An 87073-nucleotide genomic window follows, 5' to 3' on the forward strand; every position below is an offset into this window, starting at 1 on the left:
CGCTGGTCCGCATCGACTTCCACGGGCCGGACGGGCTCCTCCGCGACCGGCTCTCGGGGACCGACGGGGACCTCTTCGACGCCGACGACATCGACGTGGCGTTCCGGCTCCGCGAGCCCCTCTCGGCCGCGGATGACCCGGAGGGCGTCGTGGGCGTGACGAACCGCTACACCGGGGACTTCGTCCTCGAACTCAACGAGACGGCTACGGACGTACTCCCCTTCATCCACGCCGCGCGCGACTCGGCGGGCGACGAGGACGCCCACTACCGGGTCGAGATCGACGTCGACGGCGAGCGGCTCGTCAGCTACGACAAGGATACCTTCCTCGTGTACGACCACGAGGGGAACCTCCTGCGCAACGAGAGCCTGATCCCGTCCGGCGTCGAGCTGTGACTGCCGGGCGGCCGTCGGTCCCGTTTTCCGCGCACACCAGTCACCCCAGCTCGATCGTTTCGACGTAGCGGAGAAAGGACTCCAGCCCCTCGTTCGGCGTGTAGCGGACCGTTTCGGAGCCTTCGTCGAACTGGATGACACCGGCCTCGTGGAGCTTCGGGAGGTGCTGACGGACGAGTTCGGTCCGGACTTCCTCTCGCGGCGACGCCTCTCGGACCGGCAGGGATCGTTCGATGTCGCAGACGTCTTCCACCAGTCGATCGAGCGGGATCTCCCCTGCCGGACGACTCTTCAAGTAGTACAGCAGCGTGCGCCGGTTCGGGCACGACAACAGGTCCAGTACCGTCTCGAAGGAGTACCGCATCGGGACCGTTTCGGGACGGTCCGACCCCGTCTTCGCCGTTCCGCCGGGCGGCGACACCGTCGAGCGGAACGACGGTCTCGTCGCCGTCTTCTCGCGTTCCGTCGGGATCCAGCCGTCGTCCGGAGTGTGCTCCACCACTGCGTCGTACAGCGGCCGAAGCGTCGCCACCGTCTCCTCGTCGTGCGCATCCGGATCGAGGTGGTGGTGAGCGGTCACGCCGAGCCGCTCGCAGAGGTCGTTGAGGGCGGTGATCAGGCCGATCACCTGCTCGGGCTCGTAGGCGGCGAGCAGCGCCGTCAGCGAGTGGAGACACATGACCGTCGGTTCGGGGGTGTCCTTCCACGCACCGAGCTGGCCGGCGATCACGAGCCCGATATCGTAGAGATTCGCGTTCTCGGGAACCCCGCGCACCGAGATCGGACCCGATTCGGAAGTCGGGAGCTCCCGGTTCGTCATGTTCCGCCGCGCGTCGACGATCGTCGCCCGCGTCGGGAGCTCGCTGCCGGCCTCGCGCTGCCAGAGGGACAGCCGCTCCGCGGGCGACGCCGAGAGGGTAACGCTCACGACGTTGGCCTCGCCGGGCGGCTCGGGAGTCAACAGATCGATACAGGCGCCGTCGTCGGGAGACTCGTGTAACGGAGCGAGAAGCAGTATCGACGACGACCTGCCGATCTGATCACTGAGCGCGCGAGACGGGTGGGTCACGACCGCTTAGTAGAGATTTGCTGACATAACGTTGTTGGTTATATTATATGTTGGTAACACTAATCACCCATGTGAGAGACTGTATCGGCCGATCCGCGTCACGCGTCCCAATCTCGAACGGGAGACGGCCGGCACGACAGAGCGCTGCGCTACAGGCTCACGTTGTCGGCGACGATCCGCACCGAGTCCCCGGGCCGGAGGTCGAACGCGCCGTCGCCGCGCCCGTCGTTCACGTCGCACTCGACGTAGCCGTGACTGCCGACCGTGACGAGCCGGTCGCCCGGATCGACCGCGCCGAACGTCTCGGCGACCGGGGTGAGTTCCCCGTTGATCCGGACCCAGTCGCGGCCGCGGATCAGCTCGCCGGGGACGTTGGTGACGACGTTGCCGAACCGGTCGATCGCGAGCACCTCGCCCTCGACGGCGACCGGGTCGCCCGCGTCGTCGCGCTCGACGCTCGGCTCCGGGAGGACGAGGTCGACCGGATCGGTCGCCGGCGAGAGGTCGTCCATCGCGGAGAGCGCGTCGGAGACCGCCTCGGGGGTCGCCGCTGCCGGGCCGCCGTCGAGGGCCGCCCGGATCCGAGCCGCGGTCGGCGCGAACACGTCGCGGCCGTGGAACGTCTCGCTCGCGGGCTCGTCGACGTCGACGACGAACGCCTCGATCGCCTCGTCGCCGTCATCGTTCCCCTTTCCGCTCTCTCCCCCACTCTCGCCCGCGAGCGCCCGCGCCGGCGGCATCGCGAGCCCGTTGTCCGGGGCGACGAGCACGTGCGAGCCGGCGCGGACGACCAGGGCGTCGCGGTCGGTGCCGACGCCCGGGTCGATCACCGCGCAGTGGACGGCCGGCGGGAACTCCGGGAGCACGAACCGGAGCCAGAAGGCGGCGGCGCGGGGGTCCCCGCGCGGCAGGTCGTGGGCGACGTCGATCAGTTCGGCGTCGGTGTGGCGTCGAATCACTCCCTTCATCGCGGCGGGGTACGGCGAACCGAAGTCTGAGGCGAGCGTGATCATAGGCGATCGGCGGTGCGGCTGGCTCTTAAAAGGCCGGTGGAGCGGGCGGAAGCCGGTCGGTAGTCGTCACGCGTCGGAGGGCGCCTCGGCGTTCGCGTCGGTCTCCGCGATCCGTCGGATGCGCTCGGCGCCGTCGATCTCCTCGATCACGTCGACGACGGCCTCGGGGACCAGCGTTTCCCAGTCGCGGCCGTGGATCATGCGCTCGCGGAGCTCCGTCCCCTCCAGCACGTCGCGGCGGAACATCGGGGAGCCGCGGACCTCGACGCCGGCCTCCTCGAACAGCCGGACGACGAGCGGGTTGTTCGAGTACGCCACGTCGAACCGCGGCGTCATGCTCTGGACGTGGCTCACCCACACGGAGTTGCGGTCCAGGTCCTCGATGGGGACGACGTAGGTGGTGACGTCGAGGTGTTCGACGGCCTTCGTCACCATCATCACGCGTTCGCCCGCCGTGAACGGGTTCCGGGTGGTGTGGGAGTCGCCGGCCGAGCCGATCCCGAGGACGAGCTCGTCGACCTCCCCCGCGATCTCCTCGACCATGTGTCGGTGGCCGTCGTGGAACGGCTGATACCGCCCGATGTAGAACCCGCGCATGAATACACGTAGCGTGAGCCTCGTTTATAAACCTCGTGGGAGGCGTTGGCGGCAGATATCGAGGGATACGGACCGTATCGTGGCCGTTTTCGGAATACTACGCTGGGCGTCTGCGGGGAGAAAGTATATCAGTAGCCGACCCTTCGTTTTCCGTAGCGAAACCCGATTCTATGAGCAACGAAAAGGACGCGAACGACCCGCCGACCGAGGACCCCGAAGAGCCGGAGGAATCCGGCGTCGAGGGCTCGGACCCGACGGGGAACGGCGAGGACGCCCGCGACGACGGCGCCCGCGCGCCGGCGGACGACGGCGTCGACGAGCCCGACCGCGCCGGCGACCCGGCCTCCGAGGAGGAGTCGGTCGCCGACGACCCGGCCGATCCAGACGCGGTCTGGGACGACGGAGTCGTCGTCGACGGACCCGGGCCGGAGGGCGCCGAGACGGGCCCCGAGGAAGCGAACGGCGCCACCCCCGAGGGTGTCACCGAACCGAACGAGGGCGGCGGCATCGACGAGCTGGGTAGCACCGTCGAGGTCGAGGGCGCCGAGATCGAGGAGGACCCCGACGAGGACGACCTGCTGGGCGGCCTCAAGATCGACACCACCGCCGAGCTCGAGATCCCCGACCGGCTCGTCGACCAGGTCATCGGGCAGGAGCACGCCCGCGACGTGATCATCAAGGCGGCCAAGCAGCGCCGCCACGTGATGATGATCGGCTCGCCCGGGACCGGGAAGTCGATGCTGGCGAAGGCGATGTCCGAACTCCTCCCGAAAGAGGAGCTCCAGGACGTGCTCGTCTACCACAACCCCGAGGACGGGAACAAGCCGAAGGTCCGGACCGTCCCCGCGGGGAAGGGGGACCAGATCGTCGAGGCGCACCGCGAGGAGGCGCGCAAGCGCAACCAGATGCGGTCGCTCCTCATGTGGATCATCATCGCCGTCGTGCTGGGCTACGCGCTCATCATCGTCGGCCAGATCCTCGTCGGCATCATCGCGGCGGGGGTCGTCTACCTCGTCTTCCGCTACCTCAACCGCGGCTCCGACGCGATGATCCCGAACCTGCTGGTGAACAACGGCGACACGAAGACGGCGCCGTTCCGCGACGCGACCGGCGCGCACGCCGGCGCGCTGCTCGGCGACGTGCGGCACGACCCGTTCCAGTCCGGCGGGATGGAGACGCCCAGCCACGACCGCGTCGAGGCCGGGGCCATCCACAAGGCGAACAAGGGCGTGCTGTTCATCGACGAGATTAACACGCTCGACATCCGCAGTCAGCAGCACCTCATGACGGCGATCCAGGAGGGCGAGTTCTCGATCACGGGCCAGTCCGAGCGCTCCTCGGGCGCGATGGTCCAGACCGAGCCCGTCCCGACGGATTTCGTCATGATCGCGGCCGGGAACCTCGACGCGATGGAGAACATGCACCCGGCGCTCCGGAGCCGTATCAAGGGGTACGGCTACGAGGTGTACATGGAGGACACCATCGAGGACACCCCGGAGATGCGCCGGAAGTACGTCCGGTTCATCGCCCAGGAGGTCGCGAAGGACGGCCGCCTGCCGGAGTTCACGGCCGAGGCCGTCGAGGAGGTCATCCTCGAGGCCAAGCGCCGCTCCGGCCGGAAGGGCCACCTCACCCTCCTGTTCCGGAACCTCGGCGGGCTCGTCCGCGTCGCCGGCGACATCGCCCGCGGCGAGGACGCCGACCTGACCACCCGCGACCACGTGCTGCAGGCGAAGGGGCGCTCACGCTCCATCGAACAGCAGCTCGCGGACGACTTCATCGAGCGCCGGAAGGACTACGAGCTGCAGGTCTCCGAGGGGTACGTCGTCGGCCGCGTCAACGGGCTCGCCGTGATGGGCGAGGACTCCGGGATCATGCTCCCGGTGATGGCCGAGGTCGCGCCCTCGCAGGGGCCCGGCGAAGTGATCGCCACGGGCCAGCTGAAGGAGATGGCCCAGGAGTCGGTGTCGAACGTCTCCGCGATCATCAAGAAGTTCTCCGACGAGAACATCTCGGAGATGGACATCCACATCCAGTTCGTGCAGGCGGGCCAGCAGGGCGTCGACGGCGACTCGGCGTCCATCACGGTTGCGACCGCGGTCATCTCCGCGTTGGAGGACGTGGGCGTCGACCAGAGCCTCGCGATGACGGGCTCGCTGTCGGTGCGGGGTGACGTGCTCCCCGTCGGCGGCGTCACCCACAAGATCGAGGCGGCCGCGAAGGCCGGCTGCACCCGGGTCATCATCCCGCAGGCGAACGAGCAGGACGTGATGATCGAAGACGAGTACGAGGACATGATCGAGGTCATCCCGGTCTCGCACATCAGCGAGGTCCTCGACATCGCCCTGGAGGGCGAAGCCGAGAAGGACTCGCTCGTCTCCCGGCTCAAGTCGATCACCGGCTCGGCGCTGAAGGAGGGGAGCGTCTCCGGCCCCTCCAGCCCGAGCCCGCAGTAGGGGAGCGGCCCACCCGTTCCGATGCCCGACTGGGCGACCTTCGCGGTCGCGACCGTCGCCCTGACGCTGCTGCTTCTGTTCTTCACCCGTCGCTCTCGACGCACTCTCGAGAGCGCGCGGCTCGTCGATTCGCGGGACGACCTCGCCGACGGCGCGGCCGGTTCGGCGGATACCGGCCGCGACGGTGACGGTAGCGAAGACGCCGACAACGACGGTGACGGCGACCGCGATAGGGACACCGACCGCGACAGCGCCTCTGATCCCCTCCAAGACGACGGCCGACGGGACCGGCCGGTCCTCACGACGCGACTCCTCCTCGCCAACGCGGCGGTCTCGCAGGCGCTCGCGCTGGCGGTCCTCGCCGTGATCGCGTGGCGGACCGCGGTCACGGCGTCGGCGTTCGGGATCGGCAGGACGCACCCGACGCTCGGCGCGGGAGCGTTCGCGTCCCTCGGAAATCTCGGGTTCGTCGCCGTCGGCGTCGGCGCGGGGCTGGCTCTCGCCGCCGGCAGCCTCCTCGCGGTCGCCGTCGCGCACTACGTCGTCAACGCCGCGGAGTTCGTCGTCCACGAGGGACCGGACGCCGCTCGGGCGTGATCGAAGCGAGTGAAGAGCGGCGCCTCCCGCCCCTTTTTATTACGGGAACGCCAACACGCATCGATGATGAGCGGGAAACCGACCGTCGGCGAGTACATGACCCGCGACGTCGAGACCGTGAATCCCGACGAGACCGTGGAGGCGGTCGCGCGGCGGATGGCCGAAAGCGACGGCCACAACGGGTTCCCCGTCACGCAGGGCCGGAGGGTCGAGGGGTTCGTCTCGGCCGCCGACCTCCTGCTCGCCGACCCGGAGGCCCCCGTGTTCACCGTGATGTCCGACGACCTCATCGTGGCGCACCCGGACATGAAGGTGACCGACGCCGCGCGCGTCATCCTCCGCTCCGGGATCCAGCGGCTCCCGGTGGTCGACGACGCCGACAACCTCGTGGGGATCATCTCGAACACGGACGTGGTCCGGTCGCAGATCGAGCGCGCCACCCCGAGCAAGGTGGGGAAGCTGATGCGCACGCTCGAACAGATCCACGGCGTCGGGCTCACCGAGGAGCGCCGCGAGGTGCGGCTCACGGAACTCACGCCCACGCAGGCCCGCGTGTACGCCGACGAGCTGGAGGGCCGCAAGTACGAGTTAGAGCGCGGGCTGGCGGAGCCGCTCGTCGTCATCGACAACGGCGGGACGCTCCACCTCGCCGACGGTCACCACCGCGTGATGGCGGCCCACGAGGCCGGGATCGAGGAGATGGACGCCTACGTGATCGTCCCCGACCGGCCGATCGAGCTCGGCATGGCCAAGACCGCCGAGAAGGAGGGGCTCGACGACATCACCGACATCGAGATCGTCGACTACGCCCGTCACCCCCTCGTCGAGACCACGAAGCGGCTGCAGTAGGGCGGACAACGGTGCGGCCTCGCGGACGCGAAGACGCCGATCGCTCGATCCGATTGACCGGACGCGATCGCGGCGGCAGACTTTTGTCGCCTCGAAAAGAACTAGTAAGCATGAAATCACGAATCAAGGGCGCGCTGTCCCGAGCGAAGTACGCGGCGGTCGGCGCCGCCCTCGGCGCCGCCGTCGGCGGACTGATCAACCGAAACGCGGCGAGCACCGGCGGCGCCCTCGGCGGGCTCGCGGGCGCGACGATCGCGGACCTGCGAAGCGACCCCGACGGCGTCTTCGCGGAGTTCCGGTCCGGGAGCGACGACGAAGGGGACGAGGCCGACGACGCCGGCGCGACGATCGAACTGGCCGACGAGTAGCCCCGCCGGCTCCGCTTTTCACGTCGGCTGCTCCCGTGATCGTTTCGGGAACGCCTATACGACCGGACGGAGTAGCCACGGGTAATGACCGACACCGAAGACGACGCCGAGGCCGGTCCCGGCGCGGGCTGGTTCGCCGGCGGTTCGTCGGACGACCAAGGGGCGCTCCGCGCCCGGATCGCCGACGGCGAGGCCGACGAGCCGCGCGACTGGCCGGGGCTCGCGGTCGACGCCGGCTTCGCCGACTCGCGAGACGACTACTACGACCGCCTGCACGAGGCGTCCGTGGCGGCGACCCGCGAGACGGTCCGCGAGCGCGAGCGCGCCGACGACCAACAGCTCGTCCACGCCGTACGGGCCTTCGACGACTGCGAGCGTACCGCCAACGAGCTCGCCGAACGCGCCGCCGAGTGGGCGGGGAGCCTCTTCGACGACGCCGAGCCGGGGATCGAGGGCGCCCGTGCCGTGGCCGAGCGCGAGCCGGACGGCGAGCTGGAGCGCCGCGCCGTCTCGCTCGCGTCGCGCGTCGCCGATCTCGCCGACGAGCGCGACGCGCTCGCCGAGACAATCGAGCGGACCGCGCCGGCGGTGGCGCCGAACCTCGCCGAGATGGCGGGTCCGGAGCTGGCGGCGCGGCTGATCGCCTTGGCGGGCGGGCTGGAGCCGCTCGCGAAGAAGCCCTCGGGGACCGTGCAGGTGCTCGGCGCGGAGGACGCCCTGTTCGCGCACCTCTCCGGGCGCGCGCCCTCGCCGAAACACGGGATCATCTACACCCACGAGTACGTGCGGAACACGCGTCCCGAGGACCGCGGGTCGGCCGCGCGGGCGCTCGCGGGCAAGCTGACGCTTGCGGCCCGGGTGGACCACTACTCGGGCGAGCGCCGCGAGACGCTCCACGAGGAGCTTCGCGAGCGGATGGCGACGATCCGGGCGCGCGCTGAGGAAGGAAAGGACGACGACGGGAGCGGTGGCGACACCACTGCCGACGCGGAGGGCGACGCATGAGCGACTCAGGGCTACCGGCGGGCGTCGAGCGCCGCGAGATCGACGGGGAGACCCGGCTGGCGACGCGCGGGCCGCCGGTGTACGGCGAGCCGACCGCGGACGGGTGGCGCGCGTGGGACCCCGAGCGGTCGAAGCTCGGCGGGATGTTCGAGCTCGGGTTCGAGACGGGACTGTCCGGCGGCGAGACGGTGTTGTACCTCGGCGCGGCCAGCGGGACGACCGTCAGCCACGTCGCGGACTTCGCGGGGCCGACGTACGCGGTGGAGTTCGCGCCGCGGCCGGCGCGGGACCTCGTCGAGGCGGCCGAGCCCCGCGAGCGGCTGTTCCCGCTTCTGAAGGACGCGCGGACCCCGCGACGCTACGCCCACGTCGTCGAGCGCGACGTGGACGCGATCGTTCAGGACGTGGCGACGCGCGGGCAGGCCGAAGTCGCCGTGCGCAACGCGCGGTTCCTCGCGGACGACGGCCAGCTCCTGCTCGCGATCAAGGCGCGCAGCGAGGACGTGACCGAGGATCCGGAGACGGTGTTCGAGGGCGCGCTCGACCGGCTTCGGGAGGCCTACGAGATTTTGGAGACGCAACGACTCGACCGGTTCCACGAGGACCACCTCGGCGTCGTGGCGACGCCGCGGTAGGGGCAGCGCACGTGGTGGGACTCCTGACGCGTCTCGGCCTTACACCGCCTCGGCTCGATCGTTAATTGCCTCGAATAGCTGGGGTACGAACGCCTCTGCGAGCGGCGACAGCTCGTAGACTCGTGTCTGTCCGTCTCGAAACTTCCCGACGAGACCCGCATCCTCCAGCGTGTTGAGATGGTGGTACAGATCATTTTGACGGCGATCGAGCACGTCCGCGAGCTCGCCGCTCCCGATCTGCCCCTCCTGAGACAGTAAATACAGGAGCGTGAATCTGGTCGGCTCGCCCATCGCTTTGAGTCGCTCCGCCTCACGATCGAGGTCGAGCGCATTGTTGAGTAGCTCTGATTCGACTCGCTCGTACCCCTCTGGACGGGGTTTCGCTACGTCGCTCCGTTCTTCAGCTTCGCCTTCTCGTTCTCTCATACGCTTACGTTGGACGGCATGACGGATATACTTAATCACTGTTAAGAAATTGCTGGACAGTATTGATATACGAAGCGGCGACGACACCCGATACGATGGCAGGTCTCGAGACCTACGGGGGAACGTCGATCCGGGACATCATTGTCGAGTCCGTTCCGTGGGCGGATACCTCCGATGTACTTGTCTTTCTGATGGGGCCGTATCGACTGCTGGACCCGTCGTATCTCTATCCGGACGACGAGTATCCGCTTCCACCGGATCCACTCGCCCCCGAGGGTGACGATACTGCTCCCGATGAGATCCAGGCCACGCTTAGATCGATCTGTCGAGCGGTCTCGGAGGAGACCCAAGCCGCGGTCTTCATCGCCAGCGGAGTCGATATTCCGACGAAACGAGAAGTCACGACCGAAGGGCTCACAGAACCCGGAATGGCGGTGATCGATCAATCGGTCGCGTTTGCGAAGGCAAGCGACGGGAACGCGTTCGTCTTCACAAAATCGGGCCTCACGACTGGGACGGGCGCCGAAGCTGGAGCGGTTCCGGAGTACTTTCGGCTTCGAGAACCCGGCGCACGGCGACGCGATCCGCGGACATTCTGTATCTTTTCTGAAGCGGAACGAGGCAGTGGAAAACGGAAGCCGTACGAACCGAAGTTCAGCAGCGCGTCGATCGATGAGATGGACGACGCCTACAGCTTGCGTTTCCGATATTTCGCAGACCGAAAAGAGCTGGAAGACAAGCTCACTGATTTTATTGAGTCGTACGTAATCCCGACAGTGTAACGAGGCTCGGAGACGGCACTACAGTGTACCGCCCGAGACCCCTCAGGGACCTTCTTCTGCCGGATCGAACAGGTCCTCGATCCGGCAGTCGAAGTGAGCGGCCAGCTCGAAGGCGAGCTCCAGCGAGGGGTCGTAGCGCTCGCGTTCGATCGCGTTGATCGTCTGCCGCGTGACGCCGACGGCGGCGGCGAGGTCGGCCTGGCTCTCGCCGGTCTCGGCGCGCCGCTCGCTGATGTCGTTTCTCATGTCCGGTACTTGTGGTAGAGTATGGACGCGCCGAACACGACGTAGACTGCGAACAGCGTCCACATCGCGCCGTAGAATTCGCCCGGAAGCGCCATGACCCCGGCGTCTTCCAACACAAGGCCACCTGGAGCCCCGAGGATGAAGACGTACGCGAAGACGTTCATCGTGTTCTGGCTGGCCTTGCGCTCGATCGTGTTGTCTCGCTCGTCGTAGAGGGTGACGGGACTGAACCGCTGGACCAGTCCCATGCCGAGGCCGCCGGCCCAGTAGAGGGCGACGCCGATCACGAACCGATCGAGGGCGATGGCGATCCACAGCGCGAGGATGCCGGCGCCGAGCAGTCCGTAGGCGATGCGTTTGTACCGTTTCCGCGTGGAGGGCCGCGTCGTCGCGGGGGTGGTGTGTTCGCTCATGGATGCGCGTAAAGCGAGCGGAGCCGATCCGGAACCGAGTGTAAAGCTCGCTTTACAGTAAAGGAGACTTTACGTTAGCCAATAAATCTATCGCTGAAGATGGTTCTAGGCAGAATTGATGTGAGAACGATTCTATCGCCCGATTCTTCCGGTCTCACCACGTCGGCGGCGAGAAGCCGGCGTCCTCTAAGATCGGTTTCCAGCGCTTCTGGACGGAGAGCCTGGAGACGTCCATCGCGTCGGCGACGGCGGACTGCGAGCGCTCCTGACCGCGGATCAGCGCGGCGGCGTAGAGGCTGGCGGCGGCGGCGACGCGCTTCCCGCGCTCGTCGTCGGGGGCGCGCGATAAGAAGAGGTCCGTCGCCGTCGACAGCGTCTCCTCGTCGAGATCGAGCGTCGCGCACGCGTCGTCGAGCCGATCGATCCACGCCGCGTTATCGACGCGATCGCTCGCGCGGTACATGTCCCCGCGTTAGGCGCACCGGTTTAAAAAGGTCGCGCGGGAGATCGGGCGAGGGCCACTGGCGTGTCGCCCCGGTCGTCGCTCTCAAGTCCGCGCCGCCCGTAGGGCGGGTATGTCGACGCACGCGTGGACCGAATCGGAGGTTCGCGAGCTTCACGACGAGCTGGTGTCGCTGTACGAGCCGGTCGATCGGGTGGCCGAGCACGGCGCCGACCCGACCGCCGAGCCCGGCGAGGGGGTCCGCCAGCTGGTGACGACGATCCTCTCGCAGAACGTCGCCGACGAGAACACGAGCCGCGCCACGGAGGCGCTGTTCGACCGGTACGACGACTTCGCGGCGATCGAGGCGGCCGACCACGACGAGCTGAAAGAGACGATTCGCGTGGCGGGGCTCGCCGACCAGAAGGCCGCCCGGATCCAGCGTGCGCTGGCCGCGATCCGCGAGGAGACCGGCGGCGCATACTCGCTGGCGTTCCTCGACGCGATGGCGACCGACGACGCGAAGGCCTGGCTCACCGAGATCAAGGGCGTGGGGCCGAAGACCGCCAGCGTCGTGTTGAACTTCCACTTCGGGAAGCCGACGATGGCGGTCGACACCCACGTCGAGCGCGTCTCCAAGCGGTTCGGACTGGTGCCGGAGTCGGCGTCGAACCAGGCGGCGCACGACCTGTTGGACGAACAGGTGCCCGACGAGCTGACCTACCCGCTCCACGTGCTGTTGATCCGGCACGGCCGCGAGCACTGTTCGGCCCGCGGCGCCGACTGCGACAACCCCGTGTGTGAAGCGTACTGCGACTGCGAGTTCTGTTCGTAAGCGGGATCGGTGAGGTACATCTTCAACGCCCCAGCTGCTGACTTATAAGCGGTTGACTGCAGATCGACGGTGACGGCCTGCAAAGCCCCAGCCGCTCGGTGGTACGTGATCGACGACGCTGGGGTGAAGACCTCCAAAGCCCCAGCCGCGAGGACTCGCGCGGCTTGCTGTCGTTCGAAAGGCGCGAAGCGCCTTTCGTGATGTCGTCAGAACGCTTTGCGTTCTGACTGCTAGCCAGAAATCGGTGATTTCTGGCGATGACGAGAGAGCAAAGCTCTCTCGAACCACGCGCTTCAGTCGCTCGCTTCGCTCGCTCCTTACAGTGCTTCCGTCGCCGTGCTTCGTCCTCGCGACTGCCCCTTTGAGTCCCGCCCCGCACAGCACCGCACCTCACACCTCCCCAGCCTCGTCGGTGGTCCTCCGCGTTGCTCCGGACCACCGACTCCCTCGCGCGTGCTGTCTCGCGGTCGCCACGGGCGACCGCTCGCAGGCACGCGCCACCGCACTTATACAGATGCGTCGCCGTCGGCGGTTCGTCAGGTTCTTGAGTCGGTTTCGCCTACGCTGGGTCGCGCGCGGGTTGCCGAGCCAGGCCAAAGGCGTAGCGCTTAGGACGCTATCCCGTAGGGGTCCGCCGGTTCGAATCCGGTCCCGCGCATGAGCGACCGAAGTGAGCGAAGAGCAGGAGCGGATTTGCAGCCCAGAGGACGAGCGAAGCGAGTCCTCGTGGTTCGAATCCGGTCCCGCGCATACTGCCTCGATCACACCTGAGAGGCACGTATACGTGCAGAATTCGAATCCGATCCCGCACATTCAGATGAGTGACAAGAACATAGTGAGACCTTTTGCCGGGTATATCGACGCCTGATTTGTAGCATGGGTAACGATTCGTCTCTCGAAGATACCGTAGCCAGACGGAGCGACGTTCTGACGGCCATTGAGGGGGGTCAGCGAACGAAGCGAGACATCGTCGAGTCGATCGACCGATCGCGGTCCACCGTCGACCGCGCAGTGAGGGAGCTCCTGAACGCCGAATGCATCACTCCGCTTCGCCCCGGTACCTCTCGATATCAACTCACGACCGCGGGGCGACTCGCGCTGGAGATGTACCGTAACTATCGGCGCGGGTCGGACACGGTCGAGTCGAACGCGGCACTGCTGAACGCGCTCTCGGCAGACGTCGATATCTCTGAGGACTTCATCACGGACGCCGACGTGTATTCCTTCTCGAAGACGCCAGATCTCGCTCACAACCCGTCGACGGAGCTCGTGGCGGACGCGACGCGGTTCTACGGGACCGCGCCGGTTGCGTTCGACTCCTACTTCGAGTTCCTGAACGGCTGGACGGACCGCGACGGAACCGAACTGGAACTCGTTTTTGACCGCGACCTTCTCGATTCGGTCCTCGAACACTACGACGCCGAGTTCACGGAGCTCAGATCACATTCGGGAGTCGATCTGCTCGTCACGGACGAGTCGTTCTCGCATGCGGTGTGGGTCGTCGAGAACGCTCAGGAAACCCATGCTGGACTCACGATATACGAAGACGGGGCGATGCGCGCGAACCTCCTGGCGTCCTCCGACCGGGCAGTCCTCTGGGCGGAACAGGAGTACCAGCGGTACAGAGACGCCGCGACCCCGATCGGGACAGGCGACTGAGGTTCGCGTCCGAGCCTGCGCAGACGGCTTCTTCGAGCGGGTTCGCGATCTCGCAGACCGATCACGGCGAACTGCTGTCAATCCTTGCCGGTGACGGAGTTCCCGCACAAACGCGGCCGCTATCGGGGAACCCCGACAGGGTTGGCCGTGGCGGACCGGATTAAGGCCGTACGGGGAGACGAGCGCGTATGGACACGGAATTCGCCTATTGGGTGCCGAACGTCAGCGGCGGGCTGGTCGTCTCGGACTGGGACACGGAGACGGACTGGACGTACGACTACAACCTCGACCTCGCTCGGCTCGCCGAGTCGGTCGGGTTCGACTACGCGCTCGCACAGGCGCGCTTCTTCGGCAGCTACGGGGCGGACAAACAGCTGGAGGCGCTGTCGATCGCCAACGCGCTCGCGGCACAGACGGACGAGCTCCACGTGATCGGCGCGGTCCACCCCGGGCTGTGGGAGCCCGGTCCGCTGGCGAACTTCATCTCGACCGCCGACCGCATCAGCAACGGGCGATTTTCGATCAACGTCGTCTCCGGCTGGTTCAAAGGCGAGTTCACCGGCTTCGGCCAGCCGTGGCTCGAACACGACGAGCGGTACGCCCGCTCGTCGGAGTTCATCGAGGTGCTGAAAGCGCTGTGGACCGAGGACCGCGCGACCTACGACGGTCGCTTTTACACCATCGGCAAGGACATCGACGGCTTCGAGGGCGCGCCCTTAGAGCCCAAGCCGGTCCAGGATCCGTACCCGAAGGTGTTCCAGGGCGGGAACTCGCAGGCGGCCCGGGAGATGGCCGCGAAACACTCCGACGTGCTCTTCATCAACGGCGGGAGCCTCCAGGAGATCCGCGCCGTCATCGACGACGTCGAGGCGTACGCCGAGGAGTTCGGCACGGAGCCGCCGCGGTTCGCCGCGAACGCGTTCGTCATCCAGCGCGACACCGAAGAAGAGTCCAAGGAGGTGCTCGAGGGGATCATCGAAAACGCCACCGACGAGGCGGTCGACGCGTTCAAAGAGCAGGTGAAACAGGCCGGCCAGTCGTCGGACGAGGGCGAGGGGATGTGGGCCGACTCCGACTTCGAGGACCTGGTCCAGTACAACGACGGCTTCAAGACCGGACTCATCGGGACCGACGAGCAGATCGTCGAGCGGATCCGGAAGCTGGACGCGATCGGGATCGACATCGTCCTCGCGGGCTTCCTCGACTTCGAAGAAGAGCTCGAACGGTTCGGCGAGACGATCATCCCCGCGATCGACGAGGCCGACCCCCTCGACCCGGACGAGGTCGACGCAGTCGACGAGATCGAGGAAGTCGGCGGCGCGAAGGTGGCCCGATAGATGTCCGACCAGACGCTCCTCGGGATCGTCGGCAGCGTCTCCGCCGACTCCCGGACGCGGACCGCGGTCGAAGTCGCGCTAGACGCGGCGGCCGCCGAGCACGGCGTCGACACCGAAATCCTCCACCTCGCAGAGTACGACCTCGACACCGCTGACGGCCGCGGCATCGACAACTACGAGGTCGACACCGCCGAGGCGCTCGAGTTGATCGTCGAGGCCGACGCCTACGTCGTCGGCACGCCCGTCTACCGCGGCTCGTACTCGGGCGCGCTCAAGAACCTCCTCGACATGGTGCCGCGGGGCCAGTGGCAGGGCGACGTGGCCCCCTTCGAGAACGCGGCGGTCGGGCTCGTCGCGACCGGCGCGACCGACCACCACTTCCTCGCGGTCGACCAGGAGCTTCGTCCCGTCTTCGCGTTCTTCGGCGCGCACACGGTCGGCGGCGCGACGTACGCGAACGGCGACCAGTTCGACGACGGAGAGATAACTGACACGGACCTCCACGACCGCCTCGAACTGCTCGGCGAGGCCACGATCGAGCTGTCGGCAGCGATCGACGACGCCGACGCGCTCGGCGAGATCGGGCCGGCGATTTAGCTCGCGCGTCCTGAGGAATCTGTTCGGCGGAAAAACGGTTGGGCTTCAGGAAATCACGGAGAAAGCCAACGGCTCCAGCCGTGAGGGATGTCAAATGAGGCGGAATCCCCAGGGTCACTCAGAGGACGAATCTGACCAGAGTGTTTCGATGCGCTGATCGATCGCTTCGAACACAGTCGAGTAAACGTCCAGTGGATGCAGGGAAGAAAGTTCGAGGTTCGAGACTTCCACGCCCGTCGGCGGTTCGTGGAAGTGTACCCGAGCGTTGTGCGTGTTCGGGTGTCGGTCCCAGCGACACTCCCACTGATCTGTACCGCGCACTTCGCGGTAGTGTATCGAGAAATCGCCCGTCGTGAACCACCGGATATCGATCTGCGCCGCGGTCTCCGAACCGGGGTATCGTTCGGTATCAAGCGTCCCGCGAAGGAGCTGCGGTTCATGCGAGTCCGGTTCGAACTCCGCCACAGCGACCAGCGGATCTGACGCCAGCTGTCGCTCGAGCAAGCGCAACGTCTGGCGATCGGGCGGGCCAGTCGATCCGGACGCCGGATCCCCCGAAGAAGGGTCCATCGCTAGGCGGGAATCAGGTGGCCGTCGTTTTCCGAGAGCTGACGGGCGAGTTCGTAGAGTCGGATGTCTCGAATCACGCCCTTCCACTCGCTTACCGCCCGCATTCGGTCGTGGATCGTCTCGTGGTCAGCCGCCTCGAAGACGGTGACGGTGTTCGGATCGGTGGCCCCGAATCGGTCCTCGTATTCCGATCGTCGTTCTTCGAGCGTTGCGACCCGGGAGAGGATCTCGTCGACGGAGAGATCGGCGGCGATCCGGCTCGCGTCCTGCCATTCGAGATATCCGTCGTCTCGTTCGTACGTCGCGGGGCGATTCTCCCGATTCGCGCGAGCGATACCCATCTCTGCCAGTCGGTCGAGGTGCTTTTTCGCGGCGTTCGGAGAGCAGTCCGCGAGCTCTGCGATCTCAGTGTACGCCGTCGCCGACGTGATCCCGAGCACCACGTCGTAGACGCGCCCGAACGTGTCTGATCCCGCCTGCCACCGAGGCCGTTCGGTCCCGGATTCCGGCGTCGGATCGAACTCGGTCATACCGTCGGATACGCATCGACTATCAATATACCTTTGCGTTACTCATATATTTGAGTCTCGCGAGCCGAGACGGCCAGTCAGCGCCCCCGAGCCCGTCTCGTTACTCCTCGTCCTCGGCCGACACCCGCACCACCTGCTTGCCGATGTTGTCGCCGGCGAAGAGCCCGAGGAAGGCGTCGGGGGCGTTCTCTAACCCCTCCACGACCGTCTCGCGGTGTTTCAGCTCGCCGCTCGCGACCCACCGCCCCAGTCGCTCGCTCGCCTCACCGAACCGGGTCGCGAAGTCGGCGATGAGCAGCCCCTGGATCCGCGCTCGCACGGGGATGATCTGCGGGAGCTTCCGCGGTCCGGTCGGGACTCCCTCGTCGTTGTAGTGGGCGATCTGTCCGCAGACCGCGACCCGCGCGTCGAGGTTTAGCTTCGTGAACACGGCGTCCGTGATGGGGCCGCCGACGTTGTCGAAGTACACGTCCACGCCGTCGGGCGCGGCCTCGTCGAGCGCGGCGCGGTAGTCGTCGGTCGTCTTGTAGTTGATCGCGGCGTCGAAGCCGAGGTCGTCGGTGAGCCAGTCGGTCTTCTCGTCGGAGCCGGCGAACCCGACCACGCGACAGCCGTTGCGCTTCGCGATCTGGCCGACGACCGAGCCGACCGCGCCCGCGGCCCCGGAGACGACGACGGTGTCGCCGGGCTTGGGCTCGCCGACCTCTAACAGTCCGAAGTAGGCGGTCCGGCCGGGCATCCCGAGCACGCCGAGGTACGCCGCCGGATCGGCGACCGTCGGGTCGACCGGCGCGACGTCGTCGGCGTCGAGGGTCGCGTAGTCGGCCCACCGGCCCTCGCCCGTCACGAGGTCGCCGGCGCCGTACGCGTCGCTCTCGCTTTCGACCACTTCGCCGACGATCCCACCCTTGAGCGCGTCGCCCACGTCCCACGGCTCCGCGTAGGACTCGGCGTCGCGCATCCGGCCGCGCATGTACGGGTCGACCGAGAGGAACCGGGTGCGAACGAGGAGTTCGCCGGGCGCGGGGGAGGGAACGTCCGTCTCGTGCAGTTCGAAACAGTCCTGATCGGGCTCGCCGTCGGGTCGCTCGGCGAGCAGCCACTCGCGGTTGGTGTTCGTCACGGTCGCCGTAGGCGAAGGCGACCCAAGTGGGTTTGGACGCCAGCAGCGAACGGGGTCGACATAGACGATATCCGGGCAAGAAGTTCCGAGACGGGGAATCGGAGCGAGCCGCTCCGGAAGTCGGCTCCACGAAGGACTAGGACGAGGTCGGAATGCGCCTCTAAGAACGGTCCTATCGAACCGGACTCACTTCACCGGTCTCGGAACTCCACGGTGTAGCCGTTGTCGCGAAGCGCTTCGACGAGGTCGTCATCGGGCTCGATCTTGAACTCGTGGAACGAGTTGGAGGGTCTGTCCGTCGAGTACAGCTCCGAGTCGATGTTGTCGGGGATCTCGTTTTGATGAGTGTTCTCTTGTACAACGACCGGTTGGCTGGGAACGCGTTTGGAACCGTCGTCTGCTGTCATTAGAGCTATCGTCTCTTAGGGGGATTCAAGGAAAAGCTTCGCGCTTCAGCGCAAGCGGCGACACTGATCGAACTGCGGAACCCTATCGAGACCCCGTCGGTGGCGCTGTGCGCTCTCGCCGGCGTGATCCCAAGGCTATTCACTGCGTTCCCCGTGGTCACACACGTGGATCACAATTCCGTCCGAGAGACGTGGGAAAACCGGGCGGGAGAGTACTCGCCCGCGTACTACGCGCATCACGGCCCCAACGAAACGAGCCGGGTGATCTGTGAGATTCTCAGCGGATCCCTCCCCCGTGACGCGTCCGTCCTCGAGCTCGGCTGCGGGTCCGGCCGCCATCTCGCACATCTCGCCGACAACGGCTTCGAGGACCTCTCGGGCGTCGACATCAACCCCGAGGCGTTCGACACGATGCGGGAGACCTATCCCGCGCTCGCCGCCGAGGGCACGTTTCACTGCGGCCCGATCGAAGAGGTCATCGAGGAGTTCGACGACGGGCAGTTCGACGCTGTCTACTCGGTCGAAACGCTCCAGCACCTGCACCCCGACGTGGAGTGGGTCTTCGAGGAGGTGGCCCGAATCACCGACAGCGTCCTCGTCACGGCGGAGATCGAGCGGCCGGTACGTGACTCGGCCCCGTCCGACGCGGACGTGAACTACGTCGACGACGACACCCCTCTCTACTACCGAGACTGGAACAGCATTTTCACCTCGCTGGGGCTCGTCGAGATCGACGTCGTCCACGGCGACCGAGACACCACGCGGACCTTTCGCGTCTCCGATTAACTGCTCGTCTCAGTGTCGCCTAGCGGGATCACCAGGCGATCGTCGCTCCGCTCGACCTCGGTGTCGAACGCCGCGGACCGCTCGGTGATGGTGTCGCGTACCCACTCCGCAACCTCGTCGTCCGCGAGCGTCGCCGCCTCGTCGGCGATCTCGATCGGGACGACTTCGAGCGCCTCGAGGTCGCCGTCGCGCACGGCGAGTTCGAAGAGCGCGCTCCGCTTGTTGCGGACGCCCTCGCGGTCGGCGTAGCTGATGTAGTCGTCGACGAAGTCGGCTGCGTCGTAGATTATCGGGCGCCCCTCGTACACTTCGACGCCCTGGAGGACGTGCGCGCTGTGGCCGTGGACCACGTCGACCCCCTGGTCGATCAGCCACCGACCGAACCGCTCGTGGACCCCGCAGGGCTCGGTCTCCCAGTTCGGTCCCCAGTGGAGCGAGGCGACGACGAGGTCTGGATCGTGGGCCGCCGCGCTGTCCAAGATCCCCTCGACGAGCGTGCGCGTCGTGGGCGCGGCGGGATCGAGCGTCGCGAACGCGGTTCCGGGGTCCGAGTCTCCCGCGGCGAACTCTTCGGCCTGATCCGTAAGTCCGAACGCCGCGACCGTCAGGTCGCCCGCCTCAAAGACGGCCGGTTCGAGCGCGGCCTCCCGATCCGTGCCGGCGCCGGCGTGCGCGATCCCCGCGTCACTCAGGTGCGAGTCGGTGTCCCAGAGTGCGCGCTCCCCGTAGTCGAGGACGTGGTTGTTCGCGAGCGAGACGAACGAGGCGCCCGCGGCCTCCAAGGCCGGCACGGCGAACTCTGGGTCCGACCGGAAGTAGTATCCCTTGTCCGGCCACTTCGTGCCGCGATCGGAGACGCAACACTCCAGGTTCCCGACCAGTCCGTCGAGTGCTTCGAGGCGCGAGAGCGTCGAGCCCCAGACGTTTTCGGGCTCGTCGTCGCCGGCCCACCGCTCGTTGACGCTCCGACCCAACATGAGATCGCCCACGAACCCAATCCGGGTCGCGTCGTATTCGGTATCGTCGCCTGCGTCGTCCGAACCGGCGCCGTCGCTCGAACCGGTACCCTCGTCGACCCCGTCAGGGTTCCCATCGCCCGAGTTCGGTGTCGTACCGGAACACCCGGCGAGTCCGACCAGTCCAGCGACGCCCGTTGTCAGCAGGGTTCGACGCATTCGCATTGTGCAGTGGTTCGGCGAGTGCCGATTTGAAGCCTGCGCCACTCACGGTCCGGACGGCTTCATCTGATGAGTAACAATGTGCGGAAAACCAACATCTATTCATGAGTCGACCCAACGCATGGGTATTGGGATCTCTTGTCTCTATTGAGAGCGGGTATCTTTTCCCCCATGCTGAGCCCACTCCGCATCGATTGCCTCATCATCGGTCAATCCCTTCCCACCGCACTATTTTTGACGAACAGATCGACATGACTCGGGTCACCGTCTCTGGTTAAACTCCTTCCAAGCGTATCTTCCCACGGCCCAAACCGGTCGTACTAGGTTCGAACAGTATATTCGCCGTGGTCACGAACTCTCGCCGTCGTTGGCCGCTCACCAAGCTTGTTGCGCCGGCGGCGGAGATCGGCGAGGCAGTTCGTCAGCCGTCACACCTGTGGTGGTGGTTCAAACCTGACGTTGATCAGTGTTTTCTGCCATGACCCGAATCGGTTTCTGTCGGTGGGCAGCCTGTGCATCCCGCGTTCTTTGATGTCTGTTGTTGTCGGCTGCTCGCCGTCTGTTTCACCGGCGAGTCAGAGAAGATCGGCGCAGAGTCTAGGTAGGTGACTTCTCTTGCTGTGAGAGTATGAATGACGCCCTGCAAAAGGCGATTCACGTGATGGTACGGTTAGTGTCCCGAAGATCGTCTTGGAACATCTCCGCTGAGGGTTGCCCGACCCAAACCATCACGCTGAGATCGCCTTACAGGTGCGTGCCGAAGCATCCGATAGCGAACGTTGGTACGTCAAACACTTACGGGTGCTTCAGCATGATTCGATACATGTTTCTACCGGATATACTTATCTCTTGGTTCAGTATTTGTTTCGATATTGATGAGAGAGATGTGGGTGAACCGGAAACCACGAACGCAATGGTGAACTCACCCCGGGTCAAGCCCCGGGGGAGTCGCCTTGCACCCCCTGTACACAATACTTGAGCGGTGACGAGTCCGATACCGTCTGTTAACCCCGGAGTATCCCTTAATTCAGGCGATGGGAGATACATCCGGATCATCTGTGAGCAAAGCCGCACAGCGACCGAGTGGGACCGAGGAAGTGATCGCACATACAGCAGATTCGACCGACAATAGTGAATCGCCTGCGGCGTACGGGTGACTCTCTTCGCTGCCGGACTGTCCACGCTGCCGGTACGAAACTTCACGGATATTGATGAGTTGGATCGCGTACGCAGACGCCCAAGGGCGTACCGCGGGCGGACGCGCTTGTGCCGGCGGCCAGCGGCCTCCTGTTGGGCGGGAACCTCGGTATCGGTGCCTGGAAGCGCCCGCAACTATCCGCTGGCAGCGTTACAGCGTTTTTCCTCGGTGTAACGCCGATGATGCACAACGTCTGGGCGGTCGACGACGAGTCACGCGATCAAGCACTTACCTCGTTCCTACAGAACGTGACACTATTTGGTGCGGCGATCGTATTCCTCTCTCGGGCCGGCGACGACGAGTGATCCAGTCGGCGAGAAACGTAGTTCATTGGGACGTTGTCAGTTTCTTTCCTCGCTACGTGACTACTCGTTCATGGGAGGCAGCAGTAAGCAGCCACAGGAACAGCCACACAAACAAAAACGCAAAGAGAAGTCCAGTCGGTAACAGTGATTGGAGCGGACGTGCAATATCGGCTAACATCGGAAGCGAGAGTAAAAAGACGATCCCGGCCGCGACGCCTCCAACCAGACACTCGAGGAGCCGCCAGACTGCACTCTCACGCGACTCGATCTCACGGGTCGAGTGATGATGCGACTCTGCCTCCGCATTGGTTGGTGTGGTCATACATACCACTCAATTAGTTATTCATATTCGATCATTAATAATTTGTTGGTGGGATGCGACCCAAGATGAACGCACGCTCACCAGTAGACTGGCAGAACTAGGAGAATCAGTGTCTTTGGCCGGGAAGAAAGCAGTATACATGAAGATCGTCCTGCTTCAGCCAGAGGCTAGCGGCATCTCAAGACAATCTGGAGCACCAAACCGGCCCGAATAGCGGCGCAGACAGTCCCTATGCCCTCAACGGTTCCGACCAGATCTGGTATGGCCACCGTGACTGGAAACCAATCTACCACGAGGAGGTCACACATCTGTGCGTCTGACGTATCTTCATACGTGTCGAGTCCATGTATTCCGATAACCATATGGATAACATGATTTGCGTCGCCGCCGCGATCGCCGGACAACAGTCGCGCGCACATCTCTCTGCTGAGTCTTCATGGGGGCTCAACCGATGAAGCTCGCTACGATCGGTGTCGGAAACGCTGGAAGCAAACTCATCGATCAGATGATCGAGTTTGAGGTCGAGACCGGACGGAACCTCTGTCGGCACGCTCTCATCATCAACACGGCGCGGACGGACCTCGCAAAACCGGAGAACATCCCCGAGGACCGTCGCGTTCTCATGGGTGACACACACCGGAAGGCTCGCGGCCACGGTGTCGGTGGTGACGCCGAGATCGGTGCCGAAGTTGCGAAAACTGATATCGACGAGATCCGCCGCGTCTTCGACGACGTCGAGATCCACGAGGTTGACGCAGTACTTGTCGCAGCCGGACTCGGTGGTGGCACTGGTAGCGGTGCCGCACCGGTTGTTATCGACGAAATCCAGAAGATGTACGACGAGCCGGTGTACGGCCTCGGTGTGCTCCCTGGCAAATACGAGGGCGGACGCCCCGCACTTAATGCCGCTCGCTCGCTCCAGTCATTTGTCAACAAGGTAGATAATTTCATCGCCTTCGATAACGACGCCTGGCGCTCACGTGGCCAGACGATAGAGCAGGGCTACGAGGAGATGAATGAGGAACTTGCGACCCGAATTGTTACCCTGCTGGCGGCTGGTGAAGTTGACGAGTCTGAGGTGGGCGAGAACGCGATGGACTCGAGCGACATCATGCGTACCTTGGATACGGGCGGAGTGTCCTCAATTGGCTACGCTTCGACTGAGCTCGCGCCCGCAAAACAGGGCCTACTATCGAAATTCAATGACGAAGATCAATCTGAAGACGAATCTACTGACGCTGCCAAAATCAAGGGACTCGTTCGTCGGGCGGTTAATTCTCGATTGACTGTCCCCTGTGAAGTGTCGAGCGCAGACCGTGCGCTCATCGTCTTTGCGGGGCCGCCGGAAGCCATCTCTCGAAAAGGAGTTGAGTCTGCTCGTGAGTGGCTTGAATCAGCGGCTGACACGGTTGACGTTCTCGCAGGCGACGACCCAAGACCTGGATCGTCGACGCTTGCGGCAGTGGTACTTCTTTCGAACGTCACAGAGACTCCTCGGATTGATGAGATACAGAATCAGGCAGTCGATGCACAGAACAAGATCAGAGAACAGGACGCAGTCCGGGAAGAAGAGATCCAGTCGTTGATCACCGACGACGACAATGATCTGGACCCGATTGTCTGAGGCTGCGGCTCGCGTGTCTCCCGCCGCGCCCAGAACCCGTTACTGGGTTCTCCTCGGCAGCTGTTCTCCACGTACCGATCGACGTCTGTGTGTTGGCTGTCATCGGTCCTTGCTGGTGAGCTCATGAAGCTGGCGCTCGTTGGTGTCGGGGACGCAGGCACTCGAATCGTCGATCGCTTCGTAAGTCGCGAGCAGGCAACGGGACGGTCGATCACTACGGGGAACATCCTCGTGTTTAACACCGACGACAGGGTCTTCGAAGACACGAGGACGATTCCCGAAGAGCGACGGGTCTTACTCGGCGACACCCACTCTGCCGTCAAGCGTCGACCGGACTCTGCGGACGTGTCGGCGTCTGCCGAAGGCAAGGGTGGCGACGCTGATCGTGTCCACACAGGAACACACGCGGACACGATTGATTCCTACGGTGTCGGCGGCGACCCCGATGTTGGTGCTACGGTTGCCGAGGCAGACCTACCAGAGATCCGTCGTGCGCTCGATCAGATTGATGAAACTGAGGTGGCCGCTACGATGCTGGTTGCTGGGCTTGGTGGCGGCACGGGTAGTGGAGTGGGAAGTGTTCTACTTGAGGAACTCAATGCAATCTACGAGACGCCTGTGTACGTTCTCGGTGCGTTGCCATCAACGACGGAACCGGACCGGCGGGCTCTCACCGCGGCCCGTGGGATCCGAACGCTCGTACCGCTCGCGGACGCCACCTTCTTAGTTGATAACGAGGCGTGGCGGCACGGCACTGACTCGGTTGCGGCACGCCATAACAACATAAATGAGGCCATCGTCACTCGCCTGTTAGCGCTCTTCGGTGCTGGTGAGCGCGACCCAGAGGCCATCTCAGAGATGCGTGTCGACTCGGCCGATCTCAGCCGGACACTCGAAGTCGGCGGTGTCGCAACCATCGGCTACGCGACTCACGAGCTCGACCGCGACGACAACGACCTGTTCGCGCGGCTGCTCCAGCTACTCGGCCTCTCGAATGACACAGACGATGGCGGTGTTGACGCTGCGACCATCAAGCGACTGATACGGCAAGCGCTCGAATCGAAGCTAACCCTCCCATGTGCGGTCACTTCTGCCGATCGGGTCTTGCTGATCCTCTCCGGCCCACCTGACACTATCTCGCGGAAGGGATTCGAGACTGGCCGGTACCTCCTCGAGGAGGAGACGACAACAGTAGAAGTACTGGCTGGCGATGAACCGGTTTCCGGTGCGACAGAAATTACAGCGACGGTCGTTCTTTCGAACGTCACGGACATCCCCCGGATCGATGAGATACAGCGACAGGCAGTTTCCATGCACTCTCTGTCGACTACGGATGATCACGATACAGCGGGCGGCAGCGACAGCGATCTCGGTGACGACGAGCGTGAAGACGAAGTCGATCCCGATCGTGTACTGACTGATGACACTGCTGGGGGCGAAGATGACGGTGATGTAGACGAAAACGACGGTTCGGAGGTCGATAATACCAACAAGCACAACGCGGCCGACTCGTCTGTTGAGGCTTTCGACGGAGAGACGGATCACAGCTTCGACTTCGAAGCCGAAAGAGACGAGTGACCCGCCTCGGGGCGTGATATTGAGGCTTTTGCGTGAGCTCTCTGTGGCCGACGACCAGGCACCTCGGGATGATTTAAGTTCTTTCCTCTCTGATAGAGGAGCGTGCAACGGACCCGACGCAACCTCCTAACCGCCGGTGCTGTGGTCTGTCTCACTGGCTGTCTCGACGTTGAGGGGGTCACCTACCCCGATGAGCCGGCACCCAATGAGAGCGATCCGGATGGGGGGATGGCGCCGGACGACGATCCGGCAGATGACCCGGCAGACGACAACCCCGGGCCACATTCCGAACTCGCCGCAGCAACCCGATCGATCGTCGACGACACGATTTGGTTCGCCGTGTCATACCCCTCCGCGATTGACACCTACCGCGAGGCGACTGCCGACGTGCTTACGGCGATTGAATCGGTCCGTGAGTCGATTGACGGACAAACGGACCCGACAGTTTCGATGGCCGAACAGCTTGAGACCGCTGGCTACGACGCAGCTGAGCGCGCAGCGGCCGCACTCGAACCACATTTTAAGCCGGCTGGACTGGTCCAAGCACGAACTGACAACCACATTCCGGTGCTCACCCGGTTCGCGCGCCGGAACGATGCTGACAGGTTTGTGGAGGAGCTCGAACGAATGCATCTGTCATTTTTCCAGATCCAGACGCCGATTTACATCGGGAGGCGGTTTTCCCGAGATCCGATCCACAACCGGCTGCTTCAACGGCTCGTACCGGGTGCTCCCGACAAAGTCCTTGCCGAACTTGCAGCTCCCGGCTACCGGCAGTTCTCGACACTCGCGTACCAACCGTACTCGGAGGAGTCAGAGACGTACCTACCGACCTTCACCGATGAGGCCCTGCCTAAAGAGCGACGGGAAACACTTCGTGAGCAGCTTGGTCCGGTTATTCAAACGAACGGCCGAACCGCAGAGCTGTTCGTCACCATCGCTTCTCGCCCGAACCCGGCCAGCCGCCGCGGTGCGGCGTTCCGTGGGCCCCCCGGGAATCTTGACGGGGTATCAGTGTACGTCCAGCGATATTCTAGCGCTGAGCGTGCCAGCAAGCGCTTAGATGCGGTTTTAGAGGCCGGCGAAACTGAGGGTCGCGAGCCGATCGTGCCGGAGACAAACGCGAGCGACGACGCGATCGCATGGCATCGCTACTACCACCGCGAGGCAGGCAGTACTCGCACAGATCTCGATGATTTTCCCGGTGTGCAGTATGGCTATCTTTTGCAGGCCGGCGAGTTCCTCCTCGCGACCGGGTTCTCCGGTGATGCGTGGGAAGAACGGCCGCAGTGGCAGGGTCGGCTTGTCGATGCCTGGGTGGGGACCTGACCTCCTCCCGTGCTGAACGGAAGGTGTCAAACCCACATTGATCGAAACCAATCTTACGGGACGACCTGGCAGATCACGTCGGGCGACGCAACCGTGTCGTAGCCCTGGCGAGCTTTCGTCTGTTCAATCTCACCTTTCGATCCGGATCTGAACACCGCCAGTTCACAGATCAACAAGGCGGATACCACGGGGCTTGACCCCGAGGCTGTTGACCGGACTCAGGTTTTAATTTGGCCCGTGTTGAAAGATACGTATGACTCGCCAACGCTCACGGCGGCGGCTCCTCGCAGCTGCTGTCCCTCTCGCGCTCGCTGGCTGTCTCATTGAGGCTGATTCGGATGCGACAGACGATACTGGACAGGCAGTCGAGGAGGGAACGACACCAGAAAGCGGGGGAACCGACGACGCTCCGACGACGGAAAGCGTGGCGGGGAATGAAGAGACTGCAGCACAGACTGACGATACGGGTGCGGTCGCGAATGCGTCTGATGAGGAGAACGCAACTCCCGATCCCGCCGGGATAACGGTCGAGTCAACGAACATCTCGCGGATTATCGAATCGATATACCTGTCTCAGATCGTCGCCGATGTGACCGTTCGCAACTCTGGTGAGCACACATATGGCACCCTTAACCTCCGTATCGACGCCTACTATGAACCACCAGACGATGATCGAACGTATTACCCACCGCGGGTCGACGACCGGACAGCGGTCGGCCGGACGTACGCCGAGGACACCTTCGACTCATTCGACAGCGGAACCCGAACCTTTGAGGACGTGGTAATACGGTACGACGCTGAAGAGGCGAACAACTCAACAGACCCAGACGAATTCGATCTGGAGATCGCTGTGCGCAGCGCCGAACCCCGCTGAGGCGCGGTGCGACCGGCGATCTCACCCAAGTGTGGGTATCGGAAGCCAGAGCAACGTGGTGTGATATCGCTCCCACAACAGCACGGCAGGGGGTAACGCAATGATGGTAAACACGAACGAATACACCACACTAATCGCCATCAACAGGCCGAAGTCACCAAGAACCGGTGTGATAGCGAGTGCGAGCGCGCCAGTCCCAAGCGAGGTGGTTAGCATACTGCCGAGGAGGGCACCACCGGTCCCGGAGAGTGTGATTATCATCGACTCTTGAGCGTCAGATCCTGCGTTGAACTCGTCGATGAACCGGTGGGTCGCGTGAACGGAGTACGCGATCCCGAGACCGATCGAGATGGAGAGGATCGTTGCCGTTAGGGCGTTCAGCGACATGCCGAGGAATCGCATTGTCCCGAGCAGGAATGCGATCGCGATCAGGATCGGGAAGAGGTTCACAATTCCGAGAAGCGGCTTCCCCTCTAAGACGGCATACGCAATGATGAGGAATATTCCCGTTAGCCCCATTGCGATGATCAGCCCCTGTATCGCCGAGTCGAAGATGATGTCTGTCACCGCGTCGAAGACGACGAGCTGGCCGGTCGCGGTCGTCTCAAACCGGAAGTCCTCTGCGAATGCTCGGGCGTCCACGGCGGCTTCGGACTGTGAGGCACTGGAGTCAATCGCGTAGTCGACCTGCGCGCTCCGCCGGTCCGGGGTGAGGTACTGTTCGGCGCGCTCTCCCGCTGACGACGCGAACAGTTCGTCGTAGATCCGATCGAGGTTGCGGTCGGGAATCCCGTCATTGTCGATGTCGTTGCGAGCGACTAGCTCGGCGAACTCGGGGTCCTGTTCGGCGTGCGACTGAATCACGGTCACGATGCTTGTCGGCTGCGCGCTCCCGCCGTCACCGACGGCGAGCGCTCCGGAGGCATCGTCGTTCGGATCGTCGAGGGCCGCCAAGGCGTGTCCCTCCTCGAAGTTCCCTTCAACGTATAATTTCACTGACTGATCCTGGTTGGTCGAGAAGCGGTCTTCGAGGAGGTTAATTGTCTCTGTAACAGTGTACTCGCTTGGTGCGAATGGTTCGGGTAACCCTGTCACGTAGTCTGGCTGTTCCTCTGGCGGGAGGAAGTCCTCTGTCTCGAAGGAGGTGTCGACGCCGCTGCCGTACACCGCGGCCATCCCACCGGTAACGAGCAACACAATGATAAACGCAACCGGCGCATACTTGCTAACTTGCGCCGGGAACGTCAGGATTTTTCCGATTGCCGAGTCTTCCGAAGAGATAGGCGCGGAATTGAACTCAGGGACGTTGTATTTTTCGCGCAGTTTGTCGACCTCTAGTTTCGCTGCGGGGAGGAACAGCCCGAAGATCAGGAAGGTAAAGATGATTCCGATCCCGGAGGCGATCCCCATGTTTCGGATCGGCGTGAGATCTGAGATGACGTTCGCGCCGAATCCGAACACGGTGGTCACGGTGACAATGACGAAGGCAATCATCAACTGGTTGTTTGCCTCGCGCATCGCCTCTGTCGCTTCGTATCCCGCGACGGCCTCCTCGCGATAGCGGTTGATAATATGGATTCCGAAGTCTACCCCCACTGCGAGCAGCAATACTGGTACTGATATCATCTGTTGGTTGAACGGTATCCCGGAGAATCCGAGGAATCCAAACGTCCAAATGACGGTCATCAAGAGCGACAGCAGTCCGAGCGAAAGGTCGATCGGGTCGCGGTAGGCGACGGCGAGGAACAGCAGCAACAACAGCACGACGACGGGCATCACGATGGTGAGCGAGTCGCCGATGACGTTGGCTGTCTCCGCGTTGGTCACACCAGTTCCAAACGCCGTGATCTCGCCAGGCTGGTCTGCCGCGATGGAACGGATCTCTGTCTGGACCTGCTGGAGGTCATCGTCAGAGAAGCCAGCGGGCACGTCATGAGATACCACCGTGATCGACGCCGACGCACTCGCACTCGTCGGGTTGAAGTCTGTTGCAAGCGCCCCGGAGAACCGCGGATTCTCGGACAGCTCACGGACGATCTGTCGAACCCGAGTCGCGCTTGTCGATTCGATTGCGCGTCGCTGTTCGGCCGCCGTGGTTGCCGACGGGTCGATCCGCTGCGCGACGACCGTCGCTGGGCCGTTCGCCGAGGCGACGCGTAGATCGTCGCGTGATTCTACTTCCTCGAGGACGCGGAGGTCTCTAACAAGCGCCTCCTTCGTCAGGACGTTACTACCCGAGTGGATGATCTGTGTCGATTCGCCTTCTGGTTCGAAGGGATCTTCGAACTCCTCGTTGACGGCGTCGAGTGCCTCCTGTTCGTCGAGGCCATCGGTGAACGAGTCGGTGGCTTCGGTATCCGTGCTGACGAGAGCCATCCCACCGGTGAACACGGCGGTGAGGACGAGAAACGCGACGATCACTCGCCGCGGACGGTCAACGATGGTGTCGTTGAGCCGCCGTATCCACACCTCAATCTGCTCACCGAGCGACATCGGCTACTGCCGCCTCCGGTAGACGACGAGTGCGCCTGTCCCGACGACGAGGAGCGCGACGATGATAATCGGAAGCGGTAGTCCGTCGTCCTCGCTTTCGGTCACATCAATCGGGACGCGGTAGGTATCGGTCAGTTGGCTGTCGCCGTCAGCGTCATCGTATCGGAAGTCCAGCGAGATGGGGTAGGTACTCCCCGCAGTTGCGGAGCCGGTAGTGGTTAACTCGAAGGTCATCGTCGTGGTCTCGCCGGGGTCGAGCGACTGGACGTAGCCCGTGTCGGTGTCACCAGTGTCGAGTGGGTCGTCGGCAAACAGTCTGGCCTCAACATCGCTTATGCTCTCGTTCAGGTTGTTTGTCACGGTGACATCGACGGTGCGAGTGCCACCAGCCGAAATAGTCCTGTTCTGGACTTCAACGCCGAAGCGGTCGCGCTCCGAGGCAACCTCAGCGGTCACGACAAGGCTTTCATCAGCGCGGGTTTCCCCCTCAGCGTTCCGGTACTGTACTGCCATATCGAGCGATCGGAGACCGGCTTCGGCTTCGCCGCTGATCGATATGGGTAGTGAGAAGTTTGCACGCTCATCAGGGTCGAGCGTACCGACAGTGGTCGAGCGTTCGGCAGGGAGTACGTTCTGATCCTCGCCGGCATATTGCACCACGACGGTGCGGGCCGGTACGGGCCCGTCGTTGCGGACGGTTCCGGTCAGATCACCGTCTTCACCGACGCGGAGAGTCGAGTCTACGTCTGTGATCGTGAACTCCTGTTCGGCGAGCGGAAGGATGCCGAGCGAGAGCCCCTCATCGGTGCGTGCGATCCCGTCAGGATCCTCAAACTGTACGGAGCCCGCCAGCGTGTACTGCTGAACCGGGAGATCGGGAGCGACACCCACATCGTAGGCCACGGTAGTGGTCTCGCCGGGATCGAGTTGCTCAACGCGAACCGTGTCGGATTCGCCACCGCTCACGCTGACACTCTGGCTCTGTGTGCCAAAAGTGATATCCGCGTTGTGCGCCGACTCGGCGCCGACGTTTTCGATTGTCGCCTCAACGGTGCCAGTGTCGCCGACCTGCGTATCACTCTCGACGTTGACGACCTGGAATCGAGCATCCTCGCGGACGCGAAGGTCGACATCGCGAGAGACGGTCACAGTGCGATCATCACCGGACGAGTAGTAGCTGTAGGTAAGATCGAGATCGAGTGAGTAAGTACCAGGTTCGATGTTATTAGGGACATTTACGCTCACGGGAACCTCTCCCGGAGCATTTGTGGTCACGCCACCGATCGCGGTTTTACCAGATTCGACAGAGAGCGGACCGTCGGCCTCGGCGTCGACGCGAACGTTACGCGCAGTGGTCGCCGTCTCGGCCACGGAAGGATCACCGAACCGGAGGTTCCCATCATTAGCAATCGTCAACTCGACCTGATTCGTCTGGCCGGGAACCAAATTCGGGTTCGCCGCATACACATCTAGATCGGGTGAGCCACCAACGTTGCTGGTCTGTGCAGGTGTCGTTCCGCCCATGCTACTACCGGATGGTCCCATTGCGTCACTGCCAGCCACGCTTGCACCGACGGCACCGACGCCGACGCCGCTCGTGACTAGCAGGACGCTCACTAGCAGGACAGATATGGTCCGAGTCTGCATCGGTCACCGTGCCTCCGAGGACGCTGTCGACTGACAAACTGGAGAATGATGAACCGATAACAGGAGGATGAGTCGTTGCACACTCAAATCTTGGTTCACGAATCAATAAACCTTTCTTTCTTGGAATCGGAGATGGGGATATGACACAGATCGATTGCAAAAGCAGTGAGCTTGAACGATTTGCGTGTTGGTGGTTGCCGTGACACGTTTTTCCGATGAGGATCGTGAGCGTATCCGGGCGGATCTGATCAAAGCGGGTCACGACTGCTTTGCACGGTTCGGATTCGATCGCACTCGCGTAAGTGACGTGACAGACGAGGTGGGGATCGGAACGAGTACGTTTTACCAGTTCTTTGACTCAAAAGAGGCGCTGTACCTCGCAGTGTTACTCACCGAGCGTGAGCACTTGTTCGAAACGCTTGAAGCAGCAGTGGCCGACGCGGAGACACCACGTGAAGAGGCGGAGGTAACCTTACGGACGACGTTTGGAGAGGTGCGATCCAACCCTCTGATCCAGCGGCTATTTGTTGACGGTGAGATTCGACGGATTGAGTCACAGTTGGACGGTACCGCCGCCGACGAGGACTTAATCGACGACTACTCAGAATCGCCGGCAGTGTACGGACAGGTTCTCCCACAGCCGGACAAGTGGGTGGAAAGCGAGGTGGTACGGATCGATGATCCAGACATAATACGGGGGCTTTTCCGGTCAGTACTCTTCGTTACGCAGGCGCGTGAGACACCTGTCGTCCCCGATGGCACCTACGAAGCCATCGAAGAGGCGCTGATCCAAACGATCGTCGCTGGGTTGTTCACATACGAGGAGAACACAGACAGGTCAGCAACCCACGACTGAACTCCTCTCACGTCCAATGTCCAAGTATATAGATTGTACCGACGATAACGACACCACCAAATGCCTCGCGTGTCCGGATCGGAATGAGCGTTGGCGAGGCTCCCTCGTCATCATCTGTAGGCTCATCGTCGTCCGATCCCGGTTCTGCTGCATTTACCACGCCGTTGGTTCCATTACTTGACTCGGCCTCATCAGCGTCAGTAGAGTTGTCTACTGTGGATTCGTCACTGCCTTCAGCCACTTCCTCATCCGCAGTAGACTCTTGTGGTGTGCTGACAACTGGTGTGATAGAATGTGTGTACTGTCCATTCTCGTATTCGACCAGGATGTTAACAACTGTTTCTTCGGGAACTGCTGTAAGCTGCTGATCGAATTCAACAGTGGCCGTCGTTAGACCGGCATCATACACACGAGAGATATCAAGCCGTTCACCTGACCGTGTGTCGATCGTCTCAAGCGTTACTCGACTGATTTGTGCTTCAGAAACGTTGCCGACGACACGAACGGTCTCAGTTGTCGTGTTGGTCGTGTTTTCTGATAGGGTTACTTGTGGAGTTGGATCGTACTCAACAGTGAATGTCCGTTCTTGGACGTTACCAGCAGCGTCCTCAGCAACAAGTCGGAACTCGTTGTCGTCGTTATCATTGTACAGGTTAACTTCCGTATCAAGTGTGTAAGAGAGTCGCTCTCGGTTCGGCTCAGTGCCGCTGCTGGTCAACAGGACCTGTGACGCGTTGTTGCTAGTACGGTTAATCGCAACTCGATCAAGCTTTGTCTCATCCCGAATCTCTCCGCGGATGCGAACCGAATCAGTGTAGCTCTTGTCTGGAGTGTTGAGGGTGATGTTAGGATCGGTCGCATCGTCAACGATGAGATCAAATGAGTCTGTGTTTGTCCGGCCGTTTGTGTCAGTGTATCGGGCAACAATTTCATTTTTCCCGTTACCCAGCAGCAGGTCTTGTGAAAACGAGTCACCGGGATCGGTGATACGATAGAGTTTACGGTCTGTCTGGTTGTCTTCATTTTCATCTTCGGTTTCGACGATATGAGTGCGTTCAATCTGGACTCGATCGACCTCCGAGACTGTATGGAAATCTCCGGCGAGCGTTACCTGGCCACTCGAGACGTTCGTTTCATTTTCAGGCCCACCCAGAACGGTTGTAGAAAACGGTGAGGTGTACCGTACCCGTGGGGCAGCGGTATTTTTCGTCAGCGTCGTCTTGAACGTAGAAACGCTGTCTCCGCGCGCGATTACCTCGACAGTATTCTCGTTCGGATCGAGGGCAAGCGAGACAGACTGCTCAAACGATCGGTTGTCGGGACGATATGAGTTACGAATCTCACCGTTTACACGAATTTCGATCAGATCGATCGGATCGGATGATTCAACGCTGACGTTCGCTGTTGGATCTTCCAAGACAATACGTTCCCCGCTATTGGTGAGCGGCTCACCATCAACTGTCACGTTGGTTGTCGTCGCCTGCGCGGCTCCCGTCCCGACGCCAGTGGCTACGAGTACTAGACAAAGGATAACACCGATTCCGATACGGAGCGGTACGTTCGAAACTGCTGTGTCCAGGATCATATGGAGTGGATCGCTGGATCGGGACGCTCGCTGCGTCCGATCAAGCTGTATATCGCTTCAGATTTCCCGTCAGCACTTGGCTGTAGTGATCTAGATATTAGAGTCGATAATTTCGCAGTGAGAGAAAGCCAACAACCGAGTACGTGAACGACGAGATTTTTGCCATTGAAACCCTGACAATAAGTGATTCTGAGATGGCAGAACACACCGACGAAGCGATTCTGGAAGCAACGTATCAAGCCCTTTGTAAACACGGTTATCCAGCAACTAGCATCTCCAGAATCACCGACGAGTTCGATAAAAGTACGTCGTTACTGTACTATCATTACGAGGACAAGGAAAACCTGTTTGAAGATCTCTTGTGCCATCTTTTGGATCAGCTTGAAGAGCAATTAGTGGATTTTGACCAAGAGGGACCTTACGACTATCTCATGGCAGTCATTGACCAGTTGCTCCCGACTCAAGTGAACAATAACCAGTTTCGATTCCAGCGAGCTCTCCTCGAGCTTCGGTCACAGGCACCTCACATTGATGCTTATCACAAGCAATTTGAGCGATTCGACGAGTTCGTACTCTCGGAGTTTACAACTGCTATTGAAAACGGCATAGAACGAGGGGTGTTTCGTGAAATCGATCCAGAACAGACGGCTGAATTCATATATTCGGCAGTATACGGGGCACTCGAGCGTGGTGTCACACTTGAAGATGCCAGTCTCCTGCAACAGACCCGGCAAACTCTTGAGGAGTACGTCAGGGCAAATATGCTCGTCGAGAAGTGAGGACTTATTTTTATCTGGCGATCCCGTACTTGCCTTGGCATGGTCGAGTTCGAGATATCTGCTGTGCGGGTTCGTGTTTGCGCTTGTCGCGAGCACTCTAACCGGGATCTATCCCGCGTGGAAGGCCGCTAACGAATCGCCAGTAGATGCCCTTCGAGGGTAGTCAAGGGAGATCTTTGTACTCCGTACTACAGTCCGGACAAGTTCGGATGTCGAATACGTTGTCCGGATCGTTCTTTGTCTTTAACACCTGATCGCAGTCGGCACAGGTGAGGCGCTCATACGTGTCTTTGAACAGGTCACCGTCACGGAGTCCTTTTCGTGTAGATTTCATATACCCATATCATCACTTGAACGAATAAAACCTGTTTGATAACGGGGTTGACATCCTTCTACAGTTGGGCGCACAGGAATCTTAAACGATGGTGATATCTACTGTGTTGGAATCGTGAAACAAGACAGGCGGCTCAAAAGACCAATCGCTAGGGTCGGCAGCTACTTTGACATCCTCCCCGCGCTTCACAGTAGTTGCCGAACCTAGCTGAGACTCTTGACGCTGGACTTCGTTGGTCAAAAAATGGTCCAAACAGCTGAGGCGAAACAAGCGTGTCGCGCCGCTTCAACGCTGCTGTATCCACATTTAGAATTCGGTGTGAAACCGTGCGGAGAGTACACGAGAGAGGATTTTGTCGAAATCCTCCTCGTATTGCCTTCGATCACGAGTTCGCAAACACGGGCGGCAAAACGCTCCAACTTGACCGTGATGAGCAAGTGGATGTAACGTCTACTACTCGGAATCCGCTCGCTAAATCTCTGCTGTACCACTTGCGAAACCTCTCGACGGATGCCATCGATGACCGGTTCGATGGCGTCCGACAGCAAGTGTTCGAAGTCCTCCGATCCCAGCGCCGACTTCCCGCCTTCGTCAATGTTGCCATCGATCTTCACGAGTGGCGGTTCTACGGTTCTGCTGAGACTGATCACGTAATAACGACGTATCCTGATTTCGGCACGAACAAGGCGTTTTGCTTCGCAACGCTCTGTATCGTTGCGCCACACACGCGGTTTACGCTTGATGTGGTGCCGATGGCCACGATATCGAGATCTCTGAACACAACGGCTTGGATAGCGTCGAACAAAATTTGATTCGGCAACTACTGTTCAGCGCGGGGCTTTCTCCTTGATTCTCAGTAACCGACAGGATTCTACACTTAAAAATAGACAAGTAAAATTGTGATAGCCAATCTTATTTTACATAAGTTATTATCTGTGCGTATGCACGGTTTACGAGCAGTTGTACTCGCAATACTTGTCCTAACGGCGTTTCTCGGAGCTACTGGCGTAGGGGCTGGAGCGCCCCCCGTAGAGGGAGATCAAGATGTTCAACCAGGGGATAACGTTCTGTCTGCCGATAGCAATTACCCAGCACAGACGACAAACAGTACCACGTGTGATTTTCCGATTAATGTGACAGATGCAACAGGGACGACTATCACACTCGATGAACGACCAGACCGAATTACAACGACAAATCCGTCGGCTGCCCAAACACTCTGGGAACTCGGTGCTCAAGATCGGGTCGTTGGTGTGACCCAGTTTGCTGAGTATCTAAACGGAACTGAGAATAAAACAGATGTCTCAGCTGAGTTCGGCGTTAGTGTTGAGAAGGTAGTTGGTACGGATCCGGACCTCGTGTTGGCACCGAACGCCTCAGCCGATCAGGTCGAAGACCTGCGGGCACAGAATCTCACAGTCTATCATTTCCCCGCCGCAACTGATGTTGATGATATTGCGACGAAAACACAGCGCACCGGCCGTCTTATTGGTAACTGCGAAGCGGCTACTGATGTTAACACAGAGATGAACGAGAGTGTTGACAATGTTATAGATAAGACAGCCGATTACAACCGAATTGACGCGCTCTATCCACTTGGGGGCGGATACGTTGCCGCCGATGAAACGTTCATTAACGAGATTATGCAGATCGGTGGTACAAACAATGTTGCGGCGTCAGAAGGCGATGGATATCCACAACTCTCTGATGAGGTTATTCTCGAAGCAGATCCAGAACTAATACTTGTGACAGATCCAGAGGCGTCGATCCTTGATGAAGAACCGTACGCAAGTACGAGTGCTGGCACAGATAACCAGTATGTTGTTATGAACAATAGTTACCTTAATCAACCAGCTCCACGGAGCGTAATCGAGTCAACAGAAACACTGGCAACCGCTGTTGAAAAGCTCCAACCAGAGGACACTGAAGAGGAACCAGAAAATGAGAGTGGTACCTGTACGTTCCCGCTTACAGTGACAGATGCAACGGGTACAACAATTACACTCGATGAACGACCAGATCGGATTACGACGACAAACCCGTCTGCTGCCCAAACACTCTGGGAACTCGGTGCTCAAGACCAAGTTGTTGGTGTGACCCAGTTTGCTGGGTATCTAAACGGGACTGACAACAAAACAGATGTCTCAGCTGAGTTTGGCGTGAATATTGAGCGTGTCGTGTCGACAAACCCGGATTTAGTACTGGCACCAAACGCTTCAGCGAATCAGGTTGAAGACCTCCGGGCACAGAACCTTACTGTCTATCATTTCCCAGCTGCTACCGATGTCGATGATATTGCGGTAAAAACACATCGTACCGGTCGTCTCACTGGCAACTGTGAGGCAGCGACCAATGTTACAACAGAGATGAACGAGAGTGTTGACGCGGTCACAAATCAGACTGCCGACCTGGACCGTATCGACGCGCTCTATCCACTTGGTGACGGATATGTTGCAGCCGATGAGACGTTCATTAACGAGATTATGGAGATCGGCGGCACAAACAACGTCGCGGCCTCAGAAGGTGATGGGTATCCACAGCTCTCACAAGAGGTTATTCTCCAGGCGAATCCCGAATTGATTCTTGTGACAGATCCAGAGGCCCCGATTCTTGATGAAGAACCGTACGCGAGCACGACTGCTGGCACAGCGGATCAGTATGTAGTCATGAACAATAGTTATCTCAACCAGCCAGCCCCGGGGAGCGTGATTGAGTCAACAGAAACACTGGCGGCTGCTGTCGAAACGTTCCAGCCTACCACCTATCCGAGTAGTGGGTCCGAATCTTCGAGCAGCAGTGCGGAAAATGGCGACCAAACCGCGGTAAACGAGACGGAATCCGACACAAATGAAACGACGAGTACAGAGAATGAGACCGTGTCTGTGGTTGATGAAGACACAAATGCAACAGATGGTTCCACAGGCGAAAACAACGATGAGAATGAAGACGGAACAGAGTCCGATCGAACGAACACAGAGACTGGCCAAGAATCGGAGTCAGACGACGCACCTGCTGGAGAAACAAACACAGAGGTCCCCGGATTTGGGATGGTTACAGCAATAGTAGCAGTACTAGTATTTACACGGCTGGGGCTCAGTTCAGATTCGGATTGAACGGAGGCTGTACGCCTGCAAAGGATATTTTGTGTACAGACCGATCGATCCCCTATGAAATGTGAACGCTGTAACGAGGATACGACAGTTACCAAGTACGAAGTAGATGGATTTCAGGGTATCTTTGTGATGAATGTGTGGAGATGTGGGACAACATTTCAGATAGTTGTTGATGATCGCGTATATTATACTGTCTGTTAATTCTAAACTTTTGTCATTTTCCTAATCTTTTTGTTGGTATCACGGGGATGGCCCGATATGGCTGCCGCTACAGGAGAAACCGAATCACTCGTTAGCCTCCCATCGCATCCAGTCGGAGATATCGCTGTTATCGCTATTGTACTCACTGCGATGATCCACCTGATGCTCGGGCCAGGATTTCCGCAGTTCAACTGAACGGGTACGGGGAGTCTCCTTCCTCAACGAGTGAGCGAAGCGAACGAGTAGGGAGGGGAGGATCGCGTTCGTATCGACTGGAATGGCGTGTATGCCAAAGCAGCAGAAGTCATTCTGTTCATCTCGGTCCTCTATCTATACCAGAATTGAGGGGTGAAAGGCCCGTCCTATTTCGAGGCGAGAATTCTACCGTTCACGGCAGGTGTGAAGTCGACAACTCCTACGCAAATTGACGACAGCAAACCTGAATATTATACAGACATACCTAAAATCGATAGTATTTCATGAATGTGAACTGAAATCAAAGCGATGTACGATCTCACCGGCTTTCAGCGCGACCTCCTGTATGTAATCGCTGGGCTTGAGGATCCATACGGGCTTGCGATAAAGGATGAACTTGAAGACTACTACGAAAAAGAGATACACCATGGCCGGCTGTATCCAAATCTTGACACACTTGTCGAGAAGGGACTCATTGAGAAAAGCCAGCGTGACCGACGGACCAACGAGTACACAACCACTCGCCGCGGGACTCGCGAGATCGAGGCTCGAGTCGAGTGGAAAGACCAGTACATCGATCACTGACGCTCACAGCGATCCCGGTCAGTTAATAGGGTCAGTTAAATTCCGTCGGACCGACAATGGTGGTTCCACCACGCTGTATGGAGACCTCGATATCGAAGTTATCCGCAGACTTCGAAAGGTCGAACTCGCACCCAATAGACCCATCAGACTCAACCGTGGCCACGCAGTTGAGGACCTGACTAATGCCACCGTTGGGCTCTTCGGCTGACACGCGAACGATAACCGATCCACCCGGCGCAAGATTGGTGTCAGCAGTCACGGAAAGCTGTGAAGTATCACCCACGGACTGATTTGTGAACTCGGCAGTCGGCTCGACGATGGCGAACGACTCGCTGAACGAGACACGTGGGACAGACGAGGGAGCCGACTCACCAACTGTGAAGTCCATCGTGTACTCACCAGTTGCGAACGCGTTAGTGTCCATGGTTGCAACGAGCCCGCCAGCTGCGGGATCGTACGTTGTGTCCACTGCGGCGAGCGGTGCAGTCGGCACATCACCATTTGCTGTCTGCGGGCGAAGGTCTACCCCATGGCCGAGTGTTCCATCGCCAGCAGGACCGTACAGCACGGTGCCACGTTCTCGGTGGGTGGACCGGTCACCGTGAAGCGTCACACCCACATCTGCAGCCCCCGTTGTGTCGGGGTTGCGCATCTCGTAGGTAGCAAGGAGTGTGTGGTTCTTTGAGACGGTAACTGGACGATCAAAAGTGATCGTCATGCGTCCATCAGTACTTGTCCGAATGTTCTGTATCGCAATACTGGCAGAGCGGTCGACGAAGCCATCGCCCGTCTCATCAACACCGATCACGTCGATATCGCTTTGGGAAAACTGGTGGACGCCCCGCGGCGGCTCGTTGTCGTCGATCCCGTAATTGATTGTCAACGACCGCATTGAGACGGTCTCATTCGGAATTGTCTGAACCGTATGCGTTGTGTCTGCAGTCGGTGCACTATTACTTGCGTAGACGAGGTTGCGTGCAGGCGCTGGCGATTCAAGGAGCCCACCGATCCCACTCACTCCAAAGCGTGTCCGGACACGGTCACTCCGAGCAGCTGATAGGGATGAATCAGTGGCGTTTGTCGAGGCTTTCGCCTCATCCGTGTTGCTCTCGCTGTTATTGGTTGCCAGATCGGTCTCCGATTCGATTGCGGGCGTGTTGGGAGCGATAACGCTGGTATGCACCCTATCTGTCTCTGGCTCGTCGACAGAGAGGACCGCCGCAACGCTCGTCTCATCAGTAGAGACGATCAGGTTGTAACGGCCGGGGTCAAGCGCGGTGACTGTCGAAGTGTCTGCGACATTCGACTCGGTCAGGAGCTCAACTGAGTCTGCGTCGCTCCCTGCAGTAAAGCGGTCGGCGTCATCGATAGTACCACCCCGGACGGTGTTCGCGCGCACAGAGACCGTGCCGTCGCCGTCATCATCACGGACGCGGAGCGTTGCTCGGTACTGCTGGTTGGCCGAGTCGATCTGGAGGGTGGCCTGATCGGTATTACGCAACTGGAGGTCGATAGTGGCGACATCGCCCTGGGTGACCGTTGTCTGGGCATTGCTGAAGCCGACTGCTGACCCAGACTGTGCCGCTGCGGGGGCGGCGATCGGCGCGGCGATCCCCCCAAATCCGACGAGGAGGACAGCCGCGACGAGGGCGAGACGTGTATGCATATACATGATTCCCTATCGTCGTCGTGGGTAAATACTTTCTGTGAGGTGGTGTCGGGATCGGACGTTTTGAAGTCTCTCACTGGCACTCACGCTACACGGTTGATAGATTAGGATACGTACTTGCGGTCCGTTTGTTGCACAGCCTGTTGGATGGGGATCGACGGTTTCCTGATCGGTTAGGATTGTGACGCAATCAGCGTCACACGCCAAGAACTGCCACGCCATATCGTACAAAGCGACTGAGCTGCGGCGCTCACAAATGTGAGACGAGCCTCAAAAAATGGAACCGCAAACCGCGTGAGCCGAACGGAGCGTCCGTTCGGTGGTTAGCTGTCGTTAGTTGTTACGGCGGGTCGCGAGGAGCGCAGCCGCGATGAGCGCGACGAGAGCGACGAGCGCACCGAAGCCGGGCGTACCGTCTTCGGAGTCGCCATCGTCACCGTCTTCGCCGTCCTCACCGTCCATTCCGTCTTCACCGTCGTCGGAGCCGTCTTCACCGTCGTCGGAGCCGTCTTCACCGTCGTCGGAGCCGTCTTCACCGTCGTCGGAGCCGTCTTCACCGTCTTCACCGTCAGACGGTTCTTCGCGTTCTTCGACGATTTCGACCTCAACACGGTCCGTACTGTCACCGTCGTCCGCTTCGATGATGTACGTCCCAGTTTCGAGGTCAGACGTGTCTAAGCTGGCCGTCCACTGACCGTCGTTGCCCCACTCGTCGGTCGACACGGAATCGTAGTTCGTGTCGTCCTGACCGAGGATCTCGACGGTAATTGCTGCGATGTCGGACTGACGGTTGGTGTCACCGTCGACAACCATGGTCTCGCCGGTCGCGACCGGGTTGACACCGCTAGATTCTGCTTCTTCGGGGTAGACATCGTTGATCGAGAGCGTCGCGTCGTTGAGACGGAAGTTCTCGCTGACGATCAGGTCGTCGCTCCCATCAGCGTCGACAGTGTTGGAGAGGATCCGACTGCGGATCTGGTCTCCACTGGAGCTGCCACCGCCAATATCGTTGATGTACTCAGCGAGAGTACCCGCATCGTTAACGTCCCCATTCCGGAGCTCTCCGTTGCCAACATCTCCGTCACGACCGAGCGAGATGACGTGCGCAGACACGGCACCCTGCGACAGGCTGCCGATCGCGATGTCATCTTCATCGAACTCGTTGTCGTCAACCGATGCAGTTGTCGCGACAGTGCGGCCGCGGCGGTCGACGAAGGCAACGACGACTTCGTCCTGACCAGCTGCGGTCCCTTCAACGTCAACCTCGCCGTCTTCTTGGGCGATCTGGCCGTTGATGAATCCGAATTCAGCAGTGAGGTCGCCCTCTTCAACAGTCAGCGCGTACTGGCTGCTCGATGCGCTGCTGAAGTCGGACGTGCCGATCGAGCCATCGCTGTCTCTCGTGACATCGTCAGTAACATCAGAGGCGTCGATCACACCGATGCGGTACCGGCCCTCGAACGAGAGGACGTTGTTACCGGCGCCGTCTCCCCGCGAGAGGCGGACATCCTCTTCTTCGAACGTGTCGTCCGAGTCAACGCTGATCTCGTAGTCACCGTCGACCTCGACGGGCTGCCAGCGGCTGTTGTCGCGCACGTAGATGCGGACATCGTCAGCGCTCTCGGCAGTCCCGCTCACGTCAACCTGAGAGTTGACCGTGTAGGTACCCGACGGGCTGTCGAGCGTGACTTCGCCTTCGTTCACGTCGAAGCTCACGTCATCCGCGGAATTACCAGGGTTTTCGGGGTCGGCATTTTCGTACACGTCGAGATCAACTGACGAGTCGTCGAGGAACTGCGTCCGGATCGAACCGGACGCCTGCGTGCCGTCAATTTCGACAACTGCGTACGCGAAGTCAATGTTGTCGAAGTCCTCGACATCGTCAGCATCGGTCACAGTGCCGTCGACAACAAGGCCGCGCTCCGTCGTATCCTGAACGTTGCGGAAGATACGCTCGACGTTGCTGGCTGAGACACTGTTGCGGAAGTCAGAGGCCTCGATGGCGACGACGTGCGACTGGCCGTTCGTGCCACCGCTGACAGTGTACCCGAGGTTACTGCCCTGCGTCACCGAATCCTCGGCAGTATCTATCGACAGGGAATCCTGGTCGGTTACCTCGATGGTATACTCTTCGACAACAGCGTCGTGATCGAGATTGTTCGAGCCCTCGAAGACGACGGTGTACTCACCCGCGCCTTCGTCGGAGAGGTCAAGGGCGACTTCGCCGTTACCTACACCCTCATCCGTAGCCTCGATAGTGGTATTGTCCGGCGTGAGAACTTCGTTGGTGATGTCCGCACCACCCTCGTCTTCGACAGTAAGAGCGATGTCTTCGGCTTCGCCGAAGTTCCACTCAGCGGCAATCGTGAGCTCATCAGCACTGCTGGCGCCAACCTGGGAGACATCGCTGCCGCCCAGCTGGACCTCTGCAGTGTTGATCCGCGGCCGGACGACAGTGGTCGTGAAGCCACGGTCAGCACTAGTCGCGCCGGGGTTCTCAGCGTAGGTACCAGTCTCCTGGTCATCTCGAATCGGCATCTGGAGGGGCGTACCCTCGCGGTTGCCGGAGGTCCCCTCGAGGCTGCTGGCCGGGACACGGTTGCCATCCCCGTCAGTGAACCGGAGATCATCCTCGCCTTGGTAGATCGTGTTACCGCTGAGGATGATGGTGTCACCGGAAGGACCATGTTCAGTCCGGTGGTCGCTTCCTCCACCACCACTACTGCCGATGGTGAAGCTAGTGTCGTCGGCCACAACAGCAGTCCCGTTGTAGGAACCACCGCCGTCACCCTCGTGGAGACCAACGGTCAGATTGTAGTCACCAGCATTTCCGTTCTGAGCACCGTTGACGGACACGTCGAGATCATCCCCGTCAGTGAGTTCAGCAGTACCACTGCTGAGCTCAATAACCAGGAATCCCTCATTATCGTTTTCAACGATGTTGGTGGTAGTGTCCGGCGAGTCTATGACCGCGTCACCGTTGACTGTAACATTAACACCGTCGAGTGAATCAGTTCCGAATCCGCTGTCACCGATGTCTACGGAGACGTACTCGACGTCAGTACCGTTAGGTGCTTCTGAATTATTTACGATTGATGCGTCTACTGTATAGTTCGTATTCGCATTTTCAGTGCTATCATCGATCGCAACATTGTCGACCGAGATATCGCCACCCTCCTGAATAGCTGCTGCCGGCGCTGCAGCGAAGCCGATCGCAGCCATGGAGATGACCATGATAACACTGAAGAAGATCGCGTTGACCTTCTTGCGTGTATTATTGTCGTTTGTCATTGTGTGTTGTGTGTTCTGCGTCGCGACACCCGTGCTTTGTCCTCACCTCGCTCGCCCGTTCGTCGTCGACCGACCCTGCATCGAGGGCGCGACCGGACTTGGATCGGATTACTCGCGATGTGGCATCGCATTGTCCGCATCGGTAGGGGTACTGCGCTCGTTACTTCCAGCGTCGGGTATAAATGCTTTGTGTGCCCTATCTAGGTGTGTGAACGCAACACACGGCCAGTAGCGAGCGTCTGACGCCCGTTTTCAAAATCGATAGTTCCTGATACACACACACTCATGATGCGGTGGATTAGCCACATCGACACGCGTCGACCGGAAAATCTACATGCGCCTATCGACTTTTTCAGCATGGGTTCGAACCTTTTCAGGCGATCGGGTACTGATTTTCAGGGTAGGGGCCTGCCCGATCGTGTGCGTCCCCACTGCGATCGAACTCCCTACACGCGTCTATGCTTGGTCGAAGGCCGCCGTAGCCGCCTCGTCTCACAAGCTGAAGCGACGCTAAGATGTCGCGATACCGTGGGTGCCTCGGCACCGGTCGCGGTCAGCTGTATTCCGAGCTCGTCTTGAAGGCGATACAGATCCGCGAGGAGATCGTCTGTGCTGACACGGTTCGACTGCTGTTGTTCGAACTTTTCGTTTTGTGATCGCTGTGCTCGTGGATATCCCTCATACGCAGCAGCTCGTATAGGGATACGAGCGCATACCCCCGCCTTCGTTTAAGCTGTTACAATCTGCCAGTCTAGTGAAGGCACAACTGGCCATGACTCGGCTTATGATGGGCCTCATTGACCGGACCGTAAGACAGCCACGCCGATGCTGAAACCCAGCAGGTGACGCATGGACCATATGCATCTTGAAACCAACGCCGCCTCGCTCGGCCTGAAATCCTCTGGTGGGATTCTTCCCCATCGACACGGAGGGGGTCAATGACACGTGATAGCTACCGCCGCGTAATGATGATATACTAACCAATACGAGATATAGAAATGACGAGGTGCACGAATTGTGGGAAACCCTCTGCCACAGAATATTCTATCGAGTTTGAGAGGGATACAGAAACGGTAGAGATTGATCTCCACCTCTGTCAGCAATGTGTAGACTCATTCCGTTTTGAATCTGGTATCCGGTTGATGGACTAGCGGGGCGTTATCGGTAAACTTGACATCGGCTCTCAGCTCTGATTCGCCCAACGTGCTGGGTTTCCAGAGAGACTAATTATATCATTATGGATCCCTTACGTAGAAATCACAACCTATTCAATCCTCGATCTCATCCATATAGGTGGGGTTATGTGCCCCGTTGAGAGCGGACCACCATCCGTTGCCACATCCGTATCTCACGCGACTCTGGACTGCTGTCCCCGGCGTCGCATCGATGGGATCCATCTAGGCCTTTGCCTGGATGGATATCCTCAGATATTCTGAGAGAGGACCAGATCGTTGAGTATCCCTATGATATCATCCACTCGCGGAGCTAGTCGTCTCCATGTGAATGCCGAACCTGCTTTGAAGAGTCTACAGAGACGGCGCTCCTCGTTCGATAACACAGAAGCGAGAGGACACCACCGGACCAGTTCATCACCAGGTCGACCAGCGTGTCTCTGGCGTAGACTGAAACCGTCCAGGAGTGCCAAAACGACTTAAACACGTACTCATACACTTCGAAGCTCGTACCAATTGCCAAGAGGACAACGAGCACCCACCCAAGAGACGGACGAGCCGGCGCGGCGCCTCGGAGGCCGACGAGTACGATACCGCCGACACCCGCGCCGCTCATCGAATGGGTCATGAGATCCCACCAAGGAAACTGTGCGTACAGTCCGGAACCAAGACCGATAAAGTGGAGTGCCGACACAAGGCCACCCCAGGTGAGAAGTCCCCACCAGTATAGCGACCACGGCCTCCCGTCTTGAACGTCCGCGAGAACCTGGCTCCCAAGCTGTCGCGGTACTTGGAGCACCGAAAATCGAACAAAATACCGCCTGATGATGAATATAGATCCGACTGCGATCAGGAAGCACCAGAGCCCAACATGGAGGTGGGAAGTGTCGTATGGCGGGGGGACCATACCGGTACCTGTCTCACTGTTAGAATAAATATTCGGTGAAGTCTCAAATACGTACTTTTGTTTTGAGAGTCCTCATCGAAATAGATCGGCAGAACGAGGATCGATAGAGAACCACTACAGGTACCACGAGGCGTGACTAGGGGGTACCTGGTCACTCAGAGTCGAGATCGGCCGCGTCGAGTGCTGCGTTCCACGAGCCAAAGTGCCGCTGATACGTGGTTGGACTGTACGGGCCCTTTGCAGCCATGTCGGCCATTGTTGGTGTGTCTCCCTGCTTCTCTGCGAGTCGCTCAAGTGCAGCAAGCAACTCGTCGTCGGGCACACGGCGGTTGGCTCTGGAATTGATGGGCTCGAGGCCGGCGGCGTCGAGTGCATCATCCCACGAGCCGAACCGGTCCCGGTACACTTTCGACCAGTGGCGCCCGTGGTCGTTCATCTGGGTGGTCGTGGGCGATTCACCGAGCTCGGCAGCCAACGCGTGTAGCGCGTCAATGAGCTCCTCGGTGGTGAGTTCCGTCTTTTGATCCCGCGGCTCGAATCCTGCGCGATCGACAGCCTCCTGCCATGAGCCAAATCGTCGAAAGAATGTCATCACACTGTGCGTACCATGGGTGCGATAATCTTGGATAGAGGGCGTCCGATCGACGACATCCGCGACGACACGAATATCTGCAAGCAGTTCCTCATCGCTATGGCCCATATCCGACAGGAGTGTCCGCGAACTGCTTGAGTGATTCGGAGGGCAGCTACGACCTTGGCGACATTCAAACGCCTGGGATGATTTGTGAAGAGGTCATGACTCGAGAGTGGATTATCCAGTCAATAGCGACGCGATGTCGTCGGACCCGAACAGCGACCAGTCGTCGCCGAGTTCGGCTTCGAGCCCGTCGGTGAATCCGCTCTTCGAGAAGAGCGCGAACTGCTCGGTCCGATCGGGCGGGCCCCAGCGAACGCGATCCGCCGTCGCGCGAAGTGACTTGACGAGCGCGCGTCCCATGGGTTCGTCGGTCCACTTGCACTCTGCGAGGAGGACTGATCGTCGGCCGGATCCAGCCCGACGATGTCGATCTCGTCTTCGCCGTACCACCATCGCCCGACTTCCGAGTACGGATCGAGACCGGAGCGACGAATCGCGGTTCAGACCGCCTCGAGACAGACATGCTTGAAGATCCGGGGAACGTGATCTGGGAGCGCTGGTTCGATCGTCCCCTCGTACACCACGCCGGGAACCTCTTGAATGACGGAGCGGTTCGGTTCGACAAACCGGAACCAAAAGCGCAAGAACTCGTCGGCGACACCGTACCGCGATCGCTTCGACTGTTTGGCGGACGCCGTCACAGGTACCTCTCGATCGGGGAGTCTGAGACGGCGGAGCGTCTGCAGATACTTCGAGACCGGCCCCGACCCAATTCCCGTCGCACCGGCAATCTCGTTTGGCGTGATGTGGCCTGTCGCGATCGCTTCGAGGATGCTCAGGTAGCGTGCGGGGTCCCGGAGTTCGGTCTGCAACAGGAATTCGGGCTCGTTGTACAACACCTCTGCAGGCGTTAGGATCTGCTCTTGGACGTTCGTTTACAGCGACTGCGAGTAGTCGAATTGCAGCAGGTACATCGGCGTGCCGCCCGTGATAGCGTACGATCGAACTATGTCCTCGAAGTCATAGTCGATCACCCCACGAGCCTCGGTAAACGAGACCGGTTCGAGATCGATCTAGCCCGTACGGCGACCGTACAGCGGGCTCTCGTGGCCCAGAACCCTTGACTCCATCGTGCTCACGCTTGAGCCACACAGGACCAACATCGATTCGGTCTCCGACAGCTGTTCGTCGACGAACGACTGGAGGTACGATGGGATCGAGTCGCTCGTCGGCGAGCCGCTCGCCGAGGTACGCGAAGACGTCGTCCCAGCCGTCGATACGCGGAACGCGACCGTTGAACTGCGCCGCGATTTGCTCGACGAACTTCTCGCGCTGGCGGGGCTCGGCCTCCTGTGCCGCGAGAAAATATAGATGGGGCCGATCGGCACAAAAGCGTTTGAGCAGCTCGGACTTCCCGACCCGCCGATGTCCGTACATGACTTGGAACGCTTAGCCGGGCGACTCGAATACCGAGTCGAGCGCGACGAGTTTGTCGCGCCTGTCGTAGAAAGTCATTGTTACGATAATCATTATCTAGATAATGACCTCGACGTTTTGGCCGTCGGAGAGCGGACGACGATCTCGGCGAATATCCCTGTGGAAGCGCGGAGAGGTCGAACACCGACGACTCCGGTCCCTAGTACTCGATCGCCGCGGAGTAGCGGTCGAGGACGAACACGACCGCGGCGCCGCCGACCGCCACAAGCGCGAACCGCGGCGCCGCCGCCCGCCACGTCTCACCGCTCTCGGCCAGCCGGATCGACACCTCGACGAGGGGCGCCCGGAGCGCGCCCACGATCAGGCTGACGAGGAACGCGAGCGTCGCGGCGCGGGCGCGGGCGAGTGCGTACTTCACGGCGTGGGCGATCGTGACCACGCCGACGACGCCTCCGAGGAGGAACGCCGCGATCGTCGGGGCGACCTCGGTGAGGCCGGCGGCGCCCTCGCCTCGCGCGAGCGCCACCGCCCCGTCGATCGCCCGGCTCACCACGCCGGACATGTGCTCGTACTGCCCGAGCACGACCAGTAGGAGTGAACCAGAGACACCGGGGAGAACCATTGCGCTCACCGCGACCGCGCCCGCGACGAACACGACCGGCAGCGAGCTGTCGAGCGCGGTCGAGGCGTACCCCGACGCGAGGAAGGCGACTGTGAACCCCGCGATCGCGGCTCCCTGCCGACGCGGTGTGTCGAGCGCGACGCCGTCCAAAAGTACTGCCGCCGAGGCCGCGATCAGGCCGAAAAAGAAGCCGTACGTCGCCACTGGCTGTGTCGTAAGCAGGTGGTTAACCACGCTCAACACGGCAACAACCGCGGTGGCGATCCCCGCGCCAAGCACGAGGAGGAACGCGCCGTCGATCTCATGAAACGCCGCGCGCGCGTCCGGGATGTTCGCGGGGCGGACGCCCGCGAGGATCCGCCGGAGCCGCGCGGGGTCGACCGCGGTAATCGCCGCGATCAGCCGCTCGTAGATCCCGACAACGAGCGCAATTGTCCCGCCGGAGACGCCAGGCACCGCATCCGCACTACCCATCGCGACGCCTTTCAGATACAGCGCAATCCACTCCCGGTGTGTAGCCATCGGACGCGGTTACGCCTCAAGGGGCATGAATGGGATGGTGGACACGGTTGCAAGTGGAGCAACGGGGTGGGCTACGACTGTCGTTGGCGCAGTAGCCAGCGAACTCGTGTTTGTGTCGCCGTCAGTGTCGCTGCTCTCATCACTCGTCGCGCCATCACTTGCCGTCTCGCTGTCCCCACTCGTAGTCTCGTTTTCGCTGCTCTCATCGTCGAGTGTGGTCTCTTCAAGTTCGACCGTCGCAGCCGCATCGTCTTCACCGACGACCTGGGACTCACTCACGTCGACCTCACCAGTGAGTGCGGTCGGGGTGCCGTTGTCGATCGACACGCCAGCCGAGAGCTGGTAGGGACCGGTGGCGCGAACGCTCGTATTGGTGTAGCCGTTCTCAGGGCCGAATTCGTCGTAGCCCGTCGTCGAGTACGGCACTGTCAACTCGAAGTTCCCGTTCTCGTCGGCCTCCGCGTACTGCGTGTACGTGAACGTTTGTCCCGAGGACTTCTCCATCTGGACGGTTGCGCGCACCTCTTGGCCGGGCTCAGCGCCCGACCCCTCGATCGTCGCGCCGGGGACGCGTTCGAATGTCTTTACGAAGTCATCTTGGAACGCCTGCAGGGTTGACTCGCCGAGGACGCTCTGGACATCGACACCGAGCTGCTGGAGGACCTGCACCTGTAGCGCCGAGGGCGACTGACCCGCCGATTGCGATGCGTGGACGAGCCGTTGGTGTTCGAGCGCTTCGACGCGTTCAGAGGGGAGAGCGCCAACGCCGCCGATTTGCGCGCTACCGTCTTCCTCGACATACGCACGTGCGGCCGAGACGTTGTCGAACTGCCGGATGGTGTTCCTCGGATCAGACGGGAGGGTGTCGACTTCGATCTGCTCGCCGTTCGCGGTTTGAGCGGTTTGGGTCTCCCAGTCGACGACGACTGGGCGCGGTTCGACCGCGCTACCATAGTGTTCGTACAGACGGATCATCTGGCTTTCGTGATACCGTTGGGTGTTCACCTGCATTACCGTCTGGAATCCGCCCTGCTCGGTCTGCTGGTAGAGGACGCGGTTGAAGTCCGAGCGCGTCTCATTGCCGGAGTAGAACGTGACGGGCGCGCCGAACTTGGAGTTCGGCGACGCCATCTGCGAGTCGACCATCACGTAGCGGGTGTTCTCACCCTCATCGCTCTGGCTCGCGAGCACCTCGGTGGATGCCTCCTCACTCGGCGCGAGGAGATAGTCAGCGGCGGCGCCCGCGTTCTGCTGGAACGGGTTCGCGTTCGGGATGCGTTCGGCTCTGGTGGTGATCCAGTGGCCGTAGTCCCACCACGACTGCACGCCGTACGCACCCTCCGGGTAGTCGAAGTCGTCGTCTGCGGGGCGCTCGTAGGTGTCGTACGGGTCCATCGCATTGTCCGCGCCTTCGAGTTCGCCCGGCTGGGGCGTCTCGTCGTTCATCCACTGAAGGCTGCCGTCCCACTGGGTGACACTGCCAGGGCCAGTGTTCGCGCCCGCGGCCCAGACGGGGGTTGCCATCGCGACGAGCGGGACGATGAGGATGACGACGAGCACGATCGCGCCCATCGCCTGCCACCCCTCGATGTCGCGGACGTTTCGGAGGGAGGGAAGCGAGAGGAAGTCGACAGCCAGCTGGACAAAGTAGGCTGCGCCGACCGCGACGACGACGGCGAGGTAGTAGTTGAACCGGACCTGGGTGAACGCGGCACTGCCGATAAAAGCAGCCCACACGACGAAGTACAGCTCCTCGGCGTCGTACTCAACGAGGAACGTCGCGCCGACGAGGAAGGCCGCCGCGATCACGAGGCCGACCACCTGCCAACTCACGCCGACGACGCCACCAATGGCGTCGTAGAGTTGCGGGACCGCGTAGACGGAGCCGATCACGGCGAGTGCGGCCGGGATGTAGAGGGTGTGGTTCGTGTCGTCGGAGCGGTAGAGGGGGCGTGCGAGGATGTAGAGGACTGCGGCGAGCGCGAGGAAGAACGCGAGGCCGTACTGTCCGAGGACGAATTCGGCGAAGGAGGCATCTTGGAGAGGAGGAGCTCCTTCGCCGATTGTCTGGAAACTGGCGCGGGCGCTGAAGCCGACGAAGTTCAGGAGGTTGCTGGTGAGTGTCGACCACAGCGAGGGAACGGCGACCCAGACGACGCCTGCGGACGCAAGAATGAGACCGCTGACTGCAGGCGGGTACGTTGAGACATCAAGCTCGCGTCCTTCCCACAGGCGAGCCAGCCAAGCGAGAAAGACCGCACCGATGGCGACGCCGATTGGGAGTACTACTTGGAGGAGCGAATATCCCGTTGGGGTGAAGGAAAGATCTTCAAGAGGTATAACCTGCATCAAGCCTGTCACACTCATAGCGACTGCGCCAGCGAAGGCCACCGGTTCAGGGCTTGTCCCGTGATACACGTCGCTCGTGATCTTGACTGCGAGGTAGACACCGGTGAACCCGACCATCAGAATGCCCGGCTGCCACGTCCAAATATAGAGGCCGAGCGCGACGCCGGCTGCAGCAGCGTACGTGAGCGGCCAACGGAGTGCACCGAAGTCGCGGTCAACGACGAGTTCCCAGACAGGTTTCTCGCGCTCGGCAACGGCGAAGGCGACGAGGAACGCGAGCACAGCGAGACTCTGGAAGAGGACCTCAGCCGCACTGTGGTCTGGAAAGCCGACAAGCGAGTAGCTGAAGAACGTTCCAGGAAGAAGGGCGAGCACGCTGGCGCCGACGAGAGCAGCGGTTCGATCGACGAAGCGGCGCGCTACGAAGTAGGTCGGGATCACAACGAGCGCGCCCGCGACCGGGGCCATGATGAGCATGACCTCTTCGGTGCTCCCCATGATCGGGCGGGCAATCCAGATACTGACTGCCATGATGTGGTCCCAGAGTGTGCCGAACTGGCCAACGGCATTACCGAACGGGAAGCCGGTCCACGGATCGAAGGAAATTGTGGTTGGCCAGTTTTCCAGAAGGTAGTTGGTCTCACGGAGGTGATACCAGGGATCGTTGCCGCGGAAGTACACCTCGCCGTCGCGGACGAAGTTGCCATACGACCGGAGCCGAGTCCATAGCATGAACGCAAACGCCCCAAGGAGGAGAGGGACGTGATAGTAGGACTCGAGATAATCGCGTATCGACATCTCCTCCGTATTAGGGGAGGAATCATTTCGGCTCATTACGTGCAACGACTGTCAAAATGCGCATAAGCCTTTTGACCTCGGTCCGGAGTCGAGTCTAGATGCTCTTGTGTGAGATCAAGTGACTTCAGGATCACCGAGAGTAATGTTTCCTATTGTATAGGAGCTCCCAATTCATGAGATCTTCGATAACCCTCATACGACAAAATTCGGCGATTGATACAATTTCATTTGGTCAATAATCGACTCAATTGTGGCACCTAGTCAAGCCGTCAATCAGGCGGAACCACTGTGGTGTTTTGTTCATAGGACGTCGTGCAGCGAATAGAAATACATAGTAGAGTTTGGAACCGAAACTATGCTGGTGAAACTCATTTTGTGGGATATCGTTGCTGGAGGTGAAGTTGAATGACCCGGAGTCCGGGAATACACTGTGGAGAGTAAGTCTTATCTTTAAAAGTGCTAAACCTATGTGTAAATGAAGGTCTCCGTCGTTATCTGTACGTACACGATGGATCGCTACGACGTCTTCACGGAGGCCGTCGAGAGTGTTCTTGCACAGACCTACGATCCGATCGAAATCGTACTCGTGATCGACGGTAATCCCGACGTGTACAAGCGAGCAGTTGAGGACTTTGGCGGCCGCGAAGACGTTTTGATCTCTGACAACGATGAGAATCAGGGAATCTCGTTTAGTCGGACAAGAGGTGCCGAGCTTGCGTCTGGTGAAATTGTTGCGTTCATCGATGATGATGGAGTGGCTGAGAAAGACTGGATCGCGAAGCATATTGAAACCTACGAGAAGTCTGATACGGTTGCCGTCGCCGGCTATGTCGCCCCAGACTGGGTGACCGAGAAACCGGAGTTTTTCCCCGAAGAATTCTACTGGCTCGTCGGCTGTACTGAAAAAGGGTTCGCGGAAAATGGTGAGGAGATACGAAACGGATACGGCTCGAACGTCTCGTACAAACGCGACGTATTCCTCAACGTTGGGGGATACGACGTGAACACTGGGCGGAAGGGCGATCGTCACATTCAGGCCCACGAAGCCCCCGTCGGGATTCGCATCCGTGAGGAGTACGCCAAAAGAGTTGTGTACACCGAGGATGCAGTTGTCCATCACAAGTTGTTCGACTATCGCGGCGAGTTTCGGTGGCTTGTGTTTCGGTCGTTCTGGCAGGGTTTCTCGAAGCGCGTGATGGAGTTATTATATCCAGGAGGGCAGAACAATGAGAGTGAATATTTGATTACGTTGTTCACTAACTACCTGCCTGATCGAGGAAAGAAAGCGATTATTGAGCGTTCACTTGCCCAAGTAAAACAGATTATTGCCATCCATGTATTCACAGCTGCGGTGGGTCTCGGATATCTCTATGGTCTAACGAAGCGGGACCTATTAAGAGAGGAAGTTGACAAAACGGAGTAAGCGATGTTGTACTTTACGAGGGTACAAGCTTCCCGAACCCTTATCCATCTGTTTGAGATCAGGATCCATGAGTTCTTTACTACTGTATGAGCAGTGTTAGTCAATGAAAGACAATCAAGATAATATCGATCTTGCTGTAGCACATTGGGGAGAACATGTTAATGGGGGTGGTGATCGTGTTGCATGGGAGTTGTCGCGAGTGTTCGATAAATCTCCTCTCTATGTCGGGTGGAAAGACAAGTCTATAGAACCTGATGATGTTGTTACAGAACAACTAATTAATGGACATCTGAACGAGTGGGCGCTTAAAAGAGGTGGTGTAGCTCGAATGGTGTCTCATCTCCTCGGTTGGCAGAAGGCTGACCCGTTACGCGATTATGATGTTCTTGTCACTAGTGGTAATGAACCCCTTTTTTACGTTCCGCCGACTGAGCAGGTGTGGGTTGCGTACGTCCACCATACAAACCGACGGCAATCGGATCAAATCGCTTCCGTCGCTGATGGAAAGATTGGAACCCTAAAATTAGGGTTCTATTATCTTCTCCGGCTAGCGTTTGACCATAATACTCACAAGCCGGACCTGTTCTTAGCCAATTCGGAACAGGTAAAGCGTAGAATGATTCGATATTGGGGAATCCCTGAACGTAAGATCAAAGTTGTGTATCCTCCTGTTGATACAGATGACTATTCACCGCAAGATGCTGAAACCGAGAATTACTATCTCACGCTCTCTCGGCTAGACTGGCACAAGGGAATCGATAATATCATCAAGGCATTTAATGGCTTAGAAGGAACTAATCTGATCATAGCTGGTGATGGGCCGGAACGCGACAGCCTGGAGTCGATTGCAGAGGAGAATATTGAGTTTAAAGGATACGTAAGCGAGTCCGAAAAGAAGCGTCTACTTGCCGGAGCGAAGGGTTTCGTATTCAACGGACAAGATGAGGATTTCGGTATTTCCCCAGTAGAAGCGTTGGCTGCAGGTACACCATTATTCGGTGTCAGAGAAGGAATGACCCAGTATCAAGTAATAAATGGGAAAAACGGATACACTTTTGATCGCGATGAAACCGGCCAAAATATTCGTAATGTAATTCAGGAATTTGAGTGCAAAAGTGTCAAATGGGACGATTCTGAGATTGAATCATTCGCGGAGCGATTTTCGGTTGAATCCTTCCATAACCGTATGCATGACGCAGTTAAACACGCTATAAATAAGGCAGATGTGACACCAGAATGGTACAAAGGCCTCGAGAATGCTTCTACCGGAGATAAATAACTGGTCTGCATCTCGGCTACTATGAAATCCTTTAATCGTTAGAATCACTGGGATTTGCCGCGAACCGTTCGAGCTCAGATGGATCTAATTCAGGTAGTCGCGGTTGGCTCTCATGAGTCAGACAGTAATTGATCAACTGCTCGTAGGCTTGGACGGGATCAAATGTTCGTTCGTAACGGTACGGCTTCGGACCAGGATTATTGGAAGGCCAGACTACGGAACCTCCGTGTAATTGTTCCCCAATCTCATCACGAAGATCATCTCCTTTTTGAATCATCTCTGGATCGTATCGGCGATATAGATCTTGCCAGATCTGAGGAGAGTGATAAATTGAGATCATCGGTGCGCCCGTGTAGTTGGTAGTTGTTTGGTGGGTGGTTCCTTGCCAGTTCGCAGCTCGCATCATTTGTAGATCAAAATATCCGTGTTCCTCCGAATCATGGAAATCCGAGTAGTAGCTATTTATCGTGTCCCCTTCTGTTCCGCTCCAGAATATGCATTTTCTGTCGTATTGTTTGCTGATCTCTGCGAGTTTTGGACGCCACCGTATATGTCTTGGATCGGCACGTAAATCTGAACAGATCAACTTTTTTACTGTATCTCCTATTGTTTCTCGATTCGTATTCGAATGGGTATATACCTGGTTCATATCGATACCATTGTCTTCGAAAAATTGGAGAGTATTGTTTAAGTTTGGTTCTGCACTAAATGCGCTCCAGTTATCCGTTAGCTTTGGAACTAAGTGAATGAGTAGACTATCTCTTCCACCTGTAAGCACGATGTGTTCGTGTTCTGGGAACCGCTTTTCTATATTTTGAACGAACTCAGTCAGGTATTGACAGCTGAGTTCAATAAATTTCTCCTTTGAAGAAATAGAACGATCAAAGGCAATATCTACATTTTGCGTTCCATCACTTAAGATGGTCTCAAACGGTTGTAGCCGGTAGATTCCTCGAGCAATAGTTTCCATCTGGTCGTCCCAGTATCGGTTCGGTAATAGTGTGCTTTCTCTCAATAATCGGACTATTGAGGATGGAACACGGCTCGTAAGTTCCTGAGGGAGATAAGATACAAAGTCTTCTATGAAGATTTGTTTATCCTTTTGATCAAACTTCTGGATGAATTGAGGGACCTCATACGCTGTATTCCTATCATATTCACCCGCATCAAGAATGAGTGAGAACACAGACTTGGATACTCGCAGTTCGTCGTCTGTTAGACGATAATAGCAAGGATACATCCCACAGGCGACATCTTGGAGTTTTTCGGTGGTCACCACCTCCTTCCTATCGTTTTCCAGATAGAGTTCGAGCGATGTAACGGATTCTCTCATGAATGAAATACCTGTTTCAGGTACCTAAATACTCTACTTTCCCGATCTATGCCAGTGAGTGCGACGATGAAGAATAGCCAAGGCTCCAGCCTAAAGGGATAAACCAAGAGTGATTTCAGTAAATATCTCAGCGCTTGATGTCTACGTCCAAATTGATCGTAGTCACGCCCGATAAGGTAGTAGTGATATGAATAAATCCGAATCCTCGATAGAGCACCAAATTTATGCTTTGCCACGTGTTGTTTGACAAGATTGAAAACTCGCTTATCGCCAGTAATCCGACTCTCGAAGTTGCTCGATATATTTTGCTCGTGTTCTTTCTTGGTGACCAGAATTTCATCTACGTAGTCCACGGAGTACTTTTCAGTTATTCGGATCCAGAGCTCGTAATCCTGCCGAGCAGGTAGGTCCTCATCAAACCCACCGACATTATTGAGTACCTTTGCTCGAACCATCACAGTAGATGTTGGATGGATCCGATCTTTCTCCAATTCTTTTTGATATATTTCTCCTCTATACTTGGGTGCATGATTTATCCTCGATCCATCGGTGAGAATTTGTTTAAAACCGGTATAAACGAGACCTACATCTTGATCGGCACTCAAAAACTTCTCCACCTGCCGCTCTATCTTTTCGTTGTCCCAGACGTCGTCAACGTCAAGAAAAGCAATATAGTTTCCTTGGGCGTGAGTTAACCCAGTATTTCTGGCCGCGGCAGCACCCCTATTTGCTTGGTGCTGAACGAGTGTCACCTCTGTAAACTTATCCAGTACAAATTCTGGAGGTTGCTCTGAGCAATCATCTACAACAATGCACTCTATATTTTCGTATTTCTGTGATGATACTGATTCAAGGGCATCTAAGAGTAGGTCTGGTTCATTATAGTGTGGTATTATTATTGTCACTTTTGGTTTTTGCTCAATCATAAACAAACATCGTGTTCATATAGGCGCTTGAACGGCCCAGCCAAGCCGATCTCGATAATCCTCTTCGGTCTTAAATATGATATTATTGGGATTAGTGTCATCAGAAATATTTTGTATGTTTTCTAATCTAACAGGATCTAACTTCTGGTTGCAACTATCCATTCTAATCCCACTTCATCATTCTTGGCTTGTTTTTCCAAAGAGTATTCATTAGATTCCAACCAAGTATGAATATCAGAGGGGTTAACCCCGAATTGGGAATGAATCTCTACGATTATTACCCTAGGTCTAAATTGGATCTCATTTAATATTTTATACTCTGCTCCTTCACAATCAAGCTCAAGTACATCTGCTTCTGGCAATTCCGACGGTAATACTGGATCATTATCTACGGACCCCCATGTGTTTACCGTCGTATCCGTCACAGGAGAGCCAACGATACTCACTCGATCCGCTAAGTCATTTAGAGAAGCAGATTCTTCGGCCGCCCTAGCAAGATCAGCACCTGCTTCATATCCTTGAACATCACCATCGTGTCCAACATTTTCCGCTGCTGCCAAAGTTGAGACGCCGCTCCCAACACCAACGACGACGACACTATCACCCGACTGTGTAAATTCGTTATGAGCAGACACCTCAAATTGTTGCATATCTTCATTCACATCAGTTGTATCGAATAGTTTCGGATACCTCACGATATACCCATTAAAGTAAGCCAAGCGCCGGGGGAGATAAGGTCTCAATGTATTCTTGTATGTTGATTCTACTATTTTTCTAACAGGTCTAGGAATGTTCATACTACCATAATAGGATCGGCACGTATTAAGTTTCCTTCTCGATGATTTTCTAACTAGAGTAACTAAATTCATGAGAGAGATAAGTTGCAGACCGATGCAAACCGTCATCACCTTGGAACCGTACTTTCCGCTATGAAGAATCAGTATGTTCTGATCACCGGTGGTGCCGGATTTATCAGTTCTAACCTCGCAAATCACCTTGTAGAGGAGAACGAGGTCTTGGTTGCTGATAGCATGTAACTTGGGACATATCAGAACCTCAACGATGATGTTGAATACGTCACTACTAGCTTCATAAATAATGACTATCCAGCAGATGTGAACGTTCTTTTCCACCTTGCGGCACTCTCATCTCGAAACATGCACGAGGAGGACCCACAGCGTAAGTGCAGGGTGAACGTTGAGCGATTCGTGAATGCTGTTGAGTGTGTTCGCCAAAACGGGTGTGACACAGGAGTATATGCTTCAACATTCTCAATTTTGGGATCAGATAAGGGACTTCACTCATGTTCAAGATGTCGTTCGTGCCTGTGAGGCTGCTGCGGAACGTGAACTAGAAGGTGTTTATAATATTGGTACATAGAGTATTATAAAGTTTTAATCAGGTAGTTAATAAACCAATAAATATCTGGAAAACATCAAGTCCTGGTATGTTAGGAGCCTGTTTGTTCATTATTTCTATGATCGTCTCGCAGAGATTACCAAATTTGTAAAGCAACCGAATGGGAGCCACAAATAGACTTTTATCAGACGATCGAAATAGTATGCGAACCGCACTTGGAATAAAATTGGGAGAAAAAGAGATAATAATTATTAAACTAATACAAACAATCTAATATAATTAGTCGAATCTGATGACGGCGTGTGAACCTCTGGTTGATGCCTTGTTTAAGTTTGTTAATGCCGGATTAATATAAAATTGTGAGATTATATATGATGATAATATGTGTCAAATAGAAATATGATTCATCTACATTGAGCACCGTTCATGCGGGTGTTATGGGCGTGATAGAGCGGATTCATGATCCGGTGTCTTATTTGCAATTGGACCCTATTTTTGGCGAAGCTCGTCACGGAAGGAATTGGCGTCGTAGCCACGCTCAGCTGCGAGGCTCGGCAGGTCGCCTACCTTGCGCCGGACGATCTGCGGGGCGGTTTTCGCGTCGTATTTCTTTCAATTAGTTGATTGGATGTTGGAGGATACTTTCAGAGAGCAAATCCACGGCCCGGGTAGGATTTGTCAGTTCAATGTGAAGTGCATGCAGAGTGAACATAGCCCATTCGGCGAACCCGCTTTTCCCCGAAGTCGCCGGGTTGGTATGGGTTAGCGACAACTGATTTAGTCTTAGTCACCATAATGTGCGTAAAAAAATGGACTTCGGATGTCACACTGATCGGCCTCTTTGCTTTCTACCGAGATAATGCAGTCGTTGCCGCGTTCAGCGAAACTACAGAGCTTAATGAATATATGGGTCATACAGATCTTAATCGATCTAAATCATACCACTAGACAAACAGCCCAGTCTGCAGGTATGACCCTGCAACGTTGATTCCGCTATCCTATCAAGAAATTGTATGAGTAAGGTTTTGCTGCGGTTCCGGTGAAGGCCACCATACCGAAAGCAAATTATAAAATGGAATGTCTATGGAATAGTGATAATGAATTATCGGAGTTTCGACCACCTTAACAGGGATATTCAAAATTGGCAAAGGGAACTTCCATCCGATTTGGACCTGATTGTTGGTGTCCCGCGGAGCGGCCTCCTCGCAGGAAATCTTTTAGCGCTTCACCTTAATCTTCCGTTAACAACTGTTGAAGAGCTTGAAAAGAGGTCAATTTTACAATCTGGTAGAAGACTAAAGCAGAATGAGGATTTTTCCTCTTTTAAAAATATACTTGTAGTGGATGACTCCGTGAACACTGGTAAAACAATTGAAAGTGTGAAAACACAGATAGAATCACTTAATCTCTCCATGAATATTCATTACGGCGCTGCTTATGTATCTGAACAAGGTAAGGGATACGTTGACACATATGCAAACGTAGTTCGAACTCCACGAGTGTTTGAGTGGAACATGATGCATCATTCTGGGTTATCTGATTGGGCAATCGATCTTGATGGAGTTCTTTGTAGGGATCCGTTACCTTCGGAAAATGATGACGGTGAGAGATACCGCGAATTCATTAGCAAAGTTAAACCTAGAGTAGTTCCATCCAAGAAAATCGGCCTCATCGTGACTTGCAGATTAGAGAAATATCGGGATATCACCGAAGAGTGGCTCTCGAACCATGGTATAGAATACGAGCAGCTCATCATGATGGATCACCCATCTATGGAAGCTAGACAGGCCGCGGGGAACCACGCTGAGTACAAAGCAAATGTGTATGATAATACAGAAACTAGACTATTTATAGAAAGTGATGAAAATCAAGCGAAGAAGATCGCTCGCCTAACAAGAAAACCGGTATTCTGCGTCAATTCAAATTGTATGTATAGACAAGAATATCTAACAAGAGTTGGTCGGGAGACAGTTGACTCAGTAAAGACAGTTAGATCTAACCCACAGAAGTATGCACGAATGTTTGCTGACGATCCAGTTGATTTCTGTAAGAAAGTTGCTATAAGAATATTTAAATCTGGCTAATTTCTTTTTGATCTTCATATGAGATCGTAATACTTGGGAGATGTACCATTACAAACTAAGGAATAGATTCCCACATGAGTAAGTTGGGATACCTTCCGGCGATGTTTTATACAAAGGCTTCTGAAAGCCTGTATGCTCAAAGCCCTTGGAAAGTACTTTCTCGAGCCACTACGTACGCGTGCAGCCGCCTTATACACCGGGGTGACTGGATTATACAACAACCGAATACGTGAATATCTTCCAAGAAGAGACCCGATTGTTTTTAATGGAGTTATCGTTGATTACCAGCGCAGTGGTGATTTCATTCCAATTTTATCGCCGCCTGCAAAATTCGGTATTCCACACGATGGGCCGGATTATCCGACGTACGAATCCTCTATCGTTCGACAACTTAATGACAGAGTGACCAAAGGTGATTCAATTGTAATCGTTGGCGGTGGTCTCGGGGTTACCGCAGTCACCGCAGCAAAGCAAGTTGGACGTAGCGGTCAGGTAATCGTGTTTGAAGGCGATCCTAATCAGGTTGATATGATTAAGCAAACTGCAATGTATAATGATGTCGCTGATCGGATTCACGTTAAGCATGCCATCATTGCCGAAGCTATATCTCTGAAAGGAGAAAGTGGAGATGCACCAATTATTCCTCCTTTAGATTTACCTGAATGTGACCTCCTAGAACTGGATTGCGAAGGTGCTGAAACCCAGATTATTCAACAATTACCCCACCGGCCAGAAACGATTATTGTTGAAACGCACGGACACTTAGGTGCATCCACGCAGAAGGTACGCAACGAATTAATTGAGAACGGTTATACCGTCGTTAGCGATGAGATCGCAGAAGATGACAAAATAGAAATGTGTGAGGAGAAGGATATTAGGGTTCTAACAGCACATAATTCGAGATAGCCAAAAATTTGTACTGAAGTATATAATTCCTGAATGATGAAGGAGCAGATATTGCGTGGAATATTTTCTCTTGCAGGGTCAAAAGTTGTAACTCTAATACTCGGAATTGTTACAACACCTATTCTTGTACGCATATTAGGTCCAACACAATATGGACAATACGCATTTTTAATGTCGGTTCTTGGAGTAATTTGGATTTTTGTTCATATGGGTATTTCCGGTGGGATTCAAAAATATATCTCTGAAGATCGGGAGATTGAGAATTGGTCTGACCAAGTATTTGGATTCTATTTCTGGCTTTCTATGCTTCTTGCAATAATTGCAACACTAGTCATATTCTTCATGGCTCATCTCGGAGCTGTTGAAACTCTCTTAGGTCAGGAGTACACAACGTATTTTTATTTCATTTCAATCATTTTGATTACCGGTCAATCCTATTATGTACTTCGCTATACCCTTATGGGCCTTCAAAAAGAGCATATCTCCGAATTATTACCAGTACTACATAAGGTTGTCTTCGTAGTTGTCGGACTACCACTTGCGTATATTGGTTACAATGTAATCGGAGTGCTCACTGGCACGATCGTTGCAGGAATACTCTGTGCGGCAGTTGCTTTCGCAATGTTACGAAATTACATTGAGACATCTGCGATATATAAACCAAACTTTGATAAATTACCAGTGAAAGAGTTTGTAACATACAATATTTGGACAATAATTCTTGTCTTTTTGCTGAATTCACTATACCACGTGGATCTACTTCTGCTTGAACCGATGACAGGAAGCACTGAGGCTGGGATTTACAAGACTGCCTTGGTTACAGCTGAATTCGTCTGGTTTATTCCACTCGCGATACAGCGAGTGTTTATTCATTCTACATCTGATATGTGGTCCCAAGGTGATACTAAGCAGATAACCGAGGTTGCTTCTCAAACAACTCGATTCGTTCTATTACTCACTCTATTATTGAGTCTCGGAATTGCATCTCTTGCAGATCCTTTTATTAATCTATATTTTGGCAGTGATTATTCTGGTGCGGTAGTACCTCTATACCTTTTACTTCCTGGCGCGGTGGGATTTGCAGTTGCGCGCCCAATTATTGGAATCGGACAAGGTAAAGGCAACCTCCGTGTCCTCGTTTACGCTACAGGATTTGCTGCCGTACTAAATCTCTTCTTAAATCTAGTTTTGATTCCTATTCACGGGATGCATGGAGCAGCAGTAGCAACAACAATGGGGTACGGGGCTATGGTCTTCTGTAGTCTCATCACAGCTCGATACCAAGGCTTCGATCCTCTTTATGATCTGAGATTGCCACGCATAGCGTTAACTGCGGTAGTCACCGGAACGACAATCTTTGTCTTATCAAATATAACCGGACAAGGAATCTTATCTCTACTCGTTGTTCCTCCTGTTGGTTTCCTCATATTTGGGACATTAGCTATTGCAACACGTGCGATAGAAGTTGATGAGGTACAGCCCATTCTTAAACGACTTCCAGAAAGGCTGGCAAACTATACGAATAGATTTTTGAGGATAATCTCGTAGAAAGACTTGGTAAGGCTTACTTACCTAGTTGTTCACAGATATGATCTACTGCTCTAAGTGATAACGCTGCGATCGTTAGCGTCGGATTGACTCCAAATCCAGTTGGGAAAACACTACTCGAAATAATACTTAGATTCCGAATATCGTGGGTTCGAAGATTCCTGTTGACCACGCTTGTATCGGGATCATCCCCCATTCGCGTCGTACCTATATGATGATTTACGTAGATTGGATTTTCGGGTCCGTGTATTGATTTGACTTTCACATTCAGAATCTCGCACAGTTCTAACAGAATCTTTTCTACCCGTTCAAGCGCCGCTGTATTCCGGTCATTGAAAGATAAAGATATGTCAGGTACAGGTTCATTGTAATCATCAGTGACTTTCTTGTTTAAAGAGATTCGGTTGTTTTCTTGAGGTGCCATTTCCGTCACCCCTAGTAATGATACCTCCTTTCCCGATTGCTTTCGGAATCCGATCATGATACTATGCGGGTTTTCTTCACTGGGCTTATAGTATTCGTGAGACACAAGTTCGCCGTTGGCTTCCTCTGATAGAATGTCTCGTCTGGGATCTTCCAAATCCCCAGTAACCTTTAACATCGGGTGTTCCATGAAGTATTTCCCGACGCACCCACTGGAATTTGCTATGCCCGTTGGATGTTCTGTATTTTTGGATAGTAATAGAAGACGAGCACTTTCAATCCCTCCTGCGGCAACAACGAAATGATCTGCACATAGATTACGAGTCTCTCCGTTCTTCGTGTAAAGAACCGAGTCGATACGGTCACCTTGATCGCCGGTCCGAAGTCGTCTCACAACAGCATTTGAAATATAGTCTACCCCTTCGTCAATGCCCCTTTGGATGTGACTGTTAGTAGTGAATAGTGACAAATCATTGGTATCGGGATCTGTTGCAATAGGGATCGAATGAATATTGAGGATGTTTTGATCCTCAAGTGGCGAAAACACCTGCTCAAGATCGTCAAATTTAGGCTTTTGGATCGGATACTCCTCCCGGTCTCGGTATGGGTTATCAGCCCGTCCCGCTACTGCCATTTCCTGCTCTGCCTCAAAGTAATACGGTTCCAAATCCCGGTAACTAAGTGGCCAATCTGCTCCGAAATCGAATTCTGAGTTCTTATTGAAATCCTCTGGATACGGACGAATCGCCCAACCGTGCCAAATGGGTTTGATTCTCCCTACAGTTCCTCCAATTCCTTTATGTCTGCGTTTATTTATATCGTACTCACGTTCACCTGAATTCGTGAATCTGTCGCGTTCTGAATCAACCCAAGGATATGTAAAACCAGGAATTTTAAATGCAAGATTCTTCAGCCAAGGAAATCTGTCATAAACTTCATAGAATGTACTATCGATCAGAGAATCTTCCCAGCTTCCAGCTTCTAAAACAGTTACATCAACTTCTCTCTCTTGAAGTTTTAATGCAGCCAAGGATCCCGCGATACCTGATCCGATAATACAAACTTTAAAATCGCTAGTCATAATAGACATTCTATTTTTCGATTCTTAAGTGTATTGTTCCATCGGCAGTTGTCACGATCTGGGGGCTATCACCGCTTTTCGATCACAAAAGCCGGTTCGATTCCACAGTCAAACCACTCAGATAGTTCTATATCTGATGACAACAGATATAAATCACGATAATCAATAACTCCGAACTAATCCTCAGACACTTTCTCTGGGATTTCCCGGATAAACCTAACAGAACTCAATTTTCAAAGCAATTCCCATTACTCCGATATTGTTTGACCTGACGATCGGCTTCCCGGTTTGTTTAACTAATGGGTCGGATCCATACGTTACCCTCAATTTGAGCCATGAATGAGTGCCAGCCATCGAATTAGGCTAACCACAGGATATACTGGACAAATTATACCGTATCTGATGGTTTCTCACAAACTATTTCCCACCTCACCGACACCGCCTACCCATGCAAGCAGTTGTACTCGCCGCTGGCAAGGGCACTCGTCTCCGACCTCTCACAGACGACAAGCCGAAGGTACTTGTCGAGGTGAACGGCATGCCCCTCATTCAGGACGTATTCAACAACCTGATCGACGCAGGTGCGACCGAACTCGTCGTCGTCGTCGGCTACAAAGCCGAGCAGATTATTGATCGGTACGGGGACGAGTATCAAGGCGTTCCGATCACGTACACGCACCAGCGCGAACAACTCGGCCTCGCCCACGCTATCCTCCAAGCGGAACCCCACATCGACGGCGACTTCATGCTGATGCTCGGCGACAACGTGTTCCGCGGGAACCTTAGCGACGTGGTGAACCGCCAGCAAGAGGATCGCGCCGACGCCGCGTTCCTCGTCGAGGAAGTTCCTTACGAGGAGGCCTCTCGGTACGGCGTCCTCGACACCAACGAGTACGGCGAAGTCGTCGAAGTCGTCGAGAAGCCCGACGACCCGCCGAGCAATCTCGTGATGACCGGCTTCTACACGTTCACCCCCGCGATCTTCCACGCCTGCCATCTCGTCCAACCCTCTGATCGCGGTGAGTACGAGCTCCCGGACGCGATCGATCTGCTCATCCAGTCCGGACGCACAATCGACGCGATTCGCCTCGATGGCTGGCGTATCGACGTGGGGTACCCCGAGGACCGCGACCGTGCCGAGGAGCGACTTGACGAAATTGCTGATGCCGCGAGCGACACGGAGGACGCGGACGAGGAAGATGCGAGCGAGGCTGTCGTCGACTCGTAGTTCGGTGGAGCAGGTAGTCGATCCGGCCGACGTGGTTTTACGATACGCGTGCGATTACGGGTTATACCTCGTATTATCCGTCGTCTATTGACTGCGATTGCGACCCCGGCATTGAGAGTGTACATTTTGTCTGCCTGTAGCCGGCCGGTGGAGGCGAGTTCAGCGACGGAGACGAAGATGCGTGACAATGAGATAGCGTGCTGAAAGAGACTCGCAGTCGACTGTGAACGGGATGGCTCGGAGAGAACAGACGAAACGAGGTTATGTCCCGTGCCAGCGGGACAAAATGTTGTACGCAGTTACGATGGCGCAACCCGGTACTAGTGAAGCATTGGTAAGCAGTTTATCGTACCTTGCCTGCCGTGACCCTCTAGCTGTCTTCGTACTCAAAAGATCGGAATCCTACTTCGATTCGGTTGTAAACTGGTGAGACTAGGATCTGGTCGTTAGATCAGTTACCCGGCAGTTTCTATTTCTACTCTCCATGGAGAGCTAGATCAACAATCTTCTTCAGGGGGATGTTCTCTGTCAATATACTCCCAAGTCTCTGTGTCTAAACGACCTTCGAGATATGCCTCACCGTCCTCAGTAATCATATAGACTCCGTTCCCCAAGCTTTCAACAAGCCCCTCTTCATCCAGTTTCTTACATCTTCTATCGACGTGCTGTCGAGAGTAGGGTAAAGATGCTTTTGTAGTCATTTTTGTAGGTGTTGTTGGTTTCTTCTCGTGGAGAAATTCTAAAATCCGATCATCAACGGAAGTCATCCACTTACCTGAATGTCTCATTGAGCACGTATTCACCATCTTGGTCTATATTACGGACGGTTAGCACATATGAGCTAATTAGAGCTTATTTAATACACTTCCGTTAATTATATGTTACTAGGGGATAGTTGTTTTCACACAGAACCCGAGCGACGAACCCTCGGCTCATGAGAAAGTGTAGAAATCCCGGTTGCGGTGCTACAACACCCAGCCGGGACGGGTTCTGTGTCCACTCACAGAACCATGCTAATGCTGGCAACTGCGGGGCTTAAGCCCTGCGAGACGATCACCGAGTCGAACAGTACTGCCTTTACTCTCTGTATCACCGAGGCCGACGGGTACGACGCTACCTTAGACGCCCCGATCTGTACAACGTGCGCTTCGACGCGCAACTCCGACGGAAACATCCGAGAGGGGTTACAGTGACTAGTCCCCACTCTGAATGCGACACGACTCCCTCAGTCGCTGATCTCTCAGCCGTACACCGTGACCTACTCTGGGTACTCGCACAGACTGGTCCCTGTCAACCCCACTCACTCCACTATGCACTCACCGACTACTACAGCGATGGCATCGATTACAGCCAAACCTGTGACACACTCGAGGAGCTCATCGAACGCGAATTCGTCGCGACGTACGATACGACAACGTACCAACTTACAGAGTCGGGCCGACGTGCGCTTTCAACGCGGCAAGCGTGGCAAGCTGGCACCCTCACCACCAGCGAGGAAGAACCAAAATGATCCTCCCCACCGACAAACTCCCGAATCGCCAGCAACTCGCGCGCATCTCGCTGGACACTCGCCACCCGATCTGCCAAGTCTGTGGCCACTCTCTCAACGAGAGCGACGACATCACCGCCTACGCCTACCGGGCTGCAGGCGAGCCCGCGTACGCGATCGGCTACATCATGTGCGGGGCGGATATCCATGAACACCCGACCGTCTTCACCCGCGGTGTTCACGAATATGTCCTCACGGGTCACGTTGGGTCGTGTACGGACTCCCATACCCAATCGACGACGTTCGTCCTCCTCGATCCGACTGCCGTCGCCACGAGCCCCACATCGACTGCAACCTCTCACGTCCACGCGGACGCGCCAACCCCACGAGACCCGACCCACTCACCACCAGAAGAGCCACCCTCACTACTCAGTGTCGTCCGCGAGCGCGCTCGTTCTGATGGCGGGGCGTCCCACGAGGGAGCACAGTGATCCACCAGACCCTCACCCCCTGGTGATTACTGATGCAGTCACACCACCCTGCGACCTCTAGCCGAGGGGTTCGGCTCGCCAGCCACGCAACAGGCGTTCCCACCGACGGAATCAGCTGTCCCGCGGTGTCTCCCCGTCTGACCGAGTGGGTGCCCCGGCTCCTCGATGATCTCACGCCGCAGACTGAACGCATCATCCACCACACCACCACGGAGGATCCGTGGCAGACGAGCTCAAAGCTTCTCACTCGCATTCACCCAGGATGGACCGACACAGACCACACGTGGAACGACGATATGGCCGAAGCCGTCGCGTACATCCGCGCGATCACCATGCGTGCGCTCACCTACGACACTGACACAGAGAATCTCTCGTCGTTCCACCAACAGCGCCAGACAGACCTGACCAAGACCGTCACCGCAATCGGCACGGGCCGTGGCTCGGTGAACGCCAGCCTCGGCGCACTCGCGAAGGGCCCGGTCGCACTCCATCGTGAACTCGACGCTCAGCCCACTGTACTCACACTCCAGTTGGACGGCGAGGCGTGGACCAACTTGGAAGACCGCCGCACAGGTGTCCGCGCACTCGCGGCGATCGCCGTGCTTGCCGATGGGTTCGACGTTCGACTCGTCGTCTCACCCGCACTCCAGCGACACCTGTCAAAGCGGTATCCACGATGGACGGAGTGTCACCTCGATCTTACTGAGAGCCGGGAGCGGTCCCACCAAAGCACCACCCACCACGCACAAACTATTGATGCCGCATGGAACGCCATCCGTGATCTTGACACCGAGCCAGGGAAACGCCGGTTGCTCGGGAATCTCACGACGACGCACGCCCGCCGGTACGACGAGCTCACCGCTGACAATGCGATCGATATCGCAGCAGGGACCGTCAACCGGTACGTCCTCGATCTCGAGACACGTGGGCTGGTCACCGTTGACCGCCGCGGTCAGCAGCACGCGGTCCAGCTCACTGATCTGGGTAAGCAGGCCGTCACAGCGTGTCTCGACGACGACTACGGCCTCGTCCACCCGGATCAGCGCCGTCTCGACGAGCGTCTTACCGCAACCCCTCAGGACTTCACAAGTACAGTGTCCACCCAGCGGGTGGGGGCTCCGGAGACGATACCCCCAGACGAGTGGGTTGCAGCGACCGGCAATCCAGACACAGGTGCCGACTACATCCAGTGGCTCACCGACCCTGACACCGCTCCCGATAGCCGGCTCCACGAGCGATTCGCCACCGTCGCCCATGACGACGCCATCACGCTCGTCGACGACCATCCATCGGCCTTTGAGGACGGCCGTGTTGCGTACCTCAGTCACCGTTGTGACGAACTGCTCGTCGTCCTCCAGTGGGGCGGGCCCTTAGCCACCCTGGGACGTCTCGCGGGAGCCTTACTGAGCGACAAAGCACTCTCCGAAGTTCTCACCCCCAGTCGATTGGGCCACGAGTTCGAGAACCTTAACGACGACACCGCTGAGTACTCAGTCGGTCGCGTGCTCCGTCGTGGCCGCCAAATCGGGTGGTGTCGCGACGCCGATACTACCTACGAGGCGTGGCGCGGGCGGATCACAACCGTCCGGGATCGCCTCTTGTCTCGTGTAGCCAAACTTGCGACGAGCGACAACGCAACTGCCCGCAGCGAACTCTTCGCGGATCTCCACGGGCTCGTCGCCTCCGCAACCCAGCTGTATCACGCGGTCGGGATCGATCTCACGACCACGCTCAGAATTCCTGAGACCGCCACGCTCGCGCGCAACGCCACCCGACTGAAAAACCTCTGTGAGTTCCTCGCCAAGACAGTCCCCAAACAGTCCGTCTACGGGATCCACTCCGGATACCGGCTACTGTTCGAAGATCGGCCCGCAAAGCTGTGCCGACGGCTTCCCTACGAAGCCAAACCCGACACACAACTGGATCTCACGATGTCGTGGGTGGTGGCTGGCCCGACAGCCACCGCGCTGCAGGACGATATCACCACGACCCTCAGAGAGGAACTCGCCACCGTGCGTGAGGCGATCGCCGACGGAACCGAAACTGCACCCACCCTTGAGATTCCCGTCGTCGACGGCACCACCTACCCGTCCATCCGACGGGTGATCGACGGGGTTGCGATGACCCACGACATCCAGTGGACACCCCGCGAGACACAGCAACTCGTGCGGCTCTGTCTCCGCTCGTTCGGCCCGGCGGACACCCCACGGAGAGCGTGTCCGTACGACGTCGTAGAAATCCTCCTGCGCGCACTGAAAGAGTCACACACGCCGACGCCGGCCGATGTCGAACGCGCGGCCGCAACCTTGCCGGCCACACGCTTCCGGCCCGATCTCACGCCGACAGCGACGAAACTGTATGCCTCGCTGCTCCGAGCCGATCGACCGCTGGGCCGCGCCGAATTGATCGAGCGCGCCGGCATCTCCGCGAGCAGCTACGACCGTCGACTCATAGATGTCCGTGCGCTCGACCGTGTCCGTGCCGTCCAGGTGGACGGCCACCGACGGTGGACCACCGCAGACGCGATCGCATCTGCCCGAACAGGAGTCAACACGAGTCTCACTCTGCTGGGAGCACAGCCACATTCCCCGTACCGCGTCGTCAGTACTCACTCGGATGTGTCGACACGACGACGCACCACGCGCGCTCAGACAACCCTGTCTACGCCATCTCCACAGACGATGAGAGAGATCACAGATCCAGTGAACCGACACCTGCCCAGACAGCCGGTAGGGAACGTCTCTCACCACGATCACGACGTATCGCTCAGAGACCATCCAATCGACCACACAATGGGAAACTCACACCACCGACTGACCGAACCGTCCAGCACACCACCGCGCTCCACGACATGGCGGGGCGAGACGCAATGACCACCCCGAGGATCGATCTCGAAACAAAGGTAACCCGCGATCAGCCGGTCACTCAAGCGACGGGCTCCATCCAAGTGAGTACGGACGAACTCGACGACGACACGATCACGCTCAGCTTCGGCGGTCCGTGGGGGATCACGTACGCGGATCTCACGCCTGAAGACGCCCACGCTGTCGCGACTGCACTCGAAGATGCGGTCACGGCCTGCCAGGAGGGATCAGCCGATGAGTGACTCCAACGACGATCCCCATACACGGATCCCCGTCGGGACCAATCTCGACGAGGCTGATCACGCTCCTGCAGCCGATCACGACCCCACGAACGGGCGCTGGCTCGAGAAGGAGGTCGCCACGGCGCTCGAAGAGTGGGGCTACCGCACGGCCCGCAACGAGTACCTCTTCGGGCTCGAAACCGACGTGATCGCGCGACGAATCTCCCCACGCGATGAGCCGGACGATTTCATCGTCGCCGAGTGTAAAGACTGGCAATCAACCCTTGTCGGGCGTGATGCCGTCGCATCCATTTCGCATCGAGCACTGCTCGCTCGGGCAATGCCTGTCTTAGTCGTCGCCTGGGGTGTCACCACGCCTGCATGGTGTCTCGCTCAACAGCTCGACGTCCGGATCCTCACTATCGGTGATCTCACCAAGGGATCGCTTCCACCCCTGACCGAACACCGGCCACCCACCGGAACCCTCCGCACGCGCAGAGAACCCTGTGTGAGCGAGCTTCGAGACGGGATGCCAGATCTGTTGCGACGATTGAGTGCCCTCGACATCGAGTCGCCAGTGTTCGTCGGTGCTGGGCGAGGCCCGTGTTACGTACCTGATCGAACGGGAAACGATGCGTACGTCAACGCGTACGACAGCGACTACGACTTCGGGTGAGTTCACCTGTCGATACAGTAGATACAAAAGGATATAACACATACATTCGAATATGCCTGTTGAATTCGACGAATACAGACGAGATCGGGAGAGCGATGAAACACTCGCGATAGATCCGGGATCAAACGCTTACGAGATTCTTTCGTTCTTAGCAGAGTATCCTGACCTCGGATTTAAGCCAGCGGAGATTGCTGACGAAGTTGATATTCCCCGTGGCAGTCTCAATCCGACGCTTGCTCGATTAGAAGAACAGGGCCTCGTAGAACATGAACCACCATACTGGTCGATCGGAGATGATGATCGAATCGCAGCGATGGGGGCGACAATGTACAGTATGCAAGCGTTTGAAGAGCGATACGAGGATGATGACTTCAGTGGCTGGGAGCAGACTGATGTCGATCCGCGGGAGCATCGATGAGCGAGGAAGCGTTTGCACGAGGGGATGTCGTCTGGCATCCGGCTCCATTCAAACGTCGTCCAAAGGAACGACCTTTTTTGATCTTGAGTGACACCTCCCATCCGTTCCACGGAACAGAATATGCGGTCGTTGGGCTCACACGAACGAACCGCCCGCCTGCGGTGGAACTTCATGAAGAAGCATGGGATGTGGGTGATCCTGGTGAAGAGAGCTATGCCTCGCCGTGGTATGTATTCACAATCAAACACGCAAACGTGAATCGGCCAAAAGGTGCGTTGACGACTGTTGCGACGGATAAGGTCGCAAAAGCCGTGGCAGCGATGATCGGGGCGTAACACGCGGGATTTACGTACTCTGTGTAGCCTAACTATTGATGTTCAATGACTGATATCTCAGACTCGCTTCGTTCTCTGTTTAGTGCTCAAATCGAAGAACGTGATGGCTCATATGTCGTGGATATCCCGGCAACTGAGATTGAGCATGATGCGCTGTCTGCAGACAAAACGTATCGTATCGCAATCCTCGCGTCGCAACCCTCGACAGCCAATACGAACCAGCACGAACAACACCAAGCAACTACTCAAGAGTCGACGTCGCCTTCAGAAGGGCCGCCTGTGGATGAAGGTGAAGTACGCGACGTGACGATCGAAACGACCGGGGATCAAGGCGATGGTATCGCGAAGGTTGAACGGGGATATGTCGTGATCGTCCCCGGCGGACAACCAGGTGATGAGCCGACGGTTGAGATCGAGCAAGTCCAAGAAAACGTCGCGTTTGCCAGTATCGTCGAATCCGACTCACGGGGGCTGTAGGCCCGTCTCCCGCGCTTAGTGGGAGTTCGCGGAAGTGTCTGAGGCCCACGCGCGTTAACCAACACTCGGCGCGTAGCCACTAACTATGTTGGTTAACACGTTTGAGGGCCCGAACTCAGCAGGTCGTGATATCGACCTCCGTGACAGGCTCTCGACCAACCGGCCGCCAGCGCTGGCAGGTCCATGCGTCCTCGAGTGGCCACCAGCCGGGACCGTCGTCTCGGTCGACGAACCGAATTCGACGACAGTCACCGCTGCTCGGGGTGTACTCGATACTGACCGTCTCCGGGTTGAGATCTGGATCGACACCGTGGCATGGCTCGGTTCCGTCAGCCTCCGCGTCAGTCTTCTCAGCCACGTCGTGTCGCGTACTGCCGTCAGTATCTTCCGGTGTAGCCGGTGTCGACTTGTCGGCAGCCGGGCCATGATCGCAGGCCGTTTCAGTCGACTCGTGACGCGAGAACTTGTACTGACATGGATGACGCGTCACAACACATATTACGGTAGGAAGAAAAGATAGAGTAAGATGGCCACAAACAACGACAAAATCCAGTTCCGGGGGGAAACCGAGAAGAAGGCGACTCAAATTGTCGATCAGATGCGTCTTGGTGGGATCAACATTAGTGAGCTTGCTCGACAGGGCCTTCAAGAGAAGCTCCGAGAAGTCCTCTCGGACGAGGAGAAGATCACCCTCCACCAACAATACAAGCAAGGAGAGCTTTCTGAAGAAGTTGCAGAGATCCTTCTTGGTGATTCCTTAGAAGAAATTAAGCGGGAGCGGGAGGCCTTTGAGGAGGCTGCGGAGCTTGATACGAGTGGCGTGTTCCAGCAGTGAAGATGGTGGATGATGCTATTCGCCATCCAGTTATCGTTGATACAGATGCACTGATCGCTGTCGCGAACACGGGTCTCTGGTCTCGAATTACGGAGAATCTTCAGCTGACGACGACGAACGTCTGTTCTCACGAACTCAAGCGCCACGTTCGGGAGATGTCTGAGTACGCGCCTGAAGGGACGAGAGAGCGGTGGGTTCACGATGGGAGCAAGCGGGCACTTGAGCCGTTCGACGACGAGGATACGTCGTTCACCACGGTTCCGTGTGTTCCTCGTCCGCATGGAGAGGATGCTGGGGAGAAGTCCGTAGAGATTGAAATCGAACAGCATACCGAGCTGTATCGGTTCGCTATTGTGATGGACAAACACGGCCGTCGGGCGATTAATCGAGTATTCGCTGACACCGAAGAGACAACTGGGAAGGCGGTTGCTCCCACGTTTTTGCTGTATCTATTACTAGACGAAGGGAAGTGTACTGTAGCGGAGTTTTGTCAGGCCTGTGGCGAGATGCTTCGCGGGGAAGCCTGGACAGGGTATCAAGCGATTCAGGTGGCATGGGCAGCGATTCCGGTCGATTGCTCGCAGTATCTCCCAAACAATCTACTTCCATGAATACTTTTGAATCACGATCCGACAAACGGGCGGTGGCTCGAGAAGACGGTCGCTGAAGCCCTCGAAGCGTGGGGCTATCACACAGTTCGCAATGAGTATCTCTTCGGGCTCGAAACCGACGTGATCGCCCGACGAGTCCCCCCACGCGATGAGCCAGACGACTTCATCGTCGCCGAATGCAAAGACTGGCAGACGACGCTTGTCGGCCGTGAGGCCGTCGCATCCATCTCGCATCGAGCGCTGCTCGCTCGGGCAATGCCCGTCTTGGTCGTCGCCTGGGGCGTCACCACCCCAGCATGGTCGCTCGCGCAACGCCTCGACGTCCGCATCCTCACCATCGGTGACCTCACCAAAGACTCACTCCCACCGCTGACCGAACATCGACCACTCACGGGCACGTTCCGCACCCGCCGGGAACCACGCGTGAGCCAACTTCGAGATAGGATGCCGGATCTGTTGGGACGACACACCGATCTCGACGTCGAGTCACCGGTGTTCTTCAGTGTTGGTCGAGACCCGTGTTACGTCCTCGACCGGACGGGCAACGGAGCGTACGTCGATACGTACGACAGCGACTACGACTTCGGGTGGGTGGGCACAGCCGCGTCCTGCCGTCGATGACACCATCCAAAGCTACGACGGGAAACTCGATCGTCGCGTCTGTTCTCGGCGATCGTTTGCCAGGCTGTTTCAACTCGGTGAGCCCGCCTGCCAAGGGCTAAGACGTGTCCCAACCTACGATTCAGCATGACGACCATCGTCAGCGATCAGGACACTCGGTCGGGGTCCCCGCGTATTGAAGGGACGCGGATCACGGTCCTTGATATTAAGCGTCGCGTCGTGGACAACGACGATGACCCCCACGTCGTCGCTGGCGAATACGATCTCTCCGTGAGTGACGTCTTCTACGCGCTCTCGTACTACTACGACCATCGCGAGGAGTTCCAAGCACACGAACGAGACGCCGAACGACGGCGGCGGGACGGCGAGCAGCGGACCCGGGAACGACTCGGCCTCGCCAATGACCGGGGCGAATCAGCAGAAGAGGCGGACTAGCAGTGCGGATCTTGGCCGACGAGAACGTCCCAGAGCGTATGTTTCTGCGCTCCGGGGCGACGGACACGACGTTTCGTACAGTCGGAACGTGGGGGCGCTCGGCCCATCTGCTTCTGACGCGGCGATCCTCGAATACGCGGAAGAAAATGGGCTTGCAGTACTCTCGACTGACGTGAAGGATTTCGGTCATCAGGACGTTCCAGCCCCGGTGTTCGTTGCTCCGCAGGATATGACGGGTGGCGAGGTACGGGCCGCTGTCGCTCGAATCGAACTCCTCGCGTTCGACCCGACAGACGCAGATCCGATTTGGCTGTCTAGCTTCTGAGCACCTCATTGGACGCGAGCGTATTGACGCGTCTCTCGAACAACTTCGGGCCGCGCCAAAGCTTGAACAGCTCATGCCGAAGTTCATCACAAACGCCATCGCCGGCAAATCGCTTCCTGTCTACGGCAACGGCCTGAACGTCCGCGAGTGGATCTACGTCGCGGACACTGTGCCGCGATCGATCCCGTTTGTCGGAAAGACGATATCTGTGAGATCTACACCATCGAGAGTCACGCCGAAAAGACGAATCTCGAAGTCACCGAGGCGATTCACGATGCCGTCAGTACTGATGGCTGTCCATACCTTATGTGACAATCGGAGCCATTCAGTACCTAAATGATACATAAGGTTTGAACCCCATACCAACTGTGAGCTATGCAGCGATCACTTGGGATCGGAGGCTGCAATCTTGTGAGACCCACACTTCAGATACTCGTCGGTAGTCCCCTCCACGCTATATCCACAGTGGCGGCATTCGTGGTACGTTGTCGATAACGGCTCAGGCCTGACGAGCTGCCGGATGAACTGGTTACGGAGCATCAAGGGGATCGACGATCTCGCCAAAGATTCGCTTCCACCGCTGACCGAGCACCGACCGCCCACCGGAACGTAACACACGCGCCGAGAACCACGCGTGAGTGAGCTTCGAGATCGGATTCCGGATCTGTTGAGACGACACAGCGATCGCGACATCGAGTCGCCGGTATTCGTCGGTAGGGGACAAGGGCCGTGTTACGTGCCGGATCGGACGGGGAACGGAAAGTACGTCAGCGCGTACGACAGCGACTACGACTTCAAATGTGTTCCAATTAGCACCAGGGTTTGTTTTTGACCCTGCAACCCACCTGTCAACTACCCCACCCTACTTCGCTCAGTCTGATGACTTCGCTCGTTGAGGGTGGGGCTTGTCCGTGTCCTCGACCTCGAACCCTCCCGGGTGGGCGGTAAATCCGCCACTCGGTGTCACTGTTCCAGACTTTAGGGCAAGCTGACTGTTGCCCGTCCGCCGAGACGACTGTTGGCCTCGGCGGACGTACCGCATACCAATGTTCTTCGCCGCGTTGTAATCCGCGTTCGCCTCCGAATCGCATTTCACACATCGGAAGTCGTTCCGAGCCGGGCGATTCTCGTCCGCCGTGAATCCGCATTCGGAACACCGCTGTGACGTGTACGCCGAGCCGACTTGCTTCACCGAGATCCCGACCGGTTCGGCTTTGTACTCGACGTATTCGTACAGCGTTCGGAACGCCCACTTATGCCCCCCACGATGCGCCGGTTTGCTCGCGGATGTCAGTTAGGTTCTCAAACGCGATGATGTCACAGTCGTAGCGGAGTGCTTCGTCTACGATGGCGTTCGACGCCCGGTGGAGTACGTCGCGGATGTACCGAAGCTCACGGCCACTCGACTGTTCGAGCGTTCGGTGGGCGCTTCGGGTTCCGGTCTGCTGGAGTCCGGCGCGTACCTTCTCGAACTCGCGGAGGTCGTGGGTTAACTCTCGCCCGCTAAAGAAGTAGGCTGTGCTGGTGACGGCGAGGTTTTCGATACCGAGGTCAATCCCGAGGACCGTTCCGTCCTCGGCGGTGTTCCGTTCGGCATCGGTCTTGTGTCGGCGGAAACCGATGTGCAAGAAGTAGTCGCCGTCGCGGGCGGTGAGCGTACTTTCCGTAACGCTCCACTGCTCGGAGTCGAGGTACTGTCGTTGGTAGCCATCGTCGGCATCGGGAAGAGCGAGCGAACACCGGATGCGACTCTTCGTGGTAGAGAGAGAAACTGTGTAGTCATCGAACAGCGTCATCGTCCGGGTGTCGTACTTCACCGTGGGTGCGGTGAACGTCGGCTTGCTGACCTTCTTACCGTTCGAGCGGCGTTCGATACAGCCGGTGATGGCTTGTGCGGCTTGGTGAGTGGCGAGAATCGCGTGCTGACTCCCGAGGTCGGTTTGCTCACGCACGTCGTCGTAGGCGAGGGGCTGTACGTCGCTCTTGGCGTTACACTTGCTCCACGCCATGTCGGTGGCGAGCTGGCATCAGTATTGCGAAGAAGTGGATGTCAAAGGAAAATAGAAATGTGCCTCTTCTCAAGACCCTGCCGGGATTCCAGCAGGTGAGACGAGGGGCATCGGGGCGTGTGGACCGCCCGACTGCGACCCCGTCACTCGCTGGAGGTCACCAGACCGAGAGTGGCACGGGAGTGTTGCGCTAAGCCGCAGGAAGAAGCCTCGGGGCTTGACCCCGAGGCAGTTCACAGGAGTGACAAGTGGCTCGGCTATAGGACAAGCGGCGAGAATACGTTGGCCGTCGGAAACCTTATTACGAATTATCTATAATTCATAACTAAGATGGCACAATCTCCACCCCGGTCTGGTCAACCCCCCATCCAGCAGCTCCAGACGGTCGTCGACCTGCTCGAAACACCCGCGCTCGCTCGGATATACGCCCACGTCCTCCAAGATGGACCACTAACAGTCGCTGATATCGTCGACGAGTTGGACATCCCGCAGGGGACGGCCTACGACTACGTCCAGAAACTCGAAGCAGCTGGCGTAGTGGAGAAAACCCGTGACCAGCGTCCGTCTAAATACGACGCTGAATCTCTCTCGCTCACGCTCTCGACCGATGGCGAAACCCAGACAATTACGCCGGCGCTCATCGCTGCTGTTGCCCGTCGCGATGAAAACGAAGACATTGACGTCTACATCGAGCGCCACGGCCTCGATGGCCTTGCTGTCGCCCTCGAATACGCCAACGAATACGTCGATGGAACGGTCAACCATCGGATTGCGGCCCGTGAACTCGATCTCTCTCCGCTTGAGGCTGAGATCATCCTCCAGGCGCTCGAACCAGTCGCCAAAGAGTACGCCGACGCTGCGGTATGAGGACGGTGTACGTCGCCGATACTGGGGTCTTTGTTCGGTGTGGTGGCCCGGATAAGGACAAGTTTCAGCGGCTTCGGCGAGCACTTCAACAGACAGATATCTCGTTGCACATTCCACAGCACGTCTACGAGGAACTCGGAGGCGATCCAGCAGCCGACGAGTACCCATCGGGGAACATTCATCACCCCGACGGATTCGAGGAAGGATGGATCGTCGTCGCCGACGAGTTGGACTACACCAATCCGCTCGTGTCGACGGTGATGGATGACGCACGCCGATTCATCGCTAACGAGACCGACCGTGACGAAGATCGCATCGAGAAAGCGGATACAGCGCTCGTTGGACTCGCTGTCCAACTACTCGACACTGGGGAGACAGACCGTGTTGTTCTCTTGACGACCGACAAACCGGCAGGAAACGCGGCCGAAACGCTCCTGCCGCGACATGGCTTCAGCGACCGTATCGAATTTCGGTACGTCAGCGTCGAATTTCTCGAAACGATCACGGCCGACGAATTCCGTTGACATCCTCCCTGTGCTGAAGCGCGAGGGTTCCCACGGCACCGCGCCGCTGGGTAGGGATATTGTGGTTCACTCGAACAGGGAAGTGAGCTCGTTCAACCCATACAGGTACAACGTGGGATGCTCGTCGGCGACGGCCCACAGCTCGTCGTTGAACCCGGCACGCGAAAAGAGGACATACTTCACGTCCCGATCGTCGCCGTGCCATCGAACCGCTGACTCGAGTGCTGTGAGCTCATCGAATAACGAGCGACCGACGGGCGTTGACGTCCACTTACACTCGCCGAGCAACAGCGTGTCCGTGTGTTGGTTGAGTCCGACAACATCGATCTCCTCACCGTCATACCACCAGCGACCGACACGCGAGCAGGACACAGGAAACGCAGACGTCTGAACCGCCTGTTGACACACGGTCTCGAAGGTTCGACTCGTATGTGTCGGGAGTGTCTCGGCGATTGCCGCCCGGACCGGTTCGGTCTGTCCCTGCTCGAGCGTTCCCTGATTCGGTGCCACGTACCGGAACCAGAACCGAAGGAAATCATCGGTCAGGTGATAGAGTCCACGACCGTCCGGATCTGTAACTGGGTGCTCCTGCTCGAGGATCGCTAACTGTGTGAGGTTCTTGAGATACCGGGAGAGACTGCTTGCATCCTTGTCGATCTCGGTAGCGATCTCGGTGACGCGGGTCGCACCACCGGCGATTGCTTCGAGGATCGCCATGTAGGTCGCAGGCTCACGAAGCTCCTGTCGAAGCAGGAATTCTGGCTCCTCATAGAGAAACGCGCCTTTTGAGAGAATGGCCTGCTCGATGTTCTCGAAGAGGCTCCGATCTGTATCGAACTGCTCGAGATACGCAGGAACACCTCCCAAAACACTGTAGATCTGGATCTGCGTCTGTATGTCGTCGTTCGGAAAGAATGCACGGACGTCTGTGAACGACAACGGCGCAAGCTCCCACTGTCCGGTACGGCGACCGTACAGTGGGCTCTCGTAGCTCAATACGCCCTCTTCCATCATCGAGATCGACGATCCCAACAGCACGAGCGAGATCTCCGTCTCAGCGAGGACGTCGTCGACGATCGTCTGAAACACCGACGGGATGGTCTCATCATCTGCAACGAGGTACGAAAACTCGTCTAGTGCAATAACGCACGGTCCGTTGACGCGATCCGCGAGATATTGAAACGCCTCTGCGAAATCGTCCACATCTGGGGAAACGTCATCAAACGCTTCGGCACACTGGACCGCAAAACGCCGCGCGTTGTGACGCGAGCCACGCTGGTCACACAGATAGTATATCGACGTCACGTTCAGATTCTTGAGTGCAGTGGTCACCAGCGTGGTTTTGCCGACTCGTCGGCGACCATAGAGGACGAGAAGCTGTCGGTCCTCCTGAGAAAGGTGAGACGTAAGCCACTCCAGTTCATTCTCTCTGTTGATCATTATGTGTGCGATAATATGATCGCGTTCATAATAGGTGTTCGGGTGAGACGCAGCGAGCAACCACGTGCCTTGGCCAGTGACTTCCGGCTCCACGCTCGACGTTCGGCGGCGACGTGCTCACAGTCATCGGTACAGTAGCGTGAACTACTTCGTCTACTCAGCCGCTGGTGCGGCTTTGGTGAGGGTGTCGTCAGAACTCTCCGAGTTCTGACTGCTCACACCACAGTCCCGAAGGACCAGTTGGCGTGGTCCAGCGGGAGAGCGTCATTCCTCGTCTACTTCATCACCATCGATGAACGCGAGGTCCGGTGAGTACACCTCCTCCGTGAAGATGAGCCGTCGATTCTCAAGCCGCTTGTTACGGGTGTCCGAGGCGTCGATCTCAAAGGAGTCAGAACAGGCGTTTACCGCTCGTCCGAACCACGTTTCGCTCGGCTCTTTGAGGTCGGTTTGGGCTCGATACCACTCAAGGAACCGCGACCGGAGCAGCGTCATCGAAATCGAATCCCCAGGAGACTCGACCGTTACCTGCTCGAGGAACGACTTGACGGCCGCCTCATAGCGTCCTGCGTGGCTCTTCCGGTACCGGGTTGCCCACGACGGGGTGTACTCGTACTCGATGAACTCGTTGCCCGACTGGTAGTGAACCGTCGTATTCGACAAGTAGTGCCAGTGAGTCAGTGGGAACGGCTTTCGAACCTTGGTGCGGTCGCCAATTGCGGCCCGCTTTGTCGGCTGTTCACGAATGACCTCGCCGTTCGACGACTCGAGCACGTAGGATGACCCATGCTTGCGGACCCGTGGGAGGTCATACGCATATGTATCCACACTTGCCGCAGCGGGCCCTGACGCGACGACCGTGCCATTGACGAGTAGCTCTCGAATATCTTCAGGGAGGTGACGCCATCGTGCCTCAGTGACTCCGTCAGGCAAGACGTGCGTGACACCCTCTTCCGGGGTGACGACAGCGTCGAGATTATATTCAATGACGCCCTTGTCGTCGGCATCCTTGATGGGCTCCGGAAGTGGTCCCATTCTGGTCGCATCGTTGAGATTCTCGAATTTTCGCCTGGCGCTTTTTTCTGACGCGGTGACGATGACGACGGGATACCCCGCGTGGGCGCCACGAGCGAGATTCGTCAGCAGTTGCGATGGTTTCGTGTCGTTTTCGATCTCGATTTCGTGACAGTAGATCTGGCCGTTGTATTTGCTGACGATGTCTGGACGCGATTCGTCGTCAAACACCGTTTGTTGAGTTGGATCGGTTCCCTCGAAGTTGTGATCGACATCCAGCTGGTCGATTGCGAGTATCTTGTGTCCGTTTCGGAGGAGATACGAGACCCACTCGGAGACTAGCTCTTGGTGCGGCTCGGACTCTTCGTGCGTATTCTCGAGTTCGCGTTTCGGGTCGTCTGGGTGTTCGGTGCCGTAGCTCTGTCGCGTACTCGCTGCGCGATCGCCGAGTTTGTGGACAGTTATGCCGTGGGCGGCTGCGGTTGCGGATCCATCCCACAACGAATGCTCGAAGAACTCCGGGATGGCGACGTGAAAGTGAAGCAGATCGCGTTTATCCATCCGGAAGACACCGTAGCAGTTGAACAGCTCTCGGTACCGCGAGTCAGGATTCATCCGGGCGTTCAGTAGCGCATGGTACTCGGACAGCCCTGATTTTAGCTCTCGGGCTGTTGTTTTCCGGCCGCTCATCTCGCCGAGTAACTCAATGGGCTGAGCATATGCCGCATCACGAGCATTTCTGCGGTGCGATTCAACTGGTAGGTCGAAGTTGTCGATGATGTCTTTATTGTCGAAATACGAACTCAGCCGGAAGTCTGGGTCGACCGTTTCAGCGAACGTCTCAATATCGGCCTCCCTGATGATGCCGTTTCCAGTGCCGAAGACGACGAGTCGAGATGTTCCAAGATAATCATATGATTTCCCGTCTGCGACGTGCGTCGTAATGGTGCTACAATCATAGGGGACGCCGCGGTCATTCAGCGTCGTGACCAGCTCATACATCGCACTCCGCTGTGAGACATCGATACGCGTGAAGCTGACATTCTCTGTCAAGAGGAGTCGCGACGTTGGTCGTGGTAACAGTCCGAGCGGTGTCAAGTCGAGATCGACGATCTGTGCCTTGATACTCGCCGGTGTATTCTCTTCAATAATACGCCGCATTTTCTCAGCGATCGTGGCCGGTGCCCGTCCAGTGGTGGTTGGGACTGCATCAGCAGTCTCGGCCCATCCGTTAAGATCGCGGCCAGCGCCCAGCGCCTTCTGTCGGGCTCGCTTGTGATTTCGGTCATCTGTGTACCCGATGAAAAAGTGCTCCTGTTGGGATTCACCAGGGGTGATTTTGAACTCGACAGCGTCGAGCGCTGTAATATCGGTGGAGAGTTTTTCGCGAACGCCATCGAGCGGGATCGTCGTCTGCGGGCGGTCTGCTGGATTATTCTGCCCATCAAAGACGAGTCGGATCGCTGCTATCCGGCCTGGCCCGCTCTGGGACGGCCGGTCAGCTTCCCGGACATACGGGCCCCGAACTGATGGGGGAATTTCTGTTGACATGTGTGGTACGTTGCTTATGAACCGAAGTTAGACGGCGTCGGTCTCGCCGTGGGCCCAGACCAGTGACTGTTCCAGTACTGGAACTTGCCAGTCACAGGCCTGAAGCCCAAGTCGTTCGTCCGTGTCGATTGTCTTCGCACAATACGCGGTGGCAGTTGGCACCGGATTGGCGCTCGTGGTGGCCCCTGACAGTCGAAGTGAGACTGACGCCAGACGTCGGGTGGATCACGTGCGGAGATCGCCGTCAGCAGTTCTTTGTGGCTATCAGCCACCACGATCGTCACCGGCCAGCCCGACTGGGCACGCTTGCCAGCAATGATGAGCCGGATCAGACCCGCTCGCCTGGAATCGCAGTGTATTCGATGGGTGTTGTACGCTCGGTCCGGAGCGCGCATCGAACGTGTTTGGTTTCGTGTCATGGGTGTGGTTGGGTATTCATGAGATTACAGCGCGTCAGTACGGGCATTCACGCGATCTAGCGAGCAGCCCCCCATCGGGACGCGCCAGTCGCGGCCGTTGAGTGCCGTGATGTCCCCGGCCGGGCCCGTTCTCGGTGAGATTCGCGCTGGCAGCCGGAGGGCCAGCATCGCCTCTGGGGGCATCTGACAGTCGATTTGGTCGTGGAGCCAGCCGTCTAGGACCTGGTTGAACTGTGTAGCGCCCGTGCCCGTACTCTGGACCGTGTAGGTGGAGACGAACGTCTGGATCGCCGTTTGCAGATCCGTGGCGGGCGCGGTCGACTGTGACCACTGGGTGTCCGGCCGGTGTGCGTAGAGCCGGTGGCCGTCTCGGTAGCTGACGGTGACAAGGCCGCGGAACGTCGGCCAGACCGACCCCACTGGGCGTGAGACACCCACATACTCCTCGGTACACTCAGCTACCGAGTCGAAGGTGTCCGTCCGCCCGTCCGGCCGCGAGACGCGGATCTGGTCGCCATCACCGGGGAATCGTGGAAGCACAAACGAGAGCTCCGTCAGCGGTGTCGAGAGCGACCCCTCCGCCAAAACCTCGCCTCCGGAGACCAGTCGCTTGGTGCTCTCGGGGCTCACCTGCCAGGTCGGCGTCGGGCTCGACTGAGACCGGACGAACACCCCGCCAGTGCCGTCCGGAATCAGATCCGGAACCGTGTACAAGACGGTGTGGCCGGTTTCGAGGACGCGGTCATACGGAACCGCAAGCACCTGGCCGGCCCACGCTGCCGCCGACGGCGACGGGGTGACGACGAGGAGCTGCTCTCCGGCTCGGACCGCGCGGTTCGCGACCATGAGGAGTTCACCCGCCGTCGAGACGGCCGGGTCGGCAGGTGAAGCCGACGGGTCGACGATCACCACCGGCGCGGCCTCCCCGTAGGGACTGCCCCGAAGATGCGGGGAGCCACGGGAGCGATCCTCGACGGGTGTGACGGTCGGTGTCTGTTCACGACACCACTGCTCGACCCACGCGCGCAGCGAGGCCGGCGGCGCCGATCGGCTCTGAGTCGGCCGCTTCGAGCGCGGCGGCGAGGCGACGGCCTCACGGAGCGTCTCGACCGGCTCGAACGCCGGGACAGAGCGCGCGCCGCCACCACGGATCGGCGTTCCCGTATACAGTGGCACGACCGCAAGCAGGTCTGCCAGCGTCGACGTCGACACCGTCAGTGTGGGCTCAACATCGAGCGGATCGTACAGCGCCGGGTCGCGTCGCCCAGAGAGGAGGTTGTCGTACGCTCGGGTTCCAGAAGCGAGCGTCAGTGCACGCCGCGCCGTCGGCGACGCCTGTACGAACTCTTCGAGCTCGCCTTGGGGTAGCTGTCCCGCCTTCCGGACATGTAAGACAGCGGTCTCGCTCAGCGAGCGAAGCGGCGACTGACGGGTCTCCCAGTACGACTGTACCAGTGCTCGACTCGACCGGTACCCCGCAGGAAGTTCCGTCGCGAGCGCATCTCTCGCGGGTTCTGTGACGGCTGCGGTGAGTGCTCGCCGGCCGAGCGGTGCTGCGCGGAATGAATCACTCGCAACTCGACAGACGCCGGTAAACCGGCCGTCACGCCGGCGTGAGCACAACAGCTGGCCCACTGTCCCGACAGCATGCGAGTCGTTAGCCTCCACGACCGCTCGGAACAGATTCCCAAGTGATCCCGTCGCTCCCGCGTCGCGAACGACGCGCGCGGTTGGCAGGGGGGCCGTTCCGAGAGCGCTAAGATCATACGGCCCGCGCGCAAGGCCGATCCAGTCCGGAAGCCTCGCTTCGAGCTCGACAGCGAGTCGATCGAGGACAGCGGATGTATTCGGCTGTTGAGCAGCTGGGTCAGTAAACACCACTTGGGTGTAGCCGTCTTGGGTCACGACGAGCGTCTCGAACGAATCACCACGATCCACCGCCGCATCAAGCGCCGCTGCACACTCGTCGCCGAACGTCCGCTCAAGCTGATACCGCCGCTCGGTCAGCCCAGGCGGCGTAATTTCGAGCGCGTCGCCCCGTTCATAGCGGGCGTCTCGCCGTTCGTTTGGGAAATGTGTCATGGGAGGCTGGTTACTCCGGACGCACTCCTGTGACCCACGTCCGGTCGACGAGCCCATGCCGGTCCGACTCGATGTCGCATATCGAGAGCAGCCGGCCGATCCAGGTGAGGGCGATCGACTCGCCGGTCAGGTTCCGGTACCAGCGGTTGAACATGTCCGCCAGCTCCGCATTCCGAATTGATTCGCCCGCTGTTGACGTTGTGAAGGCCTCCACAAATTGTTCGACGGCCCGCTCGTCGCAGGGGTGCGGTGAACGAGAGACCTCGACGATCGGAAGTTGCCGGAGGAGGCCGTACTCGGCATAATGAATCCGGACTTCCGTTTCGAGTCCTGCCGGGTGCGTTTTGAGAGAGTCTGCGACCGTAGCCGCGGTGAGCATGTCCAGACAGCAAGGCTCGACCCGTTCGATATCAGACTCAGTCACGAGCGCGAGTACTTCCTCGTGGGCGTCTCTGTTGATCGCGTGATTTTCGACCGTCGTCTCTGTTTCCACCCGGATATACCCCGGACAAAGGGGCGCATGCAGGTGTGGTTGGTTCCGACCGCCGTTCGGTCGAGACAGTCTGTGCGTGGTGGCCGATAGGTCGTCGGTTGGTTTCCGTTTCATCCAGTATACCATCCGGAGGGGAGGGAGTTGGTCGTATCTCTGACGGCGGTTCAAAAATTCGCTACCGAAAAGAGTTTATAAACAATTATATACTACATAATAGATTTCTGATGAATATGAGTAGAGATATAGCGGAAATGGATGCGGATCGTTTCTGGGATATTTCAGTTCAAAAGCCTGAACAAAGGTCGCGTTAAGTTTGACGTGAATTGTGGTAGACGGCGACGGCTTCAAGCCAGTTTTGGGCTGTCTCTAGAGCGACATTGCTGAAACTATCCGCAAACGATGATGTTCGTCGTTCTATTTCCCAAAAGACACGTTCGATGGCATTCCGATTTCCATGTTGAATGACTTGAAATCGATAGCCGTCTTCAGCGAGAACGGATCCGAGATAGTCTGCGTCATCGACGAGAAATTCCACATTATCGAGCTGAT

75 protein-coding genes, 1 tRNA gene and 8 pseudogenes (1 of these 84 only partly in view) are annotated in these 87073 nt (G+C 57.8%); 47 read left to right on the forward strand and 37 right to left on the reverse strand.

Translation table 11 applies throughout. The features are described 5' to 3' along the window. Positions 1-395, forward strand: the 3' portion of a protein-coding gene (locus tag CK500_RS05140) for a DUF5793 family protein (protein WP_095636173.1). It extends 64 nt beyond the left edge of the window; only the last 395 of its 459 coding nucleotides appear in the window; the start codon falls outside the window, past its left edge; its stop codon occupies positions 393-395. Positions 396-435: 40 nt separating this feature from the next. On the opposite strand, the gene CK500_RS17325 is transcribed toward CK500_RS05140, so the two are convergent. From CK500_RS17325 to CK500_RS05155, 3 genes are all read right to left on the reverse strand, one after another. Then, the gene (locus CK500_RS17325) at positions 436-1464 is read right to left on the reverse strand and encodes a DUF7504 family protein (protein ID WP_198951496.1); all 1029 of its coding nucleotides are present in this window, start codon (positions 1462-1464) and stop codon (positions 436-438) included. A 149-nt stretch (positions 1465-1613) separates the two neighbouring features. Then, positions 1614-2477 carry an SAM hydrolase/SAM-dependent halogenase family protein gene (locus CK500_RS05150; RefSeq protein WP_095636174.1) on the reverse strand — a complete coding sequence of 288 codons (864 nt, stop codon included), beginning with the start codon at positions 2475-2477 and terminating at the stop codon, positions 1614-1616. A 66-nt stretch (positions 2478-2543) separates the two neighbouring features. Then, positions 2544-3074 (reverse strand): nicotinamide-nucleotide adenylyltransferase, encoded by a 531-nt coding sequence (locus tag CK500_RS05155; protein ID WP_095636175.1) that lies wholly within the window; start codon positions 3072-3074, stop codon positions 2544-2546. Positions 3075-3244: 170 nt separating this feature from the next. Between CK500_RS05155 and lonB the strand changes: the two genes are divergently transcribed. The 6 genes from lonB to CK500_RS05185 all read left to right on the forward strand — a co-directional run bounded on the left by lonB (position 3245) and on the right by CK500_RS05185 (position 8984). Then, positions 3245-5530 (forward strand): ATP-dependent protease LonB, encoded by a 2286-nt coding sequence (gene lonB, locus CK500_RS05160; RefSeq protein WP_095636176.1) that lies wholly within the window; start codon positions 3245-3247, stop codon positions 5528-5530. Between the two features lie 21 nt (positions 5531-5551). Continuing rightward, complete coding sequence (locus tag CK500_RS05165) at positions 5552-6127, forward strand: hypothetical protein (RefSeq protein WP_095636177.1); 576 nt, start codon at positions 5552-5554, stop codon at positions 6125-6127. Positions 6128-6193: 66 nt separating this feature from the next. Then, positions 6194-6976: a CBS pair associated ParBc domain-containing protein gene (locus CK500_RS05170; protein ID WP_095636252.1), complete on the forward strand. Its 783-nt coding sequence runs from the start codon at positions 6194-6196 to the stop codon at positions 6974-6976. Positions 6977-7086: 110 nt separating this feature from the next. Then, complete coding sequence (locus tag CK500_RS05175) at positions 7087-7344, forward strand: hypothetical protein (protein WP_095636178.1); 258 nt, start codon at positions 7087-7089, stop codon at positions 7342-7344. Between the two features lie 84 nt (positions 7345-7428). After that, positions 7429-8349: an NOP5/NOP56 family protein gene (locus tag CK500_RS05180; RefSeq protein ID WP_095636179.1), complete on the forward strand. Its 921-nt coding sequence runs from the start codon at positions 7429-7431 to the stop codon at positions 8347-8349. Next, complete coding sequence (locus CK500_RS05185) at positions 8346-8984, forward strand: fibrillarin-like rRNA/tRNA 2'-O-methyltransferase (RefSeq protein WP_095636180.1); 639 nt, start codon at positions 8346-8348, stop codon at positions 8982-8984. Before CK500_RS05180 ends, CK500_RS05185 begins: the two co-directional genes overlap by 4 nt. Positions 8985-9023: 39 nt before the next feature. Here CK500_RS05185 and CK500_RS05190 read toward each other — a convergent pair whose 3' ends face one another. Beyond that, the gene (locus tag CK500_RS05190; RefSeq protein ID WP_095636181.1) at positions 9024-9410 is read right to left on the reverse strand and encodes an ArsR/SmtB family transcription factor; all 387 of its coding nucleotides are present in this window, start codon (positions 9408-9410) and stop codon (positions 9024-9026) included. Positions 9411-9505: 95 nt separating this feature from the next. On the opposite strand from CK500_RS05190, the gene CK500_RS05195 reads away from it, so the two are divergent. Beyond that, positions 9506-10192, forward strand: coding sequence for a DUF7509 family protein (locus CK500_RS05195; RefSeq protein ID WP_095636182.1), 687 nt, complete (start codon positions 9506-9508; stop codon positions 10190-10192). 42 nt (positions 10193-10234) lie between these two features. On the opposite strand, the gene CK500_RS05200 is transcribed toward CK500_RS05195, so the two are convergent. The 3 genes from CK500_RS05200 to CK500_RS05210 form a co-directional block, all read right to left on the reverse strand. Further along, entirely contained in the window at positions 10235-10438 is a 204-nt protein-coding gene (locus CK500_RS05200) for a helix-turn-helix transcriptional regulator (protein WP_095636183.1), read from the reverse strand. Continuing rightward, entirely contained in the window at positions 10435-10851 is a 417-nt protein-coding gene (locus tag CK500_RS05205) for a DUF2178 domain-containing protein (RefSeq protein ID WP_095636184.1), read from the reverse strand. Before CK500_RS05205 ends, CK500_RS05200 begins: the two co-directional genes overlap by 4 nt. 154 nt (positions 10852-11005) lie before the next feature. After that, positions 11006-11314, reverse strand: coding sequence for a cyclin (locus CK500_RS05210; RefSeq protein ID WP_095636185.1), 309 nt, complete (start codon positions 11312-11314; stop codon positions 11006-11008). A 112-nt stretch (positions 11315-11426) separates the two neighbouring features. Here CK500_RS05210 and CK500_RS05215 point away from each other — a divergent pair, with 112 nt between their 5' ends. From CK500_RS05215 to CK500_RS05235, 5 genes are all read left to right on the forward strand, one after another. Next, positions 11427-12128 carry an endonuclease III domain-containing protein gene (locus CK500_RS05215; protein ID WP_095636186.1) on the forward strand — a complete coding sequence of 234 codons (702 nt, stop codon included), beginning with the start codon at positions 11427-11429 and terminating at the stop codon, positions 12126-12128. Between the two features lie 573 nt (positions 12129-12701). After that, a tRNA-Leu gene (locus CK500_RS05220) sits at positions 12702-12786 on the forward strand. Between the two features lie 218 nt (positions 12787-13004). Then, complete coding sequence (locus CK500_RS05225) at positions 13005-13787, forward strand: helix-turn-helix transcriptional regulator (RefSeq protein WP_449404434.1); 783 nt, start codon at positions 13005-13007, stop codon at positions 13785-13787. A gap of 188 nt (positions 13788-13975) precedes the next feature. Then, the gene (sfnG, locus tag CK500_RS05230) at positions 13976-15124 is read left to right on the forward strand and encodes a dimethylsulfone monooxygenase SfnG (RefSeq protein WP_095636188.1); all 1149 of its coding nucleotides are present in this window, start codon (positions 13976-13978) and stop codon (positions 15122-15124) included. Continuing rightward, the gene (locus CK500_RS05235; protein WP_095636189.1) at positions 15125-15721 is read left to right on the forward strand and encodes an NADPH-dependent FMN reductase; all 597 of its coding nucleotides are present in this window, start codon (positions 15125-15127) and stop codon (positions 15719-15721) included. A gap of 114 nt (positions 15722-15835) precedes the next feature. Here CK500_RS05235 and CK500_RS05240 read toward each other — a convergent pair whose 3' ends face one another. The 4 genes from CK500_RS05240 to CK500_RS05255 form a co-directional block, all read right to left on the reverse strand. Then, positions 15836-16291, reverse strand: coding sequence for a hypothetical protein (locus tag CK500_RS05240; protein WP_095636190.1), 456 nt, complete (start codon positions 16289-16291; stop codon positions 15836-15838). A 2-nt stretch (positions 16292-16293) separates the two neighbouring features. Continuing rightward, positions 16294-16821 carry a DUF7342 family protein gene (locus tag CK500_RS05245; protein WP_095636191.1) on the reverse strand — a complete coding sequence of 176 codons (528 nt, stop codon included), beginning with the start codon at positions 16819-16821 and terminating at the stop codon, positions 16294-16296. A 100-nt stretch (positions 16822-16921) separates the two neighbouring features. After that, on the reverse strand, positions 16922-17944 hold the full coding sequence (locus CK500_RS05250; protein WP_095636192.1) for an NADP-dependent oxidoreductase: 1023 nt from the start codon (positions 17942-17944) through the stop codon (positions 16922-16924). Between the two features lie 191 nt (positions 17945-18135). Next, positions 18136-18351, reverse strand: a complete 216-nt coding sequence (locus CK500_RS05255) for a hypothetical protein (RefSeq protein ID WP_095636193.1) — start codon at positions 18349-18351, stop codon at positions 18136-18138. A 165-nt stretch (positions 18352-18516) separates the two neighbouring features. Between CK500_RS05255 and CK500_RS05260 the strand changes: the two genes are divergently transcribed. After that, a complete protein-coding gene (locus tag CK500_RS05260) occupies positions 18517-19137 on the forward strand; it encodes a class I SAM-dependent methyltransferase (protein ID WP_095636194.1) in 621 nt (206 codons plus the stop codon). On the opposite strand, the gene CK500_RS05265 is transcribed toward CK500_RS05260, so the two are convergent. Both CK500_RS05265 and CK500_RS17780 read right to left on the reverse strand, forming a co-directional pair. Next, entirely contained in the window at positions 19134-20318 is a 1185-nt protein-coding gene (locus tag CK500_RS05265) for a CapA family protein (protein ID WP_095636195.1), read from the reverse strand. The two genes, CK500_RS05260 and CK500_RS05265, sit on opposite strands and share 4 nt — an antisense overlap. A gap of 425 nt (positions 20319-20743) precedes the next feature. Then, a pseudogene (locus CK500_RS17780) lies at positions 20744-20863 on the reverse strand (hypothetical protein); the annotation flags it as partial. Between the two features lie 552 nt (positions 20864-21415). Here CK500_RS17780 and CK500_RS17785 point away from each other — a divergent pair. From CK500_RS17785 to CK500_RS05290, 5 genes and pseudogenes are all read left to right on the forward strand, one after another. Beyond that, positions 21416-21818 (forward strand): annotated as a pseudogene (locus CK500_RS17785) (DoxX family protein). A gap of 773 nt (positions 21819-22591) precedes the next feature. Beyond that, a complete protein-coding gene (locus CK500_RS05275; RefSeq protein ID WP_095636196.1) occupies positions 22592-23764 on the forward strand; it encodes a tubulin/FtsZ family protein in 1173 nt (390 codons plus the stop codon). Positions 23765-23887: 123 nt separating this feature from the next. Continuing rightward, positions 23888-25342 carry a tubulin/FtsZ family protein gene (locus tag CK500_RS05280; RefSeq protein WP_095636197.1) on the forward strand — a complete coding sequence of 485 codons (1455 nt, stop codon included), beginning with the start codon at positions 23888-23890 and terminating at the stop codon, positions 25340-25342. 102 nt (positions 25343-25444) lie between these two features. After that, positions 25445-26671 (forward strand): hypothetical protein, encoded by a 1227-nt coding sequence (locus CK500_RS05285; protein ID WP_095636198.1) that lies wholly within the window; start codon positions 25445-25447, stop codon positions 26669-26671. Positions 26672-26924: 253 nt separating this feature from the next. Continuing rightward, complete coding sequence (locus CK500_RS05290; RefSeq protein WP_095636199.1) at positions 26925-27545, forward strand: hypothetical protein; 621 nt, start codon at positions 26925-26927, stop codon at positions 27543-27545. A gap of 21 nt (positions 27546-27566) precedes the next feature. Here CK500_RS05290 and CK500_RS05295 read toward each other — a convergent pair whose 3' ends face one another. Together CK500_RS05295 and CK500_RS05300 are read right to left on the reverse strand one after the other, a co-directional pair. Further along, complete coding sequence (locus tag CK500_RS05295; RefSeq protein WP_095636200.1) at positions 27567-30038, reverse strand: efflux RND transporter permease subunit; 2472 nt, start codon at positions 30036-30038, stop codon at positions 27567-27569. Between the two features lie 3 nt (positions 30039-30041). After that, complete coding sequence (locus CK500_RS05300; RefSeq protein ID WP_233138782.1) at positions 30042-31685, reverse strand: COG1361 S-layer family protein; 1644 nt, start codon at positions 31683-31685, stop codon at positions 30042-30044. Positions 31686-31884: 199 nt separating this feature from the next. Between CK500_RS05300 and CK500_RS05305 the strand changes: the two genes are divergently transcribed. After that, on the forward strand, positions 31885-32541 hold the full coding sequence (locus CK500_RS05305) for a TetR/AcrR family transcriptional regulator (RefSeq protein ID WP_095636254.1): 657 nt from the start codon (positions 31885-31887) through the stop codon (positions 32539-32541). Between the two features lie 7 nt (positions 32542-32548). On the opposite strand, the gene CK500_RS16795 is transcribed toward CK500_RS05305, so the two are convergent. After that, positions 32549-34126: a hypothetical protein gene (locus CK500_RS16795; RefSeq protein ID WP_144049520.1), complete on the reverse strand. Its 1578-nt coding sequence runs from the start codon at positions 34124-34126 to the stop codon at positions 32549-32551. Between the two features lie 143 nt (positions 34127-34269). Between CK500_RS16795 and CK500_RS05310 the strand changes: the two genes are divergently transcribed. Together CK500_RS05310 and CK500_RS17535 are read left to right on the forward strand one after the other, a co-directional pair. Next, positions 34270-34905, forward strand: a complete 636-nt coding sequence (locus CK500_RS05310) for a TetR/AcrR family transcriptional regulator (RefSeq protein WP_198951497.1) — start codon at positions 34270-34272, stop codon at positions 34903-34905. 10 nt (positions 34906-34915) lie between these two features. Beyond that, a pseudogene (locus CK500_RS17535) lies at positions 34916-35068 on the forward strand (ABC transporter permease); the annotation flags it as partial. Here the strand turns inward: CK500_RS17535 and CK500_RS17765 are convergent. Next, entirely contained in the window at positions 35069-35239 is a 171-nt protein-coding gene (locus CK500_RS17765) for an HVO_0758 family zinc finger protein (protein ID WP_303645736.1), read from the reverse strand. It abuts the pseudogene before it with no gap. Positions 35240-35475: 236 nt separating this feature from the next. Then, on the reverse strand, positions 35476-35964 hold the full coding sequence (locus CK500_RS17330; RefSeq protein ID WP_198951498.1) for a hypothetical protein: 489 nt from the start codon (positions 35962-35964) through the stop codon (positions 35476-35478). A gap of 216 nt (positions 35965-36180) precedes the next feature. Here CK500_RS17330 and CK500_RS17720 point away from each other — a divergent pair, with 216 nt between their 5' ends. The 3 genes from CK500_RS17720 (at position 36181) to CK500_RS05330 (ending at position 39333) form a co-directional block, all read left to right on the forward strand. Beyond that, positions 36181-38352: a PGF-CTERM-anchored ABC transporter substrate-binding protein gene (locus CK500_RS17720; protein ID WP_095636202.1), complete on the forward strand. Its 2172-nt coding sequence runs from the start codon at positions 36181-36183 to the stop codon at positions 38350-38352. Between the two features lie 258 nt (positions 38353-38610). Next, a complete protein-coding gene (locus CK500_RS17170; protein WP_158224025.1) occupies positions 38611-38748 on the forward strand; it encodes a hypothetical protein in 138 nt (45 codons plus the stop codon). Between the two features lie 309 nt (positions 38749-39057). Next, the gene (locus CK500_RS05330; RefSeq protein ID WP_095636203.1) at positions 39058-39333 is read left to right on the forward strand and encodes a helix-turn-helix transcriptional regulator; all 276 of its coding nucleotides are present in this window, start codon (positions 39058-39060) and stop codon (positions 39331-39333) included. 31 nt (positions 39334-39364) lie between these two features. On the opposite strand, the gene CK500_RS05335 is transcribed toward CK500_RS05330, so the two are convergent. The 7 genes and pseudogenes from CK500_RS05335 to CK500_RS05365 form a co-directional block, all read right to left on the reverse strand. After that, a complete protein-coding gene (locus CK500_RS05335) occupies positions 39365-40999 on the reverse strand; it encodes a DUF7827 domain-containing protein (protein ID WP_233138793.1) in 1635 nt (544 codons plus the stop codon). A 336-nt stretch (positions 41000-41335) separates the two neighbouring features. Then, positions 41336-44293 (reverse strand): HVO_2072 family ArtA-dependent S-layer glycoprotein, encoded by a 2958-nt coding sequence (csg, locus tag CK500_RS05340; RefSeq protein WP_233138796.1) that lies wholly within the window; start codon positions 44291-44293, stop codon positions 41336-41338. Positions 44294-45778: 1485 nt separating this feature from the next. Further along, positions 45779-46372 carry a hypothetical protein gene (locus CK500_RS05345; protein ID WP_095636204.1) on the reverse strand — a complete coding sequence of 198 codons (594 nt, stop codon included), beginning with the start codon at positions 46370-46372 and terminating at the stop codon, positions 45779-45781. A 151-nt stretch (positions 46373-46523) separates the two neighbouring features. Continuing rightward, positions 46524-47072, reverse strand: a complete 549-nt coding sequence (locus tag CK500_RS05350) for a homing endonuclease associated repeat-containing protein (protein ID WP_144049521.1) — start codon at positions 47070-47072, stop codon at positions 46524-46526. A gap of 111 nt (positions 47073-47183) precedes the next feature. Next, a pseudogene (locus CK500_RS17790) lies at positions 47184-48446 on the reverse strand (ATP-binding protein). A 199-nt stretch (positions 48447-48645) separates the two neighbouring features. Then, on the reverse strand, positions 48646-49590 hold the full coding sequence (locus CK500_RS05360) for a DUF368 domain-containing protein (RefSeq protein WP_095636206.1): 945 nt from the start codon (positions 49588-49590) through the stop codon (positions 48646-48648). 9 nt (positions 49591-49599) lie between these two features. Continuing rightward, positions 49600-52773 (reverse strand): oligosaccharyl transferase, archaeosortase A system-associated, encoded by a 3174-nt coding sequence (locus CK500_RS05365; RefSeq protein ID WP_095636207.1) that lies wholly within the window; start codon positions 52771-52773, stop codon positions 49600-49602. Between the two features lie 439 nt (positions 52774-53212). Between CK500_RS05365 and aglG the strand changes: the two genes are divergently transcribed. Both aglG and CK500_RS05375 read left to right on the forward strand, forming a co-directional pair. After that, positions 53213-54160 (forward strand): glucosyl-dolichyl phosphate glucuronosyltransferase, encoded by a 948-nt coding sequence (aglG, locus tag CK500_RS05370; RefSeq protein ID WP_095636208.1) that lies wholly within the window; start codon positions 53213-53215, stop codon positions 54158-54160. 103 nt (positions 54161-54263) lie between these two features. Next, a complete protein-coding gene (locus CK500_RS05375) occupies positions 54264-55439 on the forward strand; it encodes a glycosyltransferase (protein WP_095636209.1) in 1176 nt (391 codons plus the stop codon). Positions 55440-55470: 31 nt separating this feature from the next. On the opposite strand, the gene CK500_RS16800 is transcribed toward CK500_RS05375, so the two are convergent. The 3 genes from CK500_RS16800 to CK500_RS05385 form a co-directional block, all read right to left on the reverse strand. After that, positions 55471-56772, reverse strand: coding sequence for a hypothetical protein (locus CK500_RS16800; RefSeq protein WP_144049522.1), 1302 nt, complete (start codon positions 56770-56772; stop codon positions 55471-55473). Then, positions 56769-57698 carry a glycosyltransferase family 2 protein gene (locus CK500_RS05380; RefSeq protein ID WP_233138812.1) on the reverse strand — a complete coding sequence of 310 codons (930 nt, stop codon included), beginning with the start codon at positions 57696-57698 and terminating at the stop codon, positions 56769-56771. The genes CK500_RS16800 and CK500_RS05380 overlap by 4 nt, the downstream gene beginning before the upstream one ends. Positions 57699-57835: 137 nt before the next feature. Continuing rightward, entirely contained in the window at positions 57836-58603 is a 768-nt protein-coding gene (locus CK500_RS05385; RefSeq protein WP_095636210.1) for an FkbM family methyltransferase, read from the reverse strand. Between the two features lie 24 nt (positions 58604-58627). Between CK500_RS05385 and CK500_RS05390 the strand changes: the two are divergent. Further along, positions 58628-59281, forward strand: a pseudogene (locus tag CK500_RS05390) (NAD-dependent epimerase/dehydratase family protein). A 195-nt stretch (positions 59282-59476) separates the two neighbouring features. Here the strand turns inward: CK500_RS05390 and CK500_RS17570 are convergent. Continuing rightward, positions 59477-59884: pseudogene (locus CK500_RS17570) on the reverse strand (hypothetical protein); the annotation flags it as partial. A 270-nt stretch (positions 59885-60154) separates the two neighbouring features. On the opposite strand from CK500_RS17570, the gene CK500_RS05395 reads away from it, so the two are divergent. From CK500_RS05395 to CK500_RS05400, 3 genes are all read left to right on the forward strand, one after another. Continuing rightward, positions 60155-61141, forward strand: coding sequence for a phosphoribosyltransferase family protein (locus CK500_RS05395; protein ID WP_095636211.1), 987 nt, complete (start codon positions 60155-60157; stop codon positions 61139-61141). A gap of 132 nt (positions 61142-61273) precedes the next feature. Continuing rightward, positions 61274-62047, forward strand: coding sequence for a hypothetical protein (locus CK500_RS16805; protein WP_144049523.1), 774 nt, complete (start codon positions 61274-61276; stop codon positions 62045-62047). Between the two features lie 36 nt (positions 62048-62083). Next, positions 62084-63595: an oligosaccharide flippase family protein gene (locus tag CK500_RS05400; protein WP_158224027.1), complete on the forward strand. Its 1512-nt coding sequence runs from the start codon at positions 62084-62086 to the stop codon at positions 63593-63595. A gap of 16 nt (positions 63596-63611) precedes the next feature. Here the strand turns inward: CK500_RS05400 and CK500_RS05405 are convergent, their stop codons facing one another. After that, positions 63612-65099 (reverse strand): GMC oxidoreductase, encoded by a 1488-nt coding sequence (locus CK500_RS05405; protein ID WP_158224028.1) that lies wholly within the window; start codon positions 65097-65099, stop codon positions 63612-63614. A 448-nt stretch (positions 65100-65547) separates the two neighbouring features. Between CK500_RS05405 and aglF the strand changes: the two genes are divergently transcribed. After that, positions 65548-66327: a UTP--glucose-1-phosphate uridylyltransferase AglF gene (gene aglF / locus CK500_RS05410; RefSeq protein WP_095636214.1), complete on the forward strand. Its 780-nt coding sequence runs from the start codon at positions 65548-65550 to the stop codon at positions 66325-66327. A 497-nt stretch (positions 66328-66824) separates the two neighbouring features. On the opposite strand, the gene CK500_RS05415 is transcribed toward aglF, so the two are convergent. Further along, positions 66825-67094 (reverse strand): helix-turn-helix domain-containing protein, encoded by a 270-nt coding sequence (locus tag CK500_RS05415; RefSeq protein ID WP_233138824.1) that lies wholly within the window; start codon positions 67092-67094, stop codon positions 66825-66827. Between the two features lie 739 nt (positions 67095-67833). Here CK500_RS05415 and CK500_RS05425 point away from each other — a divergent pair. The 13 genes from CK500_RS05425 to CK500_RS17800 all read left to right on the forward strand — a co-directional run bounded on the left by CK500_RS05425 (position 67834) and on the right by CK500_RS17800 (position 76465). Beyond that, the gene (locus CK500_RS05425) at positions 67834-68307 is read left to right on the forward strand and encodes a hypothetical protein (RefSeq protein WP_095636216.1); all 474 of its coding nucleotides are present in this window, start codon (positions 67834-67836) and stop codon (positions 68305-68307) included. Between the two features lie 32 nt (positions 68308-68339). Then, positions 68340-71180 carry a plasmid replication protein RepH gene (locus CK500_RS05430; protein WP_233138831.1) on the forward strand — a complete coding sequence of 947 codons (2841 nt, stop codon included), beginning with the start codon at positions 68340-68342 and terminating at the stop codon, positions 71178-71180. Next, positions 71177-71413: a hypothetical protein gene (locus tag CK500_RS05435; protein WP_095636217.1), complete on the forward strand. Its 237-nt coding sequence runs from the start codon at positions 71177-71179 to the stop codon at positions 71411-71413. The genes CK500_RS05430 and CK500_RS05435 overlap by 4 nt, the downstream gene beginning before the upstream one ends. Beyond that, on the forward strand, positions 71406-72068 hold the full coding sequence (locus tag CK500_RS05440; RefSeq protein WP_095636218.1) for a hypothetical protein: 663 nt from the start codon (positions 71406-71408) through the stop codon (positions 72066-72068). The genes CK500_RS05435 and CK500_RS05440 overlap by 8 nt, the downstream gene beginning before the upstream one ends. 52 nt (positions 72069-72120) lie before the next feature. Next, complete coding sequence (locus CK500_RS16810; protein WP_144049524.1) at positions 72121-72486, forward strand: MarR family transcriptional regulator; 366 nt, start codon at positions 72121-72123, stop codon at positions 72484-72486. Next, entirely contained in the window at positions 72483-72821 is a 339-nt protein-coding gene (locus tag CK500_RS16815) for a type II toxin-antitoxin system PemK/MazF family toxin (protein WP_144049525.1), read from the forward strand. Before CK500_RS16810 ends, CK500_RS16815 begins: the two co-directional genes overlap by 4 nt. 45 nt (positions 72822-72866) lie before the next feature. After that, positions 72867-73298 (forward strand): TRAM domain-containing protein, encoded by a 432-nt coding sequence (locus tag CK500_RS05445; RefSeq protein ID WP_095636219.1) that lies wholly within the window; start codon positions 72867-72869, stop codon positions 73296-73298. A gap of 526 nt (positions 73299-73824) precedes the next feature. Beyond that, on the forward strand, positions 73825-74133 hold the full coding sequence (locus tag CK500_RS05450) for a hypothetical protein (RefSeq protein WP_095636220.1): 309 nt from the start codon (positions 73825-73827) through the stop codon (positions 74131-74133). Positions 74134-74135: 2 nt separating this feature from the next. Next, a complete protein-coding gene (locus CK500_RS05455) occupies positions 74136-74744 on the forward strand; it encodes a hypothetical protein (RefSeq protein WP_233138892.1) in 609 nt (202 codons plus the stop codon). A gap of 6 nt (positions 74745-74750) precedes the next feature. After that, on the forward strand, positions 74751-75365 hold the full coding sequence (locus CK500_RS05460; protein WP_233138840.1) for a restriction endonuclease: 615 nt from the start codon (positions 74751-74753) through the stop codon (positions 75363-75365). Positions 75366-75491: 126 nt separating this feature from the next. Further along, positions 75492-75800 (forward strand): DUF433 domain-containing protein, encoded by a 309-nt coding sequence (locus tag CK500_RS05465; RefSeq protein WP_095636222.1) that lies wholly within the window; start codon positions 75492-75494, stop codon positions 75798-75800. Next, entirely contained in the window at positions 75766-76125 is a 360-nt protein-coding gene (locus CK500_RS17795) for a DUF5615 family PIN-like protein (protein ID WP_198951499.1), read from the forward strand. Before CK500_RS05465 ends, CK500_RS17795 begins: the two co-directional genes overlap by 35 nt. Further along, positions 76037-76465, forward strand: a complete 429-nt coding sequence (locus tag CK500_RS17800; RefSeq protein WP_144049526.1) for an NAD-dependent epimerase/dehydratase family protein — start codon at positions 76037-76039, stop codon at positions 76463-76465. Before CK500_RS17795 ends, CK500_RS17800 begins: the two co-directional genes overlap by 89 nt. A 531-nt stretch (positions 76466-76996) precedes the next feature. Here the strand turns inward: CK500_RS17800 and CK500_RS05475 are convergent. Further along, positions 76997-78152 (reverse strand): annotated as a pseudogene (locus CK500_RS05475) (RNA-guided endonuclease InsQ/TnpB family protein); the annotation flags it as partial. Positions 78153-78464: 312 nt separating this feature from the next. On the opposite strand from CK500_RS05475, the gene CK500_RS05480 reads away from it, so the two are divergent. Both CK500_RS05480 and CK500_RS05485 read left to right on the forward strand, forming a co-directional pair. Continuing rightward, positions 78465-79001 (forward strand): winged helix-turn-helix domain-containing protein, encoded by a 537-nt coding sequence (locus CK500_RS05480; RefSeq protein WP_095636223.1) that lies wholly within the window; start codon positions 78465-78467, stop codon positions 78999-79001. Further along, positions 78998-79525 (forward strand): hypothetical protein, encoded by a 528-nt coding sequence (locus CK500_RS05485; RefSeq protein WP_095636224.1) that lies wholly within the window; start codon positions 78998-79000, stop codon positions 79523-79525. The genes CK500_RS05480 and CK500_RS05485 overlap by 4 nt, the downstream gene beginning before the upstream one ends. Positions 79526-79591: 66 nt before the next feature. Here CK500_RS05485 and CK500_RS05490 read toward each other — a convergent pair whose 3' ends face one another. From CK500_RS05490 to CK500_RS17575, 5 genes and pseudogenes are all read right to left on the reverse strand, one after another. Then, positions 79592-80965 (reverse strand): ATP-binding protein, encoded by a 1374-nt coding sequence (locus CK500_RS05490; protein WP_095636225.1) that lies wholly within the window; start codon positions 80963-80965, stop codon positions 79592-79594. 264 nt (positions 80966-81229) lie between these two features. Continuing rightward, positions 81230-83530: a hypothetical protein gene (locus CK500_RS05495; RefSeq protein WP_144049527.1), complete on the reverse strand. Its 2301-nt coding sequence runs from the start codon at positions 83528-83530 to the stop codon at positions 81230-81232. 443 nt (positions 83531-83973) lie between these two features. Next, a complete protein-coding gene (locus CK500_RS16825) occupies positions 83974-86031 on the reverse strand; it encodes a hypothetical protein (protein ID WP_144049528.1) in 2058 nt (685 codons plus the stop codon). Between the two features lie 10 nt (positions 86032-86041). Then, complete coding sequence (locus CK500_RS05510) at positions 86042-86524, reverse strand: hypothetical protein (protein ID WP_095636229.1); 483 nt, start codon at positions 86522-86524, stop codon at positions 86042-86044. Between the two features lie 307 nt (positions 86525-86831). Then, positions 86832-87073, reverse strand: a pseudogene (locus CK500_RS17575) (IS6 family transposase); the annotation flags it as partial.

Source organism: Halorubrum salipaludis, from assembly GCF_002286985.1.
GTDB lineage: Archaea > Halobacteriota > Halobacteria > Halobacteriales > Haloferacaceae > Halorubrum > Halorubrum salipaludis.

Coding starts and splice junctions, on each gene's coding strand:
- CK500_RS05450 (WP_095636220.1), top strand. CDS start 73,825: ATGGCCACAAACAACGACAAAATCCAGTTCCGGGGGGAAACCGAGAAG.
- CK500_RS05205 (WP_095636184.1), bottom strand. CDS start 10,851: ATGAGCGAACACACCACCCCCGCGACGACGCGGCCCTCCACGCGGAAA.
- CK500_RS05150 (WP_095636174.1), bottom strand. CDS start 2,477: ATGATCACGCTCGCCTCAGACTTCGGTTCGCCGTACCCCGCCGCGATG.
- CK500_RS05405 (WP_158224028.1), bottom strand. CDS start 65,099: ATGACTAGCGATTTTAAAGTTTGTATTATCGGATCAGGTATCGCGGGA.
- CK500_RS17765 (WP_303645736.1), bottom strand. CDS start 35,239: ATGAAATCTACACGAAAAGGACTCCGTGACGGTGACCTGTTCAAAGAC.
- CK500_RS05375 (WP_095636209.1), top strand. CDS start 54,264: ATGAAAGACAATCAAGATAATATCGATCTTGCTGTAGCACATTGGGGA.
- CK500_RS05155 (WP_095636175.1), bottom strand. CDS start 3,074: ATGCGCGGGTTCTACATCGGGCGGTATCAGCCGTTCCACGACGGCCAC.
- CK500_RS16795 (WP_144049520.1), bottom strand. CDS start 34,126: ATGATCCTGGACACAGCAGTTTCGAACGTACCGCTCCGTATCGGAATC.
- CK500_RS05215 (WP_095636186.1), top strand. CDS start 11,427: ATGTCGACGCACGCGTGGACCGAATCGGAGGTTCGCGAGCTTCACGAC.
- CK500_RS05210 (WP_095636185.1), bottom strand. CDS start 11,314: ATGTACCGCGCGAGCGATCGCGTCGATAACGCGGCGTGGATCGATCGG.
- CK500_RS05280 (WP_095636197.1), top strand. CDS start 23,888: ATGAAGCTGGCGCTCGTTGGTGTCGGGGACGCAGGCACTCGAATCGTC.
- CK500_RS05425 (WP_095636216.1), top strand. CDS start 67,834: ATGATCCTCCCCACCGACAAACTCCCGAATCGCCAGCAACTCGCGCGC.
- CK500_RS05200 (WP_095636183.1), bottom strand. CDS start 10,438: ATGAGAAACGACATCAGCGAGCGGCGCGCCGAGACCGGCGAGAGCCAG.
- CK500_RS05495 (WP_144049527.1), bottom strand. CDS start 83,530: ATGTCAACAGAAATTCCCCCATCAGTTCGGGGCCCGTATGTCCGGGAA.
- CK500_RS05245 (WP_095636191.1), bottom strand. CDS start 16,821: ATGACCGAGTTCGATCCGACGCCGGAATCCGGGACCGAACGGCCTCGG.
- CK500_RS05350 (WP_144049521.1), bottom strand. CDS start 47,072: ATGGGCCATAGCGATGAGGAACTGCTTGCAGATATTCGTGTCGTCGCG.
- CK500_RS05345 (WP_095636204.1), bottom strand. CDS start 46,372: ATGGTCCCCCCGCCATACGACACTTCCCACCTCCATGTTGGGCTCTGG.
- CK500_RS17720 (WP_095636202.1), top strand. CDS start 36,181: ATGCACGGTTTACGAGCAGTTGTACTCGCAATACTTGTCCTAACGGCG.
- CK500_RS05225 (WP_449404434.1), top strand. CDS start 13,005: ATGGGTAACGATTCGTCTCTCGAAGATACCGTAGCCAGACGGAGCGAC.
- lonB (WP_095636176.1), top strand. CDS start 3,245: ATGAGCAACGAAAAGGACGCGAACGACCCGCCGACCGAGGACCCCGAA.
- aglG (WP_095636208.1), top strand. CDS start 53,213: ATGAAGGTCTCCGTCGTTATCTGTACGTACACGATGGATCGCTACGAC.
- CK500_RS05455 (WP_233138892.1), top strand. CDS start 74,136: ATGGTGGATGATGCTATTCGCCATCCAGTTATCGTTGATACAGATGCA.
- CK500_RS05195 (WP_095636182.1), top strand. CDS start 9,506: ATGGCAGGTCTCGAGACCTACGGGGGAACGTCGATCCGGGACATCATT.
- CK500_RS05365 (WP_095636207.1), bottom strand. CDS start 52,773: ATGAGCCGAAATGATTCCTCCCCTAATACGGAGGAGATGTCGATACGC.
- CK500_RS05445 (WP_095636219.1), top strand. CDS start 72,867: ATGACTGATATCTCAGACTCGCTTCGTTCTCTGTTTAGTGCTCAAATC.
- CK500_RS05430 (WP_233138831.1), top strand. CDS start 68,340: ATGCAGTCACACCACCCTGCGACCTCTAGCCGAGGGGTTCGGCTCGCC.
- CK500_RS05170 (WP_095636252.1), top strand. CDS start 6,194: ATGAGCGGGAAACCGACCGTCGGCGAGTACATGACCCGCGACGTCGAG.
- CK500_RS05335 (WP_233138793.1), bottom strand. CDS start 40,999: ATGCATACACGTCTCGCCCTCGTCGCGGCTGTCCTCCTCGTCGGATTT.
- CK500_RS05435 (WP_095636217.1), top strand. CDS start 71,177: ATGACCACCCCGAGGATCGATCTCGAAACAAAGGTAACCCGCGATCAG.
- sfnG (WP_095636188.1), top strand. CDS start 13,976: ATGGACACGGAATTCGCCTATTGGGTGCCGAACGTCAGCGGCGGGCTG.
- CK500_RS05265 (WP_095636195.1), bottom strand. CDS start 20,318: ATGCGAATGCGTCGAACCCTGCTGACAACGGGCGTCGCTGGACTGGTC.
- CK500_RS05415 (WP_233138824.1), bottom strand. CDS start 67,094: ATGACTTCCGTTGATGATCGGATTTTAGAATTTCTCCACGAGAAGAAA.
- CK500_RS05395 (WP_095636211.1), top strand. CDS start 60,155: ATGAATTATCGGAGTTTCGACCACCTTAACAGGGATATTCAAAATTGG.
- CK500_RS05485 (WP_095636224.1), top strand. CDS start 78,998: ATGAGGACGGTGTACGTCGCCGATACTGGGGTCTTTGTTCGGTGTGGT.
- CK500_RS05190 (WP_095636181.1), bottom strand. CDS start 9,410: ATGAGAGAACGAGAAGGCGAAGCTGAAGAACGGAGCGACGTAGCGAAA.
- CK500_RS16805 (WP_144049523.1), top strand. CDS start 61,274: ATGCTCAAAGCCCTTGGAAAGTACTTTCTCGAGCCACTACGTACGCGT.
- CK500_RS05330 (WP_095636203.1), top strand. CDS start 39,058: ATGTACGATCTCACCGGCTTTCAGCGCGACCTCCTGTATGTAATCGCT.
- CK500_RS05290 (WP_095636199.1), top strand. CDS start 26,925: ATGACTCGCCAACGCTCACGGCGGCGGCTCCTCGCAGCTGCTGTCCCT.
- CK500_RS05180 (WP_095636179.1), top strand. CDS start 7,429: ATGACCGACACCGAAGACGACGCCGAGGCCGGTCCCGGCGCGGGCTGG.
- CK500_RS17170 (WP_158224025.1), top strand. CDS start 38,611: ATGGCTGCCGCTACAGGAGAAACCGAATCACTCGTTAGCCTCCCATCG.
- CK500_RS05300 (WP_233138782.1), bottom strand. CDS start 31,685: ATGCAGACTCGGACCATATCTGTCCTGCTAGTGAGCGTCCTGCTAGTC.
- CK500_RS05275 (WP_095636196.1), top strand. CDS start 22,592: ATGAAGCTCGCTACGATCGGTGTCGGAAACGCTGGAAGCAAACTCATC.
- CK500_RS05490 (WP_095636225.1), bottom strand. CDS start 80,965: ATGATCAACAGAGAGAATGAACTGGAGTGGCTTACGTCTCACCTTTCT.
- CK500_RS05165 (WP_095636177.1), top strand. CDS start 5,552: ATGCCCGACTGGGCGACCTTCGCGGTCGCGACCGTCGCCCTGACGCTG.
- CK500_RS05400 (WP_158224027.1), top strand. CDS start 62,084: ATGAAGGAGCAGATATTGCGTGGAATATTTTCTCTTGCAGGGTCAAAA.
- CK500_RS05295 (WP_095636200.1), bottom strand. CDS start 30,038: ATGTCGCTCGGTGAGCAGATTGAGGTGTGGATACGGCGGCTCAACGAC.
- CK500_RS05380 (WP_233138812.1), bottom strand. CDS start 57,698: ATGATTGAGCAAAAACCAAAAGTGACAATAATAATACCACACTATAAT.
- CK500_RS05240 (WP_095636190.1), bottom strand. CDS start 16,291: ATGGACCCTTCTTCGGGGGATCCGGCGTCCGGATCGACTGGCCCGCCC.
- CK500_RS05480 (WP_095636223.1), top strand. CDS start 78,465: ATGGCACAATCTCCACCCCGGTCTGGTCAACCCCCCATCCAGCAGCTC.
- CK500_RS05440 (WP_095636218.1), top strand. CDS start 71,406: ATGAGTGACTCCAACGACGATCCCCATACACGGATCCCCGTCGGGACC.
- CK500_RS16825 (WP_144049528.1), bottom strand. CDS start 86,031: ATGACACATTTCCCAAACGAACGGCGAGACGCCCGCTATGAACGGGGC.
- CK500_RS16815 (WP_144049525.1), top strand. CDS start 72,483: ATGAGCGAGGAAGCGTTTGCACGAGGGGATGTCGTCTGGCATCCGGCT.
- CK500_RS05385 (WP_095636210.1), bottom strand. CDS start 58,603: ATGACGGTTTGCATCGGTCTGCAACTTATCTCTCTCATGAATTTAGTT.
- CK500_RS05235 (WP_095636189.1), top strand. CDS start 15,125: ATGTCCGACCAGACGCTCCTCGGGATCGTCGGCAGCGTCTCCGCCGAC.
- CK500_RS05175 (WP_095636178.1), top strand. CDS start 7,087: ATGAAATCACGAATCAAGGGCGCGCTGTCCCGAGCGAAGTACGCGGCG.
- CK500_RS05255 (WP_095636193.1), bottom strand. CDS start 18,351: ATGACAGCAGACGACGGTTCCAAACGCGTTCCCAGCCAACCGGTCGTT.
- CK500_RS17795 (WP_198951499.1), top strand. CDS start 75,766: ATGACCGGGGCGAATCAGCAGAAGAGGCGGACTAGCAGTGCGGATCTT.
- CK500_RS05185 (WP_095636180.1), top strand. CDS start 8,346: ATGAGCGACTCAGGGCTACCGGCGGGCGTCGAGCGCCGCGAGATCGAC.
- CK500_RS16800 (WP_144049522.1), bottom strand. CDS start 56,772: ATGAGAGAATCCGTTACATCGCTCGAACTCTATCTGGAAAACGATAGG.
- CK500_RS05465 (WP_095636222.1), top strand. CDS start 75,492: ATGACGACCATCGTCAGCGATCAGGACACTCGGTCGGGGTCCCCGCGT.
- CK500_RS05360 (WP_095636206.1), bottom strand. CDS start 49,590: ATGGCTACACACCGGGAGTGGATTGCGCTGTATCTGAAAGGCGTCGCG.
- aglF (WP_095636214.1), top strand. CDS start 65,548: ATGCAAGCAGTTGTACTCGCCGCTGGCAAGGGCACTCGTCTCCGACCT.
- csg (WP_233138796.1), bottom strand. CDS start 44,293: ATGACAAACGACAATAATACACGCAAGAAGGTCAACGCGATCTTCTTC.
- CK500_RS16810 (WP_144049524.1), top strand. CDS start 72,121: ATGCCTGTTGAATTCGACGAATACAGACGAGATCGGGAGAGCGATGAA.